This is a genomic window from Thalassotalea ganghwensis (assembly GCF_053485795.1).
The window spans coordinates 1-115,343 of sequence record NZ_JBQRUM010000014.1; the positions used below are offsets into that span (position 1 = coordinate 1).

General features: G+C 40.3%; 87 protein-coding genes, 1 tRNA gene, 1 other RNA gene and 2 pseudogenes (1 of these 91 running past the window's edge). 30 read left to right on the plus strand and 61 right to left on the minus strand.

Features of this window, described 5'->3' with window-relative positions; genetic code table 11:
* From ACSLUH_RS13920 to ACSLUH_RS13930, 3 genes and pseudogenes are all read left to right on the plus strand, one after another.
* Positions 1–110: IS3 family transposase (locus ACSLUH_RS13920; RefSeq protein ID WP_448568195.1), on the plus strand; the 110-nt coding region annotated here is incomplete at its 5' end.
* A 13-nt stretch (positions 111–123) separates the two neighbouring features.
* Positions 124–243 (plus strand): annotated as a pseudogene (locus ACSLUH_RS13925) (integron integrase); the annotation flags it as partial.
* A 143-nt stretch (positions 244–386) separates the two neighbouring features.
* Positions 387–1,034 (plus strand): hypothetical protein, encoded by a 648-nt coding sequence (locus ACSLUH_RS13930; protein ID WP_448568020.1) that lies wholly within the window; start codon positions 387–389, stop codon positions 1,032–1,034.
* Positions 1,035–1,123: 89 nt separating this feature from the next.
* On the opposite strand, the gene ACSLUH_RS13935 is transcribed toward ACSLUH_RS13930, so the two are convergent.
* A tRNA-Leu gene (locus ACSLUH_RS13935) sits at positions 1,124–1,210 on the minus strand.
* A gap of 143 nt (positions 1,211–1,353) precedes the next feature.
* The gene (locus ACSLUH_RS13940) at positions 1,354–1,974 is read right to left on the minus strand and encodes a TetR/AcrR family transcriptional regulator (protein ID WP_448568022.1); all 621 of its coding nucleotides are present in this window, start codon (positions 1,972–1,974) and stop codon (positions 1,354–1,356) included.
* A 274-nt stretch (positions 1,975–2,248) separates the two neighbouring features.
* Here ACSLUH_RS13940 and ACSLUH_RS13945 point away from each other — a divergent pair, with 274 nt between their 5' ends.
* The 3 genes from ACSLUH_RS13945 to ACSLUH_RS13955 all read left to right on the plus strand — a co-directional run bounded on the left by ACSLUH_RS13945 (position 2,249) and on the right by ACSLUH_RS13955 (position 7,027).
* Positions 2,249–3,349, plus strand: a complete 1,101-nt coding sequence (locus ACSLUH_RS13945) for an efflux RND transporter periplasmic adaptor subunit (protein ID WP_448568024.1) — start codon at positions 2,249–2,251, stop codon at positions 3,347–3,349.
* Between the two features lie 9 nt (positions 3,350–3,358).
* Complete coding sequence (locus tag ACSLUH_RS13950) at positions 3,359–6,421, plus strand: efflux RND transporter permease subunit (protein WP_448568026.1); 3,063 nt, start codon at positions 3,359–3,361, stop codon at positions 6,419–6,421.
* A 105-nt stretch (positions 6,422–6,526) separates the two neighbouring features.
* On the plus strand, positions 6,527–7,027 hold the full coding sequence (locus ACSLUH_RS13955; RefSeq protein WP_448568028.1) for an RDD family protein: 501 nt from the start codon (positions 6,527–6,529) through the stop codon (positions 7,025–7,027).
* Positions 7,028–7,128: 101 nt separating this feature from the next.
* Here the strand turns inward: ACSLUH_RS13955 and lptG are convergent, their stop codons facing one another.
* Both lptG and lptF read right to left on the minus strand, forming a co-directional pair.
* Entirely contained in the window at positions 7,129–8,196 is a 1,068-nt protein-coding gene (lptG, locus tag ACSLUH_RS13960; RefSeq protein ID WP_448568197.1) for an LPS export ABC transporter permease LptG, read from the minus strand.
* The gene (gene lptF, locus ACSLUH_RS13965; protein WP_448568030.1) at positions 8,193–9,326 is read right to left on the minus strand and encodes an LPS export ABC transporter permease LptF; all 1,134 of its coding nucleotides are present in this window, start codon (positions 9,324–9,326) and stop codon (positions 8,193–8,195) included. Before lptF ends, lptG begins: the two co-directional genes overlap by 4 nt.
* 219 nt (positions 9,327–9,545) lie before the next feature.
* Here lptF and pepA point away from each other — a divergent pair, with 219 nt between their 5' ends.
* The 4 genes from pepA to ACSLUH_RS13985 all read left to right on the plus strand — a co-directional run bounded on the left by pepA (position 9,546) and on the right by ACSLUH_RS13985 (position 14,965).
* Complete coding sequence (gene pepA, locus ACSLUH_RS13970; RefSeq protein WP_448568032.1) at positions 9,546–11,054, plus strand: leucyl aminopeptidase; 1,509 nt, start codon at positions 9,546–9,548, stop codon at positions 11,052–11,054.
* Positions 11,055–11,073: 19 nt separating this feature from the next.
* Entirely contained in the window at positions 11,074–11,532 is a 459-nt protein-coding gene (locus ACSLUH_RS13975) for a DNA polymerase III subunit chi (protein ID WP_448568034.1), read from the plus strand.
* Between the two features lie 30 nt (positions 11,533–11,562).
* Positions 11,563–14,418, plus strand: a complete 2,856-nt coding sequence (locus ACSLUH_RS13980) for a valine--tRNA ligase (protein WP_448568036.1) — start codon at positions 11,563–11,565, stop codon at positions 14,416–14,418.
* A 337-nt stretch (positions 14,419–14,755) separates the two neighbouring features.
* Positions 14,756–14,965 carry a cold-shock protein gene (locus ACSLUH_RS13985; protein WP_448568038.1) on the plus strand — a complete coding sequence of 70 codons (210 nt, stop codon included), beginning with the start codon at positions 14,756–14,758 and terminating at the stop codon, positions 14,963–14,965.
* A gap of 76 nt (positions 14,966–15,041) precedes the next feature.
* Here the strand turns inward: ACSLUH_RS13985 and ACSLUH_RS13990 are convergent, their stop codons facing one another.
* The 5 genes from ACSLUH_RS13990 to ACSLUH_RS14010 all read right to left on the minus strand — a co-directional run bounded on the left by ACSLUH_RS13990 (position 15,042) and on the right by ACSLUH_RS14010 (position 19,329).
* Positions 15,042–16,001, minus strand: a complete 960-nt coding sequence (locus ACSLUH_RS13990; protein ID WP_448568040.1) for a collagenase — start codon at positions 15,999–16,001, stop codon at positions 15,042–15,044.
* Between the two features lie 112 nt (positions 16,002–16,113).
* Positions 16,114–17,457, minus strand: coding sequence for a S41 family peptidase (locus ACSLUH_RS13995; protein WP_448568042.1), 1,344 nt, complete (start codon positions 17,455–17,457; stop codon positions 16,114–16,116).
* On the minus strand, positions 17,444–17,932 hold the full coding sequence (locus ACSLUH_RS14000) for a winged helix DNA-binding protein (RefSeq protein WP_448568044.1): 489 nt from the start codon (positions 17,930–17,932) through the stop codon (positions 17,444–17,446). Before ACSLUH_RS14000 ends, ACSLUH_RS13995 begins: the two co-directional genes overlap by 14 nt.
* Positions 17,933–18,083: 151 nt before the next feature.
* Positions 18,084–18,881, minus strand: a complete 798-nt coding sequence (locus ACSLUH_RS14005) for an SDR family oxidoreductase (protein WP_448568046.1) — start codon at positions 18,879–18,881, stop codon at positions 18,084–18,086.
* Positions 18,865–19,329 carry a hypothetical protein gene (locus ACSLUH_RS14010; RefSeq protein WP_448568048.1) on the minus strand — a complete coding sequence of 155 codons (465 nt, stop codon included), beginning with the start codon at positions 19,327–19,329 and terminating at the stop codon, positions 18,865–18,867. The genes ACSLUH_RS14005 and ACSLUH_RS14010 overlap by 17 nt, the downstream gene beginning before the upstream one ends.
* A 186-nt stretch (positions 19,330–19,515) precedes the next feature.
* On the opposite strand from ACSLUH_RS14010, the gene ACSLUH_RS14015 reads away from it, so the two are divergent.
* Positions 19,516–20,604, plus strand: coding sequence for an aldose epimerase family protein (locus ACSLUH_RS14015; RefSeq protein WP_448568050.1), 1,089 nt, complete (start codon positions 19,516–19,518; stop codon positions 20,602–20,604).
* 11 nt (positions 20,605–20,615) lie between these two features.
* Here ACSLUH_RS14015 and argR read toward each other — a convergent pair whose 3' ends face one another.
* Entirely contained in the window at positions 20,616–21,089 is a 474-nt protein-coding gene (gene argR / locus ACSLUH_RS14020; protein ID WP_448568052.1) for a transcriptional regulator ArgR, read from the minus strand.
* 195 nt (positions 21,090–21,284) lie between these two features.
* Between argR and ACSLUH_RS14025 the strand changes: the two genes are divergently transcribed.
* Positions 21,285–21,425 (plus strand): helix-turn-helix domain-containing protein, encoded by a 141-nt coding sequence (locus tag ACSLUH_RS14025; protein WP_448568054.1) that lies wholly within the window; start codon positions 21,285–21,287, stop codon positions 21,423–21,425.
* A 25-nt stretch (positions 21,426–21,450) separates the two neighbouring features.
* Here the strand turns inward: ACSLUH_RS14025 and glsA are convergent, their stop codons facing one another.
* The 4 genes from glsA to ACSLUH_RS14045 form a co-directional block, all read right to left on the minus strand.
* The gene (gene glsA, locus ACSLUH_RS14030) at positions 21,451–22,380 is read right to left on the minus strand and encodes a glutaminase A (protein ID WP_448568056.1); all 930 of its coding nucleotides are present in this window, start codon (positions 22,378–22,380) and stop codon (positions 21,451–21,453) included.
* A gap of 209 nt (positions 22,381–22,589) precedes the next feature.
* Entirely contained in the window at positions 22,590–23,630 is a 1,041-nt protein-coding gene (locus ACSLUH_RS14035) for an ACP S-malonyltransferase (RefSeq protein WP_448568058.1), read from the minus strand.
* A 3-nt stretch (positions 23,631–23,633) separates the two neighbouring features.
* Complete coding sequence (locus ACSLUH_RS14040) at positions 23,634–25,868, minus strand: dehydrogenase E1 component subunit alpha/beta (protein ID WP_448568059.1); 2,235 nt, start codon at positions 25,866–25,868, stop codon at positions 23,634–23,636.
* A gap of 144 nt (positions 25,869–26,012) precedes the next feature.
* Positions 26,013–27,200, minus strand: a complete 1,188-nt coding sequence (locus tag ACSLUH_RS14045; RefSeq protein WP_448568061.1) for an acyl-CoA dehydrogenase — start codon at positions 27,198–27,200, stop codon at positions 26,013–26,015.
* Between the two features lie 142 nt (positions 27,201–27,342).
* Here ACSLUH_RS14045 and ACSLUH_RS14050 point away from each other — a divergent pair, with 142 nt between their 5' ends.
* On the plus strand, positions 27,343–28,179 hold the full coding sequence (locus tag ACSLUH_RS14050; protein WP_448568063.1) for a LysR family transcriptional regulator: 837 nt from the start codon (positions 27,343–27,345) through the stop codon (positions 28,177–28,179).
* Here the strand turns inward: ACSLUH_RS14050 and ACSLUH_RS14055 are convergent.
* On the minus strand, positions 28,172–28,858 hold the full coding sequence (locus tag ACSLUH_RS14055; RefSeq protein ID WP_448568065.1) for a lysoplasmalogenase: 687 nt from the start codon (positions 28,856–28,858) through the stop codon (positions 28,172–28,174). The genes ACSLUH_RS14050 and ACSLUH_RS14055 overlap by 8 nt on opposite strands.
* A gap of 270 nt (positions 28,859–29,128) precedes the next feature.
* Between ACSLUH_RS14055 and ACSLUH_RS14060 the strand changes: the two genes are divergently transcribed.
* The 4 genes from ACSLUH_RS14060 (at position 29,129) to hppD (ending at position 34,478) form a co-directional block, all read left to right on the plus strand.
* Complete coding sequence (locus tag ACSLUH_RS14060) at positions 29,129–30,580, plus strand: Gfo/Idh/MocA family oxidoreductase (RefSeq protein WP_448568067.1); 1,452 nt, start codon at positions 29,129–29,131, stop codon at positions 30,578–30,580.
* A gap of 31 nt (positions 30,581–30,611) precedes the next feature.
* Positions 30,612–31,514 carry a nucleotidyltransferase family protein gene (locus ACSLUH_RS14065; protein ID WP_448568069.1) on the plus strand — a complete coding sequence of 301 codons (903 nt, stop codon included), beginning with the start codon at positions 30,612–30,614 and terminating at the stop codon, positions 31,512–31,514.
* Positions 31,515–31,537: 23 nt separating this feature from the next.
* A complete protein-coding gene (locus ACSLUH_RS14070; protein WP_448568071.1) occupies positions 31,538–32,617 on the plus strand; it encodes a phosphotransferase enzyme family protein in 1,080 nt (359 codons plus the stop codon).
* 814 nt (positions 32,618–33,431) lie between these two features.
* A complete protein-coding gene (gene hppD / locus ACSLUH_RS14075) occupies positions 33,432–34,478 on the plus strand; it encodes a 4-hydroxyphenylpyruvate dioxygenase (protein WP_448568199.1) in 1,047 nt (348 codons plus the stop codon).
* A gap of 75 nt (positions 34,479–34,553) precedes the next feature.
* Here hppD and ACSLUH_RS14080 read toward each other — a convergent pair whose 3' ends face one another.
* From ACSLUH_RS14080 to ACSLUH_RS14090, 3 genes are all read right to left on the minus strand, one after another.
* Entirely contained in the window at positions 34,554–34,997 is a 444-nt protein-coding gene (locus ACSLUH_RS14080) for an excinuclease ABC subunit A (protein WP_448568073.1), read from the minus strand.
* A gap of 344 nt (positions 34,998–35,341) precedes the next feature.
* Positions 35,342–36,124, minus strand: coding sequence for a substrate-binding periplasmic protein (locus ACSLUH_RS14085; protein ID WP_448568075.1), 783 nt, complete (start codon positions 36,122–36,124; stop codon positions 35,342–35,344).
* Between the two features lie 380 nt (positions 36,125–36,504).
* The gene (locus tag ACSLUH_RS14090) at positions 36,505–37,041 is read right to left on the minus strand and encodes a VOC family protein (RefSeq protein WP_448568077.1); all 537 of its coding nucleotides are present in this window, start codon (positions 37,039–37,041) and stop codon (positions 36,505–36,507) included.
* Between the two features lie 204 nt (positions 37,042–37,245).
* On the opposite strand from ACSLUH_RS14090, the gene ACSLUH_RS14095 reads away from it, so the two are divergent.
* The gene (locus tag ACSLUH_RS14095; RefSeq protein WP_448568079.1) at positions 37,246–37,710 is read left to right on the plus strand and encodes a MarR family winged helix-turn-helix transcriptional regulator; all 465 of its coding nucleotides are present in this window, start codon (positions 37,246–37,248) and stop codon (positions 37,708–37,710) included.
* Positions 37,711–37,892: 182 nt separating this feature from the next.
* Here the strand turns inward: ACSLUH_RS14095 and ACSLUH_RS14100 are convergent, their stop codons facing one another.
* The 9 genes from ACSLUH_RS14100 to ACSLUH_RS14140 form a co-directional block, all read right to left on the minus strand.
* Positions 37,893–39,026: an HDOD domain-containing protein gene (locus ACSLUH_RS14100; RefSeq protein ID WP_448568081.1), complete on the minus strand. Its 1,134-nt coding sequence runs from the start codon at positions 39,024–39,026 to the stop codon at positions 37,893–37,895.
* Between the two features lie 208 nt (positions 39,027–39,234).
* A complete protein-coding gene (locus ACSLUH_RS14105; RefSeq protein WP_448568083.1) occupies positions 39,235–40,308 on the minus strand; it encodes a ketoacyl-ACP synthase III in 1,074 nt (357 codons plus the stop codon).
* A gap of 87 nt (positions 40,309–40,395) precedes the next feature.
* Positions 40,396–41,730 (minus strand): sensor histidine kinase, encoded by a 1,335-nt coding sequence (locus ACSLUH_RS14110; RefSeq protein ID WP_448568085.1) that lies wholly within the window; start codon positions 41,728–41,730, stop codon positions 40,396–40,398.
* A complete protein-coding gene (locus ACSLUH_RS14115) occupies positions 41,730–43,094 on the minus strand; it encodes a sigma-54-dependent transcriptional regulator (protein ID WP_448568087.1) in 1,365 nt (454 codons plus the stop codon). Before ACSLUH_RS14115 ends, ACSLUH_RS14110 begins: the two co-directional genes overlap by 1 nt.
* A gap of 60 nt (positions 43,095–43,154) precedes the next feature.
* Positions 43,155–45,572, minus strand: a complete 2,418-nt coding sequence (locus tag ACSLUH_RS14120; protein WP_448568089.1) for an ADOP family duplicated permease — start codon at positions 45,570–45,572, stop codon at positions 43,155–43,157.
* A 9-nt stretch (positions 45,573–45,581) separates the two neighbouring features.
* On the minus strand, positions 45,582–46,286 hold the full coding sequence (locus ACSLUH_RS14125) for an ABC transporter ATP-binding protein (RefSeq protein ID WP_448568091.1): 705 nt from the start codon (positions 46,284–46,286) through the stop codon (positions 45,582–45,584).
* Positions 46,287–46,296: 10 nt separating this feature from the next.
* Positions 46,297–47,553 carry an efflux RND transporter periplasmic adaptor subunit gene (locus tag ACSLUH_RS14130; RefSeq protein WP_448568093.1) on the minus strand — a complete coding sequence of 419 codons (1,257 nt, stop codon included), beginning with the start codon at positions 47,551–47,553 and terminating at the stop codon, positions 46,297–46,299.
* A 309-nt stretch (positions 47,554–47,862) separates the two neighbouring features.
* The gene (locus ACSLUH_RS14135; protein WP_448568095.1) at positions 47,863–49,821 is read right to left on the minus strand and encodes a collagenase; all 1,959 of its coding nucleotides are present in this window, start codon (positions 49,819–49,821) and stop codon (positions 47,863–47,865) included.
* A 182-nt stretch (positions 49,822–50,003) separates the two neighbouring features.
* Entirely contained in the window at positions 50,004–51,986 is a 1,983-nt protein-coding gene (locus ACSLUH_RS14140; RefSeq protein WP_448568097.1) for an alpha/beta hydrolase family protein, read from the minus strand.
* A gap of 211 nt (positions 51,987–52,197) precedes the next feature.
* Between ACSLUH_RS14140 and ACSLUH_RS14145 the strand changes: the two genes are divergently transcribed.
* Both ACSLUH_RS14145 and ACSLUH_RS14150 read left to right on the plus strand, forming a co-directional pair.
* Positions 52,198–53,472: an ABC transporter substrate-binding protein gene (locus ACSLUH_RS14145; RefSeq protein ID WP_448568099.1), complete on the plus strand. Its 1,275-nt coding sequence runs from the start codon at positions 52,198–52,200 to the stop codon at positions 53,470–53,472.
* A gap of 56 nt (positions 53,473–53,528) precedes the next feature.
* A complete protein-coding gene (locus ACSLUH_RS14150; RefSeq protein ID WP_448568101.1) occupies positions 53,529–56,207 on the plus strand; it encodes an ATP-binding protein in 2,679 nt (892 codons plus the stop codon).
* Between the two features lie 90 nt (positions 56,208–56,297).
* Here ACSLUH_RS14150 and ACSLUH_RS14155 read toward each other — a convergent pair whose 3' ends face one another.
* On the minus strand, positions 56,298–57,896 hold the full coding sequence (locus tag ACSLUH_RS14155) for a GMC family oxidoreductase (RefSeq protein ID WP_448568103.1): 1,599 nt from the start codon (positions 57,894–57,896) through the stop codon (positions 56,298–56,300).
* Between the two features lie 422 nt (positions 57,897–58,318).
* Here ACSLUH_RS14155 and ACSLUH_RS14160 point away from each other — a divergent pair, with 422 nt between their 5' ends.
* Complete coding sequence (locus ACSLUH_RS14160; protein WP_448568105.1) at positions 58,319–58,804, plus strand: YfiR family protein; 486 nt, start codon at positions 58,319–58,321, stop codon at positions 58,802–58,804.
* A gap of 1 nt (position 58,805) precedes the next feature.
* A complete protein-coding gene (locus tag ACSLUH_RS14165) occupies positions 58,806–60,404 on the plus strand; it encodes a HAMP domain-containing sensor histidine kinase (protein WP_448568107.1) in 1,599 nt (532 codons plus the stop codon).
* 105 nt (positions 60,405–60,509) lie between these two features.
* On the opposite strand, the gene ACSLUH_RS14170 is transcribed toward ACSLUH_RS14165, so the two are convergent.
* The 4 genes from ACSLUH_RS14170 to ACSLUH_RS14185 form a co-directional block, all read right to left on the minus strand.
* On the minus strand, positions 60,510–62,453 hold the full coding sequence (locus tag ACSLUH_RS14170) for a diguanylate cyclase (RefSeq protein ID WP_448568109.1): 1,944 nt from the start codon (positions 62,451–62,453) through the stop codon (positions 60,510–60,512).
* 350 nt (positions 62,454–62,803) lie between these two features.
* Entirely contained in the window at positions 62,804–63,919 is a 1,116-nt protein-coding gene (locus ACSLUH_RS14175) for a hypothetical protein (protein ID WP_448568111.1), read from the minus strand.
* 190 nt (positions 63,920–64,109) lie between these two features.
* Positions 64,110–66,641: an EAL domain-containing protein gene (locus ACSLUH_RS14180; protein WP_448568113.1), complete on the minus strand. Its 2,532-nt coding sequence runs from the start codon at positions 66,639–66,641 to the stop codon at positions 64,110–64,112.
* Between the two features lie 700 nt (positions 66,642–67,341).
* Positions 67,342–68,841 carry an amidohydrolase family protein gene (locus ACSLUH_RS14185; protein ID WP_448568115.1) on the minus strand — a complete coding sequence of 500 codons (1,500 nt, stop codon included), beginning with the start codon at positions 68,839–68,841 and terminating at the stop codon, positions 67,342–67,344.
* Positions 68,842–68,972: 131 nt separating this feature from the next.
* Here ACSLUH_RS14185 and ACSLUH_RS14190 point away from each other — a divergent pair, with 131 nt between their 5' ends.
* Complete coding sequence (locus ACSLUH_RS14190) at positions 68,973–70,742, plus strand: winged helix-turn-helix domain-containing protein (RefSeq protein WP_448568117.1); 1,770 nt, start codon at positions 68,973–68,975, stop codon at positions 70,740–70,742.
* 89 nt (positions 70,743–70,831) lie between these two features.
* Here the strand turns inward: ACSLUH_RS14190 and ACSLUH_RS14195 are convergent, their stop codons facing one another.
* The 5 genes and pseudogenes from ACSLUH_RS14195 to ACSLUH_RS14215 form a co-directional block, all read right to left on the minus strand.
* The gene (locus ACSLUH_RS14195; RefSeq protein WP_448568119.1) at positions 70,832–71,809 is read right to left on the minus strand and encodes a transposase; all 978 of its coding nucleotides are present in this window, start codon (positions 71,807–71,809) and stop codon (positions 70,832–70,834) included.
* A gap of 95 nt (positions 71,810–71,904) precedes the next feature.
* Positions 71,905–72,147 (minus strand): annotated as a pseudogene (locus ACSLUH_RS14200) (transposase); the annotation flags it as partial.
* A 658-nt stretch (positions 72,148–72,805) separates the two neighbouring features.
* The gene (locus ACSLUH_RS14205; protein ID WP_448568121.1) at positions 72,806–73,231 is read right to left on the minus strand and encodes a hypothetical protein; all 426 of its coding nucleotides are present in this window, start codon (positions 73,229–73,231) and stop codon (positions 72,806–72,808) included.
* Entirely contained in the window at positions 73,231–81,234 is an 8,004-nt protein-coding gene (locus ACSLUH_RS14210; protein ID WP_448568123.1) for a DUF6973 domain-containing protein, read from the minus strand. Before ACSLUH_RS14210 ends, ACSLUH_RS14205 begins: the two co-directional genes overlap by 1 nt.
* On the minus strand, positions 81,234–83,702 hold the full coding sequence (locus ACSLUH_RS14215; RefSeq protein WP_448568125.1) for a hypothetical protein: 2,469 nt from the start codon (positions 83,700–83,702) through the stop codon (positions 81,234–81,236). Before ACSLUH_RS14215 ends, ACSLUH_RS14210 begins: the two co-directional genes overlap by 1 nt.
* A 515-nt stretch (positions 83,703–84,217) precedes the next feature.
* Here ACSLUH_RS14215 and ACSLUH_RS14220 point away from each other — a divergent pair.
* Entirely contained in the window at positions 84,218–85,195 is a 978-nt protein-coding gene (locus ACSLUH_RS14220) for a tetratricopeptide repeat protein (RefSeq protein WP_448568127.1), read from the plus strand.
* A gap of 138 nt (positions 85,196–85,333) precedes the next feature.
* Here the strand turns inward: ACSLUH_RS14220 and ACSLUH_RS14225 are convergent, their stop codons facing one another.
* From ACSLUH_RS14225 to ACSLUH_RS14240, 4 genes are all read right to left on the minus strand, one after another.
* Positions 85,334–86,101 (minus strand): VWA domain-containing protein, encoded by a 768-nt coding sequence (locus ACSLUH_RS14225; protein ID WP_448568129.1) that lies wholly within the window; start codon positions 86,099–86,101, stop codon positions 85,334–85,336.
* A 275-nt stretch (positions 86,102–86,376) separates the two neighbouring features.
* Positions 86,377–88,764, minus strand: a complete 2,388-nt coding sequence (locus ACSLUH_RS14230) for an FtsX-like permease family protein (protein ID WP_448568131.1) — start codon at positions 88,762–88,764, stop codon at positions 86,377–86,379.
* Position 88,765: 1 nt separating this feature from the next.
* Complete coding sequence (locus tag ACSLUH_RS14235; protein ID WP_448568133.1) at positions 88,766–89,467, minus strand: ABC transporter ATP-binding protein; 702 nt, start codon at positions 89,465–89,467, stop codon at positions 88,766–88,768.
* 17 nt (positions 89,468–89,484) lie between these two features.
* Positions 89,485–90,741: an efflux RND transporter periplasmic adaptor subunit gene (locus tag ACSLUH_RS14240; protein ID WP_448568201.1), complete on the minus strand. Its 1,257-nt coding sequence runs from the start codon at positions 90,739–90,741 to the stop codon at positions 89,485–89,487.
* Positions 90,742–91,003: 262 nt separating this feature from the next.
* On the opposite strand from ACSLUH_RS14240, the gene ACSLUH_RS14245 reads away from it, so the two are divergent.
* Both ACSLUH_RS14245 and ACSLUH_RS14250 read left to right on the plus strand, forming a co-directional pair.
* Entirely contained in the window at positions 91,004–92,407 is a 1,404-nt protein-coding gene (locus ACSLUH_RS14245; protein WP_448568135.1) for a sigma-54-dependent transcriptional regulator, read from the plus strand.
* A gap of 27 nt (positions 92,408–92,434) precedes the next feature.
* A complete protein-coding gene (locus ACSLUH_RS14250) occupies positions 92,435–93,757 on the plus strand; it encodes a sensor histidine kinase (protein ID WP_448568137.1) in 1,323 nt (440 codons plus the stop codon).
* A gap of 113 nt (positions 93,758–93,870) precedes the next feature.
* Here ACSLUH_RS14250 and ACSLUH_RS14255 read toward each other — a convergent pair whose 3' ends face one another.
* The 9 genes from ACSLUH_RS14255 to rsmI all read right to left on the minus strand — a co-directional run bounded on the left by ACSLUH_RS14255 (position 93,871) and on the right by rsmI (position 101,263).
* On the minus strand, positions 93,871–94,446 hold the full coding sequence (locus ACSLUH_RS14255) for a hypothetical protein (protein WP_448568139.1): 576 nt from the start codon (positions 94,444–94,446) through the stop codon (positions 93,871–93,873).
* Positions 94,447–94,578: 132 nt separating this feature from the next.
* A complete protein-coding gene (locus tag ACSLUH_RS14260; protein WP_448568141.1) occupies positions 94,579–95,025 on the minus strand; it encodes a hypothetical protein in 447 nt (148 codons plus the stop codon).
* 210 nt (positions 95,026–95,235) lie between these two features.
* Positions 95,236–95,640 (minus strand): GFA family protein, encoded by a 405-nt coding sequence (locus ACSLUH_RS14265; RefSeq protein WP_448568143.1) that lies wholly within the window; start codon positions 95,638–95,640, stop codon positions 95,236–95,238.
* A 187-nt stretch (positions 95,641–95,827) separates the two neighbouring features.
* A complete protein-coding gene (locus tag ACSLUH_RS14270; protein WP_448568145.1) occupies positions 95,828–96,850 on the minus strand; it encodes an alpha/beta fold hydrolase in 1,023 nt (340 codons plus the stop codon).
* 154 nt (positions 96,851–97,004) lie between these two features.
* On the minus strand, positions 97,005–98,156 hold the full coding sequence (locus ACSLUH_RS14275) for a sensor histidine kinase (protein ID WP_448568147.1): 1,152 nt from the start codon (positions 98,154–98,156) through the stop codon (positions 97,005–97,007).
* A gap of 211 nt (positions 98,157–98,367) precedes the next feature.
* The gene (locus ACSLUH_RS14280) at positions 98,368–99,042 is read right to left on the minus strand and encodes a response regulator transcription factor (RefSeq protein WP_448568149.1); all 675 of its coding nucleotides are present in this window, start codon (positions 99,040–99,042) and stop codon (positions 98,368–98,370) included.
* Positions 99,043–99,345: 303 nt separating this feature from the next.
* Positions 99,346–99,708, minus strand: coding sequence for a DUF6538 domain-containing protein (locus ACSLUH_RS14285; protein ID WP_448568151.1), 363 nt, complete (start codon positions 99,706–99,708; stop codon positions 99,346–99,348).
* A gap of 249 nt (positions 99,709–99,957) precedes the next feature.
* Positions 99,958–100,367, minus strand: an RNA gene (gene rnpB / locus ACSLUH_RS14290) — RNase P RNA component class A.
* Positions 100,368–100,411: 44 nt separating this feature from the next.
* Positions 100,412–101,263, minus strand: a complete 852-nt coding sequence (rsmI, locus tag ACSLUH_RS14295; RefSeq protein ID WP_448568153.1) for a 16S rRNA (cytidine(1402)-2'-O)-methyltransferase — start codon at positions 101,261–101,263, stop codon at positions 100,412–100,414.
* A 28-nt stretch (positions 101,264–101,291) separates the two neighbouring features.
* Between rsmI and ACSLUH_RS14300 the strand changes: the two genes are divergently transcribed.
* From ACSLUH_RS14300 to dolP, 4 genes are read left to right on the plus strand one after another with little or no spacing between them, the layout of a single operon-like run.
* Positions 101,292–103,184, plus strand: a complete 1,893-nt coding sequence (locus ACSLUH_RS14300; protein WP_448568155.1) for a penicillin-binding protein activator — start codon at positions 101,292–101,294, stop codon at positions 103,182–103,184.
* The gene (locus tag ACSLUH_RS14305) at positions 103,162–103,551 is read left to right on the plus strand and encodes a YraN family protein (protein WP_448568157.1); all 390 of its coding nucleotides are present in this window, start codon (positions 103,162–103,164) and stop codon (positions 103,549–103,551) included. Before ACSLUH_RS14300 ends, ACSLUH_RS14305 begins: the two co-directional genes overlap by 23 nt.
* An 11-nt stretch (positions 103,552–103,562) precedes the next feature.
* Positions 103,563–104,153, plus strand: a complete 591-nt coding sequence (locus ACSLUH_RS14310; protein ID WP_448568159.1) for a phosphoheptose isomerase — start codon at positions 103,563–103,565, stop codon at positions 104,151–104,153.
* 1 nt (position 104,154) lies between these two features.
* Positions 104,155–104,730: a division/outer membrane stress-associated lipid-binding lipoprotein gene (gene dolP, locus ACSLUH_RS14315; protein WP_448568161.1), complete on the plus strand. Its 576-nt coding sequence runs from the start codon at positions 104,155–104,157 to the stop codon at positions 104,728–104,730.
* A gap of 109 nt (positions 104,731–104,839) precedes the next feature.
* Here dolP and ACSLUH_RS14320 read toward each other — a convergent pair whose 3' ends face one another.
* From ACSLUH_RS14320 to imuA, 11 genes are all read right to left on the minus strand, one after another.
* Positions 104,840–105,313: a ClpXP protease specificity-enhancing factor gene (locus ACSLUH_RS14320; RefSeq protein WP_448568163.1), complete on the minus strand. Its 474-nt coding sequence runs from the start codon at positions 105,311–105,313 to the stop codon at positions 104,840–104,842.
* Positions 105,313–105,954 carry a stringent starvation protein SspA gene (gene sspA / locus ACSLUH_RS14325; RefSeq protein WP_448568165.1) on the minus strand — a complete coding sequence of 214 codons (642 nt, stop codon included), beginning with the start codon at positions 105,952–105,954 and terminating at the stop codon, positions 105,313–105,315. Before sspA ends, ACSLUH_RS14320 begins: the two co-directional genes overlap by 1 nt.
* 84 nt (positions 105,955–106,038) lie before the next feature.
* Positions 106,039–106,740, minus strand: a complete 702-nt coding sequence (locus ACSLUH_RS14330) for a cytochrome c1 (RefSeq protein WP_448568167.1) — start codon at positions 106,738–106,740, stop codon at positions 106,039–106,041.
* Positions 106,740–108,002 carry a cytochrome b gene (locus tag ACSLUH_RS14335; protein ID WP_448568169.1) on the minus strand — a complete coding sequence of 421 codons (1,263 nt, stop codon included), beginning with the start codon at positions 108,000–108,002 and terminating at the stop codon, positions 106,740–106,742. The genes ACSLUH_RS14330 and ACSLUH_RS14335 overlap by 1 nt, the downstream gene beginning before the upstream one ends.
* Complete coding sequence (petA, locus tag ACSLUH_RS14340) at positions 108,002–108,592, minus strand: ubiquinol-cytochrome c reductase iron-sulfur subunit (protein ID WP_448568171.1); 591 nt, start codon at positions 108,590–108,592, stop codon at positions 108,002–108,004. Before petA ends, ACSLUH_RS14335 begins: the two co-directional genes overlap by 1 nt.
* A 322-nt stretch (positions 108,593–108,914) precedes the next feature.
* The gene (rpsI, locus tag ACSLUH_RS14345) at positions 108,915–109,307 is read right to left on the minus strand and encodes a 30S ribosomal protein S9 (protein ID WP_448568173.1); all 393 of its coding nucleotides are present in this window, start codon (positions 109,305–109,307) and stop codon (positions 108,915–108,917) included.
* A gap of 3 nt (positions 109,308–109,310) precedes the next feature.
* The gene (gene rplM / locus ACSLUH_RS14350; protein WP_448568175.1) at positions 109,311–109,739 is read right to left on the minus strand and encodes a 50S ribosomal protein L13; all 429 of its coding nucleotides are present in this window, start codon (positions 109,737–109,739) and stop codon (positions 109,311–109,313) included.
* 242 nt (positions 109,740–109,981) lie between these two features.
* Positions 109,982–110,380, minus strand: coding sequence for a hypothetical protein (locus ACSLUH_RS14355; RefSeq protein WP_448568177.1), 399 nt, complete (start codon positions 110,378–110,380; stop codon positions 109,982–109,984).
* 10 nt (positions 110,381–110,390) lie between these two features.
* Positions 110,391–113,582 (minus strand): error-prone DNA polymerase, encoded by a 3,192-nt coding sequence (locus ACSLUH_RS14360; RefSeq protein WP_448568179.1) that lies wholly within the window; start codon positions 113,580–113,582, stop codon positions 110,391–110,393.
* Between the two features lie 10 nt (positions 113,583–113,592).
* Complete coding sequence (locus ACSLUH_RS14365; protein WP_448568181.1) at positions 113,593–115,002, minus strand: Y-family DNA polymerase; 1,410 nt, start codon at positions 115,000–115,002, stop codon at positions 113,593–113,595.
* Positions 115,003–115,007: 5 nt separating this feature from the next.
* Positions 115,008–115,343, minus strand: the 3' portion of a protein-coding gene (gene imuA / locus ACSLUH_RS14370) for a translesion DNA synthesis-associated protein ImuA (protein ID WP_448568183.1). The gene runs 351 nt beyond the window's last position; the window shows 336 of its 687 coding nt (coding positions 352–687); its start codon lies beyond the right edge, outside the window; its stop codon occupies positions 115,008–115,010.

The window sequence follows — 115,343 nt, forward strand, 5'->3', positions numbered from 1 at the left end:
ACGATGTAGCTGCGTATATGCGCTATTACAACTTAGAAAGGCTTCATACTGCTAACGGTGATCTGTCACCAGTAGAGTATGAGCTAAATTCCTTAAGAAAAGTGTCCTGATTTAGTTGCGCAGAACATTCGTACGGTGCAAGAACAATTAGGACATACTGATGTGCGCACCACACAAATTTATACCCATATTATTGAACATGGTGCAAATGGGGTACGCAGCCCTCTGTCGGATCTTAATTAAATCCCCTTCGTTATCAACTTCAAACGAACTGTAGAATATTCGCTTTGACATTGCTCGTACTACTAATAAAATACGCCGCTATTTATCGATACCAAAAGTACCTCTCATGAAGAGGGTTACTGATTTTTAAACGAAGGACTAGCATGAAATCTTATTACTACCCAATCATACTTATTAGCTTATTATATTCTCCTTTTTCTAAGGCGGAGAATATCTCAATAGAAACTGAAACAGACAAACAGTTATTAAAATGGAATTATATCGAAGCACAAGCATACAAAGCAGATATCTATAATACAAAATATAAAAACACGAGAGCTGAAATGCTTAAGGGGTCTTACCTTATTAATGAAAACGTCTATGTAAAGGCTTATTATCGTTCATTAACCCAGGATGATAGAGGCTATTACGGTAGCTCTAAATTGGATTTTGATACGACAAATGTTGACTTGGGTTATAAATTGGAATTAACACAATCGACGGAAATATATGCTGCGTTGGGTTATTCAAACAAAAAGTCTCAAGGTTACTACTTTGCTGATTTAAACGAAAATGGTTATGGCCTAATAACAGGAATTCGCTCGCTGGTTACCACAAACATTGAGCTAGGCAGTGAAGCGAGTTTTACTAAGTACTCTAGTGAAAAAGACACTGCAATTGAAGTTAGTGCTTTGTATCATTTTAGTAAATCGTTCAGCGTTGGCATAGGGTATGCCTTTACAAACCTCAAAGATGGTTATGACGAAAATATCAAACTAGGTTCACTATCAATTAGATACCATTATTTATAGCCCAAGCCACTTCAAAAAAATAAAAAACTGACACAAAAAAACCAGCTTAATAGCTGGTTTATGTTTTTCTGTGGTTAATACACAGAACATGGTACCGGAGGACGGACTTGAACCGTCACGCCCGCAAAGGCAACGGATTTTGAATCCGTCGTGTCTACCAATTCCACCACTCCGGCGACACAGTGACACCAAGCAAAGCTGCTTGAAGTGCTGGCATTATACGAAATTAAAGTGACTTAGCAACTTTTTTTAATCGCCAACGGCTCAATTGCTGAATATTTAAGCGTCAAAGCAACTTAGCGATAGATTATCTCATTTATTAAGGTGCATAGGCCCGCAAAAATAACTTAACCGCTCGAGCAACTTCGGTATTTATCTCTTCTTGGCTGATCTGAGTATTGGGCAATAAAAGTGATTTGAACTGCAAGCGCCCTTTGGCCATTTCAATCAATAATTGCGCAGCATATTCTTTATCATCTATCACTACCACGCCTTGTTGTTCAAGTTCAGCAAGGTAATTACCAATTAAGCCACGGCACTGCATTGGCCCTTGTTGGTAAATATATTCGCCAATTTCTGGCATTTTAACCACTAACTGACTCACCACGCGAAACAACGCCAACATTGTTTCAGAAAGCATCCCAGTAACGAATTTCACACACACGCTGGTTAATGCGTCTTGCGGTGGCAAATTTTTATCTAACGATTCCAATGCACTTCGCTGCAAGGCGACCTTTTCACGTAATACCGCGATTAATAACCCTTGCTTATTGCCAAATTCTTCATAAATAGAACGACGTGAACCACCTGATTCATTGATGATCATCTCTAATGAGGTGTTATCAAATCCATGCTGTAAAAATAGCTTTTGCGCAACCACAAGGATGCGCTGACCTCTATCCGATAAGGGTTTGGCTAATTTCTCAGAAATTTTTGGCATAGAAAAACGGTAATTAACATTTTATGGTTGACTTTGGTACTACATAGTACCAAACTATCCGGTACTGAGTAGTACCAATTTGCAATTTATTATATTTTGCCTTTACTAAAGCATACATTAACCGCGTTATTGCTCGCTTTTATTGCGCTTTTTGTCAATAAATAACGCCAAAAGAATGTTTGATAAGCTTTTAAACACAATGCACCTTTAGGTGGCCAAGTATTTACGTTTTGAGTACTTGCCCGGTAAATTTTACTTTTTAAAAGGAACACTAATGCGCTTTTTAATTTTGATAACACTCATGACTGTGCTATCGGCATGTAATCAGCCAACAGAAAATAAAGAAAAGGCGATTCGCCCGATTGCTTGGATGGAAGTCAGTGAGAGTAATTTCGAACAGTTGCGCACCCTATCTGGCATCGTCGCACCTGTAGAAACCGCCACGTTAAGCTTTGAAGTACCGGGTAAAGTTGCCGAGGTCTATGTGCGCTTGGGCGAGTCGGTTAGTGCTGGCCAGCCCATTGCTAAACTGAATCAACGCAGTTTTGATTTGAGCGTTCAAGCAGCTCAAGCGCAATTAGATAAAGCCAATGCGGCAATGTCAGAAGCAAAAAGTAGCTTTGAACGATACGGTAAACTGATTAATCAAGGTCTGGTATCGCAATCAGGCTTTGACAATGCAAAGGCGGCCTTTGAGTCAAGTAGTAGCGCGGTAGATGTCGCCCAAGCTCAGCTCGATATTGCCAAGAAAAACCTACAAGACAGTACCTTAAAGGCCCCTTACGACGGCATTATTACAAAACGTTTAATTGAACCATCACAGCAAATTGGCGCTGGTCAACCCAGCTTTGAAATTGAAGGGCAACATGGTTTAGAGATCGAAGTTATGGTGCCTGAAACGTTAATTCAGGAACTGAAAAAGGACAGCGAATTAATGGTTCGTTTTCCTGTTTTACCTAACCTAACCGTGAAAGGCCAAATCAATGAAATTGGCACCAGAGCTGAGTCTGCAAATGCGTTCCCTGTTACCGTTATTTTAATGGAAGAAAACGAAAGTTTGCGCGCCGGCATGACCGCCGAAGTTGACTTTACCTTCGCTGGGCGCGGTTTAAATGGTTACCAAGGCACCACGTATAGCATTCCATTGAGTGCGCTTAGCGCGGGGTTAGAACAAAAAACCTATGTATTTGTCTTTGACAAAGCATCAGGTACGGTTAAAAAACAACAGATCAAAACCGAAAACATTTTGAATAATCAAGTATTTGTCTCTGAAGGATTATCAACTGGCGACATTATTGCCATCGCGGGGGTAGCGTTTTTACGTGATGGCCAACAAGTGACTTTACTTGATGACAGCACCCAGCGATTTAACTAAGAGGTTACCATGAATTTAACCGAGATAGCCTTTAAGTATCGCAAAAGTGTGCTATTGATCGTTGCTTTGTTATTGATTAATGGCGTATTTGCTTACTTTACTTTACCAGCGCAAGAAGACCCAACCATCACCATCAGAGAGGCGATTGTTTCAACCGCTTTTCCTGGGATGTCTCCAGAGCGTGTTGAGCAGCTCATTACCAAAAAGCTCGAAGAAGAAATTCGTAAAATTCCCGAAGTAAAAGAGATCAAATCGGCCTCGGCAACTGGTTTATCAACCATTCACGTTAAGGTTTATGACAAATACTTTAACCTCGACAATATTTGGCAAGATTTACGAAATAAAGTGAATGCTGCGCACGGCAAAATGCCACAAGGCACAGCGCCACCTTTTGTCAATGATGAGTTTGGCGATGTTTCAGTGATCACCTTGGCACTAACTGCTGATGGCTTTGATATGGGCCAGATGTATGACGTAGCTCAACATATTCGTGATACCTTATACGCTGTTGAAGGTACCAAGAAAATAGAGATCATGGGTAACCATGCTGAGCGTATCTATGTCGAAGTGTCGAACAGCAAACTATCGCAACTGGGTATTTCCCCAAATCAACTCATTAGTGAATTACAAAAGCAAAATGTCATTCGCTCTGGCGGACAAATCGATACTGGCGCGAAAAAGTTTATTGTTGAGCCTTCAGGTAACTATGTTCATGTTGATGATATTGCCAACACTCAAATTAATATTCCACAAAGTGAAAATTTCATCACCCTAACGGACATTGCGACAATTAAGCGTGACTTTATCGATCCCCCCGATAAATTGGCGTATTTTAATGGCAAACCCGCGATATTTTTTGCAACCTCAATGTTGCCTGACAGCAATATCTTAGAATATGCGCCGCGGTTTATGAAAACCCTCGATGAGGTTATTCAAACCTTACCTATCGGCTATCAACTTGACGTTGCAACATACCAAGCAGAGCAAGTGGAGAAAACCGTTCGAGGTGTATCAATCAATGTCTTGCAAACCTTAGCAATTGTTTTGGTTGTCGTGGTGATATTTTTAGGTATGCGCACCGGCTTAATTGTTGGCGCCATTGTGCCTTTTGTGATGCTGGCCACCTTATCTATCATGCAATTTGCCGACATGAAACTTGAGCGGATGAGTTTAGCGACGTTAATTATTTCATTGGGGCTTTTAGTGGATAATGGCATTGTCATTGCCGAAGATTTCAAACGTCGCCTTGAAGAAGGGGCAAAGCGTTATCAGGCAATGGTCCAAGGCTCTAAAGAATTAGCGATCCCATTACTAAGTTCATCTGCGACAACCATCTTATTCTTTTTACCATTGATGCTCGCTGAACACGTTGCTGGTGAATACACTCGCTCGATCTCTTTAGTCATTCTTATCACTCTGCTAACCAGTTGGATCTTGGCTTTATGTGTGACCCCCATCTTGTGTTACTTCTTTATTTCTCATGACGATGTTGTTCATCACGACGAGGTATCAAATAACGCCTCTGTCGTGAACACTCTCTATCTACGCTATGAGCAATTTCTGCACTGGGTACTCGAGTATAAAGCACTATTTATGGCGGCCATGGTGATGCTATTTATTGGTGCGGTGCTAAGCATGTCAACGGTGGCTAAACAGTTTTTCCCTGATTCTGATCGCACCCAAATATTAGTTAATATTGACTTACCTAACGGTACCTCTTCTAAAGAAACGAACCGTCAAATGAAGGAAATATTCAACTGGTTCAATAATGCAGACAATCTCGAGTTTATTGAAAGTTATTCTGGTTATGTTGGCTTTAGTGGCCCGCGTTTTGTGTTATCGCTCAACCCAGAAGATCCTGCCGAAAACAAAGGCTTTATTGTCTTAAACGTTGCCGAAACCACTGACGTTACCAAAAAAGTCGCAGAGCTTGATACTCGTTTAGAAGCAACTTTTCCCAATATTTCGGCACGAGTAAAGAAAATGTTCTTAGGTCCTTCAGACTCGAGCACCATCAAAATTCAGGTTAAAGGCCCAGATAGCGATGTTTTGTATCGTAAAGCGCAACAAATCATGGAGGTGTTAGAGCAAACCCCTAATACCATTGATGTTAGAAATGATTGGGAAAACTTAATCGCAAAAATCGATGTGCAAATTGATCAGCATCGCGCTAAACGTGCAGGATTAACATCAGCAGACATAGCACAAGCTTTGGAAGCTTATTTTTCGGGTAAACAAGTGACTGAGTTTCGTGAAGACGATGAAATTATTCCAGTTGTGTTTCGTGCCCATGAAGGTGAGCGCCACAATTTAGATCGGTTACGAACACTCAATATTTATTCACCTAAAACGCTAAAACCTGTGCCATTGTTTCAGGTAGCAACCTTTGGCCCAGCGCATCAATACTCGGTCATTCGTCACGAAGATATGTTTAGAACCATTAGCATTGAAGCACGCAATACGCAAATGGCCGCTGAAGACTTAAAACTTATTATTGATGACAAAATTAGTGCCTTAAGCGCTGACTTACCGGTAAATCATCACATTGAATATGACGGGGTGATCAAAGAGTCAAAAGCAGCACAAGCCGCGCTTAGTGCTAATATGCCGATAGTGATTGGTTTAATTATTATTTTAATGGTGATGCAGTTTAACTCTTACCGTAAAATGTTAGTGATCAGTTTAACCATGCCATTGTCATTTATAGGTGCGGTTATTGGCTTAATGCTGATGAACGCTCCTTTTGGCTTTATGGTAACGCTAGGGTTATACAGCTTGGCCGGTATTATTATCAATAATGCCATTGTGCTAATCGACCGTATTCAAATCGAGATGAATGAAGGTAAAGAAGCCTACCAAGCGGTGGTTGACGCCTGTATTACGCGCTTACGCCCAATTACCATGACCACAATCACCACCATAATGGGCTTACTGCCGTTAATTATTGGTAAAGACCCAATGTTTTACGGTATGGCTAACGCGATAGCTTTTGGCCTAGGAATAGGTACTTTATTAACCTTAGGTGTGGTACCTGTGCTCTATTGCGCCTTTTACGGTATTAAGCGCGCCTAACCATTTCTACCGTAATGGCAATCGATAATGCGATTGTCGTTGCGGTAGCTTATATTCCAGAGCTAGCTTTGCTAAACTACGACAAATTTTTTTTGTGTAACTGTTATGACAAGCTTTGATTACACCAGCTTTCCCCGTGCTGGTTTTTTTCGCCGTTTTGCTTCTTATATCTATGATTTATTGGTAGCAATTGCCGTATATATGGTTGCTGGTGCCGTTGGCTTTTTAATTTTTGCAGTGCTTGCATACTATGGTCTAGTGGATATGAATGGACACCAACACCTCATTGAAGCGCAGCAATCATCACTAGTATACAGTGGCTTAATTTATAGCTGGAGTCTTGCCTGGGTCGCTTACTTTTTTATTTACTTTTGGTGTAAAAGCGGTCAAACCCTAGGAATGAAAGCGTGGAAGCTTCGCGTACAAAACCTTGACGGAACATTGATATCAAAGAAAACCGCGCTGCTACGTTTATTGCCAACACTATTAGGGTTAGGCAATTTATGGGTGCTAGTTAACCTTAAGAATAAACAAAGCTTACAAGACCAAGTCACCAATACCGAGGTGGTAGTGCTATCGCTTGAAGCGAATCGTGGTAGGTTATAACAATGTTGTTGAGCTAACCGTCTAAATTTTTCTATGCTAAAGATTTAGGTACTGTTGATTTTCTGCAATGGCTATTGTTGATAATAGCCATTGTCCTTAGATTAGCTCACTTTCCGTTTCATTAAATACCAGGCGATAGTGACAAACAGCATACTGGGTAGAAGTGCACCAAATATCGGCGGCAACTGATACAGTAAACTGAATGAGCCAAATACCTCGTTGGTTAGGAAAAACACGATCCCCATACCAACCCCCATCATGATACGCGCGCCCATAGAGACTGAGCGCAACGGGCCAAATATAAAAGACAAGGCCAGCAACAGCATCACCGCGACACTGATCGGTTGCATTACCTTACGCCAAAACGCTAATTGATAACGGCTGGTATCTTGCTGGTTTTCATTAAGGTATTCGAGGTAATCAACTAATCCTCTGATCGATAATGATTCAGGTTTAACGGTAACCACGCCGAGCTTATCTGGGGTTAACGTTGACACCCAAGCTTTGCTATTAAGCTCAATGGTTTTGACTTTATCATCGATAAACGTTTCACTCACTTGTTGCAATTGCCACGCATCGGTTTGATAAACTGCACTCGCTGCTGATAGCCAGCTTTTTAACTGCAACTGCTCATCAAAGCCATAAATTTCAATACCTTTTAACGTACCTTTATCTTCAACTTCTTCAATGTGGACAAAAAAATCACCATCTTTTGCCCAAACACCATTTTTCGCCGAGATTAAACTACCACTTGAAAGCGCTTGTGCTTTAATTTCACGTGAGGCAGCTTCTCCCACCGGCGCTAGCCATTCGCCCACCATCATGCTAATCACAACCAACACGGCGGCGACCTTCATCACCGATTTCGTGATATCTAGACGAGATAAACCAGCCGCCTGCATAACCACTAATTCGCTATTGCTGGCCAGCATCCCCATACCGATCAAACCACCGATCAACGCTGACCACGGAAAGAACACTTCAACATCTCTCGGTACGGCGTACAAAACAAACAGTGCTGCATGAGATAAGTCGTAGTTACCACTGCCAACTGCCTTCATTTGCTCAACAAATTTAATGATGCCGCTCAAACTAACAAAAACAGCTAACGTAATACTGGTGGTTGAAGCAATAATTTTACCGATATACACGTCTAAAATTTTCATTATGCTTCCTTCGCCGTTTTAAAGAACTTAGGTAACTTGGCTCGTAATCGCATACCTGACTTTCTATCTTGTAAAATTAACGTAACCCCGAGAACGAAAACAACAAAATGAATCGGCCATAAGCCAACGGTACCCGGTATAACACCCCGCTCAATACTCGAGCGTAAACTGGTTAATAGTAAAAAATACCCCAAAAATAGCAGCAACGCTGGCAGCATTTTGGCAAACTTACCTTGCCGTGGATTCACTTCACTTAGTGGCACTGCCACCAACGCTAAGATTAAACAAGCAACCGGAAAGGCAATGCGCCAGTGAATTTCAGACAAGTAATCAGACTTATCACTACCTAATAACTCTTCCGTTGGTACTGCATTGAGTTTACGACGCTTTTGTTCAACTTTCTTATCTTGAATTTGAATATAATACTTACCAAACGATACTTGCCTAAACTCGTTGTTTTCCGCATCACTTTGATAACGAACACCATCACTCAGAATCAAGCGTTGTAAGCCGCTTTCCTCTTCTAATATCTGCCCATGCTTTGCATAAACAATGCTGGAGTTAATAATTTCTTTTTTGCGATCTTTACCATCGGGAAGTTGGGCAACAAAGACTTTTTCGAGACGATTATCACTGCGGTCTTTATCGTGAATAAATACCACCGCTTTTTTATTACCCGTTTGCTGAAAACGTCCAGCGATAAGAGAACTTAAGCCTGAGTCTGCTGACAGCTCTTCTTTTAATTGATATTCATATTCTGCTGCCATCGGCGATAAATAGAGGGTAAATAAACCGGTAAAAATGGCAGTAACGACCCCAAGGACCATCATAATGCGAGTGGTATACCATTCACTCACACCACAGGCATGAAATACGGTCATTTCATTATCGGCATAAATTCGGCCGTAGGCGAGCAAAATACCTAAAAAGAAACTTAACGGTAAAATCATTCCAGCCAGAGAAGGAATATTCAGACCAATGAACAGCATCACCATCTGTCCAGGGATCCCCCCTTCGGCAGCATCATCTAATACACGAACGAATTTTGAACTGATAAAGATAGTCATCAAGACCAGAAAAACGGCGATCTGGGTTTTTAAGACTTCTTTAAACAAATAACGGGAAATAATCACTAAGCAATCCTATAAAAACTTAGTTTTTTTCTGACATTTTGACATTTTTTAAGTAAACTTGTCATTTTCATAAGTAAAATAATTTGTGAGCCTTTAGCCAAATTTGCTGAGTGCGGCTACAATTATAGCCTTGGTTGAAAAAAAATATACAGTAAACTGTGACTAAATTTGTGGTTTTAAACAATAATAAGCTTCATTAACACAATACTAGGAGAGTCCATGGAGTTCAGTGTAAAAAGCGGTAGCCCAGAAAAACAACGTAGCGCTTGCATTGTCGTCGGCGTATTTGAACCTCGTCGTCTTTCGGCTATAGCTGAGCAGCTTGATGAAATCAGCGAAGGATATATTAGTAATTTATTACGTCGTGGGGATTTAGAGGGCAAACCCGGCCAAATGTTACTACTCCATCACGTGCCGAATATTTTAAGCGAACGTGTCTTATTGGTGGGTTGTGGTAAAGAACGCGAGCTCGATGAACGTCAATATCGTCAAATCATCAGCAAAACCATTAATACCTTAAATGAAACAGGCTCAATGGAAGCCGTATGTTTCTTATCTGAGTTACACGTTAAAGGCCGCGATACCTATTGGAAAGTGCGTCAAGCCGTGGAAGCAACTCAAGATTGTTTATACAGCTTTAACAGTTTAAAGACCCGTAAAGAAGAGCCACGTCGTCCGCTCCGTAAAATTGTGTTTAACGTTCCAACTCGTCGCGAGTTACCCATTGGCGAGCGTGCGATCACTCATGGTTTAGCAGTATCAGAAGGCATAAGCACGTGTAAGAACGTAGCAAACATGCCACCCAATATATGTAATCCTGCCTATTTAGCAGAGCAAGCCAAAACGCTTGCCGAAGAATACGAAAAAATCACCACTGAAATCGTTGATGAGAAAGCCATGGAAGCGCTCGGTATGGGCTCTTACCTTGCTGTGGGTCGTGGTTCAACGAATGAGTCGATGATGAGTATCATTCACTACAAAGGTGGTGAAGCCGATGCCAAACCTATTGTCTTAGTGGGTAAAGGGTTAACCTTTGACTCTGGCGGTATTTCAATTAAGCCATCTGAAGCAATGGATGAAATGAAATACGATATGGGTGGCGCTGCTGGTGTTTTAGGTACCATGCATGCACTGGCCGAATTAAATATTCCAATTAATGTGATTGGTGTTTTAGCCGGTTGTGAAAATATGCCAGGTGGTAATGCTTATCGTCCAGGCGATATTTTAACAACAATGTCAGGCCAAACCGTAGAAGTGTTAAACACCGACGCTGAAGGCCGTTTGGTGTTATGTGATGCGTTAACCTATGTCGAGCGCTTCGAACCAGATGCAGTGGTTGATGTTGCGACATTAACCGGGGCTTGTGTCATTGCCTTAGGTAAACATGCAACTGGACTGTTAAGTACCCACAACCCGTTGGCACATGAACTCATCAATGCGTCGGATCAAAGTGGCGATCGTGCGTGGCGCTTACCTTTATGGGAAGAGTATCACGAGCAATTAGAAAGCCCATTCGCTGATTTCAGTAACTTAGGTGGCCGCGGTGCTGGTACAATTACCGCCGCATGTTTCTTGTCGAAATTTACCAAGAAATACCACTGGGCTCATTTAGATATTGCCGGTACTGCATGGCGAAGCGGTGGTAAGGACAAAGGTTCAACTGGCCGCCCAGTAAGTATGTTAACGCAATTTTTATTGAACCGCTCTGGTGCCGAACAAGGCGAATAAACGCGTTTAGGTTAGTGTGATGAATACTCAAGTGATGTTTTACATACTCAATCAGGCAACGGATCATCAAGATCCGTTAGCACTGGCCAAATTGCATGTATGTTTTCAAGCGGCCTTTTATTATCGGCAGAATCAAAGAGTCTATATCTACACAGAAAACCAAGAACAAGCTCATCAAATAGATGAGCTTTTATGGTCTTTTGAGCCCGAGAGTTTCGTGCCACACAATCTCGTCGGCGAAGGGCCAAAACAAGGAGCAGCCGTAGAAATTGGTTGGCAAGCTCCAAGGGGCAGACGTCCCGTATTAATAAATTTAACGAGCACTGTGCCAAACTTTGCTCATCAATTTTCGCAAATCATTGACTTTGTTCCACAAGATGAACAGTTAAAGCAGCTCGCTCGAGAGCGTTTTAAAGGTTATCGTCAATTAGGTTTTAACGTCGACAATCAAACGATAAATGCCGAACAAAAGCAATGAGCAACAAATCAAAAGTAAGTAGTTAGTGCAATGGAAAAAACATTTAATCCTTCAGAAATTGAACAAGCGCTTTATCAAGAATGGGAAGCAAATGGTTATTTTGCCCCAACCGGTAAAGGTGATGGTTACTGTATTGCCATCCCACCTCCAAATGTTACTGGTAGCTTGCACATGGGGCATGCGTTCCAACAAACGATTATGGATACATTAATCCGCTACCAACGCATGCAAGGCAAAAATACTTTATGGCAGTCAGGTACTGACCATGCAGGTATTGCGACACAAATGGTAGTAGAGCGCAAAATTGCTGCTGAAGAAGACAAAACACGCCATGATTACGGTCGCGAAGCATTTATCGATAAAATCTGGCAATGGAAGGAAGAGTCGGGCGGTACCATTGGTAAGCAAATGCGTCGACTTGGCAATTCAATTGATTGGTCTCGTGAACGCTTTACCATGGACGACGGCATGTCAGAAGCGGTTCAAGAAGTCTTTGTTCGCCTGTTTGAGGATGATCTTATCTACCGTGGTAAGCGTTTGGTGAACTGGGATCCAAAATTCCATACGGCTATCTCTGATCTGGAAGTAGAGAACAAGGATAAAAAAGGCCACATGTGGCACTTGCGTTACCCACTTGCCAATGGTGCAAAAACGGCTGAAGGTAAAGACTATTTAGTGGTTGCGACAACACGTCCAGAAACCATGCTTGGTGATACTGGTGTTGCGGTAAACCCTGAAGACCCACGCTATAAAGACTTAATTGGCCAGCAAGTATTGCTGCCGTTAGCAAACCGCTTGATCCCTATCGTTGGTGACGAGCATGCCGATATGGAAAAAGGCACGGGTTGTGTAAAAATCACCCCAGCTCATGATTTCAACGATAACGAAGTAGGTAAACGTCATCAGTTACCATTGATTAATATCTTTGATAAGAACGCTGCGGTATTAGTGAAAGCAGAAGTCTACACCACCAACGGTGAGCCAAGTGATGTTTACAGTGATGAACTGCCGAGTGACCTAGCAGGCCTTGACCGCTTTGATGCTCGTAAAGTCATCGTAGATCAGTTTGATAAGCTTGGCTTACTCGTTGAAGTGAAAGATCATGACTTAGTAGCGCCCTACGGCGACCGCTCAGGCGTTATCATCGAGCCACTACTGACTGACCAATGGTACGTGCGCGCTGCACCATTAGCAGAGCCTGCTGTCAAAGCAGTAGAAAATGGTGATATTGAGTTTGTGCCAAAGCAATATGAAAACATGTACTTTGCTTGGATGCGCGATATTCAAGATTGGTGTATCTCACGTCAGCTTTGGTGGGGACACCGCATTCCAGCGTGGTATGACCAAAACAATAACGTTTATGTGGGTCGTTCAGAGCAAGAGGTTCGTGAAAAACATCAGTTAGATAGCAGCGTTGTTTTAACTCAAGATGAAGACGTATTAGATACCTGGTTCTCTTCTGCACTATGGACTTTTTCTACGTTAGGCTGGCCAAATACATTAGAAGATCTGAAAAAGTTCCACTCTACTGACGTACTGGTCACAGGTTTTGACATTATCTTCTTTTGGGTTGCCCGAATGATCATGATGACCATGCATTTCATCAAAGATGAGAATGGTCAGCCGCAAGTACCGTTTAAGAAAGTTTATGTAACGGGCTTAATTCGCGATGAAAATGGCGACAAAATGAGTAAGTCAAAAGGTAATGTTGTTGATCCTCTTGATATGATCGATGGTATTTCGCTTGAAGATTTACTCGAGAAACGCACAGGTAATATGATGCAACCGCAACTAGCGGCGAAGATCACTAAACTTACCAAAAAAGAATATCCTGAAGGTATTGAAGCTCACGGTACAGATGCATTGCGTTTTACCCTAACCTCAGTAGCTTCTACTGGTCGTGATATCAACTGGGATATGAAACGTCTTGATGGCTATCGCAACTTCTGTAATAAACTATGGAACGCTAGTCGCTACGTGTTAATGAATACGGAAGAGCAAGATTGCGGCAAAAATGGCGGCGAAATGGAATTATCCTTAGCTGATCGTTGGATTTTAGGTCAACTTCAGAAAACCATTAAAACGGTGCATGAATCATTTGCTTCATTCCGTTTTGATTTGGCATCACAGGCCTTGTATGAGTTCACTTGGAATCAGTTCTGTGACTGGTACCTTGAGCTAACTAAACCTGTGCTATTTAAAGGCAGTGAAGCACAACAACGTGGCACTCGTCATACCTTAGTGAACGTATTAGAAACCCTATTACGTTTAATGCACCCGATTATGCCATTTATCACCGAAACTATTTGGCAACGTGTCGTACCGTTAACTAACTTTGAGAAAAGTGCTGATAGTATTATGGTGCAGACATTCCCGCACTATGATGCCAGCCAAGTTAACCAGCAAGCAATTGATGACTTAGAATGGTTGAAACACTTTATTATTGCGGTACGTAATATTCGTGGTGAAATGGACATTGCACCAAGTAAACCTTTGCCGGTACTGCTTAAAAACGTCAATGAAAACGATCAACGTCGTTTATCTGAAAACACGCAATTTTTAAGTGCACTAGCAAAGCTAGAGTCAATTGATGTATTAAGCGAAGGAGAAGAAGGACCTGCTTCAGCCACTGCAGTTGTTGGCGATATGACCCTACTTATTCCTATGGCAGGATTAATCGACAAAGATGCAGAGTTAGCACGTTTATCAAAAGCAATCGATAAACTTGAAAAAGATGTTCAGCGTACCGCTGGAAAACTTAGTAACGAAAACTTTGTTAGCAAAGCGCCAGAAGCGGTTATTAACAAAGAAAAAGAAAAGTTAGCAGAAGCTGAATCGGCACTCGCAAAACTGGTTGACCAGAAAGCTCAGATCGCAGCGCTATAACTGGCTTAGCACTAAATTGTTGATAAGAAAGCCAACTCATCGTTGGCTTTTTTTATATTTTCTTCAAATAAAAGTAACAATAACAGACTAAAGTTTTTCATGCTTATTGCAAAATCTTGTGCTAGGCTATATTCGCGTTGAGTTAGTGCGTTTCAGGAGAAGGAAAAGTCAACAAGCGAGTTAGTAAATACTAGCTAACATGTGTGACGAGCCTAGACGCTGTCGTAATGTGTGATTGGATACCTTTCTCTGTCTGTACTTTAAGGTAGAGAGCATTTACTCCGTGAACTGGCTAATGGTAGCCATTGTATTTAATTTAACTACGGGAAATGTAGGTATGTCAGAAACAGTAACAGGTAAAGTAAAATTTTTTAATGAATCAAAAGGCTTTGGCTTTATTGAACAAGAAAATGGCCCAGATGTCTTTGTTCATTTTAGCGCAATCACAGGTGATGGCTTTCGCACATTAACTGACGGCCAAGCAGTATCTTTCAACGTTAAGCAAGGTCAAAAAGGCCCTGAAGCTGAAAATGTAACTGCGCTATAAGAAAGTAGCTAACCCAATATTATGAAGGCGAAACATTGTGTTTCGCCTTTTTATTTATCAGAGTATGAAGTAAAAATTACACTGATAAAGTATCTAACCAAGTGAAAAATTCTTGATCAAATTGAGTTCCCCACCCTTTCACTAAGGTTTGGTAACCTTTCCAGTCACCTGCTCGCACGAGTTTTAGCATATCCTCAACGTCATCACGATGATTTTCCATCATAAAACGTACCGCTAAATAGCCCCAACGATAAACACGATCGCCACCGGTATTTTCATTGCTGCTGGTATTAAACAGTTCACTAAGTTTGAACGTTTTCTCTGAAGCAAGTTTTATCGCCGCTTCATTATTTTTGCCGTGTGCGATATATTCGGCGACCCCTTCTGCCCACCAAACAATATGAGGGTATGGCAAGTGAGGAGATGGACAATATTCAGGCCCAGCATGATCATCATGCAAACCACTACAATAATCACCGTACTTGTTAAAACGCCCATCTAAATAATGCACATACTCATGGCGCAAATTCCAAATTTTTTCGCCTCGCTGATAGGCGACAAATTCCGCCTGATTTCCCGGTTTATCTGGGTAGCCCTCTAAGTACATGCCACCGTTATTCGTTGGCATATCGAAATGTGCGGTCGCGTACTTAACAAATTCATCACGACTTTTATAAACATTGGCGCGCATCGCGGTATTGTTATCATCAGCAACGGGTTTGCCTCGTGTGCCAAAGACCTCATGGAAATTATTCTCTATTCCCACTAAAGTTTTGCAGGCATCTTCGGTTTGTTCTTTAGTCAGCGCTTGAGAGCGTAAGATAATGGTATCGTTACAGTTGTGTACTTGCGAAAGTACATCATTGACCGGTGCTAATGGTTCTGGGTTACTATTGGCGACATCCTTGGCACTCACTTCTTCCTTTGCAATTGGTTGCTCCAACATATTTTCATTGTCATTACAGCCAGCAAGTAGAACGCTAGTGAGACATAAACTTAGTAAGGAGACTTTTGCTTTAGGAATACTTGTTATCATCTGAGGCCCTCATATTACGGTTTAAATAAAATATATTATACAAGGTATACAATATATCCATTTACCTATCAATGTAAACGCCTATTTGCCTTAGCTTTCTTTATAAATTGAATTAATGTTCAATTTCTTCTAATGATTCAGCTAGCAACACCTGCTTTTTTTGCCATGGTTTAAAGATATGCAACTGATAGCTATCACCATTAACAACAAACTTAAACTGACGCTGAATTGACCTGTCATCAAAAAAGTAGCCGTCTACTAAAGTAATAAGCTTAACCCAAGGCAGTGATCGAAAAGACATCCATAACTGCCCATCAAGAGTCTTAAATCTGTATTCACCAAATTTTTGCTCTGCGGATATGAGTGGTAATTTAGGAGGAGATTTTGGTTTATTAACTTGAGCGAGAGCAATGCGACGGACCCATTGATAATATTGTAACTCATCATCAGCCTTTGCCTGATTTTCAAGAAAAGTTAAAGCATCGAGATAGGCTGTAACCAAGGCTTGTTCTGCACTAACTGATATATCTGGAGTAATACCTTCACCTTCTTGATACATCTCGCCTGTTTTTGCATTGGTCATTTCGATTCTAGGCAATCGCAGATAAAAGTTATTATCTAACACCACAGGATCAAATGCTTTGCCACCTCCATAAGTTCGTTCACCAACAACTTTTGCACGATTAAATGCTTTTAAATGATAGGTAAGGTGCTCAGCCAAACTAAAAGTCGTACCGCTGGTTAAGATATAAATCGGCTTATCGACAAACCGTGCTCCGTTAACCGAACTATCAGTGAATAATTGTGTAGATTTAGCTTTCCATCGCTCTATCTTGGTAGCAAAATGAATTGGCTCAGGACCTAAAAAGTACCCAAGAACCAAAGGAAGTATACGACTGTTACCACCGCCATTTCTTCGCAGATCTAAGATGATAACTTTTGCACTTTTAAGAAAATTCATTGCATTGGCATAGATAGGGGCACTTTCATCAACAAAACCATCAAAATAGGTTAGCTCCATATAGCCAATATTACCTTCCAATACGCTGAGTTGCTGAATCCCAAAATTGGCCAGTTGAGATTCGGTCAGTTTGGCAGCATAATTTTCTTGGTTTTTGGCAAACGCAGTGCTGTTTGACTTGGCCTGCTCCCTCAATCGATAACGTTCAACATCCTTTGGTGAGTAAACAATACCAATATGATTATCTTTTGATATTTTTCTAAGTGCCGTAGAAATGCTTTCGGCAAACTCTTGTTTGTCTTTAACTTCGTTAAATTGTCGCTGAAAATCAGACTTTCTAATTTCTCTTGCTACACGTTCACCAGTTTTTTCTTGATAAAACTGTTGTTCAATAATATCAGCAGCACTGTTTAAGGTATCAGCGTAAATATGTTTACTCGCATTAGCATGAATGCTTAACAACATGGAAAGTACCAACCACTTATGAATTTTCATTGCGCGACTCCTCCGAATAAATTCGCTGCTGAAGTGTTTTCTTAACAAAACTTTGATTAACCTGCTTTAAAAGCTTCATTAAATCTCGACCAAATTCGATATTAAGCTCTGCAAACACTTGGTCTGCTTGGTCGAGGTAGGCCGACACGAGTTGTGCTTGTGCTTCACCAAGTTCCGTTAAGGAGTAGTTAGTTTTCCGTTTATCACTGACATCTTTCTCAGCATAAAGAAGTTGTAATTTCATTAAACTTTTTATCCGCTGCGCTGCTAGTTGATGCGATATATTGAGTCCACGGGCGATATCCAGTAGTGAGGCAACTTTAAGCTGTTGAATTAGTACTAAAGTTGAGGTTGTGATCACAGGGATGACAATCCCCATTTCTTCGTAGACTGGCTTTGCTTGTTTTTCCATTAACGAAGCAAAATCAAATGCCTCTTTAGGCAAAAAACCCAATCGATTCAAGTTAGCAGACACAATGACCAGCCTTTATAATTACGCAACATATTGCGCAATATATTGCATAAATTAATAAAAGTAAAGAAACGCGTAATAAGTTAGTCGATACATTTAGTTTATGTTATGAACTTAAGTCTGCAAAAATACGCCAAATAGTGACAACTGTCCCCTATTCGCGAAAGTTCTTTTTTGCACTTAATCGACGAAATAAACTGGGAAAGAAACGGTAGATGGTAGGCGCCCAATAACTGATCCCTTTGCCTAAAATGACTTGTGCTTTTTCTTGTTCTATCGCTTTAACGATACCTGTGGCACACGCCGCTACCGATATTCCATTGGCAATAGAGTTTGCCATGGCATTGAATTGGCTACCATCACCTTTAAAGGCATTGACAGAAATTTGAGTTTTGACAAATCCAGGACAAATATTAAGCACTTGAATACCATTATCGCTTTCTTCAGCTCTAAGGCAATCCATATAGCCAATAATGGCATGTTTTGATGCGGCATATCCCGCCATACTTTTACCACCAACGAGTCCGGCGACACTAGCAACCGTTGCAATCATGCCACCACCTTGAGCAAGCATTTTTGGCAAAACCAATTGTGTCATTGCCACAGCACCAAAATAGTTCACTTCCATGACCTTGCGTTGTACATCCAAGATTGTCTCTTTGGCAAAACCGCGCTGCCCAATTCCGGCATTATTCACCAAAATATCAATACGTGGTATCTCGTCAAATTGAGCACCTATTTGTTCTTTAATGGTATCTGGCATAGATAAGTCGATAGGAATAACCTGGTGAGCATCAGCATTAGGTAATTGTTGTTTTAACGCTTCAAGTTTATCTTGGTTGCGTGCTGACAATATCAAGATGGCGCCTTTATGTGCACAAGCTTGCGCTAATGCTTCTCCAATACCCGAAGAAGCACCGGTGATCCAAATAATTTTACTTTTGAGGTTCATTATCAATATTACCTTTGTTCGCTTTGCTTAGTTTCTGGTGGATTTGCTTTAGTTGTTGTTGCATCGCCTGTAATGATTTAGCGCTCTGGTTATCTTTTGCAATGTGCTCTCGAATAACATCTTCTATCTTATCAACAACTTCATCAAGCGTTTGCGAGTCCGCCGTTTTAACCAGATGTTGCGTCAAATCAGCTCCAGCTGTTTCAACTGTATTTTTTTTACTGCGATAACTAAATAGATTCAACCATTGATCACTCAGGTGTCCTACGGCCATTAATCTTTTTAAATAACTATGTTCTTCGTTGTTATTTTTAAGTAAATCAATGATGCCACAGCCTATGGCTACAGGGCTCAATAAAATATCGCGAAATGCATCAAGCATTAGCTTAAACTGAAATATACCGAGATTTTTAAGGGTTAATAGACGATGCGATTCTTGCTCAGACATTATAATACTCCACTCGGATCCTAGGGTCTTTGACCTTTGTTATCTCTCTCATTCTAAACACTTTATTGCAATGTACCTAGGTTAATCTTGCTAGGCAGACGTTATTACCTAGGGTATAGTGACGAGTAACCACATAGCCGCTATTAACTTAAGATAGCAACTGCCTTTACATTTTCGAGCGACAATATGAGTGATAGTAATACCACGGGAATTAACAGAATACTAAAAAAGCCCTTTGGCAAATTATCGAGTGGAGAACCCGTTGCTCTCTATCAACTAACTAACCTTCATGGCAACCAAATTTCAATCACTAATTTTGGAGCAATCATTACTCAAATCTTATTTCCGGATGCAAGTGGTAGCAAAAAAGATATCGTTTTAGGTTATGACAATATTGCAGGTTATGAGGACGACAATTGCTATTTCGGTGCCATCATTGGTCGTTATGCCGGGCGTCTACGAGGTGGGAAAATCACCATAGACAACCAAGAATATCAGTTACCGTTAAATACTCCTGACAGCCAACTACATGGCGGGCCGAAAGGACTTAATAAACAACTTTGGCAAGCCAGCACTTCCAGCGATGATCGAAGCGCGACCCTAACACTAACTTACCTAAGTAAAGATGGTGATCAGGGTTTTCCTGGCAACGTTGAGTTTGTTGTCACTTATACCTTCAATGATGACAATGAACTTATTCTTGATTACTTTGCCGCAACAGACAAACCCACTATCGTTAACCTAACTCAACATAGTTATTTTAATTTGGCTGGCCATCAATCCGATGACATTAAGCGACACAAGCTATCCCTCAATGCCGATGCTTTTTTACCAATGGATGATAATATTTATCCCAATGGCGACATCACACCGGTGAATGGTTTACCGCAAGATTTTCGCTCAAAAAAGTATATCGGTGATCATCTCTACAGCAATGATAAGCAGGTGAAGCTTGCCCACGGTTTTGATAACTATTGGCTGCTCAATGATAATGCAAGAAAACACATGAGTTTTGCTGCACAAGTTTTTGATAAAGACTCGAAAATACGATTAACCTTATATACAGATCAGCCCGCTATGGTGTTATACACCGGTAATTACCTAGATGGCAGTCGTATTGGAAAGTCAGGGCAATGCTATCAACAACATGCTGGCTTTTGTTTAGAGCCTGTTAGAGCGGTTAGTAAAGATTATATTAATGATTTGACGCCGGTGATGCTTTACCCCGAGCAGCCGTTTTCGAGCCGCTCTCGGTATATTTTTGATTGGGCTTAAAAAATATCGCGTTAACTCAAGCCTAATTTTTTACGGATCCCTTGAGTGATCTCTTCTATTTTATTGGCATCTGAGGGCGCAATGAATATGGTGTCATCCCCTGCTAATGTTCCTAAAATTCCGACAGATTCACCTAAGCTATCAAGCATACGTGAGATTAGCGGCGCACCGCCGATGCCAGTTTTGACAACAATTTGCATATTGTTGTGCTTAACACTCATCACCACTGATTCAATCGCTTGCTTAGATTTAGGGATAGCCAACTCATCTGGTAAAATATAGACGACTTCACTATTGGTGTTACGCATTTTCACCGCACCAAGCTTGGACAGTAAACGCGATATCTTGGCTTGCGACATGTTAGTAAAGCCCTGCTCAGCCAATGCTTGTGCTAGCTGCCCTTGCGATCCATAACATTGATCTTTAAGTAAGGTTTTAAAAGCAGCAATTAATTCTGCTTCATTCTTTTTTCTAGGTGAGACCATTTTCAACCATTAAACTGAAGGTAATTCACTAATTTTAGCGAGTTCACTGGAAATATCCTAGGAATTTATTTTTCGACCTAAACCTTTGTTATAAAAGTGTTAATATCAATAAAAAAAGCCATTCATTCGCCAAGATGAAGGCCTAAAGAAAATATCGACAACGGTAGATTCAATCTACGTTGCCTTTAGTTAAAATTGTCCAACGAGGTTGGTATTACTATGGCAAATTTGTCAAAGCTCAAATGTGGTAAAGTAAGAGCAATACGCTTTACCACTTTGATTGATATTTGTACGGCGTTAGATTGTCAGCCAGGTGATCTATTAGCAATAGCATAATAACCTTAGGCGATTGCATTCCGCGTTAGTATATTGAAAGGCCTAGCTCTTCAGCTAATGCTGCAATAATGTTCATACCAACCACGGAATTGCCAAAGCTGTTTAACGGTGGGCTCCAAGCACATATCACCCCGTAGTTAGGAACCACTGCAAGGATGCCACCACCAACACCACTTTTCGCCGGCAACCCTACCGAAAAAGCAAATTCTCCAGATTGGTCGTACATGCCACTGGTTGACAAAATCGCATTAACCCGATGCGCATCTTTCTTCGAGCAAATAACATTACCCGAAAGTGGGTCTACCCCCTTATTAGCCAAAAAGAGCGCGCTCCGCGCCAGTTGGTCGCAACTCATTGCCAGCGAGCACTGAGCGAAATAGTGATTTAGGACGTCTGAAACTTCTGACTCTATATTATTAAAGCCCTTCATCAAATAGGCCAATGCAGCATTGCGATTACCGCTAGTCAGTTCACTCTGATAAACCTGATGATCAATATGAATATGCTCATCATTCGCTAATTGACGCATAAAGCTGACAAATGCCAACTGACTGGTTGAGTAATGGCTTGCTAAAACATCAGCTACGACAATAGCGCCGGCATTAATGACAGGATTACGAGGAATACCTTTTTCCCATTCAAGCTGAATAATAGAGTTAAACGGTTGGCCCGATGGTTCCATATGAACACGCTGCCAGAGGTCATCACCAAGGCGATTCATCGCCATCACTAAACCAAAGATTTTAGAAATGCTTTGAATGGAAAATGGGTAATCATGCTGGCCAGCGCTGATCTGTTTGCCATCTATTGTAGCAACTGATACCGCCATCAATGAGGGATCAACATTTGCAAGCATAGGAATGTAATCGGCAACCTTTCCCTGCGACCATTTTGATTGTTGACTGACAAGCATAGCCGTTAACTTGGCTTGTAAGTTATCGATATCTTTTATCATCGCCGAACCTGATCCCTAATCTAATCAACTAAAGCGGCATTCTACTGTTAGACCGAGATAAAAATAAAGCACGTTCGCAATTAACTTTAGTTATCGATAGTAAATTTCGTATTCCCCAATGTTTCAATTGTTTAGGGCGAATAGTTAAAGCAACCTTGCGCGTCAAGAGCGAGCTTTTAACGCGCATTTAGCTTATCGACTAAAGACAGTTATACCACTAACTTTCGTTGCTCAGCTAAGCCCATGGCAAGCACAAATGGCGCTTGTTTTTGCTGTTGAATAAAGCTTGCTTTACTATCAATGCCAAGCCAACGATGTTTAATCAGGTTTTGCGCCACAGAGCCGCCTAACGTAGAACCTGGCCCTAAAATAATCAATTTGTCCGGTGCAAATTCTTTTAGCGCAACTTCGACAGCTTTGGCAAAATCATAAGGCTGTGTCACTTGATAGCCAAGGGTATAACTGTAAAGCTGAGCTAAATCAGTAGAATATGGTTGCCAAATTTTCCCTAAACCATCAATAAGTGGGATTTCAGGCGTATCGAATAAACTGATTGGCAACTCATTTTGAGCTTTTACGGCAATATCGTTCATTAACGGCGTGTGAAAAGCACCGTGATTAAACAGGTTCATTGGGTAGCGGTCTTGGACCACTGGCAATGCCTGTTCTAAGGCCTTTAAACCAGAGTTGTTGCCACCAAATACTAAATAACCACCAAGGTTTATCGATAAATAGACTTCATTGCCCGCGCCTTGATTAACTTCTGATAAGGTTTGCATGACCCGTTCAAAAGCGAGTTTATCCTCGTGCCAGTCTTCATCAACCACGGGATAAATTAATTGGCCGCCAATAACACCTGCACTCATCATTGAACCCATGGTGTTAATTAAGGTAATTGCCTCAAGCGGTTTTAGTACCCCAGCAAGTGCCAGTGCAATATACCACCCCATCGAGTTACCCGTCACGCCAACAATGTCGTATTTATCACGATCAATCGAATGGAAATCCCCCAACGCACAACCATAAATAAGCGCTGAAGCATTCTCCCCTGCAGTATGCTGACGCATTTGATAGTTTGCCTGCCCATCAAGTGCTTTGATTGCTGGTTGCCCTTGTTGCTCTCGATAATCATCAATGAGGTTGATCATTGCCAATTTATCTTGATGGTATCTTGCGAGGTAACCCAGTTCTTCTTTATTATAAGTGCCGCGACCTGGACAAATAACAACGGCTGTTTGCTTTTTACTCATAAGTTATCCTTTACCACCCGTCTTTTTCGCTTGCATCACGAGTGCTTTATCAACAATGTCTTGGCATGACGGTAAGACTTGATAAGCAGCGCTACCCAGCGGAATAAAACTATCATGAGCACAAATACGCTCTATTGATTTATGTTGTTGATTAGATTCAACTAACAAAGTCACTAACGCTTCACTGATCGAGCCTGTTTTACGACATTCATCAACGATGAGTACTTGGTCACACTCAGCCACTTGCGCCAAAATACCTTGCTCATCCAATGGCGCTAGCCAACGCAGATCCACCACGCGACAATGAATATTTTGCTCGGCAAGTATTTTCTCTGCTTGACGCGATAAGTAGTAACCATTTCCATAGGTTAAAATACAAATGTCTTTTCCTTCTCCATAAGTCGACACTTTTAAACTGATCTCTTGCTGAGCTTCACTCGCTTGTTCAGGCGCTGGGTATTCAAAGGTCCATAAACCATCACCTTCCTGATGAAGATCTTTAGTCATATATAGGGCTATCGGTTCTAAAAACACCACGACGCGTTGCTGCTCATGGGCTAAACGAACCGATGTCCGCATAAGTTCAACTGCATCTTGACCATTAGAAGGACAGGCTAGAATCACCCCTGGAATATCGCGAAATACAGCAAATGAATTATCGTTATGAAAGTGACCGCCAAAGCCTTTTTGATAAGCAAGTCCAGCGATACGTATGACCATTGGATTGCTGTATTGTTGATTAGAGAAAAACGACAAGGTTGCCGCTTCACCGCGAATTTGATCTTCGGCGTTATGGACATAGGCAAGAAATTGGATTTCAGGGATCGGTAAAAAGCCATTATGCGCTAAACCAATCGCTCCACCTAAAATCGATTGCTCATCTAACAAGGTATTTAATACGCGATTATTACCAAAGCGCTCATGTAATTTAGCCGTGACATTATAGACACCACCTTTACGACCAATGTCTTCTCCCAACATGATGATGTCATCATGTTGGGCCATCAAGTCCATCAACGTCCAATTGAGTAGTTTGGCCAAGTGTTGCTTTTTATTTAAATTATGCTTTTCATGTGCAAAATATGGCTGACGTTGTTCTTCGGTTAAACTGGCAACTGGTCGTTTGTTGCTTTTTGCTGGTATCAAGCTTGCCATGACCTCTTCAGGGCTAGACAATCTTGGGCGGTTGATTACCTGTTCGGCGACTTTTTCGACTTTTTTAGCTGCACTTTCGTATATTTCAACGATTTTAGCCGCATCTAAAATGTTATTTTCTATTAATAATGCTGCACTATGTAGCAGCGGATCTTGTGCTTCCGTGGCTTCAATACTCGCTTGTTTACGATAAACAAATTCTGCATCTGAACCAGCATGACCAAGTAAACGCACCAATTTGATATGCAAAAATACCGGACAGCGACGCTTACGCGCTATTTCTGCCGCTTTCATGCTCGCGTGATAGGTATCAAGTAAGTTTAAGCCATCACAACTGATATACACTAAGCCCGCTCGGTTCTTATAGTTAGCTTCTACCCACCCTGTTGGTGTCGACGTTGAAATTCCTATGCCATTGTCTTCACAAACAAACACTATCGGCATCGGTATCGACTGATAACTCGCCCAAGCGGCACTGTTAATTGCTCCTTGAGAGGTGGAATGGTTTTGTGAGGCATCACCAAAGCTGCATAGCACAATACTGTCATGCGGTAATTCCAAATCCATATGAAGGCGTTTGGCAAGATCAATTCCAAATGCCGTGCCCATTGCTTTCGGTAAATGAGAACCAATAGTACTGGTTTGCGGCGGGATAAATAATGCCTTACTGCCAAGCACTTTATGTCGTCCCCCAGATATCGGATCTTCTTTACTGGCTGCAAATGACAATAACATGTCATAAATGGGGGTTTGGCCCGGTAATTTTTTACTGCGCTGTATAACAAAGGCACCGCTGCGATAATGCAAAAAGGCCATGTCATCAACATTGAATGCTTTGGCACAGGCCGCGTTACCTTCATGACCAGAGCTACCAATGGTATAAAAACTTTGTCCTTGTTTCTGCATTACACGAGAGTGTAAATCTAAGTGTCGACTCAACACTTGCGTTTCAAACATATCGACCAGTTCTTCATCACTTAAGCCAACAGATTGAGGAGACAACGTTTGGCTAACTTGCGGTAAATCATTGGTGAGGACTTTGCGAACAAATGCTTCTTTAACGAGCTGATTGCGATCTGACATTAGCACTCCCTAGTGGCAATCTTGGCAATTTTTGTGTTAGTGGTTTGCTAGCTTGGTATGGCATCGCAACCAACCTTAGAAATAATGAACAAGGATAACGATTAAGTGATCGCATTAATCGTTATCCTTTCAGCAAGTTATTATTTAGAAAAACGCTTGTAGACCTGTCTGTGCTCTACCTAAGATCAAGGCATGAATATCATGTGTGCCTTCGTAGGTATTTACCGCTTCAAGGTTCATCATATGACGAATGACATGGAATTCATCACTAATACCATTACCGCCATGCATATCACGAGCAATGCGAGCAATTTCTAACGCTTTTCCACATGAATTACGCTTCACCAATGAAATAGCCTCTGGTGCCAACGCATCGGCATCCATTAAACGCCCGACTTGTAAACAAGCAAAAAGCCCGGTGGTGATTTCAGTTTGCATGTCAGCAAGCTTCTTTTGCACTAATTGTGTCGCTGCAAGTGGACGGCCAAATTGTTCACGATCTAGCGTGTACTGGCGAGCACTATGCCAGCAATACTCTGCTGCACCTAATGCCCCCCAAGCAATACCATAACGCGCCTTATTCAAGCAGCCAAAGGGGCCTGATAACCCTTGAACGTTTGGTAATAAGTTCTCTTGTGGAACAAAAACGTTATCCATGACCACTTCACCTGTGATTGAAGCGCGAAGTGAAAACTTACCTTCAATTTTAGGAGCCGATAAGCCTTCCATGCCTTTTTCAAGAATAAAACCACGAATCACACCATCAAGCTTGGCCCAAATAATAAAAATATCAGCGATCGGAGAGTTAGTGATCCACATTTTGTTACCGGTAAGTCGGTAACCGCCATCAACAGCGACAGCTCGAGTTGAAAGACTGGCAGGATCAGAACCCGAATTAGGCTCTGTTAAACCGAAACAGCCAATTAATTCTGCGGTAGCAAGCTTAGGTAAGTACTTCATTTTTTGCTCTTCGCTACCATAGGCGTAAATCGGGTGCATTACTAACGACGACTGAACACTCATCGCACTGCGGTAACCACTATCAACACGTTCAATTTCACGAGCAACTAAACCATAGGTAACATAGTTGACTCCAGCACACCCGTATTTTTCTTCGATCGTACAGCCAAGTAATCCAAGTTCACCCAGTTCTCTCATGATCTCTACATCAAAAGTTTCATTTCGATTAGCTTCAAGTACTCTCGGCATCAGTTTTTCCTGACAATACTGATGAGCACTGTCGCGGATCATGCGCTCCTCTTCAGAAAGAATTGAATCGAGTAATAATGGGTCTTGCCAATTAAAGCTTGGACGTTTTGCAGATGAAGACATGTGAAATCCCTATATAAGAATAACTATACCAAATTTAAAATTGACCACAGAATAGGCAAAACTTTGATAAAGTTAAAATATAATTTATCTTTACCTGATATAGTTTTTTTCTATAATAGAATTTTACCTGCAAAACATCATTATGGATTTACGCGCATTAAAATACTTTGTCGCGGTAGTTGAAAATGGCAGCTTTAGTGGTGCTGCAAAAGCCTGTTATATCGCTCAACCCTCAATTTCTGCGGCGATAAGTCAACTCGAAGACGAACTAAAAAAGCAGTTATTTGTTCGCCACACCCGCGGTATCGAAGTGACAGAACATGGTGACAAACTCTATCCATTGGCCTTGCAATTACTTGGGCAAGCAGCTGCGATCAAACAGAGTTTTATTAACCAAAAAGATAAGAGCACCTTTTTGCTTGGCGTCACTCGAGGTCTTGGCGTTAAACGGATGAGTGCTTTGCTGAAAGATTTTACTGGTGCACAGATTGATATGGCGCTTACCTTAGTTCCGCATCAAGAAAATTGTGATGCGCGGATCATATTAAAAGAAGAACTTAGAGCCGATGAAGAATATATTAACCTTTGGCAAGAAGATTACGTATTAGCTATCCCTAGCCGTTCACCACTGACATTACTTGATAAAGTGACCATCGCTGACTTACATCAAGTCGCGATTATTCAGCGCACACCATGTCTTGCCTGGCAAGCGCTAAATGAAACGTTAGCACTTTCTGGCGTGGAGTTAGATATTCGAGCAAGAATACAAACTATCGACTATGCCCTAGGATTGGTGAAAGCTGGTTTAGGGTGCGCACTCGTACCTGCGCACCCTGAGGTGTTAGAACATACTGATGTCGTCTTTCAAAGCATCGATGGATTAAAGCTTACGCGTGAAATCGTCTTAGCTTATGAAAAAATCAATCCATTGGTCGAAAACTTAAAGCAGATCGCTATGCAACATCAACAGCTTAACTAGGGTCAGTTGACCTTTCGCGGTTTAATTTGCCCCCTCTATCAGAAGATGCTAACCAAAAGCCAGTCACCAAACCAAGTTGCGCTAAATAGTAGGTAAACATAATGATACTATGATCAATTGGCGAGCTTAGATAAAACTTATTCAAGCCAATAATGGTATCCGAGATCACAAAGCTTACACCGCCAATAACCAGCCAATAGTTACGGTATGGACTGAGTAATGTTGAAATTGCCATACCAATTAACACGCTCATGTAAGCAAATACAGGGATAAACATCTCACCGAGATTCTCGAGCAGGCAAAAATAAAAGACCACTGCACCACTTAACAAATAAAACGAGATAACCAAGGCATTTGAAGACTGTTTGATTAACTTCAGTTGCGGTTTTATCGCGGCTATATACATTAGATGGGCAAGAAAAAAACTCGCTAAGCCATAAAGAAAATATTGTTCTCGTCCTGTGTCGAGCCAAATATCCCCCATGCTTGAGAATAATAATCCAATCAATAACCGCTTTTTAGCCTTGACGTTAACAAACTGAAACGTCATCAGAATCAACACCACAATCGGTAGAATTTTAATTAACCAACTAAATGAATATGGTGATAAATACGTGCTTACGATAAACAGCGATGCTAAGAAAGCAAACAGTACACGAGCTACAGAGAAGTTAATCATATCAAAGCTTTAGCAAATAATTTCCGCACTATTATTAGCACTATTCATCTTGATATACTAGAGCGTGCTGATCTTTGATGGACATTTTTGCAGCTGTTCATTTGAAATTTATACAAGACAGAGCCTATGTAATGTGGTTATTCCCAATAAATAGGCAATAACGAAGTAGAAATTTCAAATGGGCGCTGTCCTTCGGATAATGATTGTCAAATCGCGAGAATCCCAGTACGGTATAGAAAAAACAATAATTCGAACAGAACAGGGAATGCGATGAATTCAAACGACAGACGTCAATTTTTAAAAGCCATTGCCGCTGTATCAACAACAGCCATGGCAACAGGCTGTGCACAACAACCTTTAACCCCCAACCGCCAAGGTGCTAATCAGAAATCTGTCATTGGTTTAACAACAAAGTTAGACATTGTTAGGGTCGGTTTTATCGGTGTTGGAGAGCGCGGCTATGGCCATGTTCAGCATTTTTGTCATTTAGATGGCGTAGAAATTAAAGCCATTTGTGATATTGATCAACAAGTTGTCGATCGATCGCTAGCGTATATAAGCAAGCAAAACCTGCCACAACCAAGCCAATATACACAAGGTAATTTAGCCTATCGAGATATGCTAAATCGTGATGATATTGATATTGTCATTATCTCAACACCGTGGCGCTGGCATACCCCAATGGCGGTAGATACCATGGAAAGTGGCAAACATGCCTTTGTTGAAGTGCCAGCAGCGACCAGCATCGAAGAGTGTTGGCAATTGGTGAACACAGCTGAACGGACGCAAAAAAACTGCATGATGATGGAAAATGTTTGCTACGGCCGTGACGAGCTAATGGTGCTTAACATGGTCAGAAAAGGGTTATTCGGCGAGCTGCTTCATGGTGAAGCTGCCTATATTCATGAACTGCGCTGGCAAATGAAAGAGATTGAAAGAAAAACAGGTTCGTGGCGCACCCACTGGCATACTAAAGCTAACGGTAATTTATACCCTACCCATGGACTAGGGCCGATATCTCAATACATGAATATCAATCGTGGCGATCGTTTTGATTACCTAACGTCAACAAGCACTCCCGCTATTGGCAGAGCTGCTTATGCTAAACGAGAGTTTTCACCATCTCATCAACGCAACCAAGTAAATTACATTGCCGGAGACATGAATACCACGGTAATTAAGACAAAATTAGGGCGAACAATTATGGTACAACACGATACGACTACCCCAAGACCGTATTCTCGCCATAACTATATCCAAGGAACCAATGGCGCATTCTCTGGTTTCCCCAATAAAATTGCATTGGAGCATGTTCCATCACCGATCAAGCAGTTCTATCAACAACAGTACGAACAAAAACACCGCCAATGGTTAACCAATGGACAAAAGGGAAAGGCACCTAGTCATTATTCATACCACCATTGGGATCGCAACATGAAGCCATGGCAAAGCTATTATGATCATCCACTTTGGGTCCGAATGGGTGAAGAGGCTGAGCGCAATGGTGGTCATGGTGGCATGGACTTTTTAATGCTGTGGCGCATGGTGTATTGCTTAAGAAATGGTGAAGCACTTGATCAAGATGTCTATGATGCTGCTGCATGGTCGGCTATTATGCCGTTGAGCATAGCATCGGTTAACGATCGCAGTAATAGTAAGGATGTTCCAGATTTTACACGTGGGCAGTGGCAAAGTGCTGCACCGTTAGCCATTGTGAGCTAAGTGCTAACCATAAGATGATGAGGGAATAATCTTGTTAGACACCTTAGTTATTTTAGCCGCGGGAAACGGCAGCCGCTACGGAAGCCCAAAACAATTTGCCTTGTTTGGGCCAAAGCAACAACCGCTCTGGTTTTATAACATTGAACTTGCTTATCAAGCGGGCTACCGTAAGGTAATCCTGGTATGCCAGCGCAAGCACCAACAAGTCATTGAGCAACTCATTCACCAAGTTACTGATAATCAATCGACCTTTGAACAAGGTTTATTGAACATCGCTATTGTTTATCAAGATCCGAGTGATTTACCTTCGTCCTGCAAAAGCATAACCGAAACAGCTAAACCATTAGGCACTGCCCATGCGCTTTGGTGCTGTAGGCATCATCTAAAACATCCATTTACCGTGATTAATGGTGACGATTTTTATGGCCAAGCGGCATTTCAGTTAAGTCGAGATAAGTACAAAGCACAACCCAATAATCACTACCTGATAGCCTATCCAGTGAGTAAGACACTTTCTGTTTATGGCGGTGTTAATCGTGGCTTATGTCAGCTTGATCAAGACCTTCACCTTACTAATATCGTCGAAATCACCGACATCAGCGCGCAAAACAAGCAAATCAGTGGTGTAAACCACGCGGGTGACCTGGTGATTTTTAGTGATAAAGATTTAGTATCGATGAACTTTTGGACGTTTAATGTTTCAATCTTTAGCGCAATTGAAACGTTACTTAGCGAACAGTTTTCAATGCTTGGCGGCGAAAATGCTGAATGCTATCTTCCTGAAGCTGCGAAACGCCTGATCACATTAGAAGGCAATACCATTGAAGTTGTTGCTTCACATGACCTTTGGTTTGGCGTAACATACGCGGCAGATAGACAGACTGTCGATCAGCATCTAGCGTTATTATTTGAGAAAGGATTATTTGCTAATTAGCCCAGTTAATTAGCTCACATTATATGAGTATTGCCACTGCCCAGCCCCTATTGTCTAGCGTTTTAGCTAACTACAATTGTTGTATAGATGATTGCTCAGTCTCTCCATTAGGCAAAGGCTTAATTAACACAACGTATTTAGTAAGCTGCCCGACGAACAAATTGGTACTGCAAAAAATTAACCATCACGTTTTTACTAAACCCGATGATGTGGTTAATAACGCGAAACTCATTGCAAAGCACCTACAAAAAAAATATCAACAAGGCGCATATGCGTTAATACCGCTTGAGCAAGTTGCCAATCAAAATCAGCAATTATTAACGGAACAACAAGGCTATTGGCGCGTATTAGCCTACATTAAAAATTGTCGGACTCATGAGTTTGTTGAAACCGCCAAACAAGCTGAACAGGTCGCAGCAGCCTTTGCTCAGTTTACCAATGCATTAGGTGATTTTGACCCTCAAAAACTTAATATCATTATTAAAGATTTCCATCGTTTAGATTTTAGATTAGAACAGCTTAAATCGGCGATACAGGTTAATTTCGACGGGCGTTTATCTTCATGCCAACAATTGGTTGATTTTTGTTTAGCACAACGGGCGTTTATCGCTGAGGTCGCTGATTTAGAAGCAAGTTTACCATTGAGAGTCACGCACAACGACACCAAGATCAATAATCTGCTCTTTAGCGCCAGTACTAATGAGCCAGTGGCCGTCATTGACTTAGATACCTGTATGCCAGGGCTGGTGATGCATGATTTTGGTGATATGGTGCGAACGTGCTGCTCAAATCTCCCTGAAGATGGCAAACAAATAGAACGCATGAAAATACGTACAGACATCTTAAGCGCATTAGCCAAAGGCTATATAAGTGAACTAAAAGACACCTTAACGGAGCAAGAACAATCCAGCCTAGTTGTCGGCGCATTACTATTGCCCTATATGATTGGTATTCGCTTTCTAACCGATTACCTCAATGGTGACAGTTACTTTAAAACAAACTATGCTGAGCATAATTTCGTTCGCGCCAATAACCAATTACAAATGTACAAACTGCTTGAGCAAATGCGTACAAAAATCACGCAAAACATCAACTCATTCTAGCCCAATCACTTTTCGCTTCGCCCTTTATAAATAAGGTTAAAGGGCAATAATACCTATCAAGTTTACGATATATACGAATCCTAAATTTACATTCAACGTAACATTATTTTTACATTTATTTACAATAAACGTCGGTAAAATGGTAGTGGTTATTTGGCGAACTAAAATCTTTTTGTTAATCTTGAAATATCTCAGATGACCACTGAGATTTGCATTTTAAGCAGCCAATTAGCAAGCAAAGAAAAGGCAGTTACAGGGGTGTTGTTGCGTTATCAGTTAAGCTTGTTAGTTTATTTGCTTTATATAGCAGGCCAAGTTCTCCCCTTGGTCTGCTTTTTTCATTTATCATGAATTATCCTCATATCTATTCTTCCACATTAACGACCATCTACACCATTGCCGTATTCTGCCTTGAAAAAGTATTTGATAACAATTACTACCATAACGGCATAAATTAAAGTACAAAAATGATGCAAATTACCGGTATAGCTCTACACGATTAGCAAAAAAATTTGATCTAAATCAAGGTTTAATTAATCTCTTTTTTGCTTATTTATCATAACAATAAACTTTTCTGAACAGCATTCATCTACCACTGTAAACAATCGGAAACAGGTCAAAAAATAATATCCTTACTTTTTGTATAGTTATCGGCGTTGCTTACCTAGCATAAATAAATCGTAAAGGTAACTTTACTTCGAAAACCTCTCATAACCAGCCGCTAAATTGCTTTTTGGGCTCTAGGAATTGTGCGCTCAACCGCCAATAATAGTCACATATGATACTAAATTAGGCGATAGCCAAGAGGATATAAATAATGGATAACAACAACCCATTAAATTTATGCGGAATTGAATTCACTGAGTATGCAACTCCTGATGTAACTTTTATGGACAAAGTGTTTACCGATTTTGGTTTTTCCAAAACCAAAAAATTCAAAGGTAAAGATATCACCTACTATAACCAAAACGATATTCACTTTTTACTCAACAGGGAGCCTTCAGGGTTCGCCGCCGGCTTTGCTAAACAACATGGCCCTTCCATTTGCTCAATGGGCTGGCGTGTAAAAAATGCACAACAAGCTTTTGATATCGCCGTGGAGCGTGGAGCAAAACCTGCTAATGACACCACCAACAAAGATCTTCCCTATCCGGCAATATTCGGTATTGGTGACAGTCTTATTTATTTCATTGACCAATGGGGCGACACGGGTTCGATTTATGAAGACGATTTCGAACAGTTATCAGACCCTGTTATTGTTGAAGACAAAGGCTTTTTGGCCATTGATCATTTAACCAATAATGTTCACAAAGGTACCATGCAACAATGGGCTGATTTTTATAAAAACGTTTTTGGTTTTAGTGAAGTTCGCTACTTTGACATTAAAGGTCAAAAAACCGCATTATTGTCTTACGCATTGCAATCACCGTGTAAAACCTTCTGTATCCCAATTAATGAAGGTAAAGACGATAACAACAACCAAATTGATGAATATTTGGATGAATACAAAGGGCCTGGCGTACAGCATTTAGCCTTTTTAACCGATGATCTTGTTGCGTCTTTAGATAAGCTTGATAAGTCTTCAATTCAAACCCTTAACATCATGCCTGAATACTACGACAGTATTTTTGATCGCGTACCATGGGTTAAGGAAGATAAAGAAAAAATCAGACAGCATCAAATCCTTGTTGATAGCCAAGCAGATAATACTTATTTACTGCAGATATTTACTAAAAATCTCTTTGGGCCCATCTTCATTGAATTGATACAGCGAGTCAATGATCAAGGCTTTGGTGAAGGTAACTTCCAAGCGCTATTTGACTCAATAGAGTTAGATCAAATGGAGCGTGGTGTTATCTAACGGTAACTTATTGACGATTTAATATAGAAAGCCTTTGGCGACTTATATTTCCAAAGGCTTTCTATTATTATGAAACTAAATTTTTACCAACGTCCCTTTAAGAGTAACCCCTGCAATAACATTGCCAGCACCACATTCAAATTCAGTCTCAGAGATAAACTCTCGTTTTTTATAATAAGATTGAATATTAACGACAGCATTCATCCCTTCACGTTTGGCTCTTTCTTGAAGCGCCTTAAGTGCACTTAGCATCACCCACTCACAAGCTTCTAGATCTGATTTCATAAAGGCATTCGTTTTTTTATTCGTCATCACTTCACCATACGTACTTTGCGTCTCGCCGTGCGCTTGCGTACCAAAATAAAGTTTAATGTCACTATGTAAGGCCTGTTTTGCCTTTTGACTTTCTAGAAGTGTTGGTATTGAATATTGTCCAATGTCATCTTTAGCCATAACATTTAACGAAAGAGCAGCTAAAGTAACAACGCCTAAACGACTCATTTTTGATAAAAAGTTCATAAAGTTCCTTTTTGGTATCTAATTGAAAACGTTGTATTATACACATTTACCTATAAGTTTCACTTAATTAGCTGTGGAATACTCCTTGCTATTTATATCTCAGATTTAAAAACGGCCATTTAATGAGATTGGTTGATGAGGATAAATTGAATTCCACTAGGCCGTTTACTCAGCCAGATTAGCCCTTATAAAAATCAGTGTAAGAAAACATCTCTAACTATTCAGTAAAACAAATGTGTAAACACATTCTAACCATCATCATAATATTGATTCATTTAGCAATATTATCATAAAGACTTTAACACTCAGCATCATGTTAGCTCTATATTGTATCTGTCAAATAATTAATGAACATACCTTTCTATAATGCGTTGAAACGCACTATTTTGCTTAAGCTCAATAATGGCATTGTTAAATTGAGGAAGTAAGTCTTTGTGCTCACTTCTCAAACGGATATGCAAAAATCCGTCACTGTGCAATTGGTCAAACTCAAGAGATACCCCTAATTTTTCTGCCCAATAGAGCGCAGGTAAATCTCCAAGAATAGCATGTTCGATGCGTCCTGACGCCAAGGCTTGCACAATCGCTTTTTCGCTCGGAAAATCATCTCGTTCAAACAGTGCTTCGTCATGATAATAATAGCCACTTACCGTACCAATTCTAAGCTTAGGATTATCTTTGCTTAATTCAAATGTCTCTTTATCCGATGTCTTTAAACTGACGAAATATTCTTTGATCGGTAATATCGGCATGCTAAATACAAAACCACTTTGATCGATGCCATCAGGCAACCACTGAGGGTTCAAAAAATCAAAATCTATTAAACCTTTTTCTAGCGAAAAATTAGTACGTTTAGGTGGTAAAATAACTGACTCAGCTTCAATCTGAGCCTTATGTAAAATTAAATTGGTGATCTCAGGAATAATACCCGGCTGATCTTGATTAGGAATATAATAAGGTATCCACGCACCAGACCCAGAAGGCGCATATTTGAGTGGTTTACTGTCGAGTTTAATAGGTAAATTTTGATTAGCACTTACCGAAACATTGAAAACAAGGTAGCAAAAAATCGTCGATATCAACACGATTTTTTTTAAGTGTGCATTCAACGTCTCAATACATACCATTAATTGCCAACCACCTTTCAACAACAAAATTCATGGCTATATAAAGATAGTAGCGCAATAGTACCAAAATTAATATCTCATAAGATGGTAAGTGTTATGTTCGATTATTGAACTCTTAAGAGTAAGCGAGCAAAAAGAAGGTTAAAAAGGAAGCTTGGTTAATCCCCATAAATAGGCAATAACGAAGTAGAAATTTCAAATGGGTGTTGTCCTTCGGATTCGTTTAAACGTGATTTACTCTTTGTTTTAGCTCATTTGTATAGAATAACTATACGGTATTCGCTAGCCTCGATTAAATCACGTTTAACTCGAACAAAATTTGTACCGCAAAGATCAACACGCTCTAGTGTTCAGCTGGACAGGTAAAACGCAATTCGCCACTAAGCAAATTCTTCCTCATGCAACCATGCAGCATGTTTAGGTGCTTTTTTGGTTTGACTCCATTCTTCAAGCATTTTTGGGGCTACCGCTTTTAGCTGTTTCATTTGCTCTTCGTTTCCACAAACGTAAGTTAACTCCAAACGATGACCATTAGGATCAAAAAAGTAGATCGACTCAATGATGCCATGTTTAGTAATACCAACAACATCAATTCCCTTCGCCTCTAACTCTGCTTTAGCGGCCTCTAATGCAGCCCTATCTTTTAATCTAAAGGCAATATGTTGAACCCAGTCAGGGGTATTTTCATCACGGCCCATTTTAGGTGAATTAGGTAGCTCGAAAAACGCAAGAATATTGCCATTGCCCGCATCTAAGAATAAATGCATGTAGGGATCCGGCGCTTTTGTCGAAGGAACTTTATCTTCGGCGATTGCCACCAAAAATTCCATATTGAGTACATTTTGATAAAACTCTACGGTTTCTTTTGCATCATGGCAACGGTAGGCGACATGGTGAATTTGCTCTAGTTGAATCATCAGTTATTCCTTTTTCATGTAAATTATAGTAACAAATGTTACCAAATTAACGATAACAAACCGTGATCTCGATCAAACATAAAGCAAATTCGCCATCGATGTGACTCGATATTCCCTGACGCGAGATTTTTATCGCCAAGTAACTTAAATTTTTGATACATTAACGATTAACTATTGATTGTGCCTACGATGTTTATTAAAGCTATGTCCCTATTAAAACTTGATGATTTTTTTCCTTATCGATTAACTCACTTACAAGCACTAGTGACAGATAACATAGCACAAATCTACACAGGACAATTTGATCTTTCCCGTCAGCAGTGGCGAGTTTTGGCTGTTTTAGGCAACAATGCCCCGCTTTCTGCGAAAGAAATAAGTGAACAAGCCAACCTAGATAAAATGCCGACCAGCAGAGCCATTAATGGCATGTTAGAGCAAAAGTTACTTGATAAAATGGCGCACGATGGTGATAAACGTTCTTCACTACTGACCTTAACACGTAAAGGGCAAGGAATTTATCAACAACTCGTGCCGTTGGCACTCAAAAGAGAACAAGAACTGCTTTCAGTATTAAGTGCAGAAGAACAACTCCAGTTAACCAAAATGTTTGAAAAATTGGCCACCCAATCTCGTAAACTTGCACAACAAGATAGCCGTAATAATCGCTAAATAACTTCAGATTTGGATAAGAAATAGCACGAAAAAAATAAAATCAGAGCCTTAAGTTTACGGTGACTTTCTAGCGCGCTACTTTTTGCTTAATTCAAGGCGTATTGTTGTAGGAATAGCCAGCTATTTCACGACAATACAACGCAGAAGTAAGTAAAAATAGGCGTTAGAAATGCCTTAAACTAAGAAGAAAGCAAGGTTAAGCCAAACTGCTGGGCTTTTTCAGAACCGTTCAACATCTCAAGACGCTCTTGGTATCCCTGCGTATCCAGCTTTCCACTAGAGAGCAATACCGTTAATTCAGCTAACAAATTGGCTTGATAAACAATAAACGCTAATTGATTATCGGGTAGTTTGTGCGAGATTTCACTACCCGAAAGATAATCTTTGGCAGAGTGCCTTGCAAAGGTTAGCTGAAGTGAAAGTGCGCGTGTAATCGTCTCAGGAAACTGCCAATAAGTTGCAATATCGTAAGAAAGTTTTTTAGCATGTTTTATCAACATTTGTTGGAATGCTAAGGTATTAGGGTTGTGCTCAGGGCCAACATATTCAAAAGCGTCCAGTAAAATTTGAAAAATAATCATCTCACCTAAATTACAAATTAGGCCAATAAAATAAGCACTGTTGGCATCTTGCTTAGGGTCGTTGATTAAGGCAAGTTGCTTGGCATATTCAGCAGTGGTTAAGCAATGCTGCCAAATATTTTCGCCAAAACGACGATAGTAAATTGTCGCACTGGGAACAAAGTTCTTTAAATAGCTTCTAACGACACCTTCCATTAATCCTTGACTGCCCATCGCCATAAAAGCTGACTTTAAATCCGTCACTGGTTTTGCGCCGCGATGTATGCCTGCGCTATTCGCTAACTTAATCACATCCGCCGCCATACTCGGCTCATGACTGATAATATCGATCAGTATATCGACATTAAAGTCTGGATTATTAAGCTCTTTCATTAACGTGGTTACCGAATAAGGTAAGACCGGTAAAGCTTCTAAAAGCGGCGAGGGTTCCACAAAGAGATTTTCGATTGCTTGATAAACCTGATCCGTTAACGGATCAGCCAATGAATTATCAATAACTTCGCCAAACAAAAAACCATAAAATGATCTTAGGTGATCTGCTTGTATATCGGCTTGTACGATCACCTTTGAAGGCTTTACAGGCGGATATGAAGACCCAATAACGGATCGACCGTCATCTTTTTTATCTACTGATTCTGTTTGAGGACGACTTTCTTCAAAATAAAAATAATTCGCCGATGTTGCTGTCTGTAGAGTATCCGAAAATAGGCTTTCAATTACGCGCTTAAACACGCCAGCTCCTTTATTTTTATCGTTAGTGACGCTAGGGTCTGTTGATCTTGGTTTGTGTTTTCTGCAAAAGGCTATTTTGGATAATGATAAAGCAGCGTGAGCGATGTTTGGTTAATCCAAATGAGCAAACGCTAATGCCGCGAATTTTTAAAAATAGCCATTGCCCCTTTCGTTATTTAATAAAGTATAGACAGTTTTCAGCGTAACCCTACTCAGCCGACTTATTGGCGATGATTTCTCGCACTAACGCTAAGCCACTTTGATGGCAAGGTGGCAAGTCAATGTCAGTTGCTTGTTTAGGTACTGTCCGCTGTCCCCATTTAACAATATGAGCACTCCACGTTAATCCTCCGCCAAATGCTGGCATCAACAAGTTATCACCAGCGCTAACATGCCCTTCTTCAACAGCTTCAACGAGCGCAACTAAAATAGTGGCTGCTGACATGTTGCCATATCTTTCTATATTAACAAAAACCTTGTCTTTATCCATTTGCAGCTTTTTGACTAAGGTATCAATGATGCGCAAATTTGCTTGGTGTGGCACAACGAGATTAATGTCGTTTGGCGTCAACCCTGATTTTTCTAGTACTTTTTCACAAGCCTGCGCCATACCCGACACGGCTTTTTTAAATATCTCTTGTCCTAAAAACGCCCAGTTCGATTCACCAAAATAGCGCTGTTGATTGGCATACTTCATTCCCCACCCCTGAACAGACAAAATATCACGAGAGTCACCATAGCACCCCAGTGATTCAGCCAACACGCCCGACTGCTCTTCATCAGCTTCTAAATACAAGGCCGCTGCACCATCGCCAAAAAGTACGGCAACGTCTCGATTAGACCAATCCATGATCGGTGAAATACATTCAGCACCGATCACCAAAGCCGAGTTCACCACACCACTTTTAATCATCGACGTCGCCACCGTTAAGCTGTACATACCACCTGTGCAAGCGGTACTGACATCAATACAAGCGGCATTTTCAGCGCCAAGTAAGCGTTGAACATTGGAAGCAGCATTGGGGCATATTTCATCTGCGGTAGTCGTACCAAAAACGATTAATTCAACATCTTTCGCGTTTTTTCCGGCTGCTGCTAGCGCTCTAGCACATGCAACATGCGCTAATTCGCTCACTTGAACGTGCGACACACGTCTTTCTTTCATGCCGGTTCTTGTGGTGATCCACTCGTCATTGGTGTCGAGAAATGTCGCAAGGTCATCGTTGGATAAAATAGCGGGAGGTAGGCACTTACCCCAACCACTGATAATGGCATGTGTCATGATAAAGCTCATTCAATAAATAGCGTGAACACTAACGCTATGTATAAATTTAGTTAGTTATAGAATAGAGGCCTGACCAGAGAAAGTCTACTGCTTTGGTAAGCGTTCAACGTCGCTCGGTTGGTAGTTAGGTAAGGTAATTTGCGCACAACATCCTCCTTGTGCGCGATTAGCAAGCGACAAGTCCCCACGATGTGCTTCAATGATTTGACGACTAAGTACTAAACCAATACCAGAGCCGTTCGCTTTTGTTGAATAAAACGGGACGAATAAGTTAGTCGCTTTCTCGATACCCGGCCCATCATCACAAATGGTTAATACAAACTTTGATTGTTCAACCGCCCAATCAATTGTTACCTGAGTGCCTGCTTCAATACCATTTTTGATCAAATTTATTAACACTTGCTCAAACATTGCAGGATCTATATACAGAACAACATCTTCACAGCCCTTTAGTTCAATTTGTTGAGCTTTAAACAAACGACACGCGCGTTGAATGATCGGCTTCACTTCAATAGGTTGTTTATTGGGTTGAGGCAATTTAGCAACTGTTGCATAACGTTTAATAAATTCATTTAAACGTTCACTGCGCTGAATAATAATATTCAAGCCTTGGTTAACATCCTCTAGCCAATCACTTTCTCGTGGCGTTTGATTAACCACCGTTAATAATGTCTGGCTCAATGAGGAGACCGGATAAAGCGAGTTATTCACCTCATGAGAAATCACCCGCATGATATTTTTCCAAGCGTTAAGCTCTTCATCACGCAGTACTTGTTTTATGTCGTGAATAAACAGAAGTTTTCGTTCGACCCCATGATCAATATAACCATCGCAACGCACTTGCCAACGCCCTTTAGCGCCAGCAAACTCATGTTCAATTACTTGGTTTCTTTTATCAATGATCAAGTCCGCTAAGCCCAAAGATGTTGCCGAGGCACCGACAACCTCATCACTGCTAAGCGCCATTAGCTGTGTCGCTGCTTTATTGGCGAGTTTTACTTGGCTTAATCCGTCAAAAGCAAATATCGCAACATTAATTTCGCTGATCACTTTATCAAGCAATCGATAGGCTTCTTGTGAGGCTAAGCGTTGTTCTCTCAAAGACTGAGCAAGCTTGTTAATTTGTTCAACCAGCTCAGATAACGCATCATCATTATGACTACGACTGCCACGCAAACTAAAATCACCAAGATGAATTGCTTCAACTAGATTACTTAAGGTCTGTAATTGAAAGTTAACTTGAGAACGCACCGCAAAAGCAAAACCAAATACTGAAAGAATCAACAGCAAGGAAATCAACATCTTACCATACATAGATAAATTTACTTGCCACAGTAAGGCAAGGGCTATGATAAGGCTTGGTAAGGCGGCCGCAAAGACATACCGATATATCTTAGCGGCATAATTAGGGCTGGTCATTACAATCCAAATTTTTCCATGCGACGATAAAAGGCACTTTTACTATAACCTAGCGACAATGCCGCGTCTCTAGCATTGCCTTTGTATTTTCGTAAAACTATCTCTATCAACTTTTTCTCTGCTTGCTCCATGGTAAGATCTGCCCAATCTTCATCGCTTGACTTGCTTGAGCTTGACCGCTGTGCCGGCAACATTAAATCATCGTCATCAATAACATCAGAGCGCGCTAATAATACTGCCCGTTCTATCACATGATTAAGTTCTCTAATATTACCCGGCCACGCATAATCGAGAAGACTTTGCTGCGCTTGCACTGAAAACGATAGTGCACGTTGACCTGCATACTTTTTAAGAAACATTAACGCCAAAGGAATAATGTCCTCTTGACGCTCAGTTAAGCTCGGTAGTTTTATTTCGATACTGTTAAGTCTAAATAACAAGTCACGGCGAAATAGCCCTTGCTCTTCCATTGCCACTAAGTCGCCATTCGTGGCACTAATCACCCTTACATCTGCTTGCTGCTGTTGGCTTGAGCCGAGTTTTTCAAACTCGCCACTCTCTAACACTCGCAGCAACTTCGCTTGTTGAGACATTGGGATATTGGCAATTTCATCCATAAACAAAGTGCCACCATCTGCCAACTCTATACGTCCTAAACGATTTTGTTTAGCATCGGTGTAGGCCCCTTTGACATGGCCAAAAAGCTCAGATTCAAAAACCTGTTCATTTATCGCCCCCATATTAACGCTAACAAAGTTCGCCCCTGCTCTGTTGGAGTTATGATGAATTAATTGCGCTAACTGACTTTTACCGGTGCCGTTATCACCAGTGATTAAAATGTTGATGTCAGTCGCAGCAATACGCTCTACCAAATCCATGACTTGTTTCATCGCACTCGATTGACAGATCCAGTGTTCAGGCCACTGCTGTTGACGGCTTAATTGTTGTTCATTTTCTAATAAATGGGTGGTTTTTTGACTTTGACTTAGTTTGATCTGGTTATTAATCGTGATCAGTAAACGATTATTATCACATGGCTTTTCAATAAAGTCGTTGGCACCACGTTGCATCGCCCTGACGGCAATTTCCACCGTTGCCCAGCCAGTCATCACCACTATGGGTACATACTCATCTTGCTGACGAATCGCATCAATAAGCGCTAGCCCTTCTTCGCCAGAGGTGGTATCAAAATGATAATTTAAATCGATTAATAACAATGAATAGGCATTATTTTTTAAGGCGTTAATAGCCGCTTCAGGCGATTGTACGGTATCGCAAATAAAACCTTCACTTTTTAGGTGCAATTTAATTGCTGAAAGAATTGCAATATCGTCATCGGCTACTAATATCGAGTGTTTTTTCATAATATTTTTGTTGGGCTATTAATATCGTCATCTCATATTAATAGCCCTATTACCCTCAAATTATTCGTATCTTAACGCATGGTTAGGTTCAACGCTTAGTGTCTTTTTAGCAGGGATCAAGGTCGCAATAATCGTCGTTGCTATAATCACACTAGAGACAATCAAGCATACCACAGGGAAGTAACCAGACAACGCCATTAAGTTACCTGAAATAACCTTCACACCAAAGAAGCCAACCGCAGCACCAGTAACACCACCAAAGAGCAACAACCAAGCAGATTGTTTCGCTAACAACTTATAGATATTGCTATCAGTTGCGCCTAATGCTCTTCTGACGCCAAATTCTTGCGTACGACGGGTAACATTTTGACTCATCACCCCAAAAATACCAGCCGAAGCTAATAACAATGCCAAGACACCAAAGACAATAAATAAGTGGCCAACAAACTGAATCCCCATGACACGACGATACAATTTATCTTCAAATGAAATCACTTCAAACATTGGAATATTAGCATCTAATTTACCGGCAACTTCTTTCAACATTTTTTGATACTGGTATGGGTCACCTTGTACTTTAATGGCAACGTTATGCCATGTATACGCTAACTGACTGCTCGGTACATAGACTGCTGGCATCGTATATGCGTTGCCAAATGGTTGTTGATGTACGACATGATCAACAACTCCAATAATCGTACGCCATTTTCGTTTATCATCATTTGGCCTGATTTTGATACGTTTACCTATCGCTGACTCATTCGGAAAATATTTTTTCGCAAAGGTACTCGAGACGATAACCACTTGTTGTGATTCATCTGTATCACGATTATCAAATTCACGCCCTTCCAATAACGGAATATTTAACACTGAAAAATAGGTGCTGTGTGCGCTAATAAATAATGAACGATTAGAGACACCTTGTGTCGCTTCCAACCCTTCAACTTTAATCGGTTCACGACCTGAAGCTCTACCCGGTAACGCTGAACCCACCGTTGCCGCAATAACACCCGGTTGCTGATTTAGGGCGTTTATTAAGCGTTGTTGATACTGATAACGACTTTCTTGATTACTGTATTGATCATTATCAAGGGCAAATTGCGCTGTTAAGAAGCCTTTAGTATCTGAACCGTAATCCGCTTCAATAGCACTATTAACCCCAATAATCAAAGCACCAGCAACGATTAAAACTGCGCAAGATAAGAAGATTTCACCGCCAATCAATAGTCGACTTAGTTTGCCAGCTTTTTTGCCTAGTGCGCCACGCGTACCATCGCGCAACACTTGATTGACATCACTGTCTGAAGACTTAGCAACCGGAAATAAGGCAATCAATATAGCGGTTCCAAGTACAATCCAAAGTGCAGCGATTAGCTCTTCACTGCCTAAAGTGAATGTCCACCACGGCGCTAACCAACCGCCCATGTTATGGAAAATAGGGCGAGTGACATCTAAGCCCCAACCAGCAATTAATACCCCAAAGACACCACCAATTAGACAAATAATTAACGTTTCGATCAACATTTGACGAACAATACGATATTTCGGCGCACCTAGTGCCGTGCGGATAGCAAACTCTTTACTGCGTTCACTTGCACGTGCCAACATAAGATTGGCAACATTGGCTACCACAAGAATTAAAACAAATAGGGTTGCACCCACCATCATATAGATAATTGGCATCGAATTATCCATCATCATTTTCACAGGAGTACGCACATTAACGCCGATAGTGCCATTACTTTCTGGGTATAACTGAGCAATTTCTTTAGCATAAGTCGATAACTCAGCTTGAGCTCTTTCTAAAGATGTTCCTTCCTTTAATTGTCCTAGAATAGTAATGCGCCACCCTTGCCCTGCTTTTTGATTTTTAGGCATAGTCAACGGTTGCCAAACATCTTGATTCATCGGGTAGGCATAGCCTTCCTGCATTACTGCAATGATTTTGGTAGGTTTTCCATCTAGCTGTGTTGTTTTACCCACAATATCACTATCACCATTAAAGTAATCTTGCCATAAACGATGACTGATAATAGCGACCGCTTCACTCCCTTCATAACTGTCGTTTTCGGTAAAAGTTCGACCTTGAGCAATACTAATTTGTCCATCAAATAAATTAAAGGCTTCTGGTTCCATCATCACAGCGTCGTAACGGGCTGCAGTATTACCATCAGATAAAGTTACCGAAGCATTAACATACGCAGAAAACTTATCAAAACTTTGCTGCTTTGCTTTCATATACTCGTAGTCATGCGCATAAATACTGCCACCGTTTTGTTCAAAGCCATCAATAACTGCATCAATTACCATTAAACGATCATAGTGGCTAATGTCTAAATCTTTGTAGGCTAACAAGTTAACGATAGCAAACATGTAGATGGCTAATCCTAAGCCTACCGATATCACTAAAATAGTTAACGCGCTAAACCCGGGCGTTTTCTTTAACATGCGGATCGCATAATTTATATCACTAAACATAATGAACTCCTAAGCGGCACTGGATGTGCTAACACTATCTTCGACGATTTGACCGTCAAATAGGCTTACGGTACGTTGCGCTTCACCAGCGCCGCGTGGGTCGTGGGTTACCATACAAATGGTTGCTCCACCTTTATGCAGCTTCGCCAATAGTTCCATTACCATTTGTGCATTCTTGGAATCTAAGTTACCGGTTGGTTCATCCGCCAGTAATAAAGAAGGAGAACCCGCTAACGCTCTGGCGATTGCAACCCTTTGCTGTTGACCACCTGAAAGTTGCGATGGAAAATGCTTCTTACGATGGGCCATATCCACTTGTGCTAACGCATCATCGACACGTTGTTGAATTTCATCCTTTGATAAGTCATTACGATACGTCAATGGCAATTCAACGTTTTCATATACCGTTAGATCAGAAATCAGGTTAAATGATTGAAAAATGAAACCTATTTCTTTATTTCTCAGCCCTGCACGTTCAACCTTAGACAATCCCGTCGCTTGGTGGCCATTAATTTGATATTCCCCTTCGGTGGCAACATCTAATAAGCCAATCAGTGATAACAAGGTTGATTTTCCGCACCCAGAAGGGCCAGTGATCGCGACATACTCTCCCTGATTAATCGTTAAGTTAATATTCGATAACGCCAGTGTTTCAATTTCATCTGTCGTAAAGGTTTTGGCAATTTGTTTTAGTTCAATAACTGGTTTAGACATGATAGCTCCCCTAATTAATTAAAATAGTTTGATAATTTGCCCAGTCACTGGTATCTGAAATCACCAATTGATCTCCTTGTGATACACCAGACAAAATTTCAATTTGATTGGTTGATGTTTTGCCGACGTTAACCGCGACTTTTCTGGCGATACCCGCTTCATCAACTTTAAAAATGGTGTTCGCACTATTGGCTTTCACAAATGCTGGTCGCGTTGCAAATAGCGTTTGAGCGATATTAGTAACCGTGATTTCACCGACAACACTTAGATCAGGTCGCGCATTAGCGGTTAATTCACCTAACAATTTGATATCAACTTGCACATTACCATTAACCACTCCTGGATCGATGCGAGTTACTACACCTTCAATCACACCATTGCGAGTGTCTATTTTTGCTAGCTGATCAATGGCAACATCACCTGACAACAATTCAGGAATTTGAATCTCTGCTACTAAACTTTTAGGGTCAGCGATTTTGGCAACGTTATGACCAATATTCACTTGCTGACCAAGCTCTAACGCAGACTCTTGCACGATACCTGGCATTGACGCATAGATAGTTAAGTTGTCCACTTGCTGCTTAGCACGATTGAGAATATTTTCCAGACGATTCACTTCCGCTTGCTTTGCTAACAATTGAGCCTCGGCATTGGCAATACTTTTCATCGCAACTTGTTGTTCAATTTGCCAATTGCGCTCAAGTTGTTTTACATTCAATTGTGTTTTTTGATAATCAATTTTCGACACCACACCACTTGCCTGCTCTAACAATGTTGTCTCAGCCTTTAGCTGCAAAGTAGCGCTCTCGTAGGCAAATTGTGCGCGCACGACTCGAGCTTCTTGGTTTAGTTTTTCTGCATCTAAACTCACGCTTAACGCATTGAGTTTTGCCAGCTCCGCTTCATAAGCCCAACGGGTTTCATCGGCTCTTTGCAAAAGCTCTGGATTAGATAAGCGCACCAAAGGCTGACCTTGTTCAACTTTAGCGCCAGCTTTTACCCAGACTTGTTCAACGCGTCCGGCGACTTGAGCAGCAAGCCATTGAATATTATCGGGTACTAACACGCCATTTCCCGATACCCTTACTTCCATAGGACCTTTCTCAACTTTAGTGACCATAACGCGATCTTTTGACACGGTTAAATCTACATCCGTTTGACCACTGGTATACCAGATAATAGCGGCAACAAATACAACCAATGCCCCCACTTGCATTGTTCTGCCACCAAACACAGGATTACGATTTTTCTTTCTTACAACATCCATAACGTTAAACCTTTAAACACCTTATAAAGGTAATAGAGCACAAACAATGCCAAACAGTTCAAGCTATTGAAATATAAAACTTAAATAACAAAAAGAAGTGCAAAACCACTTACTTTTCCCACTGATGGGAAAATAATATTCCCAGCTATGGGAAAGTGGAGTATTGAGCGAGGTTATAAAAGCTCAGCATTGGAGAATCTAATCGCAAAGCAAAGAATTTTGTCATCAGACGCAGCGCGTGGAGTTTAACGCTACGATTAAAAAAGCCATACACGTCAATGTGTATGGCTTAAAGTGAGCTAGTTAAATTTATTTGTTTTTCAGTGCATTGGCATGCCAATATTGCCAATGCATATGTAAACTATCTTCAACTAAGTAATCAGGTTTTAGATAATTTTTGTAGGTATAGCGATAAAATTGACGAGGTTTACGCTCATCTTCAGCTTCTTCAGATTTATCCAAGTTGGCGATATGGCTCTCCAGCCAAGCGGTAAATTCGTCACCATGGGCTTCACCAAGCTGCTCAAGCAACTTCTTATAACCATCGAAGTAATCAGTTTTTAAGAAGTGAGCCAGTTGACGATATTGCTCTGGATAATGCTCGTACATAAAACGTACCGCTAAATATCCCCACTGATAAACGCGATCTGCACCGTCTTTATATTCGGTATTAAAGACATCCATCAGCGATGGCCATTTTTCTTTTTCCAGTTTTTTCGCGGTTTTGAATGCTCGCGGGTTATCTTCAGCTTTAGAAATATATTCTGCCAAGCCCTCTGACCACCACACCATATTGCTTGGGAAGTGATTAAAGGTATCATATTTAACAAAACGGCCATCTAGATAATGGACATACTCATGATTTAAGTTCCAAACACCAAATTCAGGGCGGATCCAAAAATGCTCAAAACTATAAAATGTGGCAATGTTATCGGGGTTTTGTGTCGTACCTTCGATGTACATTCCACCATTATCAGTATGAATGTCAAAGGTCAGTTGTCCGTACTTATTGTACTGAGCATGATCATCAAAAATAACGACGCGTAGTTTATCGTTAAAGTCATTTGCGACAGGCTCACGATTGGTTTTAAGCTTTTCATGGAAGGTATCTTCCTGTGCAATGAGTTTACTGCAACTGTCATTGAGTTGTTGCTTTGTCATCTCTTGAGTCAATATATACAAGGTGTCAGAGCATACATGTTTAATTGGCAACGCCTCTTCAATCGTTGGACTAATACAACGCCCTTTTAATTCATCTTCCTGACACGAAGACTTGCTGCGAAAACTGGTAACAAGATACGGCACACTGTACTGCTCTTGCAACTCTGCTAACGATTTGCTGCTGTCTGCTGAAAGCGCCTGCCATAAAGCATCATCTAATTGTTTCATCGACTGCTCTTGCGGCAACGACATTTTGTCATCCTGCAACAGTTTTTGCTCTTCTTTAGAATGTTTATAGTAAGCATTCCAATATTGTTGATTATAAAGGTTGTAGTGGTTAGCTAACGCCCAACTCGCATTGTTTCTCGGCCATTCACTTTCTTTTCTCATCGCGTTAGTCGCTGTGATAAAGTTAAGCAACGATTTTTCTAATAACTGCTTATGTTGAACGCCATCGATAAACACGTCCTTATTTTTACGGCGAGCTTCATAAGGAAGTACCGCAGCAGCACGCAATACTTCCCATAAAGCATAGTCAACCGCTAAATCTTGCGACAATTCTGCCTCAGCATATAAATCGATTAAACCAGCCAATGATTCAATGTGCTCAACCACCAATGGTTGTAAAGGCTCAAGAAAATACAAACGATATAAAGCGACAGCATAGTTCTCATGAATTCTCGCAGACGCTGGTGTTACTTGCTTAAACTCTGGCATTGACTGAATAGCAAGTAATGCATTATTTAACGCCTCCGCACTCCCTTCTTGCCAATCTCCTATAGGACCAAAGCTACTGAACACCCTTAAATAAAACGATAAACGCTCGAGGCGCTGATCATTAATTTGCTCTGAGGAAGCTAAATAGGTGATGGCATTCGCCACCGCTTTTAATCTTCCTGGCTGGTAATGATCAAACGAAGTCGTCCATAACTGTTCGCTTTCGGCCGCTAACACATCGGTCACACTGCCTACTTGCAAAGTAGCAGCACTTTGCGGGGCGATTGAGAGCTGCTTATTAACTGAATTTGATGACGGTGTTTGACTACAACCTAATGTAGCTAATGAGACTGCAACCACTGCAGCCTTTAATAAAAACTGTGGTTTCATACAACGACCCAATATTATTAAAACACACCGATTGTATACAGAATAATATCTGCTTATCAAGTTTGATTTATTGGATCTATGTTTAATATTAATTTTAGAGATCAAATTTAGCTCAGATAATATTATCCTATCTGAGCTAATAAATACTCTATGATCAAGCTTCTCGATTTACTCATGACGCTTTATTGAACAAAAAATTCACCACCAGCTTCAAAACTAAAGACGCTCTCATCGATCGTTTTACTATAAGGTTCAACCTTACCACCTAGGCATTTCGCGAAGAACATTTCAGCAATTGCTTGATACAACAACGTTGCTTCCTCACTGGCATAAACATGTCCAGCCTGCTTAAAAACCCCAAAAGTAACCGGAATATCATTTTGCTTCATTGCTGCAACGATTTGACGAGGCTCATCGATGTTGACACGACTATCATTTACAGCGTGAAAAATTAGTGTTGGCTTAGTGATGCTTTTCGCTTTGAATAATGGCGAATGCTCCTTTAACAAGTTTCGCCCTTGCTCAGTTGTCACATCGCCAACACGAAAGCGGTATTCGTTTTTAAACGCTGCCCAATAATCTGGCAATGAATGATACAGTGAAATCAAGTTAGGACTTGCTGCAGTGCTAATACCACACGCTAATTTTTCAGGATAATTGGTTAATAATTGCAATGAGATATATCCACCAAACGATGCTCCCATAGAGCCTATTTTATCTTTCATGGCATAGCCTTTAGCAATTGCCCAATCAATGCTATCTACAACATCATTGGTAATATCACCTCCCCACTGCTTATTTCCAGCGTTTAACCAATGTTTGCCGAGCCCTGTAGAAGCTCTAAAATTTGGCGAAATTACCGAGTAACCGCGATTTGCTAACCACTGCTGCCACGTATCAAAGCCAGGTTTAGATTGATCCCATGGTCCCCCGTGAGCCATAACGATCAGCGGTGTCGGTTTATCTGGAAAGCCATCACCATCTTGGTCACTACCGTGAGCAGCAACAAAAGTTCCAACCAACGTCTGACCGTCCCGAGTTTTCATGCTAAAAGGTACTTTCTCAGTAAAATGGTAGCTCTTTAAACTAGGATACGCGTCGACAACTTTAGAAACTTCTCCGCTAGTGCTATCAATCAATACATAATAAGAAGCTGATTTTCCTGAGACATAAGCAGTTAGCATATTTCCATCGAGGGTTGATGAAATGATATCAACGCGCCCTTGGAAGTCTTGACTCAATCGCTTAAATAACGAAGTATGCTTAGTTGCTAAACTCACCCAGTCTCGTGATAAGTAGTCTACCGCATACGCTATAGGTTGACCTGTTTTAGGGATAACGACAACTTCTTGAATATCAGCAAGAGAACTTTGTGCCAATACTTCGCGACGCATTGTTTTATTATCCACTTTAACTAAGGCGGACTTATCTCGACCAGTAGAGTCAAGAATATAGAAGCTATTGCCATCAAGCTCAAAACCAATAAAAGCAAAATTTCGTGTATCCTCAAAGCCGATTGACAAGACGCTCTTTGAATCCTTGTCATTGATAGCGGTGATGGTAAATGCGTCCGTTTCAGCTTCTCTTGTCACTGCTAAACGGGGGCGACCTTGCAAGTCAGCATAAAATTCCGCAAATCCCTGCTCGTTCTTAAAAATTAGCTGACTTTTGCCACTTACAATATCAACTTGATACAAGTCGACATAGGCTTTGTCTCGTTGGTTATGTGCAACAGTGATCAGATTTGACTGCGCTAGCGACATCCCAATAATACTGGCACGCTCCCCTTCCCCTGGAGTTAACGCATTAACGCTATTATTACTAACGTTGACACTTAATAGTTGCCAACGTTCATCTCCGAAGTGGTCGGCATAAATAATGAGGTAATTAGGATTGTTTGACCATTGAAAACTGGTAAAATTGAAATCTTTCCCCAACTTGAGCGCTTTTGCTTGCTGTGGTGAAGAAGTCTTGGCAAGCATCAATACTTTATCGCCTTGGTGTTGAGCTTCATAAACCAACCTAGTGCCATCAGCATTAACTTTGACATCCCATGCATTATTCGGATTAGTAAAATCATGCCGTGGAATCAAAGACGTATCATTCTGCGCCAGCGAACTTAATGAAAAGATACTATATAATAGTAAAGCGGTGAGTTTCCTCATATTATTAACCTAAGTTTTTCCTATTGAGCTCTTTGCATTGCATAATAAATACCAAACCCTAAACCATTGTTTATTATGAATTTAAATAGTGAACAATCTTGGTTATGCGACAGACTTCCCATTATTGGGAGGTGAATTCCCAGCAAAGGGAAACATCCAATGCCTCAGTTTCTAAAATTTTATCTATACTGAAATCAGCGTAAGAAAAAAAATGGAATTAAACGTGGATAACAACAGAAGAAGTGCCTTAAAAACAATGGCTTTAGCAAGCGCTGCTGGGCTATCAATCACTAAAGCCCCTTATGTATTTGCACGCAATAAAGTCACGCTGCGGATACTAGGTACCCATGTCACCTTACAAGAAGAGCTTAAGCAGCAAGCAATGAAAGATTTAGGTATCAATCTTGTTTATGAGCCGAAAGGCAGTGCTGCTGTGCTACAAAAAGCGTCGATGTTTCCTGAGGCCTTTGATTTATATGAACAATGGTCAAACAGTATTAATGTGTTGTGGCGCTCTGGTGCCATTCAAGCCATTGATAAAAAGCGTTTAACTTATTGGGATGAAATCAATAGCTTAACCAAAGAAGGTAAAATTACGCCAGAAGCCAATATAGGTGCTGGTGATGCGCCTTATAAACTGCTGCATGTGCAAGCGGATCAAACCTTAGGAATTGAGCACACCGATAAGATAAGCTTTCTCCCTTACGTCCACAATGTCGACTCTTTTGGTTACAACACTAATGTCATTAAACAAGGTATTCCCTATGTCAGCGAAAGTTGGGGCTGGTTACTGGACAAAAAACACAGTGGCAAAGTTGGCATTGTTAACGCACCAACGATTGGCTTGTTTGATCTGGCTCTCGCTGCTCAAGCCAACCAATTAGTTCAAATAAACGATATTGGTGCAATGACCAATGCTGAACTTGATCGACTATTTAACGTATTGATTGACTATAAGCAGTCTGGTCATTTTAGTGGCTTTTGGACATCAGTTCCTGAATCAGTAAGGTTTATGAAATCCAACCGAGTCGTGATAGAGAGCATGTTCTCACCGGCGGTTGCTTCACTCAATGGTATGAATGTTCCGGTAACATATGCAGCGCCAAAAGAAGGATATCGCGGCTGGCATGGTGTTATGTGTTTATCAAGTGCCACCCAAGGCAAAGTCAAAGATGCCGCTTATGACTATATGAACTGGTGGTTATCAGGTTGGCCAGGGGCATTTATCGCGCGCCAAGGTTATTACATTTCTAACCCAGACCGCTCTGCTAAATACCTCTCTCAAGCTGAATGGGACTATTGGTACCAGGGAAAACCTGCAGCTCAAGATTTAAAAGGCACCGACAATAAGGTTTCGGTAAAAAAAGGGACAATTAGAACGGGCGGAAGTTACCACAAGCGTTTTAGCAATGTTGCTGTTTGGAACACGGTAATGCCAAGTTATGACTATAGTTTGCAAAAATGGTATGAACTCATTAATGCCTAACTTATCTCACCTGTCTATGCAGCTCATTACAACTCCGCAAGAGGTCGTTTCTCGATATGTTTCGTAGTTTAAAAGCACAACTGATCAGCGCTTTTATTGTCATCGCCGTACTATTTATCGGGCAAGAATATGTGACCTCACAAAGCCAAAATTTGCTCGCCGATGGACTTAGCTCAAGTCAGGAAATAGCGTCAGAGTTATTACATGTTAAAACACTCGAAAAAGATGTGCTCGATTTACAACGCAATGTTTTAATTTTTAAAAGCAGTGGCAGCGCTTCTGTGCTTAAACGTTTTAACGATATTATGGCTGACATTAACACTAAACTTGTCCAGACTGAGCAATTTCTTGATGCCCATGTAATAGAAGATGAACAAAAACTTGCCTTAGATAGCATGCGCCAGCACCTCAGTGACTATCAAGATAACTTTGATTCTGTGGTCTCGCTGCTCACCAAACGACAGCAACTATTTAACCAAGAAATCGAAAATCAATTTTATGCCTTAAAAAATAGTATTAATACCCTAAGTGCTCGACGCAGCTTGCCTGCTGATCACCCTGATCAGCTTACCTACGAATTGTTGCTTAATACAGCCAGTAATACCCAGTTAGCTGCCTACCAGTATTACTTAAATCCAACCGGTCAAACCATCGCCTCTTTTAGACGTAACTCATCACAATTATTAACGATGAGTAAAAGTTTAAATGAGCAGCCACTCAGTGAAGAAATAACTAAATTAATTGCCAACTTTAACTTATTAACACAAGTGACTCGCAACTATAACTATTTGGTTAATGTGGTGATGTCGGGTTCAGCGAATGAATTTTTATTTTTAACAAAGCAACTTGGTGATACGGTACTAAAACATAATGAACAACGAAATAAGGAATTGAATCAGGTTGTTAATGAGGCAATCTTAAGAGGAAAACTGATGTTCTTCTTAGGGGTTATATTTACGGCATTAATCACCCTTTACGTGTTAAAACGAATCATTGGCCCCATTCGTCATGTTACTAAAGTGTTTGATACGCTTGCAGCAAATAAATCTTATGAAGGCGAATTAACCACCCAACGCGAAGATGAAGTTGGTCTATTATTGCAATCTGCCGATGTATTTCGTGAAAAAAACCGCCAAACCCAAAAGTTGCTTGAGGAAGCCCAGCAACTTAATCAAGACTTAAATATCGCTAGAGAAAGTGCTGAAAAAGCAACCCAGTCAAAAAGTATGTTCTTAGCGAATATGAGCCATGAAATTAGAACACCGATGAATGGTATTATTGGCCTTATTGATCTGTTAAGGCTGAAAAACTTACCGGCTGAAGAAGCCGAATATGTTGAAAAAATTCGCTACTCATCAAATATTTTAATGAATGTTATTAACGATATTCTTGACTTTTCTAAAATCGAAGCCGGCAAACTTGATCTAGAGTATATTGCCTTTGAGCCAATTATCGTATTAGAAAACGTTATCGAAACGATAACGGTAAAAGCCGCCGAGAAAAATATTAATGTTCATTGCCGAATTCCCGCAAACACACCAAGGGAGATAATTGGTGATCCGGTTAGACTAAGCCAAATACTGTTAAACCTTGGCAACAACGCGGTTAAGTTTACCCATTCTGGCTATATTGCATTCACATTGACTTGTAAGCCATTAAATCACAGCAACAAGGTCCTATTTAGTATTTCTGTTGAAGATACCGGTATCGGGATAAGTCAGAGCAAACAAAGCAGTATTTTTGCTGATTTTACCCAAGCGGACGGCTCGACTAATCGTAATTATGGCGGTACCGGTTTGGGGCTTAGTATATCCAAATACCTGACCCAACTAATGGGCGGGCGTATTGAGTTAACATCTACCGAGGGGCAAGGCAGCACCTTTACCATTAGTATTCCGTTCGAACAAAAAAGTTCAACCATTAACCTCGTAAACGCAAATAATGACAGCACACTCTATGTTTGTGATATCGGCGATTTTTCAATCAAGATCAGTGATGAATTTGAACATTACTTTGCTCATACAAAATACATTGAGTTTGAAGAATTAAGCCAATTTCAACTTTTCGAACAGGATAAAAGCGCACTTCTTATCAACGTGAGCGGAAAAATTAGCGCTACGCAAAGAAAAACACTAAAACAACTTCAAGAGCGCAAGGTCAATCTAGGTTTTTGCTGCGATACCCACGCTTTTCACGCCTTAGCAGAAATTAACAAGCTGGGTAAAGCCCCACTTATTCAACACCCGTTATTACCAAGCAAGATTCATCGCTTTATTGGAGCACTATTAAACATTTCTTCTCAACCAACAGAAAAAATGACACATGAAACAAGTGAAGATATTTGTCAGTATCGAGGCCATGCTTTACTGGTTGAAGATAATGCAATCAATCAAGTGGTTGCCGGTAAGGTGTTGACAAGTTTTGGCGTTACCTTTGATGTTGCCGAAGACGGTGAACAAGCGGTAACCAAAATCAAAAACTCGCCGAATTATGATATTGTCTTTATGGATATCCAAATGCCGGTTATGGATGGCTACCAAGCAACGCAAGCCATTAGAGATTCAGGGCTTAAAGAGATTAAAATATGTGGTTTATCAGCTAATGCTATGCGCTCAGATGCTGATAAAGCCTATGAAGTTGGCATGAACGACTACATTACCAAACCGATAAAGCGCGACGATGTAGAAAAAATTCTCAAAAAATACTTAAGCGTAAAAACAATAGCCGCCGAGTAGGGATATATTCACCACTGTTTTTACTTTATCTTTAATTTTTGAGTACGAACAAACCTCACTTTGAGGTTTGAAAGGAGGCATCAATACCCGCTACCCTTGATTTTCCGATAAAATCATATCGACCGCTTTTTCAGCGATCATTATCGTTGGCGCATTGGTATTGCCAGTGATGATTTTAGGCATAATTGACGCGTCAATCACTCTCAAACCATCAAGCTTTTTAACCTTCAAGTTGTGATCAACGACCGACATTAGGTCACTATCAGGCCCCATCTTACAAGTTCCAACAGGATGATATTGGGTATCAGCCCTAGCGCGAATATCTTGCTCAAGCTGCTCTAGGTTGTTTTTATCTACCGGATAAAGCATACGACTGCTGACTTCTGCAAGACTACGATTTTCGAGAATATTCTGCATTTGTTGAGCCCCACTTAACATAGCTTGCATATCACAGGGGTTATTAAAATAACGAGGATTGATAGCTAAATCAGCTTCGGGGTTATTACTGGTTAATTTGACTTCTCCAGTACTTTGGGGGCGCATTAATGTTAGATGACAACTAAAACCATGCCCTAAATGCATTTTACGAGCATGGTCATCAACAATACCAACCACAAATACTAATTGCATATCAGGTGCTACTAGATTCTCTTTACTATAGAAAAAGGCGCCCGACTCAGCGATAGAACTGGTTAAAATGCCAGTTCGATGCTGACGCCACTGCGCTATTGCACTAATGAGTTTGGCGGCAAAGTTAACAGATACTCCAAAACTGTTATCAGAATGCTTTAGTTTAAAGCTTTGAATATAGTCAATATGATCTTGTAAGTTTTGCCCGACACCGGGTAAGTCTGCAACAACGTCAATCCCCAAAGACTGCAACTCTTGATGTGCGCCAATACCAGAAAGCATTAATAGTTTTGGCGAGCCAAAAGCACCTGCACTTAACAACACTTCTCGCTGACAATAAATTTCAACATATCTATGCCCTTGACGGTAGCGTACACCAATTGCCCTATTGCCTTTAAACAAAATCTTTTCCGTTTCAGCCTTGGTAATTACGGTTAAGTTTTTTCGATGAAGATAGGGTGTTAAATAAGCTTTAGCAGCACTACAACGCTCGCCATTTACTATCGTACGTTGATAATAAAAAACACCCGCTTGCTCGGCACCATTGTAATCAGGATTATGTGCAATCCCCTGTTCAATACAAGCGTTAATAAATCGCTCATTCAAATCACTTGCATAGGAAGGATCAGTGACATGCAGAGGCCCCGCATTCCCATGATAAGAATTATCGATATGATGATTATTTTCTGATCTAATAAAATATGGCAGCACCTCATCATAGCTCCACCCCTGATTGCCCATACGTGCCCAATTATCATAATCCCACTTATTACCGCGAACATACAACATTGCATTTATCGAGGAACTGCCACCAAGCACCTTGCCTCGAGGTTGATAGCCTTGACGCTGGTTTAATTGAGCTTGAGCTATGGTATTAAATGCCCAATTATGAAGTTTTGTCGGCACCAGTGCTGCCACACCTGCCGGCGCTTGAATAACTGCACTATCATCTCGACCGCCAGCTTCGAGCAAACACACAGAAATATCAGGATTCTCAGATAATCGCCCAGCAAGAACACATCCTGCCGAGCCACCACCAATTACGATGTAATCATACATAGGTTCAATTGCCTATTTTTTTTAACGCTACTATTGCTTAATTGTGCTCAAAAGCAAAGCATAATGATTAGGAGCCGTTGACCTTTGTTTAAAATTTATGCTGAGTGATAAAGTGACGTTAATCAAGGCTAAAGCTTTGAAATTTACTGGGCAAAACGATGAGATTTTAACCTCACAAGATCAACATGCCCTAATACCAATTGTTACAATCATAGTTTACGATTTTTTTACTAACTTTAGAAATACGCTATAGTTAGTAAGATAATTGATTTTTAGGAGGTTTTGTTCATTAACGCACCCCCACTTCTTTGCCTTAACATTAGTGACTGATGTTCATTAAATACAGGGTTTTTAGTAAATGTTTTAGCACATTGCTGCTGGCTATGTGTTTGGTGCCCCCTTTTACCCTAAGTTTTGAGTCAATGACAAAAGAAGATAAACTTACCGTCGCGTTTATCTATCAAATCACTAAATTTGCGCTATGGCCTACCTCGGAGAAAACACAACAAGAAGAGCTTCCTATCGCCTTATGCGCGGTCGGCAATATTTCAAAAGAAATGAAAAGTGGTTTTGAAGAAATTATCAATAAATACTCACAAAAAAGACCACTCACCTTTAGCCAAATTAGCGACGTTAATAATCTTGTCATCGAAAAACCATCAAATTGCGATTTACTCTATTTTCCGGCCAATTCTTGGCAAAGTTTATCGCAGCAACAATTAACGGCTCTTAGTAAAGCCTCGTTGACCATAGGTAAAGATAAGCAGTTTTTAAAATCAGGCGGACTGTTGTCGTTAATATTAATCGACAACAAAATGAAAATTTTTCTGAGCCACAAGGTACTAGCCAATTCTGATATCAAACTACAGTCTCGCTTTATCGCTTTAACGAAGTCGGTGGATGATTGATATGGCGGAGTTAAAGCAAATAAAATCATTTAAAGTTAAATTAATGCTCTTGATCACCAGCATTACGTTTATCGCATTATTGCTCGCCTCGATTGGGCTTTCATATTTGTTGGTGAGTAATTACCAAACGCACTTACACGATAATGCTAAAAATCGTCTGGAAATATTAGCGTTTAATATGGCACCTGCGCTTATTTTCGATGATAACGATGCGGTCGAACAACTTCTGTCGTCATTTAAAACTTCAAAAGATGTCGAATTAGCGATCGTCTTTAAAGCGAATCGTGAGAGAGATATTGTCGCTAATTATGCGCGGTCAGATTATCAAGCACTTAAGCAAGAGAATTACACCCAATACCTTACTCCTATCTATGATGATAATTACTTTAAATTAACCATGCCGATCATCTTTGAAGAGGAAACGATTGGCTTTATCTATCAACAATCCAATTTCGACCAATTAACACAGTTTAAGCAACAGCTTATTGTTATTGTTATCATTGTCTTTATTGTATGTCTATCGCTAGGTGTAGTGATTGCTTATCGTTTTCAGCGCGTATTATTAAACCCTCTTTTTCGCTTAGTCGACTTTACGCGTGATGTCATCAAGTCTAAAGACTATTCATTAAGAGTCAGCCAAGTAAGCAAAGATGAGTTTTCGATACTTTCTCGTAGTGTTAATTTAATGCTCGATGAAATAGAAACACATACGTTAAAACAACAAGAAATAGAAAATGAAATCCGCGTACTGAATCAAGAACTTGAAAATAAGGTAAAAGATAGAACCCTATTGTTGGAAAAAACCAATATTGATTTACAAGATACCGTCGATGAATTAGTACTTTCGCAGAAAAAACTCATTGAACAAGAAAAAATGGCGTCATTGGGTGCTTTAGTCGCTGGTGTCGCACACGAAATCAATACCCCTGTTGGTGTCAGCCTAACCTCGATTAGTTACCTCAATGAACTGACCAAAGAGTTATCAGTGAAATTTGAAAATAAACACATCAGCCAAAGTTACTTAGCTAACTATATCACTCACGCGATTGAAAGTACCGATATCAGCATCCACAATCTCACTCGTGCGGGAGAGTTAATTAATTCATTTAAACAAATTGCCGTAGACCAATCGAGTGACGAAGCCCGCAGTATTGTGCTGGTTGATTATCTCAATGAAATTTTATACAGCCTTAAACCCCAGTTGAAGAAAAAACAGCATCAGATCAGCGTTGAATGTGATAAAAGTATTAATCTTTACTGCCGAGTAGGTGCATTAGCTCAAGTGATCACAAATTTAGTGATGAATTCTTATATTCATGGCTTTGAGGGCATTGAGCAAGGCAAAATCACCTTAACTGCTCAGCAACAAAATTCTAGGGTAACTATTGACTATCGTGATAATGGTATCGGTATGACTCCTGCTAATTTAGCCAAACTATTTGAACCTTTTTATACCACTAAACGAGGTCAAGGGGGCAGCGGCTTAGGCGCACACTTAGTCTATAACTTAGTCACGCAAGCACTAAAAGGCTCAATCAGTGTGAAAAGTGAATTCGGTCAAGGGTTGCACTTTACGATTACGCTTCCCGTATCGTCATAACCAATAATGTAACTAACCTCAGTGCAATCGGTTATTAAAATGAATCTCACGCAAGTATTACACTGCGAATCGTTATCTATATTATGCTAAGTAAAGCATATTTCACTAGCCAATATCGACGAAGCTCAGTTCACCTTGCTGGTTAACCGCTCTGATGGCTCGATTTCTACCTGCAGACTTAGCTTGATAGAGCGCCATATCAGCAAATTCTAAATACTCATTAATTTCAGTCACTGAAATTGGTGTAGATTTTATCGCACTCACGCCAATCGATAGCGTCAATTTGATCTCATGCTCTTGATAAACGATAGGGTCTCTGGCAATGATATCTAAGAGCTTTAACGCTAATCTATTCGCTTGTTCCTCGGTAAGCTGATTAACTACCAAAAGGAATTCTTCCCCGCCAAGGCGGATTAAACTGTCATTTTCACGAACCACTTGAGTGATCCGTTTTGCAAAATCGACTAAAACCTGATCTCCAGCCGCATGACCATAGGTGTCATTAATTTGCTTGAATTTATCAAGGTCCAGCGCAAATAAGCTATAGCCGCCTAAAGAAAGCTTAGACAAACTTTCAACGACTTTGTGGTCAAAATAGCGACGATTAAAACATTTAGTCAAAGGATCAATAAAGCGCTGATGATCCAATTTCGTGTTTAATCCCGATAACTTCACATTCAACGCTTGAGATTTCCGATAAAGCATAAATAACAAAAACAACACTGTGGCAATCGTCACTGCCGCTAAGAAAAAGATTTTTTTCTGTAATGACTGGTTTTCTAATGTTATTTGCTTTCTAATGTTAGTTTCTGTTAATGCTTGAATTTTTCTATCTTTTTCTGCCGATTGAAACAAAGAGCGCGTATGATGCATACGGCTTTTGCGCTCTTCATCGAACGCCATTTGCTGAATCTCAACGTAATTTTTTAGTGCCTGGTGCGCTTCTTGATACTCACCAACATCAGCCATCGCAGAAGCCCAGCCATAATAATTGTTACCAAGTGCATCTCTATCTTTCACTTTTTTAAAATAACTGATGGCCCGTTGATATAACACTTTGGCTTGTTCAATTTTGCCTGTATAGGCATAGGCACTGGCTAGTAAACTTTCACTAAAAGCAATGGAGTTTTCGTTATTTAATGCTTTTGATATATCCAATGCTCGCTCTGCATGGCGAGTAGCTAGATCAAAATCTCCACGTCTAATCGCAATCGATGATAAGTTAGTTAATGCAGTAATTACTGAATACTGATCATTGCTTTCTACCGCCATCTTAATCGCTTTTTGGTAAATTTCATCGGCTTCATCATTACGGTTATCTTCTAGCAAGATATAGCCCCTGTTTAAATACAGAATCAACAAATTGGGCGAATCGGGATAAAACTTTTTCTCATAATCAATTGCTGCCTGATTATTCGCCAACGCATCATCATAAAAACCAAGTTCAGCCTCTGATAACGCTAAATTGGTATTTGCTGTCGCCTCGCGGTATAAATCACCATTTTTAATGGCGATCTCTTTGGCCACTTGCGCAGCCTCTACCACCTCTGTATGACGAGAGACTTGCAACATATGACTAGAGTACTCGATATTTATCCAATACCTTAGGATCGGGGATGCGGATTTTCTGGCAAACTGATACGCTTTTTCAAGCTCCAACCAATATTGTTCATAATCTTTTTTTGCCCATGAAGCTTGCCCTTTACAGTGTTCTCTTACGGCGAGTAATGAAGGGTGACGACCCATTTCTAGGATTTTTTGTTCGATAAACTCTAACGTTTTATTAAATTCGTTTAAATCAGGCAATAAGGTTTCTAAATAACAACGATACCCTAAAAAGTAGGCCAAATCATCGGCATTACTGTCAAGTGCGCGCAACTCAATAGCTTTGAGTTGTTTCAATGTTTCTTTTGTATCCAAGCCATACTTATTGGCTATCTGTTCAATATCATTATCGAGTGCAGAGTAATAAGGTATAGGCTCATCACCCGCTGCAGCAATAGAAAATGATAGGAAAGTGAGTACAAAAAATAAGTAAATACAGCGCACTAATGATTCAACTCCGCAGTAGCAAAAAGGTTAAGTAAAATGGGTTACTTACAACAAACTATAGCTTAACTATAGCGATTTACCTTGAATTATCACAAACTTAATACGCTAGTATCAGGCAGTTTGATCAACAATAACACCCTGAACAATTAGCGATTAACTTTTTATTCCTTTTTGTTACATTTCCCTCACTTTTAACGACGTAACATTGTTAGATTACCTCTATTGTCACCTTTTGTAAAAGTTTACCAAGAGACTTTTAGTTTAGGCTTTCCCCATAAAAAAACCGCCGAGGAGATAAACTCTTCAGCGGATTTACATTCCAGATAAAGAAATAGTAACCGTAAAAACTAGAACAACTTTTTACGAAGCATGGCCAGTACGGCGGTAGCAAATAATATCGTTAGTGGCGGCTCAGGTATGTCAGTGCCTTGGCGAGTATTGGTCGCAATAAATAGCTGCTCAAAACCGTTATTAATATTTTTACCGTAACCGTGCAATGCCCCTGAACAAATTTCATCATCCGCAGTTTTCAAAAATAAGTCTGGATCACATCCTAAACGCAAATCGATATTCAAAGTGTAGTTTGTCAACTCTTGCAACGTTAATGTATTAGCAAGCTGATAGAGCTGGTCGTTAAGCTCAGGGAATAAAACAGCATAGGCAACTTCATCACTCCCCAAGTTATGATTGATAGGCCCATCTGTTACTGGATAAGGCCCAGAACCATCACAAGCCACAGGTACAGGAATTAGTTCCGCTACTGTATTCAAACAAATAGGCCCCCCCGATAATACATAGTCAGTATTGGTATTCGTATTACCATCAGGTTCAGAATTATCTGAGGTATAACTCGTAACGTCCCCCATAAACGTGCCGCCACCATCTTGAGTAACCAAATTATATGCGCTGTTATTGTTGGTTAAATCATAAACGCCGACCACACCACCATTGTCATCACTCACTGTGATACGCATCCAGGCAGCTAAACTCTGTAAATTACCACCGTTTAAGTTGTTATTGTTAAACATAAAGACCATGTCGTCGCCATTAAGAAAACCTAAGAGGGCGCTTAAGGTGGTGTCCCATGTATTATCACTATCTCCAAAAAACTCATTAGCAGAATTGGGATCTAGCACTGTTCCTGTACTAAAAAAATTAGAACCAGACTCTCCACTGGGGGTTGCATAGGCATCGTCCATGCCAGCAATATTGGTCGTTACCCCAGTGCCAGAAGAGCCTGTAGCAACGACAATAAGATCTTGAATATGACCAGGTGTCGACGCAACGTGAAAATCACATCCTGGTCCAGTACATCCGTCTTGAATTTGTGCAATCGGTAGCGAGTAAGATTGGGCATCACCATACTGAACATAACCAACACCCGACAAATCAATTACACCAGCGTTGGCATTGTTAGCAGTTATCAATAACAGAGCACTGCTAAGACAAAGCAATTTTTTCATTATCAAAATCCTTCTTCTATAGCTTTTTTAAGTGGAGGAGCATAAAAACTAACGCTTACTTAAATTGCACATGCATACAATAAACCAGTTTTTAAAACTGGACACTTTTCAAACAGTTGTACTATAGAGTAATTACTAAAATTTCTTGAACTGTAAAATATGCTGACACCTAGGGTCTGTTGATCTTTGTTTAAAGCGATTGGTCAATTTCGATTAATCGCTCAGTTTCACTATAACGCAATAAAAATGCTTCGAGCTGTTGAGCATTTAATGGCTTACCGTAAAAGTATCCTTGATGATGTAAACACTCATTTTGGCTAAGGAAACACTTCTGAGCATCTGTTTCAACGCCCTCTGCTAATACATTTAACGACAGCCCTTTAGCCATATTGATAATGGTTTTGATCAACTGACAATCTTTTTCATTTTGCGGCGCTTTTTGAATAAAACTCGCATCAATTTTTAAGGTATCAATACTTAACTTGGTTAAGTAACTCAGTGATGAATAACCAGTGCCAAAATCATCTAAAGCCACTTTTACCCCCAATGATTTAATCTTATTGAGTTTGTTGTCTGCTTCGATAACATTTTCAATAAAACAAGATTCGGTCACCTCAATTTCTAAGTATTGTGCGGGTAAGCCGGTGCTTTCTATCGTTTGAATAATCGAATTAACGACATCATTGTTAAAATGTAATGCCGAAATATTAACCGCGACTCGACCAACATCCACGCCTAAGCTCAACCAATGCTTACGTTGCTGACAAGCCTCAGTAAGCACCCACTTTTCAATATCACTAATAATCCCCAACTCTTCGGCAAGTGGAATAAAAATACCAGGTGATATCTGGCCTAATTCAGGCTGATTCCAACGTAGCAAGGCTTCTATACCAACAATTTGATGACTAGCGGAGTTAACTTGCACTTGGTAATGCAATTCAAATTCTTGCGCTTTTAGCGCGGCCCTTAATTTATTTTGCAACTGTAGCTTAGCGATATGTTGTTCATTCATCGTTTTTTGGTAAAACGCATAACCATTACGACCCTGTTGTTTGGCTTGGTACATCGCAATGTCAGCATGTTTTAATAAATCTTCAGGCGCTATACCATTAAGTGGATAAACGGCTGCACCAATAGAGGTTGTAACGTAATTCTCTTTACCGTTTAACATGAAAGGTTCATTAAAGTTGGTGTGTATGCGATTAATAACCGAGCGAATATCTTCAACGCTATTCATCTCTGTTAATAAGATAACAAACTCGTCACCGCCAAAACGAGAAACAGTATCGCCCTCTTTTATTGAACTACTAATGCGATTAGCGGCAGCAATCAGTAACTCATCCCCTACTTTATGTCCTAGGGTATCGTTAATTTGTTTAAAACGATCTAAGTCGATAAACAAAATCGCTGCCAACTGTTTATTACGATGGGCGGTCGATATCGCAATATCTAAACGATCCTGAAATAAACGACGATTAGGTAGATTGGTCAGTTCGTCATAAAACGCTAACGAGCGAATTTTTGCTTCATCACTTTTGCGTTCAGTAATATCACTAAAAATACCTGCATAATGAATATCGCCATCAATTTGATTACCGATTTTGACAATGGTTAACCATTCGGGAAAGACTTCTCCCGATTTGCGGCGATTCCATATCTCACCTTGCCACTTGCCAGTTTGCTCAATACTTTCCCACATATCACAATAAAATTGTTTACCGTGATAACCTGAATTTAGAATGTTGGCATTTTTACCAATCACTTCTCGCGCTTTATAGCCAGTGATTGAACTAAATGCAGGGTTCACCGAGATAATATTGGCGTGCTTATCAGAAATCATGATGGCATCAAGAGAATACTCAATCACTTTTTCAGCTAAAAACAAGTGTTTTTGCGACATATTAAGCGCATTATCACGTTGGGTGATCAGCTTTTCCAACTCTTGAAAATAAGAATGCTCAACACCGGAAATAACGTTTTGCATCGCTAGAACGCCAATGACCTCATTATTCTCATTCACTACACCTAAGTGACGAATACGATAACGCTGCAAGGTTAAAAAACTTTGTAATAGAGATTCATCAGGTGTGGTGGTAATTAAAGGGTGAGCGGCATATGCCCACAATGGTTTTTCAGCTTTCTCTCCTTTAGCGAGAATCTTGAGTAAGTCACGCTCGGTAATAATGCCATATTCAGACGTTTCCTCGTTCTTAACAATAACCGATGAATGTTTTTGGTGAGCCATTGCCACTAAAATATCTTCTAGGCATCCTTGGGCATCAAAAATGGGGACACGCGAGTTGTAGTTATCTTTAACAACGCGGTGTTGTAAAAAGTGCTCTATGCCTTGCCGTCTAACGACATCAGTTTGACTAAGAATACCAACAACATCACCGTGCTTTTTAACAATCAGGTGTCTAATTTTGTGCAAATTAAATGCTCGGATAATATCTTTGTACTGGGTATCATGCTCTATAGATATGACCGGTGAGCTCATAAACTCAGAAACGGGATGAGCAAATATCTCCGGTGAAGCAAAGTTAATTCGCGCGCAATCCGCCTCGGTCAAAATACCAATAACATCACTGCCCTGTTTAATCACGATCGAGCTGGTTTTATAGATATAAATTAACTCAGCGGCTTTACTGATCGAGGTATCCGGTGGACAAGATAATATCTTGGTCTGCATGATATCTGCAGCTTTAATGGTATAAGTAGACAAGGCAAAACTTCCTAATACAGCGTAAATTAGGCGCGTTTTATAGCAAAACATCACTGGCTAAAAATTGACTTAAGTCAACAAGTTTGCCGAATTAACATCGTAGAAGGTTTTGTTAACATGTCACTTACGTATTCATGCAAATACACTTGCTATTCGGTAACCTTGTATTTTGGTGAGTTAACGATTTCTCCCCCTAAGCGACGACCAATAAACTCACTGGAGTGTGTTGATCTTTAATGTACATTTTTGCAGCAGTTCATTTGAAGTTTACACAAGACAGAGCCTATGTCATGTGGCTATTCCCCATCAATAGGCAATAACGAAGTAGAAATTTCAAATGGGCGCTGCCCTTCGGATTCGTTTAAACGTGATTTACGCTTTGTTGTAACTCATTTGTATAGAATAACTATACGGTATTCGCTACGCCTCGATTAAATCACGTTTAATTCGAACAAAATTTGTACCGCAAAGTTCAACACGCTCTAGCCCTAAACGCACCTTTTTAAACATCATTTACGCCGAATATCAGTCCATACCTAAAAAAGGCTAAGCCAACAAAATTTCAATGGGGCTCAAGTTACTTTATGCTAACTGTCGTTATTTCACTTTTGCGTTCTCTATGGTGTGCGAACAACTTAAACATTGTTCGCGAGATCTAAAGTGAGCGTTAATCAATACTTGGATTAGTCAGTAACTATCGTTAGTTCACCTTGCTTTGATCTACGTTATTGATGTGAAAAGCAGTGCGCGGTCGAGCTTTGCCTTGCAAAATAACGGTATCAATATCATCAAACGCGGTAATACTTTTTAATGGGTTGCTGTTTAACATTAATAAATTGGCAATTTTTCCTGATTCCACAGTTCCATAATCTTGTTCTAGCTTGTATTGCTTAGCATTATTAAGTGTTGCCGCCGCTAAAATCCCAGCTAAATCCATACCAGCACTGTACATTCCTTGCAACTCCATGTAGGTAGATAACCCAGGTTGAGAGGCATAAGTTGGGCTTGGTGGTGTGTCAGATGCCAATAGTATGGTAGCGCCTCGCTCATATAAATACTGTAATACTTGCTGGCCATTGCGCAGCTTCGCTCTAAAGCTATTGGTGATGTATTGTCTGGTGGCCCCTCCCCAATCTTGATACATTTCATCAGCAAACCACTGCCCAGGCTCAGATAAATACCAATCGATTTGCGATTGAGGCAGGATATTTTTGTAGTCTTTAAGATCTAGGTGTCCATCAACCATTAAATCAGCCAATGAGCGCATAACGTTTAACGTTGGCTGGTAAGCAATATCTCGGGTAATGATTTTATCTAATACCGAGGTTACCCCAGGTGGTAACTGTTCGTTTTTAGTAGTATTTTGCTCTGCCAACCAATTCCATAATCCGTGGGCCAAAACGTTTACCCCAACGTCTGTCGCAATGCTTTGCATATCGGTAGCATTGGCGTGAGCCATCACTGGCAGCCCCAATTGATGAGCATAGTCAACCAGCTCTTTAAGTGTTTTACGATGCATTAACGGAATATGATTTGCCATATTAAAGCCATCCTCAATATACACCTTGGCACATTGGGCGCCATCTTGAGCTAATCGAGATACAGCTGTTTTCACTTGATGCGCTTCTTTAATAGCTGTGGTTGTTTCTGGATCTCCCTCTTGGGCAATATAGTAAGGGCGCTGATGATGTAAGTCTTTATGTTCAATGCCTCTAGCATTGTAGCCATTGAATATCGGCATAGCGCCACAATAAAATGCATTGGGTGACAGCCCGCTTTGGTGAAACTTATTAATACCTTCCTGGGTATTAGAAGGATCTAAAACTTGCGTAACACCATAGTATAAATAATTGCTTCCTTGCCTTGCTAAAAAGGCACGCTGCATTGACGCCGAGTGTTGATCTGATTTTAGCAGTCCTGGCATGGTTTTTAGGTGAGTATGGCTATCCATCAGGCCAGGTATAAGGTACTTGCCGCTGCCATCTATGGTATTTTTTGCTTGCGGAATGGCTTCATTAGTACCGATCTCAACAATACGATTACCTTGTACCGCAACCCAAGCCTTTTCTTTGATCATGACTTGCTGCTGATTAATGGCCGATATCACCGTCGTATTTTTGATCACTAGGTCGAACTTTGCTAGTGCTGGCTTTGCCAATAAGCCACCAATAAATGCCAACGCGATTAAATAGTTTTTCATCTGTTTCTCCTTTAAAAAAATGCCAGCTTATTTAAGAGGAGCAATCACGTCCTAAGTTCTTTATAATATTGATCTAAAATTTTTCTAAAAAAACTAAAACCCTTACAAATCATTAAGATAAAAAGATAAAAATGGAACCTTTTAAATTTGGTAATTGGCATATTTTTCCCAAACTTAACCAATTAACGCTGATCACCAACGGACAAACAGAAACTGTCACCCCTAAAATCATGCAATTATTGATGGTATTGATAGAGCACGCAAACGAACCTGCTAGTGTTGACGAGTTGATTTCAACTGTTTGGCGCGAAAGAGTCGTTGCAGACAGCTCCGTTTACCAAGCCATCGCGCAATTAAGAAAAGTGCTCAGCCAAGATAGCCAACAAGAGGTATACATCGAAAGGATATCTGGACAAGGTTATCGGATTAACCCTGACATCGATATTTGCGCAATTACCACAGAGCCCTTGTTATCGCAACGGCCTTGGTTTTTAATTGCTGGATTAATGATTATCATCGCTGCATTAAGTATTTATCTGCTGACTCGCCCTAAGCAAACAACTGATAATCAACACTTTGAATCCTTATCATTAGCCAGCCATTTGGTTAAACAGCAAGAACCTGAACAACTTCATCATGCAAAACAACTCTACATGTCAGTACTGCAACAACAACCGAGCAATGTTGAAGCACTCAACGGTTTATGTCATAGCTACCGGTTACTTGCCATTTACGACACCATGACAGAAGATGAGCGAGATAGTCTATGTTCACCATTGCTTGAAAAGGCTTATGCGATAGAACCCGATAATGCCAACATACTTGCCTCAATTGGTCGTCAAGCGTTTCACCAAGGTGAGATGGAAAAATCCGCAGCACTTTTTCAACAGGCACTAGCGATAACAGCACAAGAAGCGCTAATATGGCACTGGTATGGACAACTCAAACGCAGTCAAAACCAAATTCAGGAAGCATTAAATGCCCATCAAAATGCATTTAAGTTAGCACCTAACGACCCAATAATACTTAGAGGCTTAGCCTATGCCCATCTAAACAATCGCGACTTGAACAATGCACGAAAATACTTTGAGCGTAGTATAGTTATTGCACCAAACTTCAAAAACCGAGCCTTATATGAGCTTGATTTTTATCCATTAAATCAAGAACGAGCCAAAAACTACTTAGCATGGTACCGAGACAATAAAGACCACTATTTAAAACGATTTCCTGTTCATCGCCTCAGTTATGTGTTGTTTTTATTAAGTCTCAACCAAGCACAATTGGCTGAAGAAGAGCTCAATAAGGTTGAAACAATAGCAAGCATACCTAAGCATTTTTTACTTTACGTCAAAGCATCGCTGGCATGGCATTTGGAAGACCATGAATACGCGCTAACGCTGCTTAAACAGCGCTATGAATTAGCGCCAAAACAACACCATTTAGTCATGCCTTACTTAATGGCACTGACTAACTTGGATTACACCGAACAAGCGCTTGCCCTATTTCATCAACACTTTGCTAATATCGTTGAGCTAGATAACATAAGTGATAAACAACTTGGCCAATATTTATTGTTAGCCGCACTTTATCAAGCACAAGGTAAAACAACCGAATATCAGCAGGCTTACGCTAAATTGCTGAGCTTAAGACAAGAGATCACACAATTCCCAGCCCCATATGAAGTGATTTGGCATGACATCACCGCGAGCAAAGATGACGTTCTCCCTTTGCTCAATAACATGTTATTTGATGGTTGGTTACCTGATTATAACGATAGTATGTTCTCACTTCGCTACTATGGTGGTTTAATTAACGCTACTGAAAAAAAAGCGCAATGGTTAGGTAAGCTAAAAGCAATTCAAGATTGCATTTGGGAAAGTCGTCACTGTACGGTTAATTAATCCCCTTCAACGTTTAGCCTAATCACTAAACAATTGACACCGCAAAGCATCGCTGTTGCGATAGATTGATTGTTTTTTAGGTAAAGGGTTTAAGCTAGTAATTGACTACACTGCTCAATATTATGCCGTCGTTTTATCTGTTGATGTTGGCAAAATTTGGTCAGTTCATCGCGTTTACCTACCGCCCCGTGAAATACTTTGGTAAAGGCAGTGGTCAGAGTGAGCCAGTTTTCGGGGCAAATCGCTAAACGCGCTAAAAGTGCTGGCTGTCGTTCATTGATATAACCCGCTTTGCCTGCTTTGATACAGCGCCCTGTTAGCTCGACCAAGTGTAAATAATCTTGTAGCTCAAATGGCAAGCCTTTTATGGGCATGGTGCGTTTAGGGTTGCCAACAAAAGGCAGTAATCTATTCGGTTGTTGACCTAATTGTGCAGACTCTATGCGTTTTTTAACGCTGGTATAGTCTGAGCGCTCTGGAACATCTGCAATATTGGCTCGAATAGGATTGAGCTCAACATAGGCCATACACGCTGCAAGCGCCGCTTCATCTAACAACGCTTGCGACTTAAAGCGACCTTCCCAAAAGCGCCCCGTACAACCATCTTCTCTATTGGCTTGTCTTGCTATCGGCTCATTCACTTGTCGCATAAACCAACTAATATCCATTAAGCGGTTACGATAAACTTCTACCGTTTCAAGTAAGCTTGGCATTAAATACTCTTCGAGTTGCCCTTCTTTCATATAACGGCGCGTTAATAACGTGCCTTTAAACATATGGTGCCACCGTTCAAGAACTTCACTTATTGACCAACGCTTAGCCGCCTCTTGGTCTATATACAATACCACATGAAAATGGTTACTCATTACCGCATAAGCACATACATCAATGGCAAAACTTTTAGACAATGACAGCAGCTTCTCTTCAATCCACACCCGACGATGCTCGTAACTTTTGCCTGAGACGTTATCTTCTCCACAAAGAAATGCTCGCCGAACACAGCGAGAAATACAATGGTAATAAGGGGTATCTGTTAAACTAATTTGTCGTTGGCGAGCCGTTGCCATGGTTAACCTCTTCATCTCCATTGAATGAGTAAATTAACTATAGTCACGGCTAGTTAGTTCTGCAATTAACAGTGGGTGTCTTTGTTAATTTCCGCCTCTTGGTCTATATACAATACCACATGAAAATGGTTACTCATTACCGCATAAGCACATACACCAATGGCAAAACTTTTAGACAGTGACAGCAGCTTCTCTTCAATCCACACCCGACGATGCTCGTAACTTTTGCCTGAGACGTTATCTTCTCCACAAAGAAATGCACGCCGAACACAGCGAGAAATACAATGGTAATAAGGGGTATCTGTTAAACTAATTTGTCGTTGGCGAGCCGTTGCCATGGTTAACCTCTTCATCTCCGTTGAATGAGTAAATTAACTATAGTCACGGCTTAGCCGTTCTGCAATTAACAGTGGGTGTCTTTGTTAATTGTTTTAATTATAATTAAATAACAGTGGGTGTCCTGTTAAACATTTAGTTCTGCAATTAACAGTGGGTGTCTTTGTTAATTACTTTAGTTCTGCAATTAACAGTGGGTGTCCTTTTTAATTTGTGGGTGTCCTTTTTAATTTTTTCTCCGTTGCATGAGTAGATTAACTATAGCCACGGCTTATTAGTTCTGCAATTAACAGTGGGTGTCTTTGTTAATTTGTTTTTCTCCGTTGCATGAGTAGATTAACTATAGCCACGGCTTATTAGTTCTGCAATTAACAGTGGGTGTCTTTGTTAATTTGTTAATTTGATTGCGATGTCGAGGAGATTGAAAAGCTTGCGCTAGTCAAAAAGCGTTATCAAGATCTAGACGAAAATGACCTTGTTGATGGCGAAACATTTTTTAAGCAATTGGACTCTGAATAGATATAGCAGCGTCTGTCTGCTTTGGCACCAACCCAAAGGAAGCGAAGCACGAAGCGCTAAACGCCAGATAAAAGAAAACCAGCTCACGCTGGCTTTCGTTTGCTTAGTTCCGCCTAGATTTGCACCCGACAGTGTGTACTTTTAATTAATAAGACATTTTTGAGTATCGTCATCAATTATAATAACGAGAGGTTTAACACTCCTTTCAAAAATTAGTTTTTCTTCCGCTAAGTCACAGACATTTCTTTTAATTTCTGCTGCCGCTACTACTGAGTGATCAACTATAATTGCAATTAAAGTTATGTCATCCCTTACCTCAATATCAGCAAAATCTAGCGAATAATCATTATCTACACCATGTTTTCTGAGCACTTGTTTACTATTGTCGTAAGGCTTTAAAATAATAATCTTTTCCCAATTATTTACATAGTCATCTATAGATGCTTTTCCATTTTGTAGGTCCTGATAAAGTCTTTCACTAAAATCTGAAATATTTGACTCATTGGTGCTTTCAGAGCATCCCTGCAAAATCAAAAAAATTGAAAGTATTAAAAATATTCTTTTCATTAATGTGATACCAACTGCCCATCTTTGATATACCAAAGTTGTCCGTTATTTAAGCTATTAGTTACCGCTGTTTGCAATGATAGCCTCATAGCACCATCTCCGTACCTATGAGTAAATCCACTAGGTAACCATGTCGTCTCAGTGGCTAACGATCTACCTATAGCATTGTTATGCATATCCATAGTATTTTCTATTGCTGGACCACCACCAACTTGTTCATGCAATGAAGTAAATGCCTCTGCATGTTCTGCCGAAGTATACCGCGTTATCAGTGCATTCCAATATGCATGTCTAAATGCATCACCTTCCCCGTTATGTAGTGAATTGGGGTAAAGCTCGACTGCTTTGTTATATGCTTGAAGAGTTGCGGCCGCGATTCCGGGAGCGGCAAGTTTATTATCCATCAAATATTGCCACTCTTCATCAGAAACTCGGTCTTTCAATCTCATTAACAATTTATGTGAATCTTTTGCATAGCTTTCACCATTAAACATTTGAGAGAAGGCACCAGTTGTAGCTCCGTTCGCAAATTTACCTCCCGAAATTACCGAGGCAGTACCGCCAATTACAGCAGCCGTAACAACCCTTGCACCAGCATTTTCAGGAGCATAACCAAACTTTTCGTAAATCATTGGCTTAGCTGCGGCAGAAAAACCAGCAGCAAAGAACCCATGTCCAAAATTTCCTCCTTGCAGATCGGACATAACACCACCAACAACGCCATTTCCAACAATATTTCCAAATGTTCCGGGATCGAACATTTGTCCTACGCCATAGAAAGCGGCTGCGCTAAATGCGCCCCTTAAGGCCCCTGTTAGGATGTTTCCTCCATTAGCAGCAGCACCAACAGCGCCAGAAATTGCTCCGGCTGCCGCAGCACCATACCAACTACTTACAAACCAACTGGCTGTTCCTCCCGTAAAGTAAATTAATGCAGCTCCAACTATGACGGAAGCAAACTGCTTAACCTTCTTCCAAAGCTTACTAAAGAAATAACCACTCGGATCGGTATAGCTCATAGGGTTATTCAACACATAACTATAGCGGTTATAGTTTTGGCTATTCGTTGGTGCTTGAATATGTGGGTCAGCTTGTAAGAATCGACCAAGGGTTGGATCGTAAATCCGACCGTTCATATGAATAATATCAGCGTGATCAACTGACTCATGACCAGTATAACCTCGAGTGGTCACATTCAATAAATTAGTCAAGCTTAATGTCGTAAAACTGTTTAGGGTATCAATTACCTGATCTTTTCCTATAATGGTTTTCTTGCCCCATGCATCGAAATAGACTTTTTGTTTAATATCACCATTTTCGTCAACTAAGGTATCTAAACTACCTAAATGATCTTTCAGTAAGTAGCTAATGGAGCTACGGCGACCATTGACTACTTGTTCAACTGCCCCAGGCAAGTTGCGGCGCATAGTCATGACATTACTATTCGATTTACTGATCACTTCAACATTCCCGATATAGAAAGTTGTCGTGGTGACCATTTTACCGTCTTCTGGTGCGGTTGTTACTCGCTTATAGCGATTGCGACTGCCGTCATAACTGAAGGTTGAGACACTATTATCAGCATTATTAGTAATACGCGTGGCTTTATCAAAATGACTATAAACGATATTTCGACCTTTGCCTGAAGTCATATTGCCGTTGTCATCATAGGCATAATTATTAACACTACAGCCTTCACTTGTACCTATACCTGATAAGGCATACGGACTGCCACCAGCATAACAGTAATAACCGACATCATGCTTCCAGGAGATATTACCGTTTGCTGTGTAACGCACTTGCTCTAAACCGTTAACATGCGTTAAACGATTAACATCATCGTAACCGAAGGTTTCATGTTGCCCATCTACCCCTGCTTTTAGAGTATGGTTTGTACGAGAGCGCAGATTACCTAGGGCATCAAATCGGTAAACATTGTTTTGAACGGCAACGCCATTGCTGGTAGCAACGATATTTTCTAATTGACCACTAACTGCATCGAAACCTTTAACGGTATCAATTGTGCCATTTTTTTGGCTAAATTCAGTGACGTTACCAAAAGCATCCATTTTGCTAATTTGATAGTATATTTCACCATTATTGCCATCGCGTGCTTCACGCTGAAAATCAAGGTAGCCATAAGCGTTGTAATGATTTTCAATACCACGACAATCACCCACTACGTTTTGGTTACCATCTAAACAACCTCCTGTTGAATACGCGTCAGGCTCAAACTGTTGGAAGACGCGACCAAACTGATCATAGGTGGTTTGCTGAGTGTATAACGTACCATTGAGCAGCGATTGAACACGATCAGCACGGCCAAAACTGTCATAGAAATAGGTTTTAACTACGCCAGCACCTGTTTCTGACACTAACTGGTGCTGCTGGTAAGCGAAATCAATGGATTCTTCAACCGAGCTACCACTCAGGGTTTGTTTTAATATTGTACGGCCATACTGGTCACGATAGGTTTGATTGGTGTAACCACGTGCAGAGGTTTGACTTATCAGCTCGCCTAAGGCGTTATACTGATAGCTCCATGTGCCTTTACTTGGATCAGTCATTGAGATTTTATGACCATAGTCGTTATAGCCATTGACAATTTGTGAACCGTCAATGTTAGTCACTTTAACTAAATCGCCCACCGCATTATATTGATAAACAATGTTAGCGGTGCTGGCATTATCGCTGACTTTCATGGTTTGACCGAGTAGGTTTTTCTCAACCCGTTTAACTTGCGCTGCAGCCTCACCATCGTTAGGCGATACTGTGGTAGTTTGTACTAAACCATTATAATCAACTTCTGTTTCAACATTAGACGCCGATTGCATATAGGTTGGCCGGCCAAAATTGTCAAAGCTGGCATTATTCCAATAAACGGTTTGTCCTGCATAGTACGGATTAGAAGATTTAACCGTGCGGCCATTCTGATCAAAACGGGTATCCTGGTAAACCCATCTACCGTCAAAACCTTGTTTGCCAGTGCGGATAGCTTGCCCGAGCTTATTATAGTAGGTACGTGTGTTAGGTTTACCCGCAGAAATCACTTCTTCAAGGTAGTAAGAACCATAGCCCCCCTCTGTGCTTAAACTGCGTTTAATTTCAGTTTTTGTACCTAAACTATTGCTAGTAAAATATTTACGACCAAAATTGTCATAACCTATGGTCGTTTCAATACCATTAACATCACGAGTTTTGGTTGGTTGTCCAAAACCATTGCGCTCTAGAACTGTGTTCAGTGTTACCAAACCATTTTTTTGCGATACTGCATAGCGACCGTCATTATCAAAGGTTGTTTCTTTACGACGATAAACTTTGGTTAAGTTAGCTTCACGCTGGGCTGCGTTAGCATTATCAGTTAGATCAGGAATTGCAGATGTACAGTTAATGCTACCAACATTCGCATGGCTAACGGTAAGCTCTTCATTACCAAAGTCGTCATAACAATGCAGCGTCGTTAAGCCGTTAATGGTTTCAGACTCAAGCATCCCTTTATGTGGTGCACTACTCGCGTAATAACTAAAGACGGAATCACGCACTATCGTTTTCTGCGTTAAAGCATTAGGCACATGGTGAGTAACTGTTGATGAACTAACACGTCCTAACCACCAATTATCAACATCGTCATCAAGATATTGATTCACTGTGGTTGTGCTTTTTACCAATGCAGTTTGATTGTCACCTTCAAAAAGTTCAACGTTCACTTGCTGTAAGTTAGCATGGTTGTCTTCAAAAGCCTGATACGTATTGGTTGTCTTGGTCGTCGCTAAAACGTTACCGCTGTCGACATCAATTTGCTTCTCAATACTTTTCCATAGGTAAGGGAAAGTTACCTCGCCCCCCTGCAATGTCATAGTGGCATATTCATTGACAGCATCTTTAATCACTATCTCATCACTGGTTGTTGAGATAGTTGATTTTGGCATACCAATATACGGGTAGTTTTGATGATAAGTTGTAGTGGTTGTAATACCGGTTTGTAAATCGGTGGTAATTAGCTTTTCAAAGCCCAATAACCCTCGACCGCCGGCTTGTGCTCTTAAATTCTCGTATTCGTAAGCAACACTTACGGTATTGTCTGCGTTGTATGAGCTACCACTATCATCATAACTTGGCACTTGAGAGGTCACACCGCTAACCACATACATTGGCGAGATGATATCGTAGACATCGCTACCATTCCCCCAATCATCAATTAATTCGGCTTCAAAGCCTTTTGCGTAAATTGGACTAGCATGGTCATTTAAGCGTTTGTAATTAATGCTAGTTTTTAATCCAAACCCATTAGTAATGCCAATAATTTTATTAATTGGTACATTATCATTTCGGCCATCGCCTTTTATATTTATCTCTTGATTTTCATAATCTAAAAACACAAAGTTGAAATAACCTTCACCTTCAAAGTCGGCAAGCATTACTGCGTGTTTTGTGTCATCATAGTTTGATTGATAAGACAATACCTCAGCCTGAGGGGTGAATTGCTCTCCTTGATTAACGATAACCTCCCAACGCTTTTTACTTCCATTAAAGTAAACGATATCGGTACGGCTATCACTATCATGATCGAGTGCTGTGGCTTGTTTCATTTGACCTGTGGTTAATGTTTCTCCCGAACTATTTTTTAGGTTAAGACTTTGCGCGAGCGTAAAGCCATTTCCGGTACTGTATGCAATACGCCAGCCCATGTTGTAAGAAAACTGCTCGCTATTGGCTTCGCCACCATAATACAAGGCATCACTTAAACCATCACCATTGTAATCAGACACATAAATATTGCTAGAAGTACGATAGCTGGTAAACCCATTCTCTAAATAGCCATAGAACTGATAATGTTGTTGCTGATCATCCAATACATACGCAGCCCAGTAATATTCTGCTTCGGTTTGTATACAATCTTTTCCACCCATACCTGGCACAACAGCTTCATATACATCACCTAATCGCAATAATAAGTCTGCAACACCATCACCATTAAAATCGACCACAGGCAATTCTCTGGGTAAATCGGTGATGGTATTGTCTATAGAATATTCTGCATCAGGATCAGGAATACAACGTTCAATAGGATCTTGTGGCTCCATCATTGAGTGGATAAATGTATCTTCACCAGATTGCTTTGCTTTACCCTTTTTACCTTTATCTTTATCTTTATCTTTATCTTTATCTTTATCTTTGCCATTACCGAACTTTTGATAGATTTGCGATGCAAACATCGTTTCTAAGTATTTGGCATTTTTTTTCTTCTTTTTACCTTTTTTATTTTCATTATTGTTATTTGCACTCGCATAGGAGCTAAATGCACTTTGGTGAGCATTGTTAGACGCAATACGACTATACGCCCCTAGGGGCTTTTCAGTTGGTATTGAAACTGATATCGCTGTCGCAGCATCTAATTTGACGCCAGTATTAGTAATGCCTGCATTAAAATGGATCGTACTTTGATTGTCGTGTCGATACATAAGATCAACAAGTGCATCGCCATTGGCATCAAATAGATTAATATAATTACCCGTATCTTCATGCTTTAATTGTTGACCATTCGCCATTAATGCGCGTACTGAGCCGTATACTGTATAGGTTGTTTTGCGGGGCCGCCCGTCATATGGGTCTTGATATTCGACAGTGTTAGACGTTGGGTTTCTCAAAAAGTCATAATAAAACCATGCAAGTTCATTATTTGCGTTTTTATCCAAAAATATCAACTCTACATAGCCGTCACCGTCAATATCGGCTGGTTTAAATACCGTATCTTTAACTTCATCAATATCAATTAATGCAATCGCCGTAGATGCATGATTAAAGCCATCACCATTATTTATCGACAGATACAAATTAATCCTGTAATTGGTTTTAACCACTTTAATCATGTCTTGAAGACCATCACCATTTGCATCTAACGGTATAATACTGGCAAAACCCGTATCCATGTCTATGGGCGAGTTCATCACAATACCACCATTCCCTTCACTCGCATTAACCGTCCAATCAAAGCTTGTTTTTGCTAAGCACTGATTGTTGTTACATTGTTCTATGTCTTTAAGCCAAACTTCATCTGAAATAACTTTCGTTTCAGTCCTGGCAGGGGTAAATATAACAACGCCCTTTCTAATAACTTCTGATGCAGGAATGGTGTATTCAAAACTACCTTCATGATAGTTCAAGTTGTAGCGAATATTGCTACCTGACACGTTACCGACGTCGGCATAATTCACATCGATACTATCTAATCGCGCTTTGTGCGCTAATTTAGTGCCATAAATATAGCCATGAGATGTATCTTTTCGATAATAACTACCATCATAAAGTACACTATTGTAGTTAAATACGACGCTGTGGCCTGCATAGCTAATTTCGTCGATAAGTACTTCATTTTTACCATAACCATCAGTTTCTGGCTGCTTATAAAAATAATCTATCGTGTTACTCATATTATCTTGCGTAGATGAAAGCAACCAGCTAATAACCGTGCCACCATCGCTAACCACCCGACCATCAAATCGAGTTGCCGAACTGTTTGTTCCGTAATAACTTATCGAGCCATCTGGTCGTTCAACGGTAAAATAAGCAGGTCCACTTCCTGTATTCCCATGTGAAGTAACTCGCGTTTGACTCGCTAGTTCTGTTCGATATTCCGTGCCACTGTTGCCATTTAAACCTGAAACAGGGATAAGCTTTTGACCGTCTAAACAAAAACGATCTTCGTTAGTTAAGGTTATAGCCTTGATTGTGTTATCATGTTCGATAGTTTGACGACAACGGCTTATGCCCGACAAACCACTGATATTCCAACCTATTCCCATAACACCATTACCACCACTCGAGTTGTAACTTAACCCTAATGATGGCGTAACCCCTGCTATTCCTTGAGGTAAAGATAAAGGCACAGAATAGGTGGCAGCACCAGATTCATCCACCTTAAAGTCACCTGCTAATAACCCAATCGTTTCACCTGTTGCCGAAGGCAACGAATTATCATAATTTGGCGTGCTTGGTATATTGGGTGTAGCTGGCGGCAGCGGAGCGACATAAGCGTAAGCCTCGCCATTATTTTCGAGGGTAATAACGCTGTTGTCAGTGTTATTGGTTAGGCGTAAATCATATAGTTCGCCCCCTGAAAAGTTTCCTAAATCAACAATATAATTAGTGGCTATCTGAGTATCACCGACCTCGCTTTGCCACGTGGCTAAATCGATAGGGGTGACAACCCAACCACCGTTGCCATCACCTGTCAGCTTTAAATAGCCACCACCTTGGCTGATTGGCAGAGCAACATATAACACATCACCGACTTGATACACATCGGCTAAATTAACATGCACCACATTAAATGATGCACTTTGCTCGCGCGTTTCATCACCGCTCGTCACTCGGGTTACTAGTACGTAACCATCAACCGCTAACTGACCAAAGTTGGCCACATAAACGCCATATTCCAAGACACCAATCAGGGTAGTGCTTTGCTGGGCGTTATTAATCAGTTCAAACTCTACCGAGTCAATGGTGCTGCCTTCGACTACTTGCACTGCACTGCGGGCAACAAAATCTAAATTAGCGGCAACTTCCGGAATACTACTCTCTGAATATGGGTAGTTTATTAGTGCATCATTGGCGCGTTCAACGCCATCAACTAAACTGCAATCGCCAGCAGAGCTAACCTCTATCGGCTGTTGTTTTTTCTCAGCAATCGAGATTAAATCAACCACACTTGCACTATCATTTATACCTAGTGTCCAGGCATTATTATTGGCTGCAGTAAAGCACTTTCCTAAGTTGTCTCGAGGCTCTGAAGTTGTAAACGTTGCGATGTTTTGCTCCCCTCGCAATGATTCAACCAGATTACTCGCTAACGACGAGGTAGAGGTAAGCAGACTGCCTGAGATTAATAACGATATCGGTAGCAGTGCTGTTAATTTAAATGGGGAAGTCATTGCTTTGAACATCCTTTTTCTTAATAATGAGCCAAAAGACTCAGTAAAATGTGATTCATAAAATGATGGCATTAGTTACCACCTGTAACAGTTCTTGTTGCTTGAAGGTAACCAGAAGCTGGATAACGTTTGCCAAGCAAGTCAGTGCAATACCATTGGGTGGTTGATGTGCCTGCTGCGTTAAAGGTTAACGGGCCAATTTGTCCGCTTGCCGCCTTTGCGCCAGAAACAGTGCTAGTACAACCTTTGACATTTTTTACATCCCAAATAAAGGATGTCGATTGCCCTATAGCGATTGTAGAAGGTGACCAAGTAAATTTAGCGACGATAGGGGATGGTTCAACTTTTATACTATCGGATAAATAGCCACTTTTAGGGTAGCGATTCCCCGCTAAGTCTTGACAGTACCAATTAGAACTATAGGTACCCGGAGAGTTTCTTGTTACGGTGAGACTTCCGCTATTAGCTCTGCTTTCACCATGGCTATTTTTACAGTTTTTAACATTATCCAAATCCCAATAAAACGTAGCGGGTTTACCAACTAAGACGCTACCGGGATTCCATTGAAAGCGGTTTACTCTAGGAGTAGGTATTGGGTTTACTTTTACCGAAGCATTGATATAGCCAGTTTCAGGATATCGATTGCCAGCAAGGTCTTTACACACCCAATTTGAGCTATAATCACCGGGGGCATTTCGAGTAATGCTAATACTACCTTGAACATCTCGACTTTCGCCGTATTCATTTTCACAGTTTTCTACATTTTCAAACGCCCAAACAAGTGTCGCCGATTGACCAACATACACCTGACTAGGCTGCCAATGAAAACGGTTTACGTTCGGTGACGGTATTGGGTTTACTTTTACCGACTTACTGAAATATCCAGTCTCAGGATATTTGTTACCAGCAAGGTCTATGCACTGTAACTCAAATGTATAAGTGCCAATACTCGTTGGGGTTTCAGTATGGGTGCCAGATGTGTCTAGATGTTCCCCATCTGCATTTTGACAGTCTGTTACATTTTTAAATTCCCATGAAAAGCTCACTGATTGCCCCAAGAGTACTTCATCATCTTTCCAACGAAATTCGATTTTTTCTGGCGCTTTATAAACTGAAATAAGATTGCTGATAATTTCTTTAGGGTAACTATTACCCGCAAGATCTTCACATACCCATTTAGATCGATAATCACCGGAGTATGCTCGAGTTATACTCATTTGGCCTGCGTTTTCGCGAGGTGTACCATCTTGGTTTCGGCAGTTTTGAACATTTTTAATGTCCCAATAAAATGTAGAAGGCTGCCCTACAATAACTTTATTTGGCTGCCATTCAAAACGCATTGTTTGAGGTTCAGGCGCGGGCACGACTGTTAAGGTTGGAGGTTCTTGGATATAACCAGTTTCTGGGTAACGATTACCCATCAAATCTTGGCAATACCATTCTGAGGGAAAGACACCTATATCTTCACGCTTGACTGTGATTGTGCCAGATGCTTCCCTAGCTTCTTCATATTTATTTCTACAGTTTTTCAGATAACTAAAATCCCAATGTAAAGTAGCTTCTTGGTTTGGATAAACTTGACTAGGAATCCAATTGAATTGCTTGACTTCAGGGATTGCTTTAGCTGGGTCAACTACTTCAATTGTCGCTTCAATATACTTGCTACTATCTTCTGGATATCTATTACCGAAAAGGTCTTCACAATACCATTTAGAGAGGTAAAGCCCTTCTTCTTCCCGAGTAATGGTTATCGTACCTGATGTCTTTCGTTCCTCGTTATAAAAATTTTTACAGTTCTTTAAATAATTGAATTGCCAATGTAAGGTTGCTTCTTGGTTTGGAAGTACCTGATTAGGGACCCACTTAAACATCTCACTGTCTGGAATTGCTTTAGCTGGGTCAACTACTTCAATTGTAGCTTCAATATACTTGCTACTATCCTCTGGATATCTATTACCGAAAAGGTCTTCACAATACCATTTAGATGTATAATTTCCAATTTCGTTGTGTGTAATAGAAATACTACCTGCACTCTCCCTTGGTTCACTATAATAATTTTTACAATTTTTTAAATATTCAACCTCCCAATAAAAAATACTCTCTTGCCCCGGCAATACTTGAGCTGGCACCCATTCAAAACGCCTTATCTCGGGAATAGCTTTAGCTGGGTCAACTACTACTAAATTCGTTTCCAAAAACTTCGAGTTATCCCTCGGAAATCGGTTACCTGCGATATCTTGACAATACCATTGGGTGATTTGCTGGCCAATCTCTTTAGGCGTTATGGTTAAAGAACCGAAGCCCGAACGATTTTCGTTAAACTTATTTATGCAGAAATCGACATTCTCGATATTCCAATTAAAAGTTGTTTCTTCTCCAAGCACTATTTTATTGGGTGCCCAACTGAAAGACTTTATACGAGGGGTATCGCTGACGGGGACACTTAACAATTCAACGTTGAAATCAACGTCGGTAATTGAGGCTAAAGCCTTTGCTTGAATACAGTAAGTCAACAAGCACATCAATAAAACACGAAACATTTTTCCCCCTAAAGTTGCAAAAGGTTATAAAAGTTGTTAGCAGATAAAAGACCAACATTAATTAATAATGTTTGTTTGAAATAAAAGTTATGTATATTCTTTGAGTATTCAGCTGGCCGTGCTAAGTACTTATTACCTGCCGCAAATATAAAAGGCTGAAATTATAACAAATAAAACAAATCAAAATAAACATTTTATTAACATACGCAAACAAATATTTAACTTAATGTACAATTTCTATAGTTGGTAATACTCACTAAGCATCTGCTTCCCCCTTTTATAATAACCGTCTACTAAAGAAGCTGGTTTACGAACGAGCAATTTTAAGCACAACACCACTGCCAGGCGATAAAACATGGCCTCCTTATTGTCTTATCTACCTTCCCTTAAGTAATAATTTGAACTAAACCGCTAGCCTAATGTCCATTAGACGAAATAGTGGTAGCTCGATAAACTATCGTTTAACCATAATACACTCATTGCCTAACATCTTAACGATATACGGAGATATCCTCATGAAAAAAATACTGTGTTGCTTTTGTTTACTATTCATATCAAATAACAGCTATTCAAGTGAAAACGACGAAACACTACAAACCCTGCTAAGCCAGCATTTTTTCACTAAGGTGGTGCAATCTGTCGAAGCGGTAGCATCGTATCAAAACCAACCAAGGTTAATTGCTTACAAGGCTAAAGCGCTTATCTATCAACAAAAAACCGACGAAGCTGCAGTATTACTTGAACAAGCCTTAAACGCATTTCCATCTGAGCCTGAACTTCATTCTCTTGCGGCAAAGAACAAATTTGATGCAGCGCAACAAGCAAGTATTTTTTCTGCGCCTTCACTGGCCAAAGAAGGGTTGGCGTTATTGACGAAAGCGCATCAACTCGCGCCAAACAATAGCAAATATGTCATGAGCTTAATCGAATTTTACTTGCATGCGCCAGGTATAGTTGGCGGCGATGAAGACGAAGCACTTAAGCTCGCCGAAAACTTACTAAAACAAAGCCCGATAGAAGGCAGCATAGCGATGGCTAAAGTCAAAGCTTATGACGACAACTACCACGCGGCATTAAATTTACTCGATAAACAATTAGCGAAGACACCAAACCAACCGCAACTCTTAAGTGAAAAAGCGTATATTTTGATGCGTGAAGAAAACATTGAACAAGCCATGGATACTCTGATTGCAGCGGTAAAGGTAACGGAAAAGAGTGCTGACAGATTCAATGATCTTTATCAAATAGGGCGATTAGCAGCCACCCACAATAAAAAAGGTGAGCAAGGGGTAGCGGCATTAAAAGAATATTTAGCTTTTTATCAAGGTAGCGAAAACCGACATTTAAAATGGGCTAGCCTTAGACTTGCGCAAATTTATCAACAGCAAAATGAATTAGACACCGCCAAAGCGATCGTTACAAAGCTTAATCGCGAAAGTCACACAGATAAGAAGTTTGTAAAAATGTTAAAGTCATTAGAAGAGTTGATCTAATACTCTGAGGATAACGGGCCATTATTTTTTATAAAAATAATGGCCCGTTGAAAGGTTTATAAAGGTCTGTCGTTCAACTTCCATTACCCTTATTAGCATTGTGGAAGTGATGAATAAAAACGTTAATTAGCCGTTATCTTATTTAACTTTTCTCATAACAAGCGCGAACAAGCCTGTCGCAAAAATAATAAATGTAGATGGTTCTGGTATTGACGTGCTTTCATCCAATTGCAAAGCAGTTTCCATTTTAATTTGATCAACAATAGAACTCAGGATTGCACTATTAAAACTATCAACACGGTAAATATCTTCGTTAGGATCATCGACAACGCAGTTTAGCATATCAGGGTTCCAATTTTCGCCAACACCGATAATATCAATATCAACATTGGAATTATTCAAACGCTCGCGAGTGGCTTCTGCCGCATCAAGATATTGCTGATTGATATGTGTCACTAAGCAAGGATTTTCTCGCGTAGGGTATGGAACACCATCAGTGATCAAAAAAGCTTTTTGATAAGCACTTGGTAAACTTTGGCTATCAAATAAATCTAACGTGGTATTTAGTGCAGTTTGCGTATGAGTATATCCGGTAGCATAAGGTATGTTTAAAATATGGTTGGCAAAACTTTCAAAAGGGTCTTGCTCGTCATTAAAGCCCCACTCTAAAGTAGCTCCATTTGAAAAAGATATCGCGCCAAACCTAAATTGAAACTCTGATGTTTCTAATCCTTTTAACTCGGCGGCTAATTCAACGACAAAGCTTTTTTCGATTTCCCAACCTGTATCGCCAACGCTGCCTGAAGCATCCATGATAAAAGCGATATCAATTAAGCCTGCCTTAGTCACAGAACTAAACAAAAAAACATAACACGTGAGCAAAGCTAATAAACTTTTACGCATCATAAATAAAAATCCTTGTAGGTTATTAATTTTATTGTATTTATCTAACGCATGATAACACGGCGGTAATGAAAAAAAATATTAACAATTAGATAAAAATCTACCGTATAAATAACAGGGCACTATAATGAGCATCGTTAAAGCTATTTTCGTTCAATATACGACGTTTATCAGATACTGCCTAATTAATCTCTATTTATCAATCGGTAATAAAGTGCGTAAGCTAACCAATAAGCAGGGTTCAGTGCCATTTATCCCAAGGTAAAGAAAAGTCACTGTTACTGATAACGTAATACTAATGATGGTTTAGTACTAGCAACCTTAAACGCTAAACTTGCCACTGTTAACCAGGTAATGCCTCCAACAAAGCCCGCAGCGACCAAGTAAACCCATAACGCTTGCTCAATTCTATCATTAAAGTTTGTAAGCCAATCAGCGACTAACCAGTAAGCTAATGGAAAGGCAATCACCACCCCGAAAACAACTAATAACAAAAATTCTTTAGCAAGTAGATTAACTACACTGATGCGAGAAGCACCGAGTACTTTTCGCATAGCAATTTCTTTTTGTCGGCGCAATGCGGAAAATGAGGCTAATCCAAAAGTTCCCAATAGGGTTAAAAAAATCGCTAAATAAGTCGCAAAAGTGACAATTTGAGCAATATTTGCATCATCTCGAAAGGCCGCCTTATAACGTTCAGTCAATAAATCAACCTCAGACTCGTAGACATTTGCATGTTGGCCAATCAACTCCACAGCTTGCTGTTGAATAGAAGAAAAGCTTTGTTCATCAATGGTCAGAATGACCTCGAAGTTTGTCTTATTAGGGTATCCACACATAAAAATCAGCGCTTTCTGACCACTAGCCACAACAATATCAGCAACCACACCAACGACTTTCATGTCAGTAGCAAATTGTGGGTTTGGATCGGAAATGGTTTTACCTATGATGTCCTTAACATTGTTAAAGCCAGCCTGTCTGGCAACACTTTCGGTTATGATGGCACCAACCTGCCTCTTATTGGTTTCGTTTGGTTCACTTAACCAATCTCCTGAGTATTCAGGGCTAAAATCGCGCCCTGCTAACAATTTAAGCCCAAGTCCTTCGACGATATTAAATCCAGCACCAGTAATTGGGATCAAACCACCACTTTGTTCACCGTTTGGCCAAACCAGCTCAACGCCAAAAAGCGGCGATTGGGTTGGATAAAAACCCAAAACCGTTGATTGCTGCACACCTTCAATGTCATTTAATTCTCTCAAAAGTATTGGAGACTCCTTAGCGTAAACATACTGTGCTGGTAGCTCAGAAATAACTAATCTCTGCTTGGTCTCAAAACCAAGTGGTAAACTTTGCAAATAAGCCAACTGTTGACTCATAAACACAGCGGTTATAATTAACGCAACCGACATAGCTGCCTGTAAAACCAGCAAACATTTACGCACAAATGCGGCTGTACTGCCATGCTGTAAATCACCACTTAAAACCCGCTTCGCGCTAAACGATGCAATAAACAAAGCAGGATACAAACCAGCCACAAGCCCGACAAAAAGAGACATTGCCACAATCACGACACCAAACGACGAACGGTAATTAATAACTAATTCCCGCCCCAGCAGATGATTAAAACTCGGTAAAATAAACTCGACTATTGAACAGGCAACGACAGTTGCCAACGTAGATAACAATACTGATTCAGACAAAAATTGAATGACAAGCTGAGTTTTAGTCGCCCCCAACGATTTACGCACTCCTACTTCTTTAGCGCGTTTAGAGGATTGTGCCACGGACATATTAATAAAATTAAAGCTGGCAATTAAGATAAGCAGGACACTCAAACCAATACAAATCATGACATTTTGCTTATTTCCTCCTTTTTTAAATTCTGCGGAAGATTGCGCGGTAAAATGCAAATCAAGCAAAGGCACTAAGGATAACGGCATTTTACCAAAGTTTGGGTGCGCAACCGATTGTTCAGACAACAGTTTTTCGTAGGTTTTTGCATCGGTTTGCTTAGCCAGTTTAAGGTATATCACGTTTGAAAAATTGTTCATGTCAGCAGGATCATGCTTTACATAAACCAATCCCTTGAATGAAAAGTGGGTATTGGGCGGTAAGTCTTCAAAGACCGCTTTTACCGTGTATTGGCCTTGCTCGTGAACCAAAGCTTTACCTATGATATCGATACTTCCAAAAATGCGTTGAGCCTCTGACTCACTTAAAGCCAAGCTATTTGGAGTATTCAAAGCAATTTCAAGATCTCCCGCCAGTGTTTTTATCTTGATAAAGCGCTCAATATTAGCCGTTGCGCCATAAATACCAGACAGTTTATAACCTTGTCCTTGGTATTTAACATCAGTTGCTTGTGAGCTAAGCCAAGAGATGATAAATACGTCTTCTACTTGGCTATGTTTTGAAGATATTACGCTATTGTTATAGTGGGTGAATGGCATCATGCCCATACCCAAAGCAGAAAAGTCTTGAGCAATTCGATAGACACGTTCGGCGTCGGGCTGCTGTTTATCGTAAGAGAACTCATATTGAGCAAATAAAACCATTAAAATAGCAGCGGCAAGTCCGACACTAAGGCCAAACAAATTTAACAAAAAATGTTGGCTGTCTTTCTTAAACGCTCTCACCGCAATGGTAAAACGATTATTCAACATCTCAGGCAACCTCAAACTGGTTTATCGCCTGTTTTGCTTTATCAAGCATTATTTGACCGTCCAACAAACGCACCACTCGGTCAGCATGATTGGCTTCTTTTTCGGCATGAGTCACCATGATCACCGTAGTGCCTTCATGGTTTAACTCTTTCAACATTTGCATAACCGCCTCACCATTTTTGGAGTCCAAATTTCCTGTTGGTTCATCTGCGAGAATTAATTGGGGTTTGTGAACCAGCGCTCGAGCAACCGCTACTCGCTGCTGTTGCCCGCCAGAGAGCTGTTGCGGAAAATGGTTAGCACGGTGATCAATCGCCATTCGCGTTAGAATAGCCTCAACGCGCTCCCTACGCTCTGCTTTAGATATTTTTAAATACTCCAGCGGTAATTCAATATTTTCATACACGGTTAACTCATCAATTAAATTAAAGCTTTGAAAAACAAAGCCGATTGATTTTTTTCGCAATTGTCCTAACTGTGCTTCGGAATAATCAGAAATATTTTCGCCATCAAATACAAAGTAGCCACTTGATGGTGAATCCAACATACCAAGAATAGAAAGTAACGTTGACTTGCCACATCCAGAAGGCCCCATAATGGATACAAACTCACCTTTCTCTACGGATAAATCAATATTATCCAGTGCCGTTGTTTCAACATCTGCCGTGCGAAAAACTCGGCTTACTTTATTTAATGAAATCATATTCTTTTCTTTACCTATTATTGTAATTTAAGGTGAGGCGCTTGATCGAAATTGCCATAGCTTGATGTAATAACTTGCTCACCTTGTTCCAAACCAGTGAGCACTTCAAAGTAATCTTGATTCTTCTTTCCTAACTGAATATCTCGACGGGTTGCGCTATCCCCGCCTGCCTCAACAACATACACCCAGTTACCGCCAGTATTGGTAAAAAATGCACCACGTTTAAGTAATAGCGCATTGCGATTATCTTCTGATAACATCAAGTCAACATCGAGATTTTGCCCCCGCTTAATCCCACTGACTGTATTGGGTAGCGCGACTTCAATAAGAAACAGCGATTGATTAACGCGACTGTCTATTTTACTCACCGAGGCTTTTACTGTGTCAGATGAAAGCTTAACATTCACTGCCATACCAATTCGCACTTGATTTAAATAAAACTCATCTAACCGCACCACAAGTTTGTATTCGTTGGGGATATCAATTTGTCCTAAGCGTGTACCACGGCTTTTCGATTCACCCATTTCTACATCCAAATCACTTAAATAACCACTTACCGGGGCTTTAATTAGCAAGTTTTCCAGATTTTTACGCGCAAACTGTAAGTTTTTCTCTAGCATTTGAGCACTGTCTGCTAACTGTTCAACTTGTACTTTACGGATACTATTTTCTTGCTGTTGACGCTCAATAGTTAAACGTTTTCTTGCCCGAAAATAATCTAAATTTTCAGAAATCTCAGCCAAGCTATCTTTTGCTAATACCCCTTGATTGACTAATGGTAAGGATTGCTTTAAACGACGCTCTAAATGCGCAATTTGTAATTCAATTTCCAATAAGTCACGGCGAAGGTTTAATCGGTTAGTTTCCATATTCATCTGGGTATTACGCAAAAAATTCAGTTGCTCGGTAACCTGAGCTTCTCTGCTCATCACTTCCAACTGTAAGTTGGGATTACTTAAACGAACCAATGGTTGGCCTTTTTTTACAAAGTCGCCTTGCTCCACTAGCCGCTCCTCTACTTGACCACCCGTGGTGGTATCTAAGTAAATCGTAGATTTGGGTACGACTTGACCACGTAAACTTAACGCATCTACAAATACCCCTTGTGTCACTGAGTGAATCACTAAACTCTCTACACTAACCTTTTGAATTCTTCCATTAGGTCCCAATTGAGCATCGCTAAAAACGGCACAGGCAAAAAGAAATAGCGTACCTATTAAAGCCCCTAATTTAACGTGGTTTGCGCCTGCCTTAGGTGTAATTTTTTTATCCATGTCACCCTCGCCCCTGTCGATCTTGCCATCATTGCAATAACCAACCGTCTCACTAATCTCTGTCATTACAACTACAACTATTATGCCAACTAAAAAAAACCATAAATAACAAGTAGATAATAGGAGCGTAATCATTAACAAAAAGCTCAAGCGTCCGAAAATAGAACAACACGATCAGATTTGTCCATTAATGGACATTTTAATAGACAGGTTTTAGCAAACTAGGTAGAGTATTAAAAAATCACAATAACTTATCACTACCATGCAAGCTGGTTCTATTTTAATTGTTGACGACAACGCCGACATTCTCATTGCTGTGGAACTGTTGCTAAAACAGCACTATCAAAAAGTGATCACAACCAATAACCCATTCGACATTGACGACATACTCAGTAAAGAGAGTATTGAAGTGATTTTACTTGATATGAATTTTGATAGTGACGCTATCAGCGGTCAAGAAGGGTTTTACTGGCTTAGAAAGATAATTGCGCAAGAGTCTTCTGCCGTAGTGGTATTAATGACAGCGTATAGCGATGTTCGATTAGCCGTTGATGCAATTAAAGCAGGCGCTGCCGACTTTATTGCTAAACCCTGGAAAAATGAACAATTACTAGCCGTTATTGCCGCCGCATTTTCTCATGCAAATGACAAGCAACAAGTCGGAAAATTAACCCGCAAAACGCAAGGCTTAAGCCAAGCTTTAGCTAACCAAAAATTTCAGCTATTGGGCCAAAGCCCTGCAATGCAAAAAGTGTTTCACACTATAGAAAAAGCTGCTCAAACAGATGCTAATATATTGATCACAGGAGAGTCAGGTACCGGTAAAGAATTAGTTGCTCATGCGGTACATTTAGCGAGTCCACGGAGCAACCAGGCCTTGATTAGTTTAGACATGGGATCGGTTTCACAAAGCTTATTTGAAAGTGAATTATTTGGTCATAAAAAAGGGGCATTTACCGATGCTAAAGCAGATAGAATCGGCCGCTTCGAACTGGCTCATGGTGGCAGCTTATTTCTTGATGAATTAGGCAACCTTCCGATGAATCAACAGGCAACGCTGTTAGCAGCACTGCAAAACAGAAAAATCACCCCTGTCGGCAGCAGTAAAGTTCTTGATATTGATATCCGACTGATTTGCGCCACCAATGAGAACTTACAGCAAGCTGTTAAAGATGGGAGTTTTAGACAAGATTTACTTTATCGTATCAACACGATAGAAATCCGCTTGCCGCCTTTGCGTGAGCGCCAAGAAGACATCCCCTTATTAACCCAATACTTTCTTAATCATTTTTGTCAAAAGTACAAGCGACAATTAAGCATCACCAATAACGATATGGAAGCACTAGTTCACTATAAATGGCCGGGGAATGTTAGAGAATTAGCTCACACGATTGAACGCGCTGTTATTCTCAGTGATGATCAAGGGTTAGACATTCGTTCAGTAATAAACATCACGCCCGCTTCCATTTCGAATTCTCCACAGGAAGATATATCATCCCAAATAAGTGACACTGGCAAGTTCGATACCTTTAACTTAGCAGTTTTAGAACGACGTGCCATTCGAGCTGCATTAAAACATTACCAGGGAAGCGTCAGTAAAGCAGCAAAAGCCCTAGGTATTACAAGAGGTGCTATGTATCGCCGTCTTGAAAAATACGACCTTTAACCCACTTACCCAATTTACCTGCAGAGAATGATGTCATTACGCCAACAAATTCAGTTAACCCTTAACATTAGCGCGTTAATTGTTAGCATCGCCTTGTTAACTATCAGCTATAGTAACTTAGGTGCTTCCGCAACAGCGCTATTATTCTTAATTGTCGCGATAATACTTACCTCGACACTCGTTGCACAGTTCAAGCTGCAATCTCAGCAGCCGTTGCAAGTCATTAGAGCCTTAGCTAATGGTGATAACACGCTCGGTTATAGCCCCTCAAACCTAATGCAACATTATTTTAAACGCATCAATCATCAAATGCAGCACGCTCGATTTAATGCTGAGCGACAAAATGAATTTCTAAATGCATTATTAACGCATATTGACCTTGGTGTGTTGGTATGTGATGAGCAAGGGAACATTGTTGAATCAAACCCAGCTTTGGCAAAATTATTAGGTAAAAAAATAACGTTACTGAGCGAGCTAAAGCATATTGGAGAACTGATTAGTACAACGAGTAAAAGTTTTCGAGGCTCAGCGCAATGGCTTAATGGCGAGCAAAAAGACACGCTTAGCGTACAAATAAGCCTTGCAGAAATACAGGGGAAAGTGAGGAAAATAATCACCTTGCAGTCTATTCATGAGGTTTTAGCGCATAGAGAACAACAAGCCTATAAACAACTAACGCAAGTACTTACCCATGAAGTAGCCAACTCTGTTACGCCATTGTCGTCAATTGCTGAGACTTGTATTAACCTTTTGCCACAAACACTTTGTTTTCAAGACGATGAAAATAAAAATGACCTACATAGAGCGCTAAATACCATTAGATCGCGCACAGATTATTTAAGTGAATTTGTTCAAGGGTTCCGTGAAGTTAGTCGATTACCGCAACCAGAGCTCACTACCTGTGATCTTAAAGTTATTTTGCAACAAATTGAGCAGTTACATCGACCACAATTCAATAACCAAGGCGTCAACTTGACACTCGAAGTTCAATGCCAACAGCTAGTGATGGTCGATAGCGGGCAAATCGAACAAGTATTGATTAACCTACTAAAAAATGCCTTAGAAGCGCTTACCTCCGCTTCCGCCAACCTCACACAAGGGCAGCAAGCCATCGTTACCATTACCCTTGCTAAGAACCATGCCCAACAACTTTATATAGACGTATTTAATAACGGTCATGCTATCGCCCCGCACATAGTAGAGATGATTTTTGTGCCATTTTTTACCACCAAACAAGGGGGCTCAGGTATAGGCTTAAGTTTATCTAAACAAATCATGGTCAATCATGGTGGCGACTTAATCCATATCCCTCAGTCAAAAGGGGTTTGTTTCAGGTGTATTTTTGGCTAAGAGCTTACTGCCGATGATCTCGCCAAATATCATCCTTGAAATTAAAGCTGTTTTGACAGTGTAAACAATAGCTTAATTTGTACCTGACCTGCGTTATTTTTCAGTGGGAAAGGTCAGGGAGCCAAGGAATCCACTCTCTTGCTTTTTTCTATCAATTGATAAATTTCTTCATTTTTTAACGTTCTACAAGTTTTTCCATCAAACAAAATTGTATTTGAAAGAATATTAAACCTTTTTATCTCATTATCTAATTCATTTTTTACGTTTGGTTTAAATATCGTAATCAAATAAAGAACGTCTTTCTTTAATTCATAAAAGTCATAAAGTGATACATCAAAAGTGAAATTCTCGCCCGGCTTTAAAATTATAGAATCTGTAAAAGATAATTTTCTTTCTTTTTTAAAATAATTATACATGGGAGAATCAGAAATACTTTCCAAATAAATGTCATCGACATCAACAACGGAAAACATTTCTCTTTTCAACTCACCATTAAATCCAAGATCTGATTCTTTCAACTTTAAGCTTTGTGAAAAGTAATTAGACACTATTACGTTTATAACCTTTGCTGATTCATCGCAAGAAATCTTTGGACTTAGAACGTAACGCATACTGACTATATCTGCCGCGCATGCAGCGGCACACATCGCCATCAATATTGAGCCACTGAGAAGCTTGACTAAAATCATGTATATTTTTATTCCTTGCAGAGTGTCATTAAATCATATCCCCATTTAAACACGGCTTTCGATAAGCTATGTAATCTGTGAAATCAACAATCATAACATCAACCACTCTGACATATTGGTTTAGAAAATTCATTACTTTTCCCTTTTAAGCTTTGTCTCCTTTATTACTTGACCTTTAAAAGCGTATTTACCACTTTCATTTTTTACAAATACTACTTCTTTTTCTTCAACGAATTCATTTTTAAATTCAAATAATTCAGGTAACTCATCAATCCATAATGTTTGCAAATTTCTACCTAATAATTGTATTTTTGAGTTTCTATCAATAACACAAAATAAGAGACTCTTGTAATTAGGGCTTCGATCTTCAATTGTTCCAAATGCCCCTTTAGAGAATACGACTGCAAAATATCTATCGTGATTTAAAACATATGCCCTTTCGATGTCACTCTCATACGTAAACTCATTAAAAGCTCTTGCTTTAACAAGGCATTGTTCAAGTACATCTGGCTGGTAAGCTACTTCTGCCTTTGCAAAAAGACTGAGTAACAATAACAGTAAATAACCTATTTTAGTCACCAAGGCATCCTCATCCTATTACGACAGACTCACTCAAAGCACAAATTTCATCGATTAAAAAGGGTCTGTGATACCTGCGTCTCACTACTCTTTAATCATTACCGTTACTTTAAAAATCAATGAGTCACAGGTGGTGATTTCTTTTTACGTTTTTAAGCCTTCCAGGTCAACCAGTTAAGATCAAATCAATAACTTTGGCGTCTGGACTCGTTATTCACGATAATGCAAGTAAACGGGCAACTCGTCATTTAGCGTTATCCATGGTACTTGGCTACTGGTATAAATATGAGCATTAGGCTTTATCACGTCGAGTTGATCAAACACCGCTAACGCGACCTCTATCGTTCCTGCTTGCCTATTATACTGAGACTCAAATAGTAAGCTTGAGCCACAGTGCTGACAGAAGCTTCTCACAGTATCATTTTCTGCACGATACTCCGCTAAGTCTTCTTGGCCTGTCAGCCAAATTAAATTTGCTTTCTTAACTTCGCCAAAGGTCGAAAACGCTGCGCCATGAAACTTACGACACATGCTGCAATGACAATGCGCTACTTGTGGCTCAAATCTTTTAACTTCAAACGTCACTCTTTTACATAAACAACTCGCTTTATTCATTTTTACCTCGGTTTGAGCTTTGTCTGGTATAAAATAAAAATTTGAAACGTAAAGAATATGACCAATCTCGGCGCGAATGTAAATGGCTATGCGATTAGGTAAGTCTGATAAAGAAGTGCTGTAGGTGTTGCCGCTTAACTTACTAATGTAAATTAAGCGGCATAAAATAGGTGAGCCAACCGATAAGTTAACTCGCTTTAAGGTGTATATATTTCAATAAATCTAAAATATGCTTAACAACTTGTGAAGCATGATTTTTATCAAATATCAAACTCATATGTGAAGCGCCCTCAATTATTTCCATTTTGCTTTCAGTTGATGAATCCAAGGTTTTTAGCTGCAAACTCTTATGAATTTCCATCATTTTCTCGTCTGTTTCATTAGGTGGCTCTCCCTCGATACGAGATAACGCAACAAATGGCCCTGTAACCACAACGAGTGGAATATCTCCTAGGTGTTGTCGATTTAGGGTTTGCTGATAACTGGCTTCAATTGATTGTGCTTCTTTTATAAAACCAGCAAAATTTTTAGGTAATAAACGATAATAATTTATTGCAGTCATTATATGCTCTGGAAATACCTTTTCTGGCAAAGCAAGCGGATTATAAATTCTAAATACCCCCAGTTGAGCAAAAACCTCAAAAACATGAAACATCCTGAGCTGATTATTTAAATTGCTTTCTTCAAACATATCAGGAGCGGTCAACGATTGCTGACCATGTTCTTCAGGATGACTACCATCAATAAACACAATACCCGCTACTTCTTCTGGATAGTGATGAGCATACATTCTAGTATGCAAAGCACCAATACTATGGCTGGCAAATACAAAGGGAGGTGCTATTTTGGCATTTTTTAATAGTGTTTGAAGTTGCTCACTTATATTTTCAGGCTCTGCAGCCACATCACTTAACTCACTCCATCCTGCTCCTGCTCGGTCATAGCTACACACATGCTCTGTTTTTTCTAATTCTTTTTGGTACAAGTAAAATTCTGCGGCAGCGTTACCTAAACCTGCTTCTAAAATAACTGTTGGACGCTCGCTTTTTTCTCCAGTGCAATAAAGATGTAATTTGTGATCCCCAACAGAGAACATTTTTCCCAGTGGCGGGATAGATTCGGCTGTGCGATTGAGAATTTGGCCAATTACAAGCAGTAAAACAACCGCGCCTAAGATTAATATTAACGAACGCTTAAATAGAGTTTTCATGAGTAGACCTTGTCGAATTCCAGTTTATTCATGATAACAAGTGAACATTACCCCAACTTTTCCCAAACATTACCAAATGGTAACCTTCACCGTAAAATAGGTTATCGAGGCTAGGCTATATTGAAAAGGCTTTGACTTATTAAGGGCTTAATTGTTAGTTATTGGGGAAGGATAAAGTAATACAAGTACCAGGATTATTGCTTGCGATAGAAACGGTACCATGATGAAGCTCAACTATCGCTTTTACCAAAGCCAACCCTAACCCATTTCCTTCAGTGCTTCTACTTGAGTCAACACGGTAAAGCCGTTGAAACACTTTTTCGCGTTCTTTAGCTGGTATGCCTATACCGTCGTCACAAATACTTATTGATACTTGATCAATTTGTTGCCTAGCCATTATGGTAATTTTTCCACTTCTGGGCGTATATTTAATTGCATTTTCGATACAATTCGCCAGCGCTTGAAAAAGCAAATCCTTGTCGCACTTAAAGACTAACTTAGTTGTATTTAAATTAATTTTCTGGCCTTTTTCTTCTGCCAGTGGTTGGTAAAATTCGACGATATCAGTTAATAACATGTTTACGTCAACATGCTGTATTGAAGTGCTATCTTGCTCTGACTCGAGGCGAGATATTCTCAACAAGGTATTAAAGACCTTATTTAAATTTTCTAGATCTTTTTTTAACGCTAAGTGAAAGCCTTCAAGCTCTTGCAGACTGAGAGGTTTTGACATGACGCCTTCTAACTTATTTTTAATCCTAGTTAAAGGCGTTCTCAAATCGTGGGCAATATTATTGTTTACCTGCTTAATATCGCTAACAAGCTGTTCATTGTGTGCAAGCAGATGATTTAAATTTTTTACAAGAATATCAAAGTCTTTATTAGTTCCATCTCTTTGAATTCTCTGTGACAAGTCGCTACTTTCAATAATCAATCGACAGCTATCATTAATGTCACTCAAACGTTTTTTAACAAAAAAGCCGATATAAATACCAACTAAACCAACAAACAAAGCAATAACTATGATACCCCATATTAACCATGATATAGCATTGAGCTCAGAGTTTATGCTGGTAACACGCTGTACAACAATCAGCCGCATATTATTATTGTTATATTTAATCAAAGAATTGAAGCTAATTGTAGGCCAAGATAACTTGGAAACCGATGGGGCATAGTTTTGTATAGTGTCATCATGAAGGTGCAATATTTTCGATAGCACTTCTTTTGGTACGTGCCAGTGACTTTTACTAGTAAAAACGATTTCGTTGGAATGACTTACCAAGAAAATTTTTACCGTATTCAATCTTATACCTTTAAATTCTAATAACCCTTTAACACCTGCTACCTGATATATATCATTGACTTGATCAGCAATAAAATTTAGATAATTTTGATTTTCACGTGTATTCGGGGTAGTGAATACAGAAAGCACTACAGTGATAAGTAAAAAGACACAAAAAAAACCACCTACTAACCAAGCTTGGGTGTAAATAGATAATCGAGGCAAGGTGAACCTAGTCATTAATGATATAGCCCGCACCTCTAACAGTAGAAATTAAAGTACGTTCAAAGCCTTTATCTACCTTACTGCGTAAGCGACTGATATGGACATCTACAACATTAGTTTGAGGGTCAAAATTATACTCCCAAACATTCTCAAGTAGCATGGTTCGTGTAACCAACTGACCTTTATGTCTAAGAAGATATTCCAACAGTTTAAACTCTCGCGATTGAAGCTTTACTACCTGATTGGCGCGAGTAACTTTATGGTTGCGCAAATCAAGCGTTAAATCCGCCAAACTCATTTTGTGACCGAGTTCATAGGAGGGTTTATTGCGTCTAACTAGAGCATTTAACCGAGCGTGCAATTCAACATAAGCAAAAGGTTTAGCTAAATAATCGTCAGCGCCATGAGAAAACCCTTTAACTTTATCGTCTACTTCACCTAACGCGCTTAACATTAAAACGGGTACAAGGTTTCCTTGTTCACGTATACGTTTCACCATACTCAAGCCATCTAAAATGGGCAGCATCCTATCAACAACAAGTACATCAAAACGTTGAGATTGGGCGAAAAACAAACCTTCTTCACCATTAAAAGCCTGTTGAGTTATATATCCCGACTCCTGTAATGCATTGGCAATATAGTTTGAAACTTCTTGGCTATCTTCAACAATGAGGACTTTCACGACAATTTATCAATGTTATTAATCACTTCATAAGATTCTAACAAAAAGCATTAGGCTAATACATTACCATTAGTTAATGTTGAAATTAGCATCATCGACAGCCGTTGACTGACACTTTTGAAAAGTTGTATATGACAAATAAGCCCCTGCATTACTGCAAGGGCTTTTCTATTGAAATAGTGAGTTGACCGATAAGTCAACTTCAACCACTCATTTAAGACACTGTATATATTGAAAATACAGTTCCAAACTAGTTAACACAGTTTAGCCTGTTTGGAACTATTAATTAGGTGGCCAAATTCGTTATACCACTACAGTTTGACCAAGAACATTAAGCGCATGAGCACCGTTTGAATAACCTTGCTCCATGCCAGCAATCAAGGTATCAATATCGCTTACTTGTAGTTGCTTCAACATGGCATCCTTAATCTTTATCAACTGCGGTTTTACTTCACTAGTGTCTAATGATTTGGATGTGATAACAAGCTGTTTTAGCTGTTGAATGTAGGGTTTGAATTGGTTAATACGGTTAACCGCTGAGATCAGGTTTTGTGTTTGTAAACCAAAGCGGATTTCTCGCATTCCTAACCGTTTGGGTAGTCTTATTCGAAAATAAAACCACTGTTTGCGCAGATATAAGTACTTGCTCCCAGCTACAACTTTCATTTCAATTAATTAAGTAGGTCACCGTGTATCAAACCGTGTAGCAATTTTTATCGCTTTGATTTAAAAAGTTGAAATGATCTTAACTGGAAAAAATCACAGCCAAAACAAGTTTCTAAGCAATTTTTAAAGTAAAAATTTTGAAGTGAAAAATCAAAACCGTGTACCAACCCGTGTACCAATTTTTGGATTTAATGATTTTAAATTTAAGAAATTTTAGATAACCGCTTGAAATTCAAGCGGCTTCTAAAATTTTTGAGCCAACCGATAAGCCGGGTTCTGTATCTCTTTTTACCGAAGTAAAGAAAAGTGACAATCATTCGTCTAGGCGATGGATCGCTCCATCGCTCAAGCAACCTACCCGGTTCTAACGCGAGCCACGCATTAATTCATAAGAATCGTAGAACCCTATTTGGTCTTGCTCCGGGTGGAGTTTACCTTGCAACGCACTATTACTAGCGGTCCGGTGCGCTCTTACCGCACCCTTTCACCCTTACCTGTGCTCTCTTAATAAATTAAGATAGCCATCGGCGGTTTCCTCTCTGCTGCACTTGTCGTAGGCTTTCGCCCCCCAGGCGTTACCTGGCACCCTGCTCTGTGGAGCCCGGACTTTCCTCCCCCTGATCATTTTCGTCACAGGCAGCGATTGTCTAGTTAACTCGGCGCGCATTTTACGGTAATTCGTGTTGAAAGCCAATCAATGCTGTTAGTTTTTTAGACTGAGCGCTAGCTCATACAGAGCATTTTTTTTAACGCCGTGAATATCAGCAGCGATCGCACAAGCGGTTTTAGGCTTCATGTGCGCCAGTAACAATTTTAACGTGTCTATTGCTTTCGCTGGAATATCGTCAGGATTACTTTTGTATCCCTCAATAATTAATACCATTTCACCTTTTAATTGATTGGCATCTTCTTGCAACCAAGCAAGTAATTCACCAGCACTGTTTCGATGGATAGTTTCAAACGTCTTGGTTAATTCCCGAGCAATGACAACGTGCCTATCAGGGCCTAAAACAGTGACAATATCTTCGATGGTATCTATTGCGCGGCGCGGCGCATCATAAAAAACCATGGTCCGAGGTTCATTGACTAATTCTGCTAACACTTTTTTCCTTGCGCCTGACTTTGAGGGTAAGAACCCTTCAAAGGAGAAACGATCGGTTGGTAAGCCAGCAGCAGACAATGCCGTTATCGCTGCGCAAGCTCCCGGAATAGGAACCACGTTAAAATCTCTGGCTTTTAAGTAGCTGACAATATGATAACCGGGATCACTGATCAGCGGTGTACCTGCATCGGAAACCAACGCAATGCTTTTGCCTTCACTCAACATGTCAGCGATTTGCGCTTGTCGTTGACTCTCATTATGATCATGTAAGCTTAAAGTTTTGTTTTTTATTGAATAAGCTGATAGCAGCTTTTGAGTATGTCTGGTATCTTCACAGGCAATGACATCAACATTGGCTAACACAGACAATGCGCGTTGAGTAATATCAGCTAGGTTGCCGATTGGCGTAGCCACTATATATAATGTGCTGGTTTCGACAAATGTCTGCGTCATAAATTTTACTTGTATTGAGACTCAAAAAATGAAGTTTATTATAAAGCACTATAGCCACGCACCCAAATCTGTTTTGAGTCTAGCTTCCCGCATTAGCAAATATATTCTGACAATTCTCGCGCTTAGCTATCTCACCAGCTGTGCAAACCAAAAACCTCAGCCAGTGACTCAACCAAGCTCAACGCCTTCAACTGAATCTGCGCAAACCAAACAATACAGTGGTGAAGAGTTGGTTGAACAAGCAAAAGCGCAAGACAGTGAACAAGCAATTAGCACCTTATTTTCTGCTGCGCAGCGATTCTCAAACGAGCAACAGCATTATCAGGCAATATGGTTAACAGAACTACTCAGTAGCTTTTCATTATCACCGCAACAACGCTATCAATTGGCATTAATCAAACTTCAAGGCTTTATTGAATTATCCCTGCTAGCGCAAGCAACACAAAACTTGCAATTACTACAAGCACTAGAACAACAACACCAAATCGGGCCAAACCTAACCGCACTCAAACTTAAACAACAGCTAGCTGAACTTAAAAAACAAGAACTACATGCGCTAAATGCTCAGCTACATGCGTTTACAATCGATAATAGTGCATCGGAGGAGCTAATAGATAACATTTGGTATAAGCTTGCGAGGCTATCAAACTGGCAAGCAGACCAACTCGCCTTACTAAACCCGCCGCTTTATGATGGTTGGCAGCGCTTGTTGTCTTACAGTCACCAGTTTGGTCATGATAATGCGACCTTAATTCGCTATATTGCACTTTGGCAGCAAGATTTCCCTACACACCCCGCCAATCATATCGCTGAGCAACTTAAAGCTAACGCAGAAAGCACGTTGACACCTGTCCTAAAAAATATCGCGGTTATCTTACCGTTATCTGGAAAGCAGGAGCTCGCTGGTCGTGTTGCTCAAGAGGGCCTACTTGCAGCTTACAGTAACGATGAGACGCTTACCTTACACTTTATAGACTCAAACCAATGGCAACTCGACACCTTAGCGACACAATTTGACGAACTCGCGATTGATTATGTTATCGGGCCATTATTAAAAGAAAATGTTGAAGCGTATATTGGCCTAGAAAATCTCTCAACTCCTACACTCCTACTTAACACGGTCAATGGCGTGTCACTGGGTTCACAGCATGTCGCTTTTTCAATGCGCCCAGAAGATGAAGCGATTCAAGCAGCATCAACCTTAAGTGCTAAACAGTTCAAACATCCTTTAGTGATCAGTCATAACGACAATGCTAGCAAACGGATTGCTGAGCAATTTAGCGCTACTTGGCAAAAACTCAATGAGCAAGCACCTGAACTTATCTACTTTGAACGTGGCAACAACATGGAAAAAATACTCAAAGAAAGCTTAGAAGTTGAGGCCAGCCAAGCACGTATCAATGACTTAGATATCAGAGTGAAACAGGTGTTAAAAACGGAAACCCGTAATCGCAGAGATATCGATATGATTTATTTGATCGGCTCTGCGGATGAAACCAGATTATTAAAGCCGTATATTGAGGTAAACATTAGCCCATTTGCCAAACTTATTCCGGTTTATGCAAGCTCTCGAAGTCATAGTGGGCAGTTTGATGAAAGTGATTCTCGAGACTTAGCCGGACTAACCTTTACAGAAATGCCTTGGTTATTGCCAAGCCAACAACAAAACAAACCGCTTGCTAAGCTTTCTCAACAACTTTGGCCGCAGCGAAGTGACAGCCTGCAACGAATTTTTGCCATGGGCTATGATAGCTTAGGCTTGATAAACAAAGTCGAAGCGATGAAATCAGCCCCCTATATTCGCCATTATGGACAAACAGGCGTTTTACAGCTCAATGAGCAGCGCTTATTGGTTAGAAGTTTACTGTGGGGCCAATATAACAGGGATGGAATAGAAAGTGTGGCAGTGGTTAACAAATAAAACAACGACACAAACAGGTCAATTTTGGGAGCAATTTGCATTAGATTATTTACATCAACAAGGATTAATCCTCGTCAGTCAAAACTATCATTGCCGATTTGGTGAAATTGATCTGATCATGCAAGATAAAGACACCCTGGTTTTTGTTGAAGTGAAATACCGTAAAGACCAGCAGTTTGGTGGTGCGTTAGCGGCTGTTTCCAAAGCTAAGCAGCAAAAAATTAAAAAAACTGCATCAATATACCTGCAACAACATCAATTAAATGAATATAATACCGCATACCGATTCGATATCGTTGCTATTGAACGCCTAGCCAATGAGAGTGAGCAACCGCAAGTCCATTGGCTAACTAATGCCTTTAATTGAGTACCAGCTTTATGTTTGAACGAATAAAAAGTAATTTCACCGAGAGCATACAAACTAAAATAGCCGCCAGTGAAGTTATTGCCGCACCTTTGGAACAAGCAGGAATGCTACTTGTACAATGCTTGTTAAATGGTCAAAAGATATTGGCATGTGGCAATGGTGGCTCTGCAGTGGTTTCGCAACACTTTGCCTCAATGTTGTTAAATCGTTATGAGGCAGAGCGCCCGAGTTTACCGGCCATTGCGTTAACCACAGATAGTAGCACCATGACGTCGATCGCTAATGACTATCACTGGAACGATGTTTTTTCTAAACAAGTGAGAGCATTAGGAAATCATGGCGATGTCTTACTCGCAATCTCAACCAGTGGTAATTCGAAAAATGTCGTTAAAGCCATTGAAGCCGCTGTGGCGCGTGATATGCCAATCGTTGCATTAACCGGCGATGATGGCGGTGATATCGCTGGCCTTTTAGGTGAAACCGATGTTGAAATTCGTGTACCGTCAGCACGAGCATCAAGAATTCAAGAGGTGCATTTGTTGGCGATACACTGCCTATGTGACCTTATTGACAGTACCTTATTTCCACAGGAAGAGCATTAAAATGAAAATATCTCATTCATTAACGATTATCGCCAGTGCACTATTACTACAAGGCTGTATGGCTGCCGCCGTGGTTGGTGTTGTTGGCGGCGCTAGCGTAATTTCTGACAACCGAACCATTGGCACCCAACTGAACGACCAACAATTAGAGCTAGACGCTCATGCCGCGTTGAACCAAATAGAAGGATTAAAAGATCAAACGAACCTGCAAGTTGTCAGTGTTAATGGCAGTGTACTTATTGTTGGGCAAGCGCCAAGCGCCCACTTGAAAAACTTAGCGATTAAGACCATCGAAAAGCTTAACGGTGTTAAACAAGTCTATAATCAAATACGTATTGGTAATGTCACATCGTTAACCACCCGCAGTAACGATGTGTGGCTAACCTCAAAAGTCAAAACCGCACTTTTCAAAAGCGACTCGTTAGACGCTGCCAACGTCAAAGTTGTCACCGAAAATGGCGAAGTATTTTTAATGGGCTTAGTTAAAGCCAATGACGCTGAAAAAGCCGTTAACATAGCGCGCCACGTCGGAGGCGTAAATCGGGTCTTTAAAATGTTTGAATACGTCAGTCCATAATACCAATTACATTAAATATTTAATGTAATTGGTATAAGTTTTCATTTTGCCAAAACGCATAAAAAAACCACCTGTCGGTGGTTTTTTATCAGCTAAATATCAACCAGTTTTATTTAACAACCGTTAAACTTGGCTTACCTTTTTTCGGCTTTGAGGAATTTTCATCATCGCCTTGTTCCATCGACGTGTCACTATCAACGCTTTGTAAACTGGCAGATGACGAAGATTGCTCTTCAAGTGTTTCATTTTCATCTACTTCAGGGTGCTCGATAGGTAATTGAGTACCCGCACCATTTTCTTTTGCGTAAATAGCAGCTACCGCACCAAAAGGAATGACAAGGTGCTCAAGCTTCCCGGAAAATCGTGCGCTAAACTCTATGTTGTCGCCCGCCATTGATATTGCGCCAACTGCAGACGAAGAGATATTGAGTACAATTTGGCCATCATTAACATAAGCCATAGGCACCAAAACGCCGTATACCGAAACATCAACGACAATATACGGCGTTAAACCGTTATCAGATATCCAGTCATAAAAAGCTCTAACTAAGTAAGGCTTACTCGACGTCATGGTATCTTTCATTAGTCGGCATTCCCAAAACGCAGTTCACGCTCAGCTTCAGTCAGTGATGCTTGGAACGAATCACGTTCGAATAACTTAAGCATGTAAGACTTTAACTCTTTGGCGCCTTGACCAGTTAACTCGATACCCATCGCTGGTAAACGCCATAACAACGGCGCTAAATAGCAATCAACCAAGCTAAACTCTTCACTCATGAAATAAGGTGCTTCATTTAAGATTGGCGCTACGCTAAGTAAGCTCTCTTTCAGCTCTTGACGTGCTTTCTCTGCTTGCTCAGCGGTACCGTTAAAGATGACTTTAGCTAAACTATACCAGTCATTCTCAACACGATGCATCATTAAACGACTGCGACCGCGAGAAACAGGGTACACTGGCATTAATGGTGGATGCGGAAATCGCTCATCTAAATACTCAATAATAATTGATGCTTCATAAAGTGCTAATTCACGATCAATTAGTGTTGGTACAGTACCGTAAGGGTTAAGATCTAATAGATCTTCCGGCAAGTTTGCCAAGTCGACCAAATGTATATCGACACCAACGCCTTTTTCCGCTAATACGATACGTGTTTGGTGACTATACATATCATCTGCATGAGAATATAACGTCATTACAGAGCGCTTGTTTGCAGCTACGGCCATTTCGCCTCCAATGTTTAATAATATAAAACTATAAAAGGGGGCAAGTGCCCCCAAGAAAGACTTAGTGTTACCACTTATTCACAATTAGTGAACGTCTCTCCAATATTCAACCTTCAGCAGGTAAGAGAAAATTAGCAAGATAACTAAAAATCCAATTACCCAGTATCCCATTGCTTCACGCTCTAACTTGTTTGGCTCAGATACATAAGCCAAGAAATTAGTTAAATCGCGAACAAAGTTGTCATATTGCTCAGGTGTCATTTTACCACCTGTCGCTGGTAATAAATTACCATTTTCATCAAGGGTTTGAACCCCTTGTAAATTTTGCAATACGTGAGGCATACCGACATCTTTAAAGATTTTGTTGTTCACACCAAACGGACGCTCGGGGTCAGCATAGAATGAGCGTAAGTAAGTATAAATATAGTCGGGCGTCTTTCTTAGACGAGCTTCTAACGTTAAGTCAGGTGGTGTCGTACCAAACCATTTTGCCGCTTCTTTCGCTGGCATATTATTGGTAATGTGATCACCTGCTTTTTCACCTGTCGGCATCCAGTTAGCAACGCCCTCTTCTTCACTAATACCTAAATCAGCGAAAGTACGGTTGTAACGTTGATATTGCAGTTGATGACACGCAAGACAGTAGTCTAAGTAAGATCTAAAGCCTCTTTTTAATGATTCCTTGTCTGATAAATCAATATTGGATTTATCAAGTTCAACGGCAGGACCAGCAGCAAATACCAAAGTTGGTAATATGGCTAATAGTGCGATAATTAACTTTTTCATTATCCTGTTACCCTCTCTGGAACTGGCTTAGTTTTCTCATTCTTACTGTATACCCATAAGGCAACAAAGAAACCAAAATAACCAAAGCTTGCTATTATACCAATTAAGTTGTTCAAATCTGTCGCTGGCTTAGTACCTAAAATACCAAGAATAATGAAACAGATCGCAAACTGGATAAGGTTTAACGTATGTAACTTGCTGCGATAACGAATTGACTTAACCGTGCCACGGTCAAACCATGGTAGTGCGAATAACATTCCGATGGCAGCGAACATTAAAATAGCACCCATCAGCTTGTCAGGAACGACACGTAAAATCGTATAGAACGGACCAAAGTACCATACCGGAGCAATATGCTCTGGCGTTTTTAAACCGTTAGCCGGTTCAAAGTTCGGTGCTTCAATAAAGTAACCGCCACCTTCAGGTGCAAAGAACATTACCCAACAGAAACCGATTAAGAATATGACAACCGCGACCAAGTCCTTAACGGTGTAGTAAGGATGGAACGGGATTGCATCAACAATATCATACTTGCTGGTATATTGTTTATGGAAAGTAAACTTACTTTGCTCTGCTTCAGGCACACTGCCTTTTGGCTTTTTAATATCGGTTCCATCAGGATTGTTTGAACCTACTTCATGCAACGCTAAGATATGTAAGAAAACTAAAACAACTAATACTAATGGTAAGGCGATAACATGCAATGCGAAGAAACGGTTTAACGTTGCGCCAGAGATAACATAGTCACCTTTGATCCAAATGGTTAAATCTTCACCGATAACAGGTATAGCACCAAAGAGCGAGATAATTACCTGAGCTCCCCAATATGACATGTTACCCCATGGTAATAAGTAACCCATGAACGCTTCAGCCATAAGCACTAAAAAGATGAACATACCGAAGATCCACAATAATTCACGTGGTTTTTGGTAGGAGCCATACATAAGGCCACGGAACATGTGCATATAAACAACAATAAAGAACGCGGAAGCACCTGTTGAATGCATGTAACGTAACAACCATCCGTAATCAACGTCGCGCATGATATATTCAATCGAAGCAAATGCGCCATCACCAGATGGTTCATAGTTCATTGTTAGCCAGATGCCGGTAAGGATTTGGTTAACTAAAACAACGGTCGCTAAAATACCGAAAACATACCAAAAGTTGAAGTTCTTTGGAGCAGGATACTGAGCAGCATGCTTGTTGATCGCATCCATTAACGGTAAGCGTTTTTCTATCCAAGCCATAAAGTTATTCATTATGCTTCTCCTGGGGCGACACCAACTAACAAGGTGCTATCATCTGGGAACGAATGCTCTGGAACAACAAGGTTTAATGGTGCCGGTACCCCTTGGAATACACGACCAGCCATATCAAATTTAGAACCATGACATGGACAGAAAAAGCCATCTTTAACACCTTCAACTTTTTCTTCGAAATCACCTTTGTGATACGTTGGAGCACAGCCTAAGTGAGTACATACACCTAAAGCCACCATAAACTCAGGTTTGATAGAGCGGTGTCCGTTAGCTGCGTATTCTGGTTGTTGAGGCTCTTGCGACTGCGGATCTCGCAATTGATCTTCATGATTTGCTAACGACGACACGATTTCATCGGTTCGGCGTACAACATAAACAGGTTTACCACGCCATTCGGCACGAATTAATTGACCAGGCTCTATTTTGCTAACATTGACTTCAACTGGAGCACCCGCTGCTTTCGCACGAGCACTTGGGTTCCAGGATCCAATGAAAGGCACAGCCACACCGACAACACCGACACCACCAACTACCGAGGTAGCCGCAGTTAAAAAGCGTCGACGGCCGTTATTCACGGGCGCATTGCTCATCCAACATCTCCAATTATTATTCTATTTAAATGTATCAACAGTAAACACAACTAAAAGATTTACTGCCAATCATCATTCAAACAAACTAGCGACAAAAAAATTTTTACGATCATAAAGAAAAGCCCCATTTTTTACAAGGGGAAATTCACTGAATGCTCAGTCAGATATGTATAAAAGTAGTGGTAAAAATTGAGAATTTCCATGCTTTCTACTTAAAGACACACAAAGAAGCGAAATAGCATAAAATTTCATCAACCCTAATAAAACCGCAGACATAAAAAAGCCGACATAAATGTCGGCTTTTGAAACGATAAAGTAAAAATTAACGTTTTGAAAATTGTGGCTTTTTACGAGCCTTGTGTAAACCAACTTTCTTACGTTCAACTTTACGAGCATCACGAGTAACGAAACCAGCTTTACGTAAATCACTACGTAAAGTTTCGTCAAACTCCATTAATGCACGAGTAATACCGTGACGGATAGCACCAGCTTGACCAGAAATACCACCACCTACAACAGTGATATTGAAGTCAAACTTTTCTAACATTTCAACTAACTCTAATGGTTGACGAACAACCATACGAGCAGTTTCACGACCGAAGTACTCAGAAATGTCACGCTTGTTAATTGTGATTGCACCGTTACCAGCTTTCATAAACACACGAGCAGTTGAGCTCTTGCGACGACCAGTACCGTAATATTGATTATCAGCCATTGCTTACAGCTCCAAAAGTTGTGGTTGTTGTGCAGCATGCTTGTGCTCAGCACCAGCATACACTTTAAGCTTACGGTACATTTCACGACCTAAAGGACCTTTAGGTAACATACCTTTTACTGCGAACTCAATTGCACGCTCTGGCGCTTTTTCAATTAACTTTTCAAAGCTAATTTGCTTAAGACCACCAGGGAATTCAGTATGCGAGTAGTAAATTTTACCTTTCGCTTTGTTGCCAGTAACCTTAACTTTCTCAGCATTGATAACTACGATGTAATCACCGGTATCACAGTGAGGAGTATATTCTGGCTTGTGCTTACCGCGTAAACGGCTAGCAATTTCAGTAGCGATACGACCAAGAGTCTTGTTCTCAGCGTCCACTAGAAACCATTCGCGTTGTACGCTTTCTGGTTTTGCTACAAAAGTTTTCATTTAAAAAACCCATTATTAATAATGTTACTAAAAAACAGCCTATTACATAGACCATCAGTTAAAAGGCTACGCCATTACCCCTTCGAGTATCGAGCCCCTTGTCTACTTCTTTGGGAAGATAATAGACATTTGTAACGTTAGGGAGCGCGGATTATACAGAATTATTTTTTAAAGATCACGTATATTTTTCAAGCAGGTTGAAGTTTTTTGTTTGTCATTGTGACGGTTGTCTGCCAAGAGATTTATAAAAATAGAGCATCCGGTTTACTAATGGTGCCAATGGCCTCTTCATACAATGCTTTTTCACGTTCTGCCTCGGTTAGAATTCCGACAAAAGGTGTCGATCGCCTTAGCCTTTTCATCTGCGCACTCTCTTCTACCACACCTTGAATAAATTGTTCACTGTCATCGTATAACTCAAGTATTGAGAGCCATGTGATATAACCGCTATAAGATAGTCGCCCATTCTCTCGATAAGAGGTTAATGTTTGATGTACTTGAGGCAGTAATTCAGGGTGGTTGACGAGTTTTTTTGCCATAGCAAAATGAATGACCGTTATTTGTTTATCAATGTAGTCATCTTTAATGCTTCTCTTGGAAACCTTGTATGGTCGATGTTTTTTATTATTACGTTGACTCATTTTTACTTTGCTAATGGAAATCTCTGGAATACGTGGCTAAGTCATCAAAATGATCAGTTAGATCAATTAAGCGCCCTGCAATCACATGGACCACGTTCTTCTCTCGTTCAATAATGCCTTTAACTTTCAGGATACGCGCTGATAAAAAACATTGTTTTTGCGCTCTCGCTGTCGCCATCCACACAACAACGTTAATATTACCTGTTTCATCTTCTAGTGTCATAAATGTTACCCCAGAAGCTGTGCCTGGACTTTGCCGACCGGTGACAACACCCGCTACCGTGACAACCGATTTATGTCTCGCCTGTATTAACTCTTTAGCCGTAAAACAATGTGATAATTGGCCTGCTTGGCGTAATAAACTTATTGGATGGCTTTCTAAACTCAGCCCTGTTGCCGCATAGTCTTCAAGTAACTCATCATAACACGTCGGTTTAATATGATAGTCAATATCACGCTCTTGTTCTTGATCACTCAATACGGCTTTCACTTCGTTCGTTGAAATCAACTCATTCAATGAAGATAAGGCACTTGTCGAAGAATGCTCATGGGTTAAATCAAATTCTTTCGTTGCAGAAAATAGCGGAAGTTGGTGCTCACTGTCCATTAGCTGCCAGCGAGTAGTGTAACGATCCCCTGATAATACTTTAAAAGCGTTAGCGCTCGCCAGTGCGGTTAATTGATCTTGCCTAAGTCCTAATTGGTGTATTTGCCCTAAATACTGATAACCACCTGCGGGTCGTTTTGAAATTAAACGCGTCATCTGCTGCTCATTCACACCTTTTACTAAACATAGGCCCAGTTGAAGTACGTAACCATCACCACTATCGGTCAGGGTATGTAGCCATGATGAATGGTTCACGCATACTGGCATTACCATAACTTGGTGGCGTTTAGCATCTTGTAAGAGTTGTGATGGTGAATAAAACCCCATTGGCAAGCTATTTAATAAGGCACAGTAAAACACCTCAGGATAATAATACTTAAGCCACGCTGAAACGTACGCCAAAACAGCAAAGCTAGCAGAGTGTGATTCAGGAAAGCCATATTCTCCAAAACCACAAATCTGTTCAAATATTCGTTCCGCATACTCGACCTGATAGCCGCGCTCGGTCATACCGTCAATAAGCTTTTGCTTAAAACGGTTAAGTTCACCCGTTTTCTTCCATTTTCCCATAGCTCGACGAAGTTGATCAGCTTCACCGCCACTAAACCCTGCAGCAACCATGGCAAGCTTTATTACCTGCTCTTGAAAGATGGGTACGCCTAAGGTTCGAGAAAGCACTGACTTAACTTGCTCGGAAGGATAAGTGACGGCTTCTTCACCCGCTCGTCTCTTTAAATAAGGGTGCACCATTCCACCTTGAATCGGTCCCGGCCTAACAATTGCAATTTGTACGACCAAATCATAATAATTAGCCGGTTTAAGCCGTGGCAACATACTCATTTGCGCTCGTGATTCTATTTGAAAAACCCCAACGGTATCCGCTTGTTGGATCATTTGATAAACCTTGGCATCATCCTGCTGTTTAGTAATGCTTGCTATCGTTAACTCGCGCTGATAATGCCGTTTAATGAGCTTAAATGCCTTGCTAATGGCACTGAGCATCCCAAGCGCTAAGACATCAACTTTTAATAACTTTAATGCCTCTAAGTCATCTTTATCCCATTGGATCACCGTACGATCTGCCATCGCTGCATTTTCTACCGGCACCAATTCATATAAAGGTCCTTGAGAAATAATAAAACCACCAACATGCTGTGATAAATGACGTGGAAACCCCTTGATTTCATTGACTAACTCAATGAACAAACGCCCTTGTTGACTTTCATAAGATAATCCCAACTCGCAAACTTGATCTTGCCAGGAGTGTTGTCTATCACGGCGATTGATTTGTTTAATAAAATAATCTAATTGCGTTTCATTAATGCCCATCACTTTGCCGACGTCACGAATCGCACTTTTCAATCGGTAAGTGATCACAGTGGCAGCAATAGCAGTGCGCTCTCGACCATATTTTTGATAAATATATTGAAAAACTTCCTCACGCCGTTGATGCTCAAAGTCAACATCAATATCAGGAGGCTCTTTGCGCTCAAGTGAAATAAAACGCTCAAACAATACCGATATCTGACGAGGGTCAACCGAGGTGATCTCTAAACAATAACAAACAACAGAGTTAGCCGCGGAGCCTCGACCTTGATATAAAATACCCTGCTGTTTAGCAAACTGTACAATGTCATAAATCGTGATAAAGAAGTGTTCATAATTAAGTTGCTTGATTAAATCGAGCTCCTTATCAATGATTTGATTAATTTCATCAGGCACTCCCTCAGGAAAGCGCTTTGCTTTACCTTGTTCAACTAAGTTCGCCAAATATTGGCTAGGTGTATAATGTTCAGGGATAAGCTCTGCAGGATATTCATATTGCAGTTCAGATAAATCAAAAGAGCAACGCTTTGCTATGTTAACCGACTCCTCGATCCACTGTGCTTTAAATAATTTATAAATTTTAGCTATCGAACGTAAACTTCGTTCACCATTACTCAGCGCCTGTTTACCGAGCTTATCCACCGTTGTACCGGCGGCAATTGCCGTTAATACCTGTTGCAATGGCAAACGATTTCGGCGGTGCATTAACACTTGACCACAAGCGACAATAGGTAAATTAAAACGCTGCGCTACTTGTTGACAATAATCAATATAGTGATGCTCCGCCGAAGTTAACTCCCTCGTTATTCCCAACCATAAACGTTGTTGGTAATATTTAGTAAGCCATGCCCCCCAAAAATCATCGCTGCTTTGGTCATCCATCGGTTGCCAGATCACTAAACAATGCTTAATTGTCTTTAAATCCCATTCATGAAGCTCGTATTCTCCTTTAATGCAACGGCGACGACTATTGGTGATCACGCGGCATAACTCAGCATACGCCTTGCGGCTCGGACACAGTAAAGTCAACTGTACTTGCTGCCCGGTTGCTAACGTTAACGTTACTCGACTACCGACAATGAGTTTTATTGATAATTCGTTTTCCAAGATACAACGATAGGCTCTCACCACGCCAGCAACAGAACATTCATCAGTTATCGCTATTGCTTGATAGCCATATTGCTCAGCTTGCAATACCAATTCTTCAGGATGAGACGCACCAACTAAAAATGAAAAGTTGCTTTGACAAACTAACTCAGCATAAGACATCGACCACCTCTCATGCAAAATACCCGTGAACAAACCAACGACTATCCTGCCGCCTAAATAACCAACACCATTGACCCTGCTCGTTATAGCCAACGTAATAGTCTCGAATAATAGGCTGTTGCCACCAACCACTTTCAATGCGCTCTGGCCCTTGTGTGATAACAACCTGTTCGATTAAAGGTTGTGGACTTGATAATAAATAACTTGGCCTTAACCGTGCGACATCCCTCTCTTCGCTAGCAAAACTAGCGCTTGTAAGTACCAACTGACTGGCAAGCTCTGGGCGGTGGTCACTTAATAATATCGGACGAAAAACTTTACTTTTACCCAATTTAGCGGTTAATAATCCCGTTAATTCCTCAAAGCTCAGTTGGTCATTGACTTTTTGTTCAAAAAAATCATAAACAGGCAGTTTCTTTTCAACAAAGTGAGCCACTTCAATTGTCAGTGCAGTCACAGGAGCTTTTAACGGTTGCCTTTCTAAATGTAGGTTAATCAAATTCAGCCACTTATGTTGATCATCCTCTGGTGCTGCACTTTCAATAAAAATTGAAAGTGGTTTGCACTCACGCTGTATTAACGTCAGCAAAATCGATTGTGTGGCTAAATTTCTTACCCTTAGAAAATGACTAAGCTTGGCAATCACTTTAGTAAGTGGCCTTATCAACACCGTGACTTCTTTAATTTCATAAAGTAACTCAATATATTGATAAAACTTGAGCTTAGGTTGATAAAAACTCAGCTTTAACGGAATACTTCCCTTAATTTGTTGCCAATAATAGATGAAGGTATTGTCAACACGAGCAGCCAATGCTTTGGTTGGCAAGCTATCAAGCTGAGCAAAGGTTTTTATCCCTAAACGCCTTAGTTGCGTTTGATGCTGAGTAGATTTAAAAACTCGTTCAATTGGCAGTGTCGCTAATAACTGGTCAACAATATTTTCTTCCGTGGTGATCTTATCGACATGAGCCTGAGCCAATAATTTAGCCGCTAACGGTGTTATCGCGGTTGCATAATGCACATGAACATTCATTCCTGCTAATAATTGATGAATCTTTTGCCACAGCACACCAACATCTCGATATAGAGCTAACATATTGTCAATTTTTAAAAACAATCCATTAGGACGATCAAGCGCTATATCAGCGACAAAACGATACAAACACTCAGCAATGAAGGTTAATTGCTTAAACTCTAATTCCTCTTGATACGGAAGCACGGTCAACGAATGACACAAGGCTGAAGCTGTTGCCAACCCCATCCCACAACTTAGTCCGGCCTGCTTAGCAGGTTCATTGATTTGAATAATCTCATTACGTCTTGCATCAACGATAGCAATCACTTGCTGGCGTTGTTGCTCGCCATTATCAATAAGTTGATCAAGCTGCAATGAAGGGAAATACAAGTAAAGCCATAACATCAGTCTTAACTCACTTGCGTTACCTTTTGAAGGTGAGCTGAAAGCGACACCACATTATTGCTTATTGGCTGCTTAACTAAATCCGGCCAATACTCACTCATATCAACATCGAATTTAGCATGACTTCGTCCAGCTCTTCGCTTATGGATGGTAACAGCTACACCTCGAACACTTGGCGATAATTCCATACTCAAGGCCACTGGTAAATTCATCGTCAATGAATGATTTTGACGAAAGACAAATAAGTTACTTTCTCCTCGCTCTGCTGCTAACACTAAGCGACGAATATGTAAAAGCTCTAACGCTTGCTGCCATAACAAGACGCAACTTACACAGCCGCT

What these genes read in the sequence shown, in the direction of transcription:
- ACSLUH_RS13930 (WP_448568020.1), top strand. Translation starts at nt 387, where the DNA reads ATGAAATCTTATTACTACCCAATCATACTTATTAGCTTATTATATTCT.
- ACSLUH_RS13940 (WP_448568022.1), bottom strand. Translation starts at nt 1,974, where the DNA reads ATGCCAAAAATTTCTGAGAAATTAGCCAAACCCTTATCGGATAGAGGT.
- ACSLUH_RS13945 (WP_448568024.1), top strand. Translation starts at nt 2,249, where the DNA reads ATGCGCTTTTTAATTTTGATAACACTCATGACTGTGCTATCGGCATGT.
- ACSLUH_RS13950 (WP_448568026.1), top strand. Translation starts at nt 3,359, where the DNA reads ATGAATTTAACCGAGATAGCCTTTAAGTATCGCAAAAGTGTGCTATTG.
- ACSLUH_RS13955 (WP_448568028.1), top strand. Translation starts at nt 6,527, where the DNA reads ATGACAAGCTTTGATTACACCAGCTTTCCCCGTGCTGGTTTTTTTCGC.
- pepA (WP_448568032.1), top strand. Translation starts at nt 9,546, where the DNA reads ATGGAGTTCAGTGTAAAAAGCGGTAGCCCAGAAAAACAACGTAGCGCT.
- ACSLUH_RS13975 (WP_448568034.1), top strand. Translation starts at nt 11,074, where the DNA reads ATGAATACTCAAGTGATGTTTTACATACTCAATCAGGCAACGGATCAT.
- ACSLUH_RS13980 (WP_448568036.1), top strand. Translation starts at nt 11,563, where the DNA reads ATGGAAAAAACATTTAATCCTTCAGAAATTGAACAAGCGCTTTATCAA.
- ACSLUH_RS13985 (WP_448568038.1), top strand. Translation starts at nt 14,756, where the DNA reads ATGTCAGAAACAGTAACAGGTAAAGTAAAATTTTTTAATGAATCAAAA.
- ACSLUH_RS13990 (WP_448568040.1), bottom strand. Translation starts at nt 16,001, where the DNA reads ATGATAACAAGTATTCCTAAAGCAAAAGTCTCCTTACTAAGTTTATGT.
- ACSLUH_RS13995 (WP_448568042.1), bottom strand. Translation starts at nt 17,457, where the DNA reads ATGAAAATTCATAAGTGGTTGGTACTTTCCATGTTGTTAAGCATTCAT.
- ACSLUH_RS14005 (WP_448568046.1), bottom strand. Translation starts at nt 18,881, where the DNA reads ATGAACCTCAAAAGTAAAATTATTTGGATCACCGGTGCTTCTTCGGGT.
- ACSLUH_RS14010 (WP_448568048.1), bottom strand. Translation starts at nt 19,329, where the DNA reads ATGTCTGAGCAAGAATCGCATCGTCTATTAACCCTTAAAAATCTCGGT.
- ACSLUH_RS14015 (WP_448568050.1), top strand. Translation starts at nt 19,516, where the DNA reads ATGAGTGATAGTAATACCACGGGAATTAACAGAATACTAAAAAAGCCC.
- argR (WP_448568052.1), bottom strand. Translation starts at nt 21,089, where the DNA reads ATGGTCTCACCTAGAAAAAAGAATGAAGCAGAATTAATTGCTGCTTTT.
- glsA (WP_448568056.1), bottom strand. Translation starts at nt 22,380, where the DNA reads ATGATAAAAGATATCGATAACTTACAAGCCAAGTTAACGGCTATGCTT.
- ACSLUH_RS14035 (WP_448568058.1), bottom strand. Translation starts at nt 23,630, where the DNA reads ATGAGTAAAAAGCAAACAGCCGTTGTTATTTGTCCAGGTCGCGGCACT.
- ACSLUH_RS14040 (WP_448568059.1), bottom strand. Translation starts at nt 25,868, where the DNA reads ATGTCAGATCGCAATCAGCTCGTTAAAGAAGCATTTGTTCGCAAAGTC.
- ACSLUH_RS14045 (WP_448568061.1), bottom strand. Translation starts at nt 27,200, where the DNA reads ATGTCTTCATCTGCAAAACGTCCAAGCTTTAATTGGCAAGACCCATTA.
- ACSLUH_RS14050 (WP_448568063.1), top strand. Translation starts at nt 27,343, where the DNA reads ATGGATTTACGCGCATTAAAATACTTTGTCGCGGTAGTTGAAAATGGC.
- ACSLUH_RS14055 (WP_448568065.1), bottom strand. Translation starts at nt 28,858, where the DNA reads ATGATTAACTTCTCTGTAGCTCGTGTACTGTTTGCTTTCTTAGCATCG.
- ACSLUH_RS14060 (WP_448568067.1), top strand. Translation starts at nt 29,129, where the DNA reads ATGAATTCAAACGACAGACGTCAATTTTTAAAAGCCATTGCCGCTGTA.
- ACSLUH_RS14070 (WP_448568071.1), top strand. Translation starts at nt 31,538, where the DNA reads ATGAGTATTGCCACTGCCCAGCCCCTATTGTCTAGCGTTTTAGCTAAC.
- ACSLUH_RS14080 (WP_448568073.1), bottom strand. Translation starts at nt 34,997, where the DNA reads ATGAACTTTTTATCAAAAATGAGTCGTTTAGGCGTTGTTACTTTAGCT.
- ACSLUH_RS14085 (WP_448568075.1), bottom strand. Translation starts at nt 36,124, where the DNA reads ATGGTATGTATTGAGACGTTGAATGCACACTTAAAAAAAATCGTGTTG.
- ACSLUH_RS14090 (WP_448568077.1), bottom strand. Translation starts at nt 37,041, where the DNA reads ATGATTCAACTAGAGCAAATTCACCATGTCGCCTACCGTTGCCATGAT.
- ACSLUH_RS14095 (WP_448568079.1), top strand. Translation starts at nt 37,246, where the DNA reads ATGTCCCTATTAAAACTTGATGATTTTTTTCCTTATCGATTAACTCAC.
- ACSLUH_RS14105 (WP_448568083.1), bottom strand. Translation starts at nt 40,308, where the DNA reads ATGACACATGCCATTATCAGTGGTTGGGGTAAGTGCCTACCTCCCGCT.
- ACSLUH_RS14110 (WP_448568085.1), bottom strand. Translation starts at nt 41,730, where the DNA reads ATGACCAGCCCTAATTATGCCGCTAAGATATATCGGTATGTCTTTGCG.
- ACSLUH_RS14115 (WP_448568087.1), bottom strand. Translation starts at nt 43,094, where the DNA reads ATGAAAAAACACTCGATATTAGTAGCCGATGACGATATTGCAATTCTT.
- ACSLUH_RS14120 (WP_448568089.1), bottom strand. Translation starts at nt 45,572, where the DNA reads ATGTTTAGTGATATAAATTATGCGATCCGCATGTTAAAGAAAACGCCC.
- ACSLUH_RS14125 (WP_448568091.1), bottom strand. Translation starts at nt 46,286, where the DNA reads ATGTCTAAACCAGTTATTGAACTAAAACAAATTGCCAAAACCTTTACG.
- ACSLUH_RS14130 (WP_448568093.1), bottom strand. Translation starts at nt 47,553, where the DNA reads ATGGATGTTGTAAGAAAGAAAAATCGTAATCCTGTGTTTGGTGGCAGA.
- ACSLUH_RS14135 (WP_448568095.1), bottom strand. Translation starts at nt 49,821, where the DNA reads ATGAAACCACAGTTTTTATTAAAGGCTGCAGTGGTTGCAGTCTCATTA.
- ACSLUH_RS14140 (WP_448568097.1), bottom strand. Translation starts at nt 51,986, where the DNA reads ATGAGGAAACTCACCGCTTTACTATTATATAGTATCTTTTCATTAAGT.
- ACSLUH_RS14145 (WP_448568099.1), top strand. Translation starts at nt 52,198, where the DNA reads ATGGAATTAAACGTGGATAACAACAGAAGAAGTGCCTTAAAAACAATG.
- ACSLUH_RS14150 (WP_448568101.1), top strand. Translation starts at nt 53,529, where the DNA reads ATGTTTCGTAGTTTAAAAGCACAACTGATCAGCGCTTTTATTGTCATC.
- ACSLUH_RS14155 (WP_448568103.1), bottom strand. Translation starts at nt 57,896, where the DNA reads ATGTATGATTACATCGTAATTGGTGGTGGCTCGGCAGGATGTGTTCTT.
- ACSLUH_RS14160 (WP_448568105.1), top strand. Translation starts at nt 58,319, where the DNA reads ATGACAAAAGAAGATAAACTTACCGTCGCGTTTATCTATCAAATCACT.
- ACSLUH_RS14165 (WP_448568107.1), top strand. Translation starts at nt 58,806, where the DNA reads ATGGCGGAGTTAAAGCAAATAAAATCATTTAAAGTTAAATTAATGCTC.
- ACSLUH_RS14175 (WP_448568111.1), bottom strand. Translation starts at nt 63,919, where the DNA reads ATGAAAAAATTGCTTTGTCTTAGCAGTGCTCTGTTATTGATAACTGCT.
- ACSLUH_RS14185 (WP_448568115.1), bottom strand. Translation starts at nt 68,841, where the DNA reads ATGAAAAACTATTTAATCGCGTTGGCATTTATTGGTGGCTTATTGGCA.
- ACSLUH_RS14190 (WP_448568117.1), top strand. Translation starts at nt 68,973, where the DNA reads ATGGAACCTTTTAAATTTGGTAATTGGCATATTTTTCCCAAACTTAAC.
- ACSLUH_RS14195 (WP_448568119.1), bottom strand. Translation starts at nt 71,809, where the DNA reads ATGGCAACGGCTCGCCAACGACAAATTAGTTTAACAGATACCCCTTAT.
- ACSLUH_RS14205 (WP_448568121.1), bottom strand. Translation starts at nt 73,231, where the DNA reads ATGAAAAGAATATTTTTAATACTTTCAATTTTTTTGATTTTGCAGGGA.
- ACSLUH_RS14210 (WP_448568123.1), bottom strand. Translation starts at nt 81,234, where the DNA reads ATGCCATCATTTTATGAATCACATTTTACTGAGTCTTTTGGCTCATTA.
- ACSLUH_RS14215 (WP_448568125.1), bottom strand. Translation starts at nt 83,702, where the DNA reads ATGTTTCGTGTTTTATTGATGTGCTTGTTGACTTACTGTATTCAAGCA.
- ACSLUH_RS14220 (WP_448568127.1), top strand. Translation starts at nt 84,218, where the DNA reads ATGAAAAAAATACTGTGTTGCTTTTGTTTACTATTCATATCAAATAAC.
- ACSLUH_RS14225 (WP_448568129.1), bottom strand. Translation starts at nt 86,101, where the DNA reads ATGATGCGTAAAAGTTTATTAGCTTTGCTCACGTGTTATGTTTTTTTG.
- ACSLUH_RS14230 (WP_448568131.1), bottom strand. Translation starts at nt 88,764, where the DNA reads ATGTTGAATAATCGTTTTACCATTGCGGTGAGAGCGTTTAAGAAAGAC.
- ACSLUH_RS14235 (WP_448568133.1), bottom strand. Translation starts at nt 89,467, where the DNA reads ATGATTTCATTAAATAAAGTAAGCCGAGTTTTTCGCACGGCAGATGTT.
- ACSLUH_RS14240 (WP_448568201.1), bottom strand. Translation starts at nt 90,741, where the DNA reads ATGGATAAAAAAATTACACCTAAGGCAGGCGCAAACCACGTTAAATTA.
- ACSLUH_RS14245 (WP_448568135.1), top strand. Translation starts at nt 91,004, where the DNA reads ATGCAAGCTGGTTCTATTTTAATTGTTGACGACAACGCCGACATTCTC.
- ACSLUH_RS14250 (WP_448568137.1), top strand. Translation starts at nt 92,435, where the DNA reads ATGATGTCATTACGCCAACAAATTCAGTTAACCCTTAACATTAGCGCG.
- ACSLUH_RS14255 (WP_448568139.1), bottom strand. Translation starts at nt 94,446, where the DNA reads ATGATTTTAGTCAAGCTTCTCAGTGGCTCAATATTGATGGCGATGTGT.
- ACSLUH_RS14265 (WP_448568143.1), bottom strand. Translation starts at nt 95,640, where the DNA reads ATGAATAAAGCGAGTTGTTTATGTAAAAGAGTGACGTTTGAAGTTAAA.
- ACSLUH_RS14270 (WP_448568145.1), bottom strand. Translation starts at nt 96,850, where the DNA reads ATGAAAACTCTATTTAAGCGTTCGTTAATATTAATCTTAGGCGCGGTT.
- ACSLUH_RS14285 (WP_448568151.1), bottom strand. Translation starts at nt 99,708, where the DNA reads ATGAAAGTTGTAGCTGGGAGCAAGTACTTATATCTGCGCAAACAGTGG.
- rsmI (WP_448568153.1), bottom strand. Translation starts at nt 101,263, where the DNA reads ATGACGCAGACATTTGTCGAAACCAGCACATTATATATAGTGGCTACG.
- ACSLUH_RS14300 (WP_448568155.1), top strand. Translation starts at nt 101,292, where the DNA reads ATGAAGTTTATTATAAAGCACTATAGCCACGCACCCAAATCTGTTTTG.
- ACSLUH_RS14310 (WP_448568159.1), top strand. Translation starts at nt 103,563, where the DNA reads ATGTTTGAACGAATAAAAAGTAATTTCACCGAGAGCATACAAACTAAA.
- dolP (WP_448568161.1), top strand. Translation starts at nt 104,155, where the DNA reads ATGAAAATATCTCATTCATTAACGATTATCGCCAGTGCACTATTACTA.
- ACSLUH_RS14320 (WP_448568163.1), bottom strand. Translation starts at nt 105,313, where the DNA reads ATGAAAGATACCATGACGTCGAGTAAGCCTTACTTAGTTAGAGCTTTT.
- sspA (WP_448568165.1), bottom strand. Translation starts at nt 105,954, where the DNA reads ATGGCCGTAGCTGCAAACAAGCGCTCTGTAATGACGTTATATTCTCAT.
- ACSLUH_RS14330 (WP_448568167.1), bottom strand. Translation starts at nt 106,740, where the DNA reads ATGAAAAAGTTAATTATCGCACTATTAGCCATATTACCAACTTTGGTA.
- ACSLUH_RS14335 (WP_448568169.1), bottom strand. Translation starts at nt 108,002, where the DNA reads ATGAATAACTTTATGGCTTGGATAGAAAAACGCTTACCGTTAATGGAT.
- petA (WP_448568171.1), bottom strand. Translation starts at nt 108,592, where the DNA reads ATGAGCAATGCGCCCGTGAATAACGGCCGTCGACGCTTTTTAACTGCG.
- rpsI (WP_448568173.1), bottom strand. Translation starts at nt 109,307, where the DNA reads ATGGCTGATAATCAATATTACGGTACTGGTCGTCGCAAGAGCTCAACT.
- rplM (WP_448568175.1), bottom strand. Translation starts at nt 109,739, where the DNA reads ATGAAAACTTTTGTAGCAAAACCAGAAAGCGTACAACGCGAATGGTTT.
- ACSLUH_RS14355 (WP_448568177.1), bottom strand. Translation starts at nt 110,380, where the DNA reads ATGAGTCAACGTAATAATAAAAAACATCGACCATACAAGGTTTCCAAG.
- ACSLUH_RS14360 (WP_448568179.1), bottom strand. Translation starts at nt 113,582, where the DNA reads ATGTCTTATGCTGAGTTAGTTTGTCAAAGCAACTTTTCATTTTTAGTT.
- ACSLUH_RS14365 (WP_448568181.1), bottom strand. Translation starts at nt 115,002, where the DNA reads ATGTTATGGCTTTACTTGTATTTCCCTTCATTGCAGCTTGATCAACTT.